Raw genomic sequence first — 82,350 nt, forward strand, 5'->3', positions numbered from 1 at the left:
GCATACGGGGCGCTCGCCGCCCCGGAGTACGCGTCCACGACGTATCTGATCGCTGTGGCGGAGAAGGGCTCCGACCCGGCTGCCGCCCTGGGCTTCGCCCAGGCCTACGGGCGTCTGGCCACCAGCACGAGCACACTCGCCTACGCCCAGGCCAACGCCGGGGTTCCGGCGCGTCAACTGCCGGCTCGTGTGCAGACCGAGACATCGCCGGAGTCACCGATGATCGGCGTCACGGGTACGGCCGGCAAGCCGGGCGAGGCAGCCGACATCGCCAACGCCGTCGCCGACGCGCTGCGCCTGAACGCCAACGACCAGAGCGACAACACCGGTGTGAAACTGGTCCGGTTCTCCCAGGCGGTCAAGGCTCCCGACCCGGTCTCTCCGTCTCTGCCACTGAGCGCAGCGGTCGGTACGAGTGCGGGCGGGCTTGTGGGGGGCCTGATCCTGCTGGTGAAGTCACGCCCGGGCCGCTCGTCCGACACGGCGGTCGTGCCGTCGCCCACACCCGCGCGCGCCGAGGAGCAGCAGGAGAAGCCGGAGATGCAGCCGTCATGACCGAGTCCCTCGTAACGCAACGCCAGAACCCGACGGTGACCGTGTCGTTGTGCCGGGACAGCGAGCAGTTCGCCGCTCTCGACGCTGCCTGGACCCGGTTGCATCAACGGTGCGGTACGGCCACACCGTTCCAGAGCCACGCCTGGCTGTGTTCCTGGTGGCGTACGTACGGCAAGCCGGGGAGGCTGCGCGTCCTGCTGGTCAGGCGGGGTGGGGAGCTCATCGGTGCGGCTCCGCTGATGCTCAGGCACCGGCCCCTGCCGGTCCTCGTGCCGTTGGGCGGCGCCGTCTCCGATTACGCCGACATCCTCGTCGACGACGAGGATCGAGCCGTGGCCCTGTCCGCGCTGGCCCGTGGGCTGCGGCGGGCGGCATGGCACCACGTCGTCGACCTCCGCGAGGTCCGTCCGCACGCGGCGGCACAGGATCTGTTCGCACGCTGGTCGGGCCCACGTCACCGCAGGGACGACTCGGTCTGCCTGGAGCTCCCGGCGGTGCCGATGGACGGGCTGGTGGGCCGTCTCGCCGCCGGCCGCGCACAGCGTGTGCGGGCCAAGCTGCGCAAGATCGATGCTGCGGGGATCGAGGCACGGCAGGTCAGCGGCCCTGACGAGGTCGCCGGGGCCATCGACACGCTGCTGCGGCTGCACGCCCTGCAGTGGCAGGGCCGCGCCGTGACGCCGGAACACCTCAGCCCTCGCTTCGCCCGCCACCTGCGGCATGCGGTGCAGGGCATGATCCTCACGGGCAACGCCGCCCTGACCCTGTACGAGATGGACGGCAGAACGATCGCCGCCAACCTGACCCTGCAGGACCGGAACGTGTCGGGCGGCTACCTCTACGGCGCTCATCCCGAGCTGCGCAGCCGCAGGATCGACGTGGCCACGCTGCTGTTGCGCCAGGACGCGGAGCGGGCGGTGCTCGGGGACCGTACGGTCATCAGCCTGCTGCGCGGGGACGAACCGTACAAGCATCACTGGAAGCCCGAGCGGGTCGTCAACCAGCGGCTGTTGCTCGCTCCGGCGGGACGGTCCGCCCTCCTTGAGCTGTATCGCGCGCAGCTCGACGGGCGCCGCAGGCTGGTGCGTGCCGCACGGCGGCACGCACCGGCCGTTGCCACCTACCGGTCGCGGCTCAAGGCCCTGCGTCCGGGTCGGTTCGGCTAGTTCGGCTAGTTCGGCCAGCCATCAGAAGGGCCAGTCGGGCAGCGTCCAGAACCAGGGCTTTTCCGAACCGTGTCGGACGCAGACATCCTGGTTCCCGGTCAACTTCTTGATCCATTCCGCGGCGCGGGGCGGAACGCACCAGTCGTCGGAGTTGAGGTCCGAGGGCTTGGGAGGCCAGGTGGGCTCGGGAGCCGTGCTCGGCTTCGGTGTGGTGGGCGGGTCCGGTGTGGTGGGCGGGTCGGTCGGCGTCGGGCGCGAGGGCGTCGTGGGCTCAGGGGTCCGCGAGGGGGGCGGTGTCGCGGGCGGCCGCGTGGCGTTGGACGGGGTCGGGGTCGGGGTCGGGGTCGGCTTGTCCGGGGTTTCGGGTTGGCCGAGACCGAAGAGGCGGGAGCGGAAGACCTTCGACGATTCCGGATTGTCGTCGCACTGCCACACACCATGCGGGCAATAGTCGGTGATGGTCTGGTACAGCGGCTTGTGCCGGTCGAACCAGTCGAGCATTCCTCGCATGTACTCGGGATTGTCCCCGTTCCTGAACAGGCCCCATTCGGGATACGAGATGGCCTTGCCGTGCGCCTTGGCGAAATCCACCTGGTGTTGCAGGCCGTAGGGTCCGCGCACCTGGTCCTCGAAGGACTCGCCCGGCGGCTGGTCGTAGGAGTCCATGCCGATGATGTCGACGAACGAGTCTCCCGGGTAACACCGGGGCCAGGGCACGGCGTCAGGGCCACGGTTGGGGGTGAAGTCAAACTTGAAGCGCTGCCCCGGGACCGATCTCATGGCTGTGACGATGCGTTTCCAGTACGCCTTCCATGCCTCGGGATCAGGGCCGCAGCGGTGGGTGTAGGTGGTGCCGTTCATCTCCCAGCCGAGCACGATCACCGTGTCCGGCACGCCCAGACCGATCAGCCGTTGAGCCAGTTTCCGATAGTGGTGATCGAATCCGCCCTGCGCGCCCGTACGCAACAGCCGGCGGACTTCCTCGTCGGGAACTTGAGCCTCGTTGCGTTCCAGCATGGGGACGTTGAGGACGAACATGCGGTTGGGCGCACTGCGCTTCCACTCTGCCCAGGACTGGAGAAAGCCAGGCTGTCCTTCGATGTTGGACCACAGATCTCCGGGCAGATAGGTGTGCCCGACGCGCAGCGGCGATCCTCCCAGCCAGCGCGCCAGTTGCTGCATGCGCTTCACACCGGCAGGCCCGTAGTCGAGGTAGGCGCCCATGGCACGCACCGGGGGTTCGGGGCGTGCTTGAACGGTTCCCGGTGGGCTGTAGGCCTCGGCAGCCGAGGCGTGCACCAGCACTCCCGTGGTCAACAGTGCCGCCGTCACGAGACATGTTCCCTGCACGCTGCGGCGAGGGTGCAATGGTGCTTCCACTGGGCCGTCCCTACTGTCATCACTATCAGTAATAGGACGTTCCACCGCGCCGAGGGATTCGGCATCTCCGCAGGGCCCATTCGAGAGCCCCGCCAGGACTGCCGAGCGGAGCAACGGCCCGACCGGCAGGTGAACGGCGATACTGAAGAAGGAAAGGCCCCGCCGGAAAATGCCCCGCCGTAAGACCCCGCCGTAAGACCCCGCCGGAAAAGCCCTGCCCGAAAGCCCCTGCCGGAAAGGCCCCGCCACACCGGCCACCGCAGAAACACCGACGAAGCCGAATGAGGACAACCAGCAGTGAAAATCACTTGCGTTGGCGGAGGGCCCGCGGCCCTGTACCTCTGCATTCTGGTCAAGCTCGACAACCCCGCACACGAGGTCACGGTGCTTGAGCGCAACCAGAAAGGAACAACGTACGGCTGGGGCGTCACATACTGGTCCGACACTCTGGCCCTCCTGGAGGCACACGACCCCATCTCAGCCAGGGGCATCCGCAGGCACTCCATGCGCTGGCGGGACGGCATGGCCCAGGTGGGCGGTCGGACGACCACGCAGGCCGGCGACGCCGGATACGCCATCGGACGCCACCAGTTGCTCCACATCCTGGCTCAGCGCGCTCAAGAGCTCGGCGTACGAACGGAGTTCGGCCACGACATCCATGAGGGCACGCCCCTGCCCGACGCCGAACTGATCGTCGCCGCGGACGGCATGCACAGCAGACTTCGCTCGAAGGACGCGCAGCACTTCGGAACCCACATCACCAGCGGCAAGAACCGGTTTCTGTGGCTGGGCACCACCAAGGTGTTCACCACGTTCAGTTTCGCCTTCGTACACACCGCCCATGGGTGGCTCTGGTGCTACGCCTATGGGTTCAGTCCCACACAGAGCACCTGTGTCATCGAGTGCTCGCCCTCGACCTGGCGCGGACTCGGCCTGGACACAATGGGGCAGGAGGACTGTCTGCGGTTCCTCGAACAGCACTTCGCCACGCTCCTCGACGGCCATCCGCTGATCAGCCGAGAAGACCGGATTCGCGACGGCCAGAACTGGCAGGCCTTCCGGACCGTCACCAATCGGACCTGGTCACACAACAACGTCGTCCTGCTCGGGGACGCGGCCCACAGCACCCACTTCTCCATCGGCGCCGGAACAGCCCTGGCGCTGCAGGACGCAGTGGTCCTGGCCGAGCAGCTGCGAACCGTCCCCGAACAGGGGCTCGCCACAGCGCTCGCACAGTACGAGAAGCAGCGCAAACACGCGCTTCTGCCGGTCCAGAGCGCGGCTCGCCACAGCGCCCAGTGGTACGAGAGCCTGCCACGCTACCTGCGGCTCCCGCCGGACCAGATGTTCGCTCTCCTGGGCCAGCGCCACTCGCCCCTCCTGCCGTACGTACCCCCTGGCCTCTACTACCGCCTCGATCGTGCTGCGAGCCGGGTGAGTGTCCTGCGCAGCTTCAAGCGCTGGCTGGGGCCACGTATCGGCAGGACTGTGCAACGCAGCAGCAACGCCCGGACATCGACGAGTTGATCGGGTGACGTCTGAACCGGCTTGCCCCTGCGTGGCTGGTAAGGGGCGGGGCGGGTCGCACGTCGGGCGGGCTGTCCCGTCGGCGTCACGGGGTGGTGATGGTCAATGAGGCGTCGCCGTAGGCGTGTTGCGAGCCTCGTGTCTGATAGTCCGCTGTGACCTTGACGGTGCCGGCGGTGGCGGACGCGGGCACCGTGACGGGCACCTTCACGGTCGCGCCCTGGCCGGGCCCCAGCGCGGGAACGGGCACGTTCGGGGCGCTGTAGCCCTGAGGCAGCTTCAGCTTCACCGATCCTGCGGGCAGGGCCACGTCGTTCTGGCTGACGACGCGAACGTCGATCTCGGTGGTTGAGCCGGCCTTCAGGCCCGCGGGCGGAGTGACGGTGACGGGCGCGCAGACGCCGCCGAGCCACCGCAGGTCGAAGGAGGAGTACGTGATGTGCTGGTAGTTGTCGCGCTCCCACAGCAGCCCCATCCGCGGGTTTGCCGAAGTGCCGTCGCTCAGGGGCGTAAGAGTCGAGTACGCGGCCGATCCGGCCTCGACGGTCTTGCGTACGGGCCAGTTCTTGCCGTTGTCGCAGGACAGGCGGACGGTGAGGTTGCTCCGGCTGCCGGTGGTCGCGGTGTTGCTGAACATCAGCCACTGCGCGCGCGGGTGGGAGGCGCTCACGCCCGGGGCGAAGCGGGTGATGGATCCGTTGTTGGCGGGGTCGGGCAGCTCGGTGTCCTGCTGGAACGGGGTGTAGGTGACGCCGCCGTCGTCGGAGTACGCCACCGTCCGGTAGGGGGCCGAGCGGTTGTTGAGCATGACCCGTCCGTCGGAGAGTTCGACGGTCTTGTTCTCGTCGCCGCCGGGGCCGACCGGCTCGCCCATCTTCCAGGTCTTGCCGTGGTCGTCGCTATAGGCGCTGACCGCGTAGTTGGCGCCGTTGTTGCGGATCACGTACTGCTGGATCAGGCGTCCCTTGTAGGGGCCGTGCCGCAGTTGAATGCCCTCGCCGGAGGCCGCGAACATGCCTCCCCAGGCGGGGTTCTTGATGTCGGCGGTGATCCGCTCGTGCTTCCAGGTGAGGCCGTCGTCGTCGGAATAGCTGTAGTCGGCCTGCAGGATGTCCGGGTCGGACTCGTCGTTGCCGGTGGCCGAGCCGAGGAAGCCCTGGTTCACGGACGCAGCGTAGAAGACGAAGACGCGTCCGGTCTCGCGGTCCACGAGCAGGCTCGGATCGCCGTAGCCCTTGGGGGCCGCGTCCTTGCGGATGGTCTGCTGCGCCTGCCAGGTCGCGCCGCCGTCAGTGCTGCGGCGCAGCACTATGCCCAGGTTGCCGGGCAGATCGCTGAGCGTGGGGCGGGCGTCGTAGGCGGCGAGCAGGGTGCCCTTGGTGGTCCTGGTCAGCGCGGGGATGCGGTAGTACGGCGAACCGGTGCCCGCGGTCGCCAGGTCCTGCGAGGTGAGTGTTCCGGTCGTGGCGCCGTTGGCACTGGTCGTCGTGGCGCCGTTGGCACTGGTCGTCGTGGCGGCCACTACGGCGAGCGCCGCGGCGAGGGTGGCCAGGGTGACTCTTCGCTGCATGGACGGAAAACCTCTTCTCGATGGGGGGTGAGGAGTGCGTCGCGCGGCGCAGCACGGAGACATGGAGTGCGGCAGTGATCAACACAATGACAGACGTCTGATGTCTGCTGTTTCCGGGACCTTAAGGTTCTCCGCAGCACTCGTCAAGTGCCGGGCAGCATGGCGCAGTTCGGGGCGGCACTGACCGCGGACCCGATACGACGAAGCGGCGCACACCCCCATCGGGGTGTGCGCCGCCAGGCCGGATCGCCGGATCAGTGGCGGGCTCGGGCCTCCGCGATCCGCCGGCGCACCGGTTCGTAGTGCTCGCTCAGAGCCGCGGCGAACTCGACGGCATCGCGGGCGCGCGCGGCGTCCACGATGCGCTGGTGGTGGGCGATGGTCGCCGCCTCGTGCTCGTGCGTGAACACGTCGAGGTGCGGGGCGACGATGACGTACACGTCCCAGAACGCCGCGGACAGCTGTCCGATGAGGTCGTTGCCGAGCGGGGCCACGAGCAGCGCGTGAAAGGACCGGTCGGCGTCGACGAAGCCGTTCCCCTTGCCCACGCCCGCCTCGCGCATCACGTCGACGTGGCCCTGGAGCCGGTCGATCTGCTCCGCGTCGAGCGCTGCGACGAGCCGCTCGGCCATGCCCCGCTCGAAGAGCTCACGCACCTCGATGAGATCGGCCATGACCTGGAAGTCGTCGTCGGGACTGAGCAGCCCGCGGAAGGTGAGGCTCTCGACCAGGGCCGACATGCTCAGGCGGCCCACATAGGTGCCGTGCCCGTGGCGCACCTCGACGATATCGAGCGCGGTGAGGATCCTGATGGCCTCGCGCACGCTGGAGCGGCTCGCACCGAGCGCCTCGCACAAGGCGGACTCGGTGGGCAGTGGATCGCCGGGGCGGAGCTTGTTCCGGAGAATGTACGACTTGATGCCGTCGACGACTTCCTGCCTCAGCGGCTGCCGTGCCGACTTGGCTTCCGGCACTACCGGACTCACCACCTTCTGGCCCACCGCCACCTCTTGCCCCCTCCCTCTGGTCGGACCACCTTCCCACACTATCAAGGCATCTGATATCAGACATCTGACGCCCAAGTGGTGGGCCGTTGACCGCACTTGCCGCCAGAACGGCCACTTCCCCGGCCGTCATGGCCGCCGACTTCGGCATGAGCCGCGGTCACGGGGCAGGCGGGCACCTCCACGGCGCCGCCCGCTCCAGCTGCCCGGCGAGGGCAAGGAGCACACCCTCGCCGCCGAGGGGCGCGGCGAACTGGACGCCCAGCGGCAGGCCTTCGCCGTCGCGGCCGAAGGGGACCGACATAGCGGGCATGCCGGTGACGTTGTGGACGCTGGTGAAGGCGGCGTAGACGGAGGCGTGCTCGTAGACCGACTCCGGGCGGGTCGTGTCGAGCGTGCCGAGCCGCGGTGTCGGACGCGCGAGGGTCGGGCTGAGCAGCACGTCGCACTCGCGGAACGCGGCGCCGGCCTCCCAGCCGATCTCCTGGGCGCGGCGCAGCGCGCGGCTCACGTCGGCCGCGGGCAGGGCCCGGTAGTGCTCGTACAGGACGCGAGTGAAGGGTTCGATGTCGTCGTCCGCCAGGGGCCTGCCGAGGTCCGCGAGGCGGGCGTCGATCTGCGCCACGAGGTCTGCGCCCATCAGGACCCCGGATGTCCGGCCGACGTCCTCGGGCCGGTAGTGGGCGGTGGCCTGTACGACGTCGTGGCCGAGGCGTTCGCACAGCTTGCCCGCGCCGCGTGCGGCGGCCGCGCACTCCGGGTGCACGTCCGGTCCGTCGGGCAGTTCGGTGAGCAGGCCGATCCGCAGTCTTCCCGGGTCGCGGCGGGCGAGTTCCGCGAACGGGGCCGACGGTTCGGGGGCCGCGTACGCGTCGCCGGGGAGCGGGCCTGCCGCGACGTCGAGCAGCAGCGCGCTGTCCCGCACAGTCATGGTGATGGCGTGGTGCCCGGAGACGAGGCCCGACAGGGTGGTGGGCCGCGGGGCGGGCGAGACCCTGCCGCGGCTGGGCTTGAGGCCGAAGAGGCCGCAGGCCGCTGCCGGGATCCGGATCGAGCCCCCGCCGTCGCTCGCGTGCGCGACGGGGACCAGGCCGGCGGCCACCGCCGCCGCCGAGCCGCCGCTTGAGCCGCCCGGCGAGTGCGCGGGGCTCCACGGGTTGCGGGTGGGGCCGTGGAGTACCGGTTCGGTGGAGGCGTTGAGACCCAGTTCGGGCGTGTTGGTGGTGCCGAGCACGACCGCTCCCGCCCGCCGGTAGCGGGCCACGAGCTCGCTGTCGCGCCGGGCGGTCACGGCGGCGAACAGCCTGCTGCCGCCGGTCGCGGGCAGACCGTCGACCTCGGTGCCGAGGTCCTTGACGAGGATGGGTACGCCGTGCAGCGGGCCGTCCGGCAGCCCCGCCGCCACTTCTGCGCGGGCTGCTTCGAAGCGGGTGTGGATCACCGCGCCGAGCCCCGGGCCACGGTCCTCTATGCGGGCGATCGCCTCCTCGGTGACGGCCTTGGCGTCCCGCTCTCCGCTCCTGACGGCCGCGGCGGTGGCGTGGGCGTCCGGGCCGCTCACGCCACGTACCCTTCGGGCTTGCCCCAGCTCGCGTGGCGGGTGGTGCCGCGGTCGGTGAGGACGCAGCGGGTTCCGGTGAAGTTGGTCGGCATGCACTTGTTGCAGTGGATGCACAGGGACGGCGTATCGGCGTTCTTCTGCAGGCGGTTGATCAGGTCGGGCTCCCGCAGCAGGGCCCTGGCCATCGCCACGAACTCGAAGCCCTCCCGCATCGCCAGGTCCATGACCGGTTTGCCGGTGATCCCGCCAAGGAGGATCATCGGCAGGTCCACGGCGGCCCGGATCTGGCGTGCGTCCTCCAGGAGATAGGCGTCCCGGTAGGGGTAGCTGTGCAGGAACCGCTTGCCGACCGCCTTCACCCCGAGCTTGATCGGCTGCGGCATGACATCGGCGAACTCCCCCAGCGGCGCGTCGCCCTTGAAGAGGTACATCGGGTTGAGGAGGGAACTGCCCGCAGTCATCTCCAACGCGTCGACGGTGCCGTCCTGTTCGAGCCACCGCGCCACCGGGATGGCCTCGTCCAGCCAGAAGCCGCCGGGCACACCGTCGTCCATGTTCATCTTCGCGATGACCGCGATACGGCCGCCGACCGCGTCCCGTACGGCCTTCATGATCTCGCGGGCGAACCTGGCCCGGTTCTCCAGGCTGCCGCCGTAGGCGTCGGTGCGGTGGTTGACCCTGGGGCTGAGGAACGAACTGGCCAGGTAGTTGTGGCCCAGGTGCACCTCGACGGCGTCGAAGCCCGCCTCGACGGCGCGGCGCGCCGCCTCTGCATGAGCCTCGGTGATACGCCGGATGTCCGCTACGGACGCCTCCTGCGCCCAGCTCAGCGAGGTCGCGTGAAAGTGCTTCGACGGGGAGAGAGCCGGGGCGCCGTTGGCCTTGGGGCTGGCAACAGGGCCGCCGTGACCGATCTGCGCGGACACCGCGGCGCCCTCGGCGTGCACGGCGTCGGTCAGCCGGCGCAGCCCCGGCATCGCCTCGTCGGTCCAGTAGATCTGATGCCGGTCGGTGCGCCCCTCCCGGGCGACCGCGCAGTACGCGACGGTCGTCATGCCGACGCCGCCCCTTGCGTAGGCCACGTGGAAGTCCAGCAGGTCCCGGGTGACGAGCGACCTGTGGCTGAGTCCCTCGTACGTGGCGGCCTTGATGACGCGGTTGCGGAGCTGGAGGGGGCCGATTCCGGCGGGGGCGAAGACGTCGGGGGCGGGCGGCTGGGGACTGGTCGTCACGGAAGGCTCCTCGTGGACTCGATGTGGTGGCAGGCGATCCGGTGCCCCGGGGCGATCTCCCGGAGGCCGGGTGCCTCCGCGGCGCACCGGTCGGTGGCCAGCGGGCACCGGGTACGGAACCGGCAGCCCGAGGGCGGATCGAGTGGTGAAGGCAACTCGGCCGCCACGACCGCCGGTTCAGCGGAGGCACCGGGGTGCGCGGGGGAGCCGTCGCCGCTGCGCTGGGCCTCGGGCAGGGAGGCCAGAAGCAGGCGGGTGTACGGGTGGGCTGCTGCCAGGTGCATGCCGTCGGACGGCAGCACCTCGCAGACCTTGCCGAGGTACATGACCATGACCTCGTCGCTGATGTTCTTGACGACGGAGACGTCATGGGCGATGAACACCATGCTCAGGCCGCGTTCCCTGGTCGTGGTCTCCAGGAGGTTCAGGATCTGGGCCTGCACGGACACGTCCAGGCTGGAGACGGGCTCGTCGCAGATCAGCACCTCCGGGTCGAGCATCAACGCCCGTGCGATGCACACCCGTTGGCACTGGCCTCCGGACAGCTCGTGCGGCCTGCGGTCCCGTACGGTCTCCGGGTCGAGGCCGACCGCCCGCAGGATCGCGTCGACCTCGGTGTCCTTGTCCGCCGCTGCGCGGCCCCAGATCGACGGGCCCTCCCACACCAGGTCCTTGACCTTGCGGCGCGGATTCAGGGCGGACACCGGGTCCTGCATGATGATCTGGATCCGGGCCCGCGCCCGGCGCAGCTCCTCGGGGCCGAGGGCGGTGAGTTCCTCGGCCCCGAGCCGGACGGTGCCGGAGTCGGGGGGCGGCAGCTGGATGAGGGCTCGGCCGACGGTCGACTTCCCGCAGCCGGACTCGCCGAGGATGCCGAGGGTCCGGCCCGCCGGCAGGTCGAGGTCCACGCCGGAGACTGCGTGCACCTTCTGGCCGCGGCCCACCGGAAACTCCACGACCAGGGCGCGGGCGGTGAGTGCGGGGCGCGCGGGCTCCGGGGCGGCGGGAGCGTGGGGGGCGAGGGTCATACCGTGGCCTCCTTGGCTGCGCCCAGCGGGTGGTGACAGGCGACCGCGCCGCCGGTGTCGTCACCCGCGCGGGCGGTGAGGGCGGGCGGCTGAGCCGTACAGAGGTCCGTGGCCAGCCTGCACCGGGGCGCGAACCGGCAGCCGGGCGGCGGGTTCAGCAGATTGGGCGGGCGTCCCTCGATGGCGGGGAGCAGCGTGTGCGGAGGCAGGCCCAGGTGCGGGATCGAGGCGATCAGGGCCCGGCTGTACGGGTGCTCGGGGTTGTCGAACACCTCGGTGGTACGGGCGTGTTCGACGAGGCGGCCCGCGTACATCACGGCGACACGGTCGGTCCGTCCGGCGATGGTGCCCAGGTCGTGGCTGATGAGGATGGTCGCCATCTCCAGTTCCTCGCCGAGGGACTGCAGCAGGTCGAGGATCTGCTTCTGCACGGTGACGTCGAGCGCGGTGGTGGGTTCGTCGGCGATCAGCAGCCGGGGGCCGCAGGCGAGCGCCATGGCGATGACCACGCGCTGGCGCATGCCGCCGGAGAGTTCGTGCGGATACTGGCGCGCACGCCGGGCCGGTTCGGGGATGCCGACCTGGCGCAGCAACTCCACGGCCCGCTCCCGGGATGCGGCGCGGCTGAGGCCGAGATGGAGGCGGACGCTCTCCGACAGGTGCCGCCCGATCTTCTTCACCGGGTTCAGGGAGGTCATCGGGTCCTGGAAGACCATGGCGACCTCGGTGCCCCACAGGGCCCGGCGCCCGGCCGGGGAGAGAGCGTGCACGTCCTTGCCGCCGAGGAGCACGGAACCGGTCACGGAGGTTCCGGGGCCGTCGGTGATCAGGCCCATCAGGGTGCGGCCGAGGACGGACTTGCCGGAGCCGGACTCTCCGACGATGCCCAGGGTCTCCCCGCGGGCCAGTGACAGTGAGACGCCGTCGACGGCGCGCATGGCGCCGCGCGGGGTGCGGAACACGGTGGCCACGTCGGTGGCCCGGAGCAGGGGTGCGGGTGCGGACGTCACAGTTTCACGCTCCGGGAGTCCCACCGCTGACGAGCCTTCTCGCCGACGATGTTGAAGGCGAACACGGTGAGGAAGAGAAACGCCCCCGGCACCAGGACGATGTGCGGATGCGCCTCGAAGACGTCGCCCTCCCCTTCGGCGATCATGTTTCCCCAGGTGGGCTCGGGCGGCTGGATGCCGAGCCCGAGGAAGCTCAGGGACGCCTCGGCGACGATCAGGACCGAGATCATCACGACGGCGAGCGAAGTGATGGGCAGCAGTACGTTCGGCAGCAGCTCACGCGCCATGATGCGCGAGCGTTTGGCGCCCATGGCCCGTGCGGCGGTGACGAATTCGCGGTTGGCGTACGCCACGGTGGTGGCCCGGCTCAGCCGCACCATGCCGGGGACGGTGAGCAGGGACAGGGACAGGGCGACGTTGCGCAGCCGCGGTTCGAGGACCGTGGCAAGGGCGATGAGCAGAATCAGCGGGGGCACGGCGAGCAGTGCGTTCGTGGCGATGCCCACCATCCGGTCCACCGCCTTCTGGAAGTAGCCGGCGACGATCCCGACGAGTCCTCCGACGACCGTTCCCACGACGACGGCCGTGAGCGAGATCAGGAGCGAGGACCGCGCGCCGTACAGGGACCGGGCCAGCAGGTCGAGGCCGGAGCCGTTGGTGCCGAGGGGATGCGGGCCGGTGAACGTCGGGGTAGCGAAGACCGGTTCGGTGACGGTGGCCGCGACGTCCCGGTCCTCGCCGAGCGGCAGCCATCCCACGAAGGCGATGGCAAGGGCGAGCAGCACCAGCCAGACGGCGGACGCCCAGAAGACGATGTCGAAGCCCGGCCCGGCCAGCGCCTTGCCGACCCGCGAGGCGCCGCTGAGGAACAGGCCGATGCCGAGCAGCGCGATGCCCGCCTTGGCAGGTGCGATGAGTACGGAGGTGGTGGCACCGAACACCAGCAGGACGAGGCCGGTGACGGCGAGGGTCGTCGTCACCAGGACAGGTGGTGCGAGCGCGGATCGCGTCCGCGGGGCGATCTCAGACATGGACACGTCGCGTCCTCGGGTCGAGGTGGCCGTACGAGAAGTCGATGCCGGCGTTGATCACCACGTAGATGACCGCGATGGTCAGCACGGCGCCCTGCACCATCGGATAGTCGCCCTGGTTCGCGGCGTTGACGACGAGCGATCCCATGCCGGGCAGCGAGAAGAGGTACTCCACGATCACGGTGCTGCCGATCAGCCGGCCCAGGCTCAGGCCGAGCAGCGTCACGAGGGAGAACGAGGAGGGGCGCAACGCGTCGGTGAACAGGATCCGCAGCGGGCTCATGCCCTTGGCGCGCGCGGCGAGGATGAAGTCCTCGCGGAGCGTGACGATCAGGTCGCCGCGCAACACCCGGGCGAACATGGCGAGTTCGACCAGGGCCACGGTGAGCGCGGGCAGGAAGGCGTGGTGCAGATTGCCGAGGAGGTCTCCGTCGCCGATCCGCACCCACTCGGACCGGGGGAACCAGCCGAGCGAGTTGACCATCACCATGACAAGGAGCAGTCCGGCCAGGAAGCTGGGCACCGACAGGACGGCGAAGGTGCCCGCCCCGATGATCCGGTCGGCGATCCCGCCCTCGCGGTACGCGGACCACATGGCCAGGGGCACGGCGATCAGCAGGGCGATGAGCAGGCCCAGCACCGCGATCTCCGCGCTCACCGGCAGCGCAGAGACCACCCGGTCGCTCACTTCGCTCTGCGGCGGCACGACCGACCGGCCGAGATCGCCGGTGAGCACACCGCCGAGCCAGTCGAAGTACCGGGTGTGCAACGGCTGGTCGAGGCCCAGCTCGTGGCGGAGTTCGGCGTACTCGGACGGCGGCCGTCCGGGGCCGAGGATGTCGACCGCCGGGTCGCCCGGCAACAGGACCACCAGGGAGAAGACGCCGACGCTGACGATGCACAGCACTCCCGCCAGTTCCAGCACCCTCAGGGCGAGGCGGCGCAGTGCGGCGGCACTCATGGTTCCTCCAGGTCTGCCTGGTGCGGAGGGCCTCACTTGCTGAGCCACGCCTCGCCGAACAGGGCCATGTACTCGTCGGTGGGCACGATGCCGTGCACGTCCTTGCCCCAGGCGGTGAAGGCCGCGCTGGCCCCCAGATTCGCCACCGGCACCGTCTCGTTGATCCGTCGCTGCACCGCGTCGATGGCCTGCTGCTTCTCCTGGTCGCTCGCCGCGCCCTGCAGCTGTACGAGCAGCTTGTCCATCTCGGCGTCGGCGTAGCCGCCGGGGTTCCCGTAGCTCTTGGAGTCCAGGACGCTCTGCAGCCGGTGGAAGGGGTCGCCCTCGGAGACGCTGGCCGCGCCGCGGCTGAGGTCGAAGTCGTGGTCGATGTAGGTCTTGGACACGCGGTCGGCCGTCGAGGAGACCAGGTCGAGCTTCACCTTGAAACCGACGCGTTCGAGCATGGCTTTGGTGACGACGGCTTTGGCACGCGAGACCGGGTCGGTGCCGTCCATGTAGGTGATGGTGCCGTCGTAGCCGTCCTTCTTGGCCGCCGCCAGGAGCTTCTTCGCCGCTGCGAGGTCCACGCCGAGCGGCTCGACCTTCGAGTGCCACCGCGACTCCGGCGGGAACAGCTCCTGTCCGGGCAGCCCCTTGCCCTGGTAGCTGCGCTTGGCGTCGAGCACCGGGTCGAGGGCGAAGGCGACTGCCTTGCGGACCCGGATGTCCTGACCGGGCCTGCCCTTACGGGTGTTGATCGTGACCATGTTGCCCAGGCCGGTCAGGGTGAGCTCGCCCGGATGACCGGCCTTCACGGCCTCGTCGACCACATCGGGGCTGCGCACGTAGGTGACGTCCGCGCTGCCGTCCTCCAGAGCCTCCAGCCTGGCCCGGTCGGAGTTCGGCCACGTGAAACGCAGTGCGTCGAGGTACGGCTCGCCCTTCCAGTAGTCCTTGTTGGCCTTGAGGACCATCTCCTCCTGGGGAGCGTGCTTCTGGAGGGTGAAGGGGCCCGCGCCGATCGGCTTGAACGTCTTGCCGGCCCGTGCGGCGGGCGCCACGATCATGCCGGGTGCCTGGGCGAGCCGGGCCGGGAATCCCGCCCATGCCCTGCGCATCGTGAAGACAACGGTGTGGTCGTCGGGTGCGGTGGTCCTGGCGATGTTCGCGGCGAGCAGCGTGGCGTCGGCGCCCTTGCTCTCCTGGTACCACTTGATGCTGCCGACGACGGCCTTCGCGTTCAGCGGGGTGCCGTCGGAGAAGGTGACGTCCTCACGCAGCCGGAGCGTCCAGGTCTTCGAGTCCTTGCTGCTCTTGAGGGATTTCGCCAGCCAGGGCTCGTACTTCTCTGCCTCGGTGTCGTAGCGCATCAGTACGTCGTAGACGGCGGCGAGGGCGGAGCCGCCGGACGCGCCCGTGGCGTAGGTGGCGGCCGGGCTGAGGCTGCGGGCCTCGGTGTAGTCGGCGAAGTGCAGGGTGCCGCCGCGTACCGGCTTTCCGGCCTTGCCCTGGTTGCCGATGGTGCCGAACTCGTAGCGGCCGCGTTCGGTCTTCTGCTCGTTGCCGCCGTCGTTCTCGCCGGGCGAGGCGCACGCGGAGGTGAGCAGGCCCACGGCCACGAAGGCTGCGGCGGTGCGGGCATGCACCCGTGGTGCTCGCTTCATGTCTTCCTCCAGTAGTCCTGTGGCGCAGTGGGGGAAGGGACCGGGCGGGGCCCGGGACCGCATCAGGTGGGGGACGCTACGGCGGTCGAATCCGGCCGACGTGACGCATCCCACTGACCGGGAACCGATGCCGTCGGCGCCGCGCGTGACTGTCCGCGGGGAGTGGGCGGGCCGCTGCGGCGGAGCACCGTCCCAGTGACCGGAACCTGGTGGGTGCCGACGGCGCGCAATGGGCCGACACTGGCCGGACCGCGATCCCAGTGGAGTCCCCCGACGCCCCAGAGGAGTCCTCGATGCCCAGCGCCAAGGACCGACGCACCACCGCCCGCGCCGTTCTCGACGAACTCACCGCACCGGGCGGTCGGTTCGAGCTCGCCGACACGGAAGTCCTGGGCACTTGTCTGCCGGTGTTCAGGCACCGGCGGCGTGCGCTGCACGAGGTGCTGCACGAGTCCGTCGACCACGGCGACCGGGACTACATCGTCACGGCCGACCGTCGGATCACGTTCGCCGAGCACGCCGGCCGGGTCGCCTCGCTGGCGCGCGTCCTGCGCGAGGAGTACGGGATCGGCAAGGGCGACCGGGTCGCGATCGCCGCGGCCAACTCCCCCGAGTGGATCCTGACGTTCTGGGCCACCGTGTCGATCGGCGCCGTGTCCGTCGGCTTCAACGCCTGGTGGTCACCCCGCGAACTCGCCTACGGGGTCGAGAACGCGGCACCGTCCCTGGTCGTCGCGGATACCAGGCAGCGGCCGAAGATCAAGGACTGCGCGGTGCCGTTGCTCTCCCTGGAGAACGACATCGCGCGCTTCTGCACCCGGTACGAGGACGAGCCGCTGCCCTCCGCCGACGTCGCCGAGGACGACCCGGCCGTCATCCTCTACACCTCCGGCACCTCCGGACGCCCCAAGGGCGCCGTCCACACGCACCGCAATCTGCTCTCGGTCGTGGAGTACCACCGGCTCAACGACGCCCTGCTTGAGGAATTCGGCGACCCGCCGGCCGCGAAGGACCGTGTCTACCTGCTCGTCCTGCCGCTGTTCCACATCGCGAGCCTGCACAACCTCGCGGTGCCCCGGCTCGCGACCGGCAGCCGGATCGCACTGCACCAGGGCGCCTTCGACGTGGACGCGGTCCTCGGCATGGTGGAGCGCGAACGCGTCACGAACTGGGGCGCGGTGCCCACGATGGCCCACCGGCTCCTTGAGCACGGCGGCGCCGACGCCTACGACACGTCGTCGCTGACGGCGTTCTCGCTGGCCTCCGCACCGTCGTCCACGGAGTTCAAGGAACGACTGCGCAAGCAACTGCCGTTCGCCAGGAACTCCCTTGTCGACAGCTACGGCCTGACCGAGTCCTGCACCGCGATCGCGGCGGCGTCCCCGCAGGACCTTGAGGAGGCACCCGGCACGCTCGGCCGGCCGGTCACCGGCGTCCGCCTGGAGATCCGCGACCCCGCCGGGCAGGTGCTGCCCGACGGCGAGGAGGGCGAGGTCTGCGTCCGCAGTGCCTTCAACATGCTCGGCTACTGGGGCGATCCCGAAGCCACCGCCGACGCCCTCGACGCGGACCGCTGGCTGCGCACCGGCGATCTCGGCCGGCTTGAGTACGGCCGTCTGCACCTGGTCAGCCGCCGCTCGGACCTGATCATCCGAGGCGGTGAGAACGTCTACCCGGCCGAGATCGAGACCGTCATCGCCGAGCATCCCGGCGTACGCGAGTGCATGGTCGTCGGCGTTCCGCATCCGGATCTGGGGCAGGAGGTCGCTGCCGTGGTGGTGACCGAGCCGGGCACCGACCTCACCGAGGAGGATCTGCGGGACCGCGTCGCAAAGGAGTTGGCCTACTTCAAGGTGCCGAAGCGGTGGCGCCTGACGACCGAGAGCCTGCCCCGCAACGCCACGGGCAAGGTGTTGCGGCGGGCCGTACAGCCCTGAGCGGCCGACGGGGCCCCTTCCGTCGGTCGGGGCCCCGTCCGGGGTCAGAACACCGAGGGGGCGCGCAGGGTGGTCTCGGCGCCGCCATCGACGTAGAGGACCTGCCCGGTGATGTGGGTGTTCGCCTCCGAGGCCAGGAACGCGACCGCGCGGGCAACGTCCTCGGGCTGCAGATAGCCGTTGAGCGGCATGGGCACCGCCGTGTCCATGACCCGCTTCATCTCGGGGTCGTCGAAGAGGTCCGCGCTCATGGGGGTCAGCACGATGCCGGGCGCGACGACGTTCACCGGGATGCCCGTGTCGGCCCATCCCACGGCGACCGCGGTACGCCGGGCCCACTGGGCGAGCGCCGACTTGGACGAGGGGTAGAGCTGCCGCTCGCGTCCTTCCGCGATCGCGGTGCGGGCGTGCTGAAGGGCGGTCTCCTCGTCGGCGGCGAGCAGGGCGGCGACCACGGCCTCGTCGGCGGGCCGGGTGCCGGAGACGGAGCCGATCACCACCACCCGGGGTGCGCTCGACGCGGCGAGCGCGGGTTGCAGGGCGGTGACGAACTCGGTCGTACCGAAGTAGTTGACGGTCACCATGCCCTCGCCCGGCACCGACGTGCCGGCGCAGGTGATCACGGTGTCGGTGACTCCCCCGGTGGCATCGGAGACAGCCCGTGCCGCCCGTGCTCGTCCCTCGGGCGTGGCCAGGTCGGCCTCGATCTCGGCGCCCCGCAGATCCACCCCGACGACCCGGTCCCCCTGGGACCTCAGCAGGGCGGTCACAGCGGCTCCGATCCCGGATCCGGCTCCGGTTACGACGGCACAGCGCGGCATGGGTTCTCCTCGACTCGGGTGATTTTTACGCCAGGGCCTGTCCGGGAGATCAAGTGCGGCGGTCCCCGATGACCGGACCGAGCAGCAGGCTGCAGGCCAGGCGAACGCCTTCCTGCGCGTCCGCGGCCGACGACCTCTCGTAAAGCACCGTCGTGAGGAGCCCGTACCAGGCCAGTTCCAGGATGCGCACCGCCTGCAGTTCCCGGTCGGTGGGGTCGGTGACGGAGGCGGTGCGCAGCACCAGATCGCGGACGATCTCGTCCGTCTGCCGCACCCCGGGGGCATCGCCGACGCTCGCGGCGTTGTTGGACTGCATCATCGCGAGAGCGAGGCGTGGCTGCTCGAAGAGCTGGCCGCCTGCCTTCACCAGGAGCTGCACGACGGCTTCGACGGGGCTGAGGTCCGGTGGGGGCGACGGGCTTTCGGCGTCGAGGCGCCGGACCCGGTCGTGCATGAGCGCGGCGAACAGGTGGGTCTTGGAGGGAAAGTAGCGGTAGAGCGTGGCGATCGCGACGCCCGCTTCCCGTGCCACGTCGTGCATCTGCATCCGCTCCAAGCCGTGCTGTGCACCGAGTCGGCCGGCCGCACGCAGCATTCGGGCATACCGCTCCTGCTGCTTGGCCGAGTGCGGCTCGGCGGGCTCTCGCACCCCCGACGGTCTGCGCACGGTGCTCCCTTCCACGGCGACCCGTACACGATCGTGAACCGATCCCGTGCCGGGCGGGCGGGTTCCCGGTGAATGGGACGGTGAGCGCCCCTGGATCCGTGTGCGGCAGGGGACTTCGGCCGCCGCTCGACGCGCCGCTCGCCGACCGCGTGCCCGCCGCCCCGTCCGGACCCGCTCGTCGGGTTCCCGCCCACCGGGACGCGCGCCGCGCCCGACCGGACACACCCGATGGGATGAGCCCGACCGCCCGCTCCTGAGAGGTGTCCATGCGACTCGGAATCAACAGCCCCGTCGTCACGGCCGTTCCTGGCGCGCACTCCCCGTGGGAGCGCACCGCCGGTATCGAGGAACTCGCGGCGATCGCCGAGGCCGCCGACCGGCTCGGCTTCCACCATCTGACCTGTTCCGAACACGTCGCGGTCCCCGCGGACGTCGCCGAACAGCGGGGAGGGACCTACTGGGATCCGCTCGCGACTTTCGGCCATCTCTCCGCCCGCACCCGCCGGATCCGCTTCGCGACCCAGGTGCTGGTCCTCGGCTACCACCATCCGCTCGCCCTCGCCAAGCGCTACGGCACACTGGACCGGATCTCGGGCGGCCGCCTGGTCCTCGGCCTCGGGGTCGGCAGCCTGCAGGAGGAGTTCGAGCTGCTCGGCGCGGCCTTCGAGGGGCGTGGGGCGATCGCCGACGACGCCATCGCCGCGCTGCGCGTGAGCCTGTCCCGGCGCGAACCCGCCTACCACGGCGAGCACTTCGACTACGAGGGTTTCGTGGTGGAACCGCATGCCGTCCAGGACCGCGTCCCGCTGTGGATCGGGGGACGCACCCCGCGCTCGCTGCGCCGGGCCGTGACCCACGGCGACGGCTGGGTGCCCTTCGGCCTGCCGCTCGACCGGCTCGGCGAGATGGTCGGCGCCGCGGACCTGCCCGAGGGCTTCGAGGTGGTGCTCAGCGCGGGCCGGCCGCTCGATCCCTCGGGGGACGCCAGTCGGACTTCGGCGGCACTGCAGAGGGCCGCCGAGGCAGGGGCGACGCTGGTGAGCGTGTCGCTGACCGCCGAATCGGCGGACCACTACATCGAGCAGGCCGAGGCGCTCGCCGCCCTGGCCGCTGCTCTGTCCTGATCCGTCCTGACGCGCTGCCGCTCCCGCCCACCACCCGAGAAGGAGTCACGGTGACCGATCGTCCAACCCCCTTGGCAGCGGACGGACTTGCCACACTTGAGGCGCGGCTGCGCCGACTTGAGGACGAGCGCGACATCGCCCGTCTGATGACGTCGTACGGCCCACTCGTCGACAGCGGGTGCGCGGCCGAGGTCGCCGGGCTCTGGGAGCCGGACGGTGTCTACGACATCGACGAGCTCTACCTCAGCGGCCGGGACGAGATCGACGCCATGGTGCGTTCCGCCGCACATCAAGGCTGGATACGGGCCGGCTGCGCGCACGTCGTCGGCCCACCGCACATCACGGTGGACGGGGACACCGCCGTCGCCGTGTGCCACTCACTGATGGTGGTCCACGATGAGGGCCGGTACGTGGTGCGGCGGGCGACCGCCAACCACTGGCGGCTGCGGCGCTCGGACACCGGCTGGCTGGTCACGACCCGTACGAACCGGATCCTCGACGGCCGCCCCGAGTCACCCGCTCTCCTGCAGGGCGGGGTGCGGGGCGAACCGGCGGATGACTGAGGCCGTCGAGCACCGGCTCGTTGATGCGTACGTCGTTGATGCGTACGTCGTGGTGGAGGCGGCACGTTCGGCAGCGCTCGGCGCCGCACTCGGCCCGCGCCCCGCGTGATCGCCAACCGGCCGCATCCTCCGACCGATTCAGAAAGGAACGAGGCGATATGAAGATGGGCAATCCGCTGGATTTCACGGATCGCGTGGTACTGGTCACCGGCGGCACCAAGGGGATCGGCGCGGTGATCGCCGAGGCGTTTCTCGACGCCGGTGCGTACGTCGTCGTCTGCGGGCGCCGTGCTCCCGCATCGCCGCCCCACGGGGGCGGACGGGAGGCGGTGTTCCTGCCTTGCGACGTCCGCGATCCCGCGGCGGCAGCCGGTCTGGTCGCCGCCACGGTGGACCGGTTCGGGCGGCTCGACGTGCTCGTCAACAACGCGGGCGGCTCGCCCGACGCGGACTCGGCCACCGTCTCCCCCCGCTTCGTCGAGAAGATCGTCGCGCTCAATCTGCTCGCCCCGTTCTACGTCGCGCAGGCCGCCAACAGGGTCATGCGGGACCAGGAGAGCGGCGGCACCGTGATCAACATCGGCAGCGTCTCGGCGCACGACCCGCAGCCGGGCACGGCCGCCTACACCGCTGCCAAGGCCGGACTCCTCGCACTGACCCGGGCGTTGGCCCTGGAGTGGGCACCACAGGTGCGGGTCAACCACATCACCACCGGCCTCATCCGCACCGAGAGCGCCGCCGAAGTCTACGGAGCGGACGGCGGGGCCGCCGTGGCCGGCGTCATCCCCATGGAGCGGATGGCCGTCCCCGAGGACGTGGCCCACGCCTGCCTGTTCCTCGCGGGCGAACTGTCCGGGTACGTCAACGGGGCGGACCTTGCGGTGCACGGCGGCGGAGAGGTCCCCGCCCGCTACCTCGCGGCGCGTCGGAACACCGCCGGCTGACGTGCTGCAAGGACAAGTCGGCAGCGCCTGACCCCCGGTCTCAGGACCTGGTCCTGGTCCCGAGGCCGGGGTTGAGGCGCTGCCGAGCGGTCAGACCAGGTTGTCCTCGACTGCAAGGCCGAAGGCTCCGCGGCCGTACATGGCCAGGGCGCGCTCCACGTCGTTGGCCACGTGGACGCTGCCGGCGTGGGCGTCGCGCCAGGCCCGCTCGATGGGATTGCCGCGCCGCAGCGAATGACCGCCCGCCGTCTTGAACAGCAGGTCGATCGCAGCCACGGCCCGCTCGGTGCCCCTGACCTGGTCCCGCCGGGTCCGCAGCCGCAGCTCCATCGGGATCTCCCGCCCGGCTGCGGCCAGTTCGGCCAGTTCACGCAGATTGCGGTCCATCTGCAGCACCGTCGCGTCGATGTCGGACGCCGCCCGCGCGATGGCGACCTGCGCGAAGGGGTCCTCGGCGAACCGGCCACCCCCCAGGCTGAGGCGGACCCGCTCTTTCATCAGCGCGACGTACGACTCGAATCCGCCGGAGACGGCCCCGATCACCGGCGCGGTGACGGCACTGGTGAAGATCGCGCCGAACGGCAGCCGGTAGAGGGGGCCTCGGTTGACCTTCTGGCCCGGCCCCTTCAGCTGCGCCAGCTCGTAGTTGCGGATCACCCGGTGGGCCGGGACGAAGGTGTCGTCGACGAGGATGTCGTTGCTCGCGGTGCCGCGCAGACCGACGACGTCCCAGACGTCGTCGATGCGGTAGTCGGACCGGGGCACCAGGACGGTGAGGAAGTCCACCGGCCGTCCCTGCGCACCGACCACGAGCGCGCCGAGCAGCACCCACTCGGCGTGCTCACAACCGGAGGAGAAGCTCCACCTGCCGGTGAGCCGGTAGCCGCCGTCGACCGGGGTGAGCCGCCCCACCGGGGCATACGCCGAGGAGACCAGGGTTTCCCGGTCGTCGCCCCAGACCTCGTCCTGCGCCTGCTCGGCGAACAGGCCGAGCTGCCAGGGGTGCACGCCGAGCACCGACGCCACCCAGCCGGTGGAGCAGCACACGGCGGAGATCTCGCGTACCACCGCGTAGAAATCGACCGGATCGCTCTCCAGACCGCCGTAGCGGCGGGGCTGGAGCATCCGGAAGACGCCGGCGTCCACGAGTTCGCGGACCGTGCGCTCGGGGATCCGCCGCGCCTCGTCGGCGGCGACCGCCCGGTCCGCGAGGCCGGGGAGCAGGGTGCGCACCGATTCCAGAACCTCATTGCCCATAGCGGCGACCTCCGTGTGCGTGCGATGTCCCGGTGTCCTGTGGCGGCGTCATGGGTGCCGCAGTCCGGCTTTGTGGATCTTCCCGGAGGCGTTGCGGGGGAAGGCGTCGAGGACGACGACCTCGCGGGGGACCTTGAAGTTGGCGAGCCGTCCGCGGCAGAAGCCGATGAGTTCGGCGGAGTCGGCCGGTGCTCCGGGGCGCAGGGTCACATAGGCCCGGCCGACCTCGCCGAGGCGGGCGTCGGGGACGCCGACGACGGCAGCCTCCGCGATGGCCTCGTGCCGGGTGAGGACCTGCTCGATCTCCGCCGGGTAGACGTTGAACCCGCCGACGACGAACATGTCCTTGGACCGCCCGGTGATCGTCAGATTGCCGCGTTCGTCGAGGCGCCCGATGTCTCCGGTGGCGAGCCAGCCGTCCGGGTCGACGGCCGGCGGGGCGTTTGGGGGCTGGTCGAGATAGCCGAGCATCACGTTGAAGCCCCGGACCAGGATCTCGCCGTCCCGCCCGGCGGGCAGCCGCCGCCCCGCGGAGTCGACCACCACGACCTCGACACCGTCCAGGGGACGGCCGACGGTCAGGGCGACCGTCTCGTCGTCGTCCCCGGCCGAGCAGGCGGTCACCGTCCCACAGCTCTCGGTGAGGCCGTACGCGGTGAGCACCGCGGGGAAGAGTTCGGCGCGCATCCTCCGTACGAGGGTGACGGGGACGACGGCGGAGCCGGTCACCGCGAGGCGCAGCGAGGTGAGATCGAACCGGTCGCGTCCCGGGGCGTCGAGGAGCGAGGTGTAGAGGGTCGGCGGTCCCGGCAGGACGGTGATCCGCTCGGTCTCGATGAGGGACATGGTCCGGTCCGTGTCGAAGACGGCCTGCAGCACCATCGTGGCGCCCTGTGAGACGCAGGCGAGCACGCCCGCTTTGTAGCCGAAGCAGTGGAAAAGGGGGTTGACGATCAGACAGCGGTCGCCACGGGTCAGTCCGGTGCGTCCGCACCAGGCGCGGTAGGTCAGCAGATTCTGCCGGTGAGTGGTCAGTGCGCCCTTGGGGCGGCCGGTCGTCCCGGAGGTGAAGAGCAGGTCCGAGGGGTCGTCGGGGGCGACGGCCGCGGACCGCGCAGCGGCGGTGGCGTCGGGGACCGTGCGGCCCAGGCGCAGGAAGGCGTCCCACCCTGTGGTGCCGGGGGTGTCGGCGCCGCCGGTCAGCACCACGTCCGTGAGGGCGGGCAGGCCCGGCACCGGTGCGGTGCGGTCGGGACCGGCGCCGAGCATGGCCAGGTAGTCGTGGCCGAGGAAGCCGTTGTCGACGAGGAGCAGGCGCGCCCCGCTCTTCTTGAGGACCCAGCGGGCCTCGTCTCCCTTGTAGCGGGTGTTGACGGGCACCAGGATCGCGCCGATGCCGGTGGCCGCCAGTGCCGCGACCACCCAGCGGTGACCGTTGGGCGCCCAGAGTGCGACGCGGTCACCGTGCGACACGCCCAGCGCGATCAGGGACTTGGCGGCCTGGTGCACGGCTTCGCCCAAGTCCTGGTACGTCAGCCGTACTTCGGCGTCCACGACTGCCTCGACGCCGGGGTGGTCCGCGACCGTACGGGCGAGCACCCGGGGAAGCGTCAGCCGGTCATCGGCCTGGCCCATCACTTGGCCGCGGCGGGAAGAAGCCGACGGGACGCCTCGTGCGCGCCACGCACCAGTTCGGCCCGCGGAAAGCCACTGCGCCGCTCGGCCGTCTCGGCGTTGCCGCCGGCCACCCACACGGGGCCGTCCGCGAGCCGCTCAAGGCCCTCACGGGCCACGTCGTCGGGTTCGGCGACGCGCAGCCCCGGCAGGTCCATGCGCAGCCCGGCCCGCTCCATGGCGGGGGTGCGCGTCACGCCCAGCACCAGTTCCAGGACGTGTACGCCGTGCGGCCGGAGTTCGAGCCAGAGTCCCTCGGCGAAGACCCGGCTGAATGCCTTCGCCGCCGAGTAGACGCTGATCGTGGCCTGTCCGAGGTAGCCCGAGAGGGAGCCGACCAGCATGATGCCGCCCCGCCCTCGGTCCTTCATGAGGGCGCCGAAGTGGTGGGCGAGGGCCAGTTGGGCGGTGATGTTGAGGTCGAGGACGCCCTGGACGCGGTCCAGGTCCCCGCTGACGAACTCGTGTCCGTAGCTGTTGGCCCCGGCGTTGAAGATGAGCAGGCCCACCTCCAGGTCCTCGGTCGCCGTGCGGATCCGCGTCACCGCGTCGGGCGCGAGCAGGTCGAGGGCGAGGGTGCGCACCTCGACGCCGCGCGCCCTGGCCTCCTCCGCGGTCTGCCGCAGTGGCTCCGGCTTGCGGGCGATGAGCACCAGATTGATGCCGGCGTCCGCGAGGCGGTGGGCGAACGAGGCGCCGACTCCCTCGGACCCTCCGGCGACGACGGCCCACGGCCCGTACACACCCTTGTCGAGCATCGTCTTCCCTTCTGTAGCGTCCGCGTCCCGGTTGCGCTTGTCGCGCCCCGATTGCGCTTGTCGCGTCCCGGTTGCGCTTGTCGCGCCCCGATTGCGCTTGTCGCGTCCCGGTTGCGCTGAACATAGGACCGGTCCGCGCGGCCCCGGTTTCGGGCTCCCACTGGCCGGGACGTTGCGGGGTGGCTCCGTGACGGACGGCGACGGCGTTCACCTCACTCGCCGTACGGGACGTGGTGAGGGCCGGGGCTCGGACTGACGTGGCGGGCGCGAGCGGCGTAGGGTCGGGGATCGTTCGTCGACTGATCTCCGGGGGTGCGGGATGCCGAGAATCGCCGAGGCCAGGGCTGGTGCCGAGCCCAGCTCTCCGAGGCAGCACGCGCGTCGTCGGCGCATCCTGAAGGCCGCCGAGGCGATCGCCGCGGAGACGGGCCTTGAGCGCGTGCAGATGCACGAGGTGGCCAAGGCGGCGGGCGTGGCGATCGCCACGCTCTACCGCTACTTCCCCTCGAAGACCCATCTGTTCACCGCCGTGATGGCCGAGCAGATCGAGGAGTTCGGGGCACGGCTGCCCGATCCTGCGACCGACAGCCGGCCTGGGGACGCCGTGTTCGCCGCGCTGGCCGGTGCCACCCGCAATCTGCTGCGGAAACCCGAACTGGCCACCGCGATGATCCAGTCGGCGAACGCGGCGCGGGCCCACACCGTCCCCGACCTCGCGCGCGTGGACACCGGTTTCCAGGACCTGCTGCTCAGGGCCTGGGGCGTGGCGGAGCCGACGGAGCAGCATCTGAGCCGCATCCGGCTGCTCACCCTGCTGTGGTACGGCGTCCTGCAGTCCCGGCTCAACGAACGCTCCTCGCCCGCCGAAGCGGACGCCGACTTGCGCATGGCCTGCGAGCTGCTGCTCGCGCCCGAGGAGGACACGGGCTGAGCAGCCACGGGCGACCCGCCACCGCTCAGCGCGCGCCGGTGGGCTGCGTCCCCGTGGTGTCGAGTTCGGCCACCGAGTAGGCGGCGTACGTCCGGTACGGGTCCCGGCCCTTGAAGTGGGCCGTGAGCTGCTCGTCCAGCTCCTCGGGGGTGAAGACGCCGTCGGCCGCGGTGAACTTCCGTTCCACGGTGGGGGCCGCCATCAGCGCGACCATGTCGCCGTAGACGACGAACACCTGTCCGTTGATCTCGTCCGAGGCGGGCGACGCCAGGTGCGCGACGAAGGTGCCGACCCGCTCCGGCGCCATGATGTCGAGCCCGCCCGCGGCGGCCTGGTCGCCTGCGCCGAACGCCTGCGCGGTCATCGCGGTGCGGGCGCGCGGGCAGATCGCGTTGGCCCGTACGCCGTAGCGGGCGAGGCCCTGCGCGGTGGCCAGCGTCAGGGCGGTGATGCCGGCCTTGGCCGCCGAGTAGTTGGGCTGCCCGGGGGCGCCGAACAGGAAGGCCTCGGAAGAGGTGTTGATGATCCGGCCGTACACGGGGCCGCCCGCGGCCTTGCTCGCCGCCCGCCAGTGCACGGCCGCGGCCCGTGAGACGGCCGCGTGACCCTTCAGGTGGACCCGGATCACGTCGTCCCAGTCGGACTCGGTGAGGTTGAACAGCATCTTGTCGCGCAGAACACCGGCGTTGTTGACGACGATGTCGAGGCCGCCGAAGCTCTCCACCGCCGCCTCGACGAGCCGGTCCCCCATGGACCAGTCGCCGACGTCTCCGGTGACCGCGACGGCACCGCGGCCGAGGTCCTTGATCTCGGCGACGACGTCCCTGGCCGCCGGGCCGACGTCGTTCACCACCACGTCGGCGCCCCTGGCCGCGAGGGCCAGTGCCTCGGCCCTGCCGAGGCCGGAACCTGCGCCGGTGACGATGGCGGTACGCCCTTCCAGGCTGTGCTTCGCGCTCATGCTGCGGCTCCCTCTGTCCTACGTACGGCATCACGGTGATACGGGATGGCGGTGATACGGGATGACGGTGATCGGTGGCGGATGATCACCGAGAGCGCAAAACTAGTACCAATTCTAGTTTCGGCCGGATGGCTGTCCCGCTGAGTGGGGCACGCTCGGCCGCTGCTTCCCCTGGGGCCTACGTGAACCGCGCCTCCACAGAGCCGAGTCCGGCGAATTCGGCCCGGAAGGAGTCGCCCGCACGGACGTCGACGGCCCGGGTGCAGGAACCCGGCAGCACCAGGTGACCGGCCTCCAGGCGGACGCCGAACGACGCCACCTTGCGGGACAGCCAGGCCACGGCCTCGGTCGGGTCGCCGAGCACGGCGCTCGTGTTGCCCCGGGCGACCTCCTCGCCGTCCTGGTGCAGCACCGCCCCGATGTCGGCCGGATCGAGGCGGTCCGGCGAGACGCGGGTGTCGCCCAGGATCACACCGGCCGACGAGGCGTTGTCGGCGATGGTGTCGGCGAGGCCGATCCTCCAGTCGGTGATCCGGCTGTCGATGAGCTCGATGGTCGGCACGATGCACTCGGTGGCCGCGAGTACGTCCGCCGCCGTGCAGTCCTCGCCGGGCAGGGCCTTGCCCAGGACGTAGCCGATCTCCACCTCGATGCGCGGGAAGCAGTAGCGTGCCGTTTCGACGTTGGTTCCGGACAGGACCATGTCGTCGAGCAGATGGCCGTAGTCCGGCTCGTCGACGCCCATCATCTGCTGCATGACCTTCGACGACAGCCCCACCTTGTGGCCACGGACGGTGGCGCCGGCCGCCAGTCTCCGGCGGATGTTGAGCAGTTGGATCTCGTAGGCGTCGTGCACGTCGATGCCGGGGTACGTGCCGGCCAAGGGCGCGATCGGTGACCGGTCGTGCTCCGCGGTCCACAGCAGTTCGGCGGCGGCGGCGCGCTGCGCGGGGTCAAGCATCGGGGTTCTCCTCCTGGGTCGGGTGTCCGCCCGTGGGCGGCGCGGATCGGAAGCGGGCCCGGCCGCCCGACAGGGCCGTGCGCCCCTCGGCCCACGCCTGGAAGCGCACCGCACCGTTCCCGTCCGGCAGGGCGGTCACGTCGAGGCGGTCCCCCGGGAACACCGGAGCGGCGAAACGCGCGTCCAGCTCCGCCAGTTCGGCCGGGTGCGCGCCGAGCGAAGGGGCGAGCACCAGGGTGGTGGCGGCGAGGCTGCACAGGCCGTGCAGGAAGGGCCGGGGCATGCCCGCGGCCCGCGCGGCGGCCGGGTCCATGTGCATGGCGTGACGGTCGCCGAGCAGCCGGTACAGGGCGGCCTGACGGTGGTGGGTGTCGACGCTGAGCCGCCGGGCCGCGGCGCCCTCGGCGCGGGCGGGAGCCGACGGCCCCCTGTCGCCGTCGAAACCGCCGCAGCCGGGCGCGAACAGCGACCAGGTGGCCACGAAGTACTCCGAGGTCACCTCCACCTCGAAGACGGCGGCCGATCCCTTGTCCCACACCTCGGCGACCCGGGCGTGCGTCGTCAGCTCACCGGAGCGCGGCAACGGGCCCCGCACCAGCAGGCGTTGGGCGCCGTGCACGGCCGTGGTGACGTCGAAGGCGCCGAGTGCGCCCAGGGCGTCGGGGGCCCACTGGGCGAGGGTCAGTCCGAAGGTGGGCAGCACCCGCAGGTGTTCCTCGTACACGAGGTCCAGGTCGCTCGCCCGCGCGCCGACCGCGAGCGCGTAGAGGATCGCGTCCCGTTCGGTGTAGGCGACGGTACGGGTGCCGAGGTCGCGGCCGCGCCACGGGGAGACGCTCACCGGTCCGCCCCGAGGACGAGGCCGCTGGTCGGGACTCCGGTGCCCGCGGTGACCAGGACGTGCCCGACGTTCTCCGGCTGGTTCACCGAGGTGCCGCGGACCAGGCGTACGCCCTCGGCGATGCCGTTCATGCCGTGCAGATACGCCTCGCCGAGCTGGCCGCCGTGGGTGTTCAGCGGCAGGCTGCCGCCGAGCTCCAGATGGCCGTCCGCGATGAAGTCCTTCGCCTCGCCCCTGCCGCAGAAGCCGAGTTCCTCCAGCTGGGGCAGGACCAGCGGCGTGAAGTGGTCGTAGAGGATCGCGGCGTCGATGTCGGCGGGAGTGAGCCCGCTCTGCCGGTAGAGCTGCCGGCCGGTCAGGCCCATCTCCGGGATGCCCGTGATGGTGGGCCGGTAGTAGCTCGTCATCATGTGCTGGTCGGCACCGAGCCCCTGGGCCGCGCCGCGGATCACCGCGGGCGGGTGGGGCAGGTCCCGGGCGCGCTCGGCCGAGACCACCACCAGCGCCTGGCCGCCGTCGGTCTCCTGGCAGCAGTCGAGCAGCCGCAGCGGCTCGGCGATCCAACGTGAACTCTGGTGGTCGGCCAGGGTGATGGGCCGGTCGTAAAAGTACGCGGCGGGGTTGTTCGCCGCGTGGGCGCGGTCCACGACGGCGACCCGTCCGAAGTCCTCGGTGGTGGCGCCGTACTCGTGCAGGTAGCGGCGGGCGAACATGGCCACCCACTGGGCGGGGGTGTTCAGTCCGAACGGTGTCATCCATGCGTACGCGGCACGGTCCGCGGAGGTGTCCATCGGCCGGTCGGCCTGGCCGAGGCCGTACCGCTCGCCGGAGCGCTCGTTGAAGGCCCGGTAGCAGACGACGACTTCGGCGGCGCCGGTGGCGATTGCCATGGCCGCCTGCTGAACGGTGGCGCAGGCGGCGCCGCCGCCGTAGCCGATGCGGGAGAAGAAGGTCAGCTCGCCCATGCCGGTGTTGCGGGCGATGTGGATCTCGGAGTTGGTGTCCGCGGTGAAGGTCACCAGGCCGTCGACGTCGCACGGTTTCAGGCCCGCGTCGTCGATGGCGGCGAGCACCGCCTCGCAGGCGAGCTGCAGTTCGCTGCGCCCGGAGAACTTGGAGAACTCGGTCGCGCCGATCCCCGCGACGGCGGCGGCGCCCGACAAGGGGTGTGCGGTCACCGGGACGCCACCCCCTGCGGCAGGCGCACCGAGACGGTGCCGGTGACGTGGGCGCCCAGGCTGTTGGTGCCGGTCACCGCAATGTCGACGCACCGGCCGTCGTCGCTCTTCGCCGTCACTTCGCCGCTGAGCACCAGGGTGTCGCCGGGGTGGTTGGGGGCGCCGAGCCGGATGCGGATCGCCTTGACTGCGGCGGCCGGTCCTGCCCAGCCGGTGACATACCGGTCGACGAGACCGTTGCTGGTCAGAATGTTCATGAAGATGTCCTTCGAGCCGCGCTGCCGGGCGAGTTCGGGATCGTGGTGCACGTCCTGGTAGTCGCGGCTCGCGAGGGCCGTGGCGACGATCAGGGTGCGGGTCAGCGGGATCACCAGATCGGGCAACACGTCACCGACGCGGACCTCGTCGTACGTCCTGGTGGGCGGCGTCGTCGTCATGAGGCCGCCGCCCCGCCGGCGGAGTCGGCCAGTACGTCGCCGAGCCGGGCGAGGTCCGCTCGGGCGCCCCCCAGGGTGGACGAGAGCTGCTTGCCCCACAGGAAGTGCCGGTGCACCGGGTAGTCCGTGTCCACCCCGATCCCGCCGTGCAGGTGCTGAATCCGGTGCACGGTGTTCAGACCCGCCTCCGCGGCCCACCACTTGGCGACGAGCACGGCGCTCTCGCACTCGGCCTCGCTCGTCCCACCTCCCTGGGAGCCGGTCGCCGCCAGGGCGCCCGCCGCTCCCAGGGCGCCCGCCGCTCCCAGGGCGTCCACCGCCCCCAGGGCGTCCGCCGCGTGCCAGAGCGTCACGCGCATCGCCTCGACGTCGATGAAGCAGTCCGCGAGCTGATGCTGCACCGCCTGGAAAGTCGCCAGCGGACGGCCGAACTGCTGCCGTTCGCGCAGATGGTCGGCCGCATGGCCGAGGGCGCCCTCGGCCACGCCCAGTTGGAGCGCGGCCAGCGCGGCGCCGGCGTGCCGTACGGTCCACTCGACGACGCCCGTGCCGGGGGCTCCGACGGCCTCGGCCGGGGCTCCGTGCAGCGTGAGGTGGCCGCTCAGATCGTGGCTGGTGGTCTCCGCGTACTCCCATGTCACACCGGCGGCGTCGGAGGCGACCAGGAAGAGCCCGGTGTCGCCGCCCGTCGTGCGGGCGCTGACCAGGACGTGTCCGGCGCCGGACGCGGCCGGTACGACGGCCTTGGTGCCGGTCAGGCGCCAGCCCGGGGTGCCTTCGGCACTGTGAACCCCCTTACCAGCAGCGCTCGTTGGCGTGGCCGTGGCCTCGGGCGCAACCGGATCCGCGGGGCCGAACTCCTCCAGCGCCACGGTCAGCCGGGCCGTGCCCGCCACGACGGACGGGAGCAGTCGGGTCCGGATACCCGGGTCGCCGTGCGCGGCGACCGCGAGCGCACCGACGAGCGCGGGCCACAGGGGCACCGGCGCCACCCGCCGCCCCTGCTCCTCCAGGAGCACGCACAGACCGGCCGCACCCAGCCCGGCACCACCCACGTCATCGGGCAGCGCGGCACCGAGCAGCCCGGCCCCTGCCAGATCGCCCCAGAGCCGGTCGTCGACTCGGGTCGCCGAGGTCTCCACGGCGCGCAGCCGGTCGGAGGACGCCCGGTCGGTGAAGATCTCACGCGCCAGGTCCCGCACGGCTTCGAGCTCTTCTCCCAGGGAGAAATCCATCAGTTGGCCTCCGTCGCGGCGGGCCGGAACACCGGCAGGGACAGGTCGGGGTCGGCGTCGAGCCAGTCGAGGACCACCGGCATACCGATCGCCACGTCCTCGGGGGCGACGCCGGTCAGGTCGGCGATGAGCCGGGTGCCCTCGTCCAGGGCGACGACCGCGACGAGGTGCGGGAAGTCGAAGGCCGGGTGCCGGGGGTGGTGGTTCACCACGAAGCTGTACACCTGACCGCGGCCGGAAGCCTCGACGGTCTCCCAGTCCAGGGAGCCGCACTCCGGGCAGCAGGGACCCGGCGGATGGCGCAGCACGGAACAGGCGGCGCAGCGCTGGACGAGAAGGCGGTGCTCCCGCGCACCCTCGAACCAGAAGGCGTTGTCCCGGTTGACGGCGGGGCGAGGCCGCAGCGCACGCGGCTCCGGCACACGCGTAGCCTCCGGCTCCGGCTCCGGCTCCGGCTCCGGCTCCGGCTCCGGCTCCGGGGGACGGAAGCGCAGAGTGCGCCAGCGCTGGGTGGCGACGGTCTCCCCGTCCTGGTCGCTGTAGGTCTTCAGGGTTGTGACGAACCGTCCGGTGCCGAGGCCTGTTCGCTTCTCGGGCGAGATCGACTCGACGACCTCCCGTACGGCGACGTGGTCGCCCACCACCACTTCGCGGAGGAACTCGAACTCGGAGTCCGTCGCCACGACCGAGGTGTAGCCGCCCGCGTCGAGCAGTTCGACCAGTTCGTCGAAGCCCTGACGGCCGGGCTGCGATGCGCCGGACACGCCGTACCCGCGCATCGTCCACGCCTGGATCATGGACGCCGGGGCGACGACGCCCTGCCGGCCCGTGGCACGGGCCGCCTCGATGTCGGTGTACACCGGGTTCGCGTCACCCATGGCCGCCGTCCAGTGCCGGATCATGGGCTGGTTGACGGGGTCGGGGCCCGGGGTGCGCGCGTTCAACTCCCGTCCGACGAACGCCTGCAGGCGCTCTTCGTAACCGGAACGACCCGCGTGGTCAGCGCGGTCGGGGCGGTCGGGGCGGTCGGGGCGGTCGGCATCGGCATCGGCAGTGACCTTCATGCGCCACGCCCCGCTCGCGGCAGGCCGAGCCCCTGGGTGGCGACCATGTCGCGCAGGATCTCGTTGACGCCGCCGCCGAAGGTGTTCACGATGCCCTGCCGGGAGAGCTGTTCGACCTGGCCGGAGAGGACGGCCCCGGGCGACTCGGGCCTGATGCGCCCCGCCGCGCCGAGGATCTGGGTGAGTGAGCGCTGGACGTCGATATGTGTCTCGGTCCCGTACACCTTCGCGGCTCCGGCGTCGGCGCCGGTGAGCGTGGACTCGGCGACCGCGGCCGTCATCTTCCAGTTCATCAACCGCATCGCCTCAAGCCGGGCGTGCGTACGGGCGAACTCGTCGCGGACCCAGGGCAGTTCGGCGGTGCCGTTGGCCCTGGCCCACTCAAGGACCCGCTCCCAGAGCTGGATCATGCGACCGCCGAGCGCGGCGAGCCCGATGCGCTCGTGGTTGAGCTGTGCGGTGATCAGCCGCCAGCCGCCGTCCACCTCGCCCACCACGTCCTCGACGGGCACCCGGATGCCGCTGTAGTAGGTGGCCGTGACGACCATGCCGCCCACCGTCGGCAGCGGGTTCCACGAGAAGCCGTCCGCGTCGGTCGGCACGATCAGGATGGAAATGCCCCGGTGCTTGGGGGCATCCGGGTCCGTTCTGGCGGCCAGCCAGATGTAGTCGGCCGTGTTCGCGCCGCTGGTGAAGATCTTGCTGCCGTCCACCACGAAGGAGTCCCCGTCGCGCCGCGCCCGGGTGCTCAGGGCGGCGAGGTCGGTGCCCGCTCCGGGTTCCGTGTAGCCGATGGCGAACACGATGTCGCCCGCCAGGATGCCGGGCAGGAACCGCTTCTTGTGCTCCTCGGAGCCGTGCGCCATCAGGGTCGGCCCCACGGTGTTCACGGTGACGAAGGGGAAGGGCAGTCCGGCGCGCTGGACCTCGTCGAAGAACACGTACTGCTCCTCGACCGACCGGCCCTGGCCTCCGTACTCGGTGGGCCAGCCGATGCCGAGCCAGCCGTCGGCGCCGAGCCGGGCGACCACCTCGCGGAAACGGCCTCCGCCCACCCCTTCCTCGCCTGCCCGGCGGCGCTCCTCCTCGGGCATCAGGCCCGAGAAGTACGCCCGCAGTTCCCGGCGCAGCTCTAGCTGCGCGGCGCTCTCGCGCAGTTGCATCTGGTTCTCCTTGGTCGTCACGCCGGACGCGCTCCCGGCAGTGGGCCGGGTGTGGTCAGGGAAGGAAGCGCGCGCGCCCGTTCGCGTGGAACTCGTCGCGCAGGGCCGCCTTGTCCTCGTCGGTCATCGGTGCGTACGCGGGCCGGCCGCGGCCGGCCCAGCGGTGGACGGGGTCGGCGGTGCGCCAGCCGGCGAGCTGCATCTCCTTCTTGCGCAGCTTGTTGGAGCCGGTCGTCGGCAGGGCGTGCGAGACGCGGACGTAGCGGGGCGCCCCCTTGGTTCCGAGGTCCTCCTGCCCGGCCAGGAAGTTCGCCAGGTCCAGGTCCTCGAAGCGGGTCCCCTCCGCTATCTCGATCGCGGCCATCACCTGGTCACCGGAGCGCGGGTCGGGGACGCCGAAGACACCGGCGGCGAGCACTCCGGGATGGCGGCGCAGAATCCGTTCGGTGAGGAGCGCCGAGGTGTTCTCTCCGTCGACCCTGATCCAGTCCCCTGCGCGGCCCGCGAAGTAGAAGTAGCCGGCCTCGTCGACATAGCCGAGGTCGCCGGTCCAGTACCAGCCGTGGCGTACGCGTTCGGCGTTGGCCGCCTCGTTGTTGTAGTAGCCCTCGAATCGGGCGGCGCCTTCGGTGTCGACGATCTCGCCGATGGCGTCCTCGGGGTTGAGGACTCTGCCGTGGGTGTCGAGGACGGCGGCGGGGCAGCGGGCGCGGCTGTCCGGGTGCACGATCCGCACGCCGTCCCGCGCGGGCACCCCGAGCGCGCCCGTGGGGGCGTCCGGCGCCCGCCGGAGCAGGCCGGCGCCCTCGCTGGATCCGTAGCCCTCGACGAGCCGACAGCCGAACCGTTCCAGGAACGCGGCCGCGTCCTCCGGCGACGCCTCCGTGCCGAAGGCGTGCGTCAGCCGGTTGTCCCGGTCGTCCGCCGTCCCGGGCCTGGCCAGGATGTAGCCGATCGCCTTGCCCACGTACGTGAAGTAGGTGGCCGAGAAGTGCCGTACGTCCGGCAGGAATCCGGAGGCCGAGAAGCGTTCGGTGAGGGCGATGGTGGCCCCGGCGGTGAGCGCCGGGGCCCAGAGCGCCATCAGGGCGTTGCCGTGGAAGAGCGGCATCGGGCAGTAGCAGATGTCCCTGCGGCCGATGTCGTACTTGGCGCTGTTGGCCGCGCCGAGTGCGGCGAGCCGCCCCTGGGAGCAGATCGCGGCCTTGGAGGTGCCGGTGGTCCCGGAGGTCAGCAGGAGCAGCATCCGGGTGGCGGCGGTCACCTCCGGGTTCGCGGTCGGCTCCGGGTTCGCGGTCGGTTCCGTGGTGTGCGTGGCGAGCCGGGCCGCGTATTCCGGTGCGTCCACGAGCAGGAAGCGGTCCCGGTCGACGCCGATGTCCAGGCCGTCGAGCAGGGCGAGTCCGGCTCGGTCGGTGACGATCAACTGGCAGTCGGTGTGCCGCACTTCGCGCTCCAGCTCGGCGCCGCGCCGGGTGGGGTTGATGCCGACGACGGCCGCACCGCCGAGTGCCGCGGCGCCCAGCCAGAAGACGTACTCAGGAACGTTGTCCAGGAGCACTCCGATGTGGAACGGCCCCTCGGTGCGCAGCTCGCCCGCCCAGGCGGCGCGGGCGGCGCTCTCCCGGACGACCTCGTCCCAGGTCCAGCCGCGCTCGCGGGTGCGCAGACCCACGTGGTCGTCCCCGACCCTCGCGAGCAGCAGGTCGGCAATGGTGTGGTGTGGCACGTCGGTCCCTCTCGCAGGTCCGTCAGTCGAAGTTGGCCTGTCCGCCGTCCAGCGGGACGGTCGCACCCGTGAGGTAACGGGCGTCGGGGCCGCAGAGCATGACGACGGCGCGACCGATGTCCTGCTCGCAGTCCCCGACATAGCCGAGCGGTATGGAGGCGCAGAACTCGGCCGCCTCCTGAGGGTGTTCGGCCTGCCACTTCTCGTACGACGGTGAAGTGGCGTGCGGGGCGATCGCGTTGACCCGGATGCCGTCGCGGCCCCATTCGCCCGCTGCGGTGCGGGTCAGGGAGCGCAGGGCCGCCTTGGCCGCGGCGTACGCGCCGTACGTGCGCAGGTCCCAGCGGACCATCGCGGAGGTGACCAGATTGATCACCGAGCCGCCGTTCTTCCTGAGATGCGGATGGGTGGCCTTCATGAGGGCGAAGGCGGCGAACGGGCCGCTGCGGAAGCCCTTGTGGAAGTCGTCGTCGCTCATGGAGAGCAGCGGGCCGTAGCGGCCGGTGTAGGCGTTGTTGACGAGGATGTCGATGCGGCCGAAGCGCTCGGCGACGGCCGCCACCACCTCGGGGGCGCGCTCGGTGTCGAGCACGTCGAAGACGAAGGGCTCCGCCTCCACCCCCCGGGCGCGCAGTTCTTCGCAGACCGCGGTCAGCTTCGCCGCCGTACGCCCGGCCACGGCGATCGAGACGCCCTCGGCGGCGAGCGCGAGAGCGATGCCGCGACCCACGCCCTGCCCTGCTCCGGTGACGATCGCGACCCTGCCTTCGAGGCTTCCCATCACTCTCCCTTTCGGTGGCGGCTTTCGGCGGCGGCTTTCGGTGACGGCGCTCGGTGGCGGCGGCTCAGTGGTGGCGGCCCGGTGGCGGCGGCTCGGTGGTGGCGACCCGCCCCGGGCCCCGCGGCCCATCCTCGGCGCGGGCCCGTGCCTGGCGGTGTGCCGCTCCCGCTCAGTGGTACGAGCGGGCGAGTCGTGATCAGTCCGGGCGCGGCAGGTGCTTGTTGATGAACAGGCCCTCCGCCGTGACGCATGCGCGGCCGCCGGCCGAGATGGCGCCGACGGTCCGGATACGGGACCCGTCCACGGACACCTGCCGTGCCGTGATCGTCAGCGGCTCGAACAGCGGCGTGGGGCGCCGGTAGCGCAGGGTCAGTTCGGCGGTCATGCCCGAGGGCCCGCCCCAGTGGTTCGCCACGCCGAGGGTGTGGTCGAGCAGGAGCGCGGAGACACCGCCGTGGACGTGCCCCGGCGGGCCCTGGTAGGGCAGGCCCAGGGTGACCGTGCCCTGGACCGACCCGTCGTCCATGCCGTGCAGGGCCAGCGGCGGGGCGAGGGCGTTCTCGGGTCCGGTAACCGGGTCGTGGCGGGTCACCCCCTCGCCCTGCCACATCACGGCCAGGCGTGCCGCCCGGTCGGGGGCGTGCTTGTCCAAGTGGTCCGCCACGGCGTTCAACTGCGCGGTGACGGCGCTGAGTTGCAGGTCGGTCTGGTCGCCCACGGCGAGCAGTCCCGCGATCACCCGGCGGGCGGCGTCGACCGCGGCGTCGACGCCGTCGTCATGGGGCGTGGCGACGAGTGGAGGCGCGTCCCGACGCCCCGTCTCGCCCGTCTGCTGCCCCGCGCCCGTCTCCCGCGTGCCGGTGTTCATGCGCGGACCGTCGCGCTCGCGTGGGTGAGCACCGGCGCTTCCGAACGCTCCGGGCAGGTGGAGCGCAGGACGAGCCGCTCGGCCCCGTCCGCGTCCGTGCCCGCACCGCGCCAGACGGCGGTGCGGATCGTCTCCCCCGGGGTCAGCGGGCCGGCGAACCGTACGCTCAGGCCGGTCAATCGCGTCACGTCACCGTCGAGCAGTCCGTCGACCAGGGCCTTGCAGACCAGGCCGTACGAGGCGAGGCCGTGCAGGATCGGCCGGTCGAAACCGGCGGACTTGGCGAACTCCGGGTCGGCGTGCAAGGGGTTGAGGTCGCCGTTGAGCCGGTACAGGAGTGCCTGCCCGGGTACGGTCGGCGAGTTGAGGACGCGGTCGGCCGGACCCTCGGGCTCGGACACGACGTCCTCCGGCCCCGGCTCGCCTCCGAACCCGCCCTCGCCCCTGACCCAGATGCGGGTGGTCGAGGTCCACAGGGCGTCGCCGTCGGGCGCGTTGGCGGCCGACTCCAGGACGATCAGCGCCGCCTTGCCCTTGTCCCACACCTCGGTGACGCGTGAGGTGAGCGTCGCGGTGCCGGACGCGGGCAGGGGGCGGTGGATCGCGAGTCCCTGCCCTGCATGCAGCATGGAGCGCAGGTCGATGTCGATGCCGGGCATCGCGTTGCCGACGGCGGGAACGTCACCGGCCGAAGGGCCTGAGCCCGCGACCACCGCGAAGGTCGGCAGCACCGTGAGGCCGCGTTCGTAGGTGAGGTGCAGTTCGGGGCCGGTGGCCGCGTCGGCTCCGGCGCCCAGGCTGAGGTGGTAGAGGAGCACGTCACGGGTGCTCCAGCTGATGTCGCGCCGGGACGGCTCGGCGCCGAGCGCCTTGTGCCGGTCGATGGGCATGAACGACCTTTCGCAGTAGGTGAGTTGGGGTGATGTCAGGCCTGGCGGGAGCGCTTCGGTGCGGGCTCCGGGTCACGCGGCAGGCCGAGCAGCCGCTCGCCGATGATGTTCAGCTGGACCTCGGTCGTGCCGCCCGCGATGGACAGGCAGCGGGAGTTGAGGAACATCCAGGTCGGGTCGTGGCGGTGGCCTTCGCCGGTCAGCGCGGCGGTGCCCTGCCACTCCACGCACATCTCCCAGACCTGCTGCTGGTGTTCGACGCCGAGCAGCTTGGCGATGCTGGCCTCGGCGCCCGGCTGCTGCCCGGCGACCGAGCGCAGGGTCGTGCGGAGTCCGAGCAGTGCGCCCGACTGACCGTCGCACAGGGCGCCGCCGAGCTCGGTCAGGCGTGCGTCGTCGACGATGTCCGGTGTGGCCGCGGCCATCTCCAGGAGGGTCTGGGCGCCCGAGCCCACGGTGTCGTCGGAGAGGGCGACCCGCTCGTTGGCGAGGGTGGTGCGGGCGAGCCTCCAGCCGTCGCCGGGTCCCGCGACGAGCAGTTCGTCCGGGATGAACACCTGGTCGAGGAAGACCTCGTTGAACTCGGCCTCACCGGTGATCTGCCGCAGCGGCCTGATGTCGAGGCCGGGGCTCGTCATGTCGAGGAGGAAGTACGACAGGCCCTTGTGCTTGGGCGCGTCGGCGTCGGTGCGGGCGAGCAGGACACCCCAGTGGGCGTCGCGGGCCATGGAGGTCCACACCTTCTGCCCGGTGATCAGCCAGCCGTCGTCGGTCTTCTCCGCGCGGGTGGTCAGCCCGGCGAGGTCCGAGCCCGCGCCGGGCTCGCTGAACAGCTGGCACCACACCAGGTCGCCGCTCAGGCTCGGGGCGAGGAAGCGCTCCTGCTGCGCGGCGCTGCCGTGGGCGATGAGGGTGGGTACCACCCAGCCCCCGATGATCATGTCCACGGGGGTCAGGCCGGCCGCCCGCAGCTCCTCGGCGATGACGAGCTGCGTCACGGCGTCGGCTCCCTTGCCCCAGGGGGCGGGCAGATGCGGTGCGGTGTAGCCGTCGTCGGCGAGGCGGGTCGTGCGCTCCTTGCCCTCCAGTGCGGCTGCGGCGCGGAGTTCGGCCCGTACGGAGGCGCGGGCGCTCTCCGCCTCCGGCGGCAGCTCGACGCTCAGGGTCCTGCGCGCCCCGTCCAGGGTGAGGCGGGCGACCCGGCGGCGCCAGTGGGCCGTCGAGCCGAGGGTGATGCGCAGGGTCTGGGCGCGGCGCAGGGCGAGATGCGCGTCGTGCTCCCAGGTGAAGCCGATGCCGCCGAGGACCTGGATGCAGTCCTTCGCGGTGGCGAAGCCCGCCTCCACACCGGTCGTTCCGGCCACAGCCGCCGCAAGTGCCGCCTCCCCGGGATCGGACACCGCTCCGGGGTCCGCCGCACGTGCCGCGTCCCAGGCGCAGGCCCTGGCCTGCTCGGCCTGGGCGAGCATCCGCGCGCAGCGGTGCTTGACCCCCTGGAACTGGCCGACCGGTCGGCCGAACTGCTCGCGCACCCGGGCGTGGTCGGCGGCGGTGGTGACGGAGCGGTCTGCGATGCCCGACGCCTCGGCGGCGAACAGCACCGCGGCCAGATCGAGCGGCGCGTGCTCGTCGATGTCGAGGATGTCGGCGTCCTTGACGGTGACGTCCCGCAGCCGCAGCCGGGACGAGCGCCGGGTGAGGTCGTGGCTCGCGACGTCGTCCACCGACGCGGCGGCACGTGGCAGCACGATCCAGGCGAGGCCGTCACCGTCGCGGACCGGCAGCACGAAGAGGTCGGCGAGGTGGCCGCCGACGACGAGTTCCGAGTCGCCGGTGACACTCGCCGTGCCGTCCTGCGCGCGGGTCACGGCGAGGGTGCCGGGTGCGAGCCCGACCGCGCCGACGCGGCTTCCGTCGGCGAGCGCGGGCAGCGGCCCGGTGTACCCGGCCCGGTGCAGTACGGCCGCGGCGAGGGAGCTGGGCAGGAATGGCCCAGGAGCCAGCGCCCGCCCCAACTCCTCTACGGATACGGCCAGTTCGAGCATCCCGTAGCCGGAGCCGCCGTGTGCCTCGGGCAGGTGCAGGCCGAGCAGGCCCTGCCCGGCGAGCTCACCCCAGTACGGCGGCAGGCTCTCGTTCTTGGCGTCGACGGCACGACGGACGGCGTCCTGGGTGATGTGCCGCTTGGCGAAAGCGCGTACGGCGTCGCGCAGATCACGGTGTTCCTCGGTGAGGCCGATGGTCATGACGCCTCCTCAGATGCGCTCGATGATGGTGGCGGTGGAGTGCGCGCCACCGGCGCACATGGTGACGAGCGCGGTGGACTGGTCTGCGCGCTCCAGTTCGTTCACGGCCTGGGTGATGAGCCGGGCGCCGGTGGAGCCCACCGCATGACCCAGCGCGATGGCGCCGCCGTTGACGTTGACCTTGGCCATGTCGGCCTTGTGGACCTGCGCCCAGGACAGCACCACCGAGGCGAACGCCTCGTTGATCTCGACCAGGTCGATGTCCCCCAGCGTCATCCCGGCCCGGCGCAGCACGTGCGCGGTGGCCTCCACGGGCCCGTCCAGGTGGTAGTACGGATCGGAGCCGACCATGCCGGAGGCGACGATCCGGGCGCGGGGGCGAAGGCCGAGCCGCTCGGCGCGCCGCTCGCTCATCAGCAGGACGGCGGCGGCTCCGTCGCTGATCTGGGAGGAGTTGGCGGCGGTGTGGATGCCGTCGGGGATCACCGGCTTCAGCGCGGCGGCCTGCTCCGGCGTGGTGGCGCGCAGCCCCTCGTCGCGGGTGACGCGGACGGTCTCGCCGGTCGGCCCGTCCGGTCCGTGCACGGGCGCGTCGACCTCGATGATCTGCCCGTCGAAACGCCCTTCGGCCCAGGCCGTGGCGGCGTTGCGCTGCGAGGCGACGCCGAAGGCGTCCACGTCGGCGCGGGTGATGCCGCGCTTACGGGCGATGCGCTCGGCGGCGTTGAACTGGTCGGGCATGTCGAGGGCGAAGTCCGCCGGTACCGGTGACCCGGTGTCCGGGGTGAGCGCCTGGCCGAGGAAGACCCGGCTCATCGACTCCACGCCGCAACCGATGCCCGCCTCGATCGCTCCGGAGGCGATGAGTCCGGCGACCAGGTGGACTGCCTGCTGGGACGAGCCGCAGGCGCAGTCGATGGACGTGCACGCGGTGGTGTACGGCAGTCCGGCGTGCAGCCAGGCGTTGCGGGTGACGTTGTTGGACTGCTCCCCCGCCTGGGTGACGCAGCCGCCGATCACCTGCTCGACCACGTCCGGTGCGATGCCCGAGCGGTCGATGAGCCCTCGCTGGGTCAGGCCGAGCAACCGCGCCGGATGCAGGGTGGACAGGGCGCCGCGGCGCCGGCCGACCGGCGTGCGCGCGGCGTCGACGATGACGGCCTCGGCCATGGTTCTCCGTAAGGGTGGGGCGGCCCGGCGTCCGACAGCGGGACGGACGGGCCCGGTTGGCCACCGGTTCCGGGCGGAGCGGTGGCTGACGCGAGTGGCCCGGAGGGGTATCCGGGTCAGCGCCACACCCGAAAACTAGAATTGGTTCTTGTAAGGGGCAAGTGTCAGTCCCGCTGAGTGACTTGACGCCCGCGATCACACGACGTCATAGGTGGGACCCGCCGTCCACCCGCACCTCGGCGCCGGTGAGGTAACTCCCGTCCGTGGACGCCGCGAAGGCGATGGCTGCGGCGATCTGTTCCGGGTCCGCGGCCCCGAACGGCGGCCGGATCCGCGCGTAGTAGCTCGCGTCCAGGTCGGGCGGCAGCACGTGCGGCCCGACGAGCGGGGTGCGGACCGTGCCGGGCGAGACGGGCACGACACGGATCCCGCGGTGCGCCACCTCGGCGGCGAGGGACAGCGAGAAGGCGAGCACCGCCCCCTTGGACGCCGCGTACGCGGTCATGAACGGGTTGCCGTGCGCCGCAGCGGAGGACGCCACATTGACGATCACGCCGGTGCCGTCCGGGAGATGGGGCAGCACTTCGCGGCAGAACAGCGCCGTACCCACCGTGTTGACGGTGAAGAGCTGGTTCAGGTCGTCGACGGTGAGCCGCTCGATCGGCGTGGTGCGGTGGATGCCCGCCACGTTCACCAGGACATCGACGCCCCCCAGTTCGGCGACGGCCGCGCGCACGGCGTCCACCACCGCGCCCTCGTCACCGACGTCGGCGACCCGGGTGACGATCCGTCCGGACCCGGCCACCTCGGCGGCTGTCGCAGCCAGGCCGCCGCCCGAGACGTCAACGGCGAAGACGGCCGCCCCCTCGGCCACCAGACGGACCGCGGTGGCCCGCCCGATGCCCGAGCCCGCCCCGGTGAGTACGACGCGAAGACCCTCGAAACGCTTCAACACGGCCCCTTCTCTGGCTGCTGCGCACGGGAGAACACACGGAAATGCCCAGGGAGAACACACGGAAAGAGGCGGCGGACCCTACCGGCGCCCTGGACGCGGGTCGCGGAGCGTCCCGCTGACCGGAAGCCTCCCCCGAACGGCCCGGACGCCGGGTTCCGGTCAGTGGGACGGGCGCCGGTGGCGGCGCGCGGCCGGGCCTACCGTCGGCACCGTGCAGAAGTCGCGTCCTGAGGGGATGAGATCAACGTGAGCGCAGTCGAGTCAGAGCACGACGCAGTCCGGTCCATCGACGCCGGGGCGGCGCCGACGCGCTTCGCCCGCGGCTGGCACTGCCTGGGCCTCGCCGAGAAGTTCAAGGACGGCAAGCCGCACGCGGTGCAGGCCTTCGGCCAGAAGCTGGTCGTGTTCCAGAGCGGCGACGGCACGCTGAACGTCCTCGACGCCTACTGCCGGCACATGGGCGGCGACCTCTCGCAGGGAACCGTCAAGGGCGACCAGGTCGCCTGCCCCTTCCACGACTGGCGCTGGGGCGGCGACGGCCGCTGCAAGCAGATCCCGTACTCCCGGCGTGTGCCCCTGCGGGCCCGCACCGCGTCCTGGCCGAGCCTCGACCAGGACGGGATGCTCTTCGTCTGGAACGACCCCGAGGGCAATCCGCCGCCCGCGGACGTCACCGTCCCGCGCATCGAGGGCGCCACGAGCGAGGGCTGGACCGACTGGGTCTGGTACGAGACCGAGGTGGACGCCAACTGCCGCGAAGTGGTGGACAACGTGGTGGACATGGCGCACTTCTTCTACGTGCACTACTCGTTCCCGACGTACTTCAAGAACGTCTTCGAGGGCCACACCGCCACCCAGTACATGCGCGGCTCCGGGCGGCCCGACGCCCGCCCGCAGGAGCAGGACGGCAGCCGCGCGAAGACCACGGGCAGCAGTTCGGTGGCCACTTACCACGGCCCGTCGTTCATGATCGACGATCTCGTCTACGAGCTGGACGGCGGCGAGGCCCAATGCGTCCTGATCAACTGTCACTACCCGGTCAGTGCTGACAAGTTCATCCTCCAGTACGGCATCATCGTGAAGCGAGCGGACACGATGTCGGGCAACGAGTCCGAGGAACTCGCGGCCGCCATGGCCGAGTTCATCAAGCTGGGATTCGAGCAGGACATCGCGATCTGGAAGAACAAGACCCGGATCGACAATCCGCTCCTGTGCGAGGAGGACGGCCCGGTCTATCAACTGCGCCGCTGGTACGAGCAGTTCTATGTGGACGCGGACGCGGTGCGCCCCGAGATGACCGACCGCTTCGAGTTCGAACTCGACACCACCCGGCCCGTCGAGGCCTGGCAGCGGGAGGTCGAGGACAATCTGGCCCGCAAGGCCGCCGCCGCGAAGACCCCGGCCGCCTGATGGCGCCCCAGGACAACCGTCTCACCGACGGGGCGCCCATGCGCCCGGTGTCCTGCGGGCAGTGCGGCAGCCGGGTGCTGGTGCGCAAGAGCAGCTTGCAGCAGACGAGCGTGCAGTGGAACAGCGAGGCGCTGCGCGGCTGCACGGAGCACACTGCCGCCATGTCCGGCCCGGCCGCGCCCGGCGCCTTGGAGACCTGCCACGCCCTGGGCGCGACCATCCGCGCTGCGGCCCTGAACGGCACGGTCGAGGTCCTGGACGACGAGCACGCGGGCTGAACACGGGGGCGGGGCGGGCCGTCTTCGAACTCCCCACGAGATACGGGGAGTTCGAAGACGGCCCGCCTCGCCGTGCGACCGCTCAGGCGCGGCGGCAGCGGCGCCCGCCGGTGCTCACGCCTTCGCCCCGGGCGGGGTGAAGGCCGCGAGCGGCTCGGAGCCCGACCAGTCGTGACCCCAGTAGCTGTCCGCGGTGATCTCTTCCGCCGTGTAGTACGTCTCGTCGACGAGCATGCCCTCGCAGCCGTACTCCAGGTCCCAGCCGCCGGGCGCCCGCACGTAGAACGACACCATCTTGTCGTTGGTGTGCCGGCCCAGGGTCGAGGAGAGCGGGAAGCCGAGCCGCCCCACGTTGTCGAGGGCCCGGCCCACCGCGTCCAGGGTGTCCACCTCGACCATCAGGTGGACGAGGCCCGGTGCCTCCCCGTGCGGTGCGGGGCAGACCGCGAGGCTGTGGTGGCGCTGGTTGACGCCCATGAAGCGGACCCGGCGCGGCGGGGCGTCGGGGTCCTGCTTGCTGATCTTGACAGCACCGCGCGGCAGGAAGCCGAGCACCTCGGTGTAGAAGGAGACGGTCTCCTCCATGCGCGTGGTGGGCAGCACGACATGGCCCATTCCCTGGGCTCCGGTGACGAAGTCCTGGCCGAGCCCGGTGAGCACCGGACTGTGGTCGAGCTCAGGTCCGAAGAACACCTCGACCGGGACGCCCGCCGGGTCCTCGAAGGCGAGGGCACGCTCCACTCCCCTCGCCTCCGTCTCCGTACGGGAGAGTTCCTTGACCGCCGTGCCCGAGGCCTCGACGGCCCGGCCGACCGCGGCAAGGGCGAACTGGTCGCGCACCTCCCAGCCGACGGCGACGACCTGGTCGGTGTCCCCGGGCAGCACGACGAGCCGGGCCCGGCGTTCGTCCATGCGCAGGTGCAGGCCGTCCGGTTCCGGCCCCGAGCCCTCGGCGAAGCCGAGGGCGTCGACGGTGAGTTCGCGCCAGCGGCCGATGTCCCGGCTCTGCACCCGGAGGTAGCCGAGTCCGCGGATCTGGGTCATGCGTTGCTCCTGTCTCGTACGCACTCGTCCGTTCTTATCCGTTCTCATCCGTTCTCGTTCTTTCTTATCCGTTCGCGTCCGCGCTCGTCCGCTCTCACCCGTTCTCGTCCGCTCTCACCCGTTCTCGTCCGCTCTCACCCGTTCTCGTCCATCGGGAAGTGCTAGATCATGGAGCGCATCGGGCCCTGTGGCGGCTCGACGCCGAGCTCGGTCAGGGCTGATGCGTGGAAGACCGATCCGGGTACGTGGATGGCGTGGGCGAGGCCGGTGTGCGCGTCGCGCCAGAACCGCTGGATGGGGTTGTCCAGGCGCATCGCGTTGCCGCCGGAGCGGGCGACGATCTCGTCGACGGCGCGTACCGCCCGCCAGGCCGCTGCGGCCTGGGTGCGTCGGCCGACAGCCCGCCGCTCGAAGGTGACCTCCTGGCCTGCCGCCACCATGTCGTAGAGCTCGCTGATGTTGCTCAGGAGCGCGGCCCGGGACGCGGCGATCTCGGCCGACGCGTCGCTGACCGCGTACAGGACGTAAGGGTCGTCCCTGACCGCCCGGCCGGTGATCTGGACGCGGTCACGCTGGTAGGCGAGGTGGTGGGCGAGGGCGCCTTCGCAGATGCCGATGACGGCGGCGGTGATGCCCAGCGGGAACGCGGCGGAGAACGGCAGCCGGTAGGCGGGGTTGGTCAGACCGGCCTCCTCCGCCAGGCTGCCGTCGACGACCTTGGCGTACTCGACGACGCGGTACGCGGGCACGAAGGCGTCGCGGACGATCACGTCCTTGCTGCCGGTGCCGCGCAGGCCGACCACGTCCCAGGAATCCTCGACGATCTCGTAGTCGGCGCGCGGCAGGATGACGTGCACGGACTGCGGCGGCGAAAGACGCTCGCCGTCGGCGTCGGCGAGGAAGCCGCCGAGGAAGATCCAGTCGCAGTGGTCGGTGCCGGAGGAGAACTGCCAGCGGCCGTTGAAGACATAGCCGTCGTCGACGGGCTTGAGCACGCCCATCGGCGCGTAGGGAGAGGCGATCCAGGTGTCCTGGTCCGCGCCCCAGATCTCCTGCTGCACCCGCGGGTCGGCCATCGCCATCTCCCAGGGGTGCACGCCGACCACACCGGCGACCCAGCCGGTGGCGCCGTCACAGGCGGCGATCTCCATGACGGTCTCGGCGAACTCCCGCGGATGCAGCTCAAGGCCGCCGTGCGTCTTCGGCTGGAGCATGCGGATCGCTCCGGTGTCCCGCAGGATCTTGGCCGCCTGGTCGTCCAGCTTGCCGATGGCCTCGTTCGCCGTGCCCAGCGCGCGGATCTCGTCGGCCCGCGCGAGGACGGCGTCAAGTACCGGATTGGACATGTGAGTTCTCACTTCCCTGACGAGGGGTTCCGTGACGAGGGGTTCCGTGACGAGGGGTTCCGTGACGAGGGGTTCCGTGACGAGGACTTCGCGGCGAGGGCGGCGGCGATCTCGATCAGCTGGTCCTCCTGGCCGCCTACGAGCTCGCGGCGGCCGGCCTCCAGGAGGATCTCGGCGCCGGAGACCCCGTACTTCGCCGCCTGCCGGTCGGCGTGCTTGAGGAAGCTGGAGTAGACACCCGCGTAGCCCATGGTCAGCGACATGCGGTCGAGCAGGCACTCGCCGTCCATCACGGGCCGTACGACGTCCTCGGCAGCGTCGATGATCTTCAGTACGTCGATGCCGGTACGGATGCCGAGCTTCTCGGCGACCGCCGCGAAGGCCTCGACCGGGGTGTTGCCGGCGCCCGCGCCGAAGCGGCGGGTCGAGCCGTCGATCTGCTGGGCGCCCGCGCGCACGGCGAGCACCGAGTTGGCGACGCCGAGGCCCAGGTTCTCGTGGCCGTGGAAACCGACCTGCGCGTCGTCGCCCAGCTCCGCGACGAGCGCCGCGATCCGGTCGCCGGCCTGCTCCATGACCAAGGCGCCCGCCGAGTCGACGACGTAGACGCACTGGCATCCGGCGTCGGCCATGATCCGGGCCTGGGCGGCCAGCACCTCGGGCGGCCTGCTGTGCGACATCATCAGGAACCCGACGGTCTCCAGGCCGAGTTCGCGGGCTAGCCCGAAGTGCTGGACGGCGATGTCGGCCTCGGTGCAGTGGGTGGCGATACGGCAGACGGATGCGCCGTTGTCCGCGGCCTCGCGGATGTCGTCCTGCAGGCCGAGACCGGGCAGCATCAGAAAGGCGATCTTCGCCTGGTGGGCCGTCTTCACGGCCGCCTTGATGAGTTCCTGTTCCGGTGTGTGGCTGAAGCCGTAGTTGAAGGACGATCCACCGAGTCCGTCGCCGTGCGCCACCTCGATGACGGGCACCCCGGCCGCGTCGAGCGCCGCGACCATGGACGTGACGTGGTCGACGGTGAACTGGTGCTGCTTGGCGTGCGATCCGTCCCTGAGGGACGAGTCGGTGACACGGATGTCCAGGTCGGAGCTGTAGGGCATGGCTGATGAACTCCTTGGGTTCAGGACGCGGCGCGCCGGGAGACGATCCGCTCGGCGAAGCCCTCGCCGACCTTCGTGGCGGCGGCGGTCATGATGTCCAGGTTTCCTGAGTACGGCGGCAGGAAGTCCCCCGCGCCCTCGACCTCGATGAAGACGGCGACCCGGGCGAGTGCGCCGCCGGCCGCGGTGGGCTCGTCGAACTGCGGCTCGGCGCGCAGCCGGTAGCCGGGCACGTACGACGCGACCCGCTCGACGGTCGCGCGCACCGATGCGGTGATCGCCGCCCGGTCGGCGTCGGCGGGGATCGCGCAGAACACCGTGTCCTGCATCAGCATCGGGGGTTCGGCGGGGTTGAGGATGATGACGGCCTTGCCGCGGGCCGCGCCGCCGATGGTCTCGATGCCCCTGCTGGTGGTGAGCGTGAACTCGTCGATGTTGGCCCGGGTGCCGGGGCCCGCCGACGCTGAGGCGACACTGGCCACGATCTCCGCGTACGCCACCTCGGTGACCCGCGAGACGGCGTGCACGACGGGGATCGTGGCCTGTCCCCCGCAAGTGATGAGGCTGACGTTGAGCGCGTCGAGGTGTTCGCCCAGGTTGACGGCGGGGACCACCGCGGGGCCGAGCGCGGCGGGTGTCAGGTCGACGGCCTGGATGCCGAGTTGCGCGTACTTGGGGGCGTTGGCCCGGTGCACGTACGCCGATGTGGCCTCGAAGACCAGGTCGGGCTTCACGTCCTGGGCGAGGAGCGGATCGACGCCTTCGGCGCCGGTGTGCAGCCCTTCCTCGGCCGCCCGTTTGAGGCCGGGGCTCTGTGCGTCGACCCCGATCATCCAGCGGGGCTCGATCGTCTCGGACCTCAGGAGTTTGTACATCAGGTCGGTTCCGATGTTCCCGGAGCCGACGATCGCGGCGGTCGCCTTGGTCACTGTTTCCAACCTCATCCGAATCGTGGGGTGCGGGCCGGGCGGAGGCCCACGGGGGCGTGTCGGCTCAGCCGTCGTAGGTGATACGGAGCCGGTCGCTGACCGGGAGTGCCTGGCAGGCAAGCAGCAGCCCGTCGGCGAGGTCGGCCGCGTCGAGCACTTCGTTGCGCTCCATGGCGGCCTCGCCCTCGACGACCACACAGGCGCAGGCGCTGCAGTTGCCCTCGCGGCAGGAGTAGGGGGCGTCGAGCCCTGCGGCGAGCAGTACGTCGAGCAGCTTGCTCTCCCGTGGCCAGGCCAACGACTGCTTCTCGCCGTCCAGTTCGACCTCCACCGTCCCGGCCGGGTTGCCGGGCGCCACCTCCAGCTCCGGCTCCGGCTCCGGCTCCGGCTCCGGCACCGTGAAGGGGTCGGAGGTCAGGGACGTGAACCGTTCGAGGGTCACGCGGTCCGGTGGGAGTCCGACCCGGGCGAGCGCGTCGGTGGTGAGGTCCATGAACGGTCCAGGACCGCAGACGAAGGCCCGGTGCGCTGCGTACGGCCGGGCGAGCGCCTGAACTGCCGTACGGGTGGGCCGGCCCTGCACGGACTCCAGCCAGTGCACGACGGTGAGCCGCTCCCCGTACTGCCTGCACAGGGCGGCGAGTTCGTCGCGGAAGATCACCGACTGTTCGTCGCGGTTCGCGTAGAGGAGGGTGACGGAGCCGGTCCCGGCGTGCAGGCAGGAGGAGAGGATGGACATCACGGGCGTGATGCCGCTGCCCGCGGCGCACAGGAGCAGGTCCTCGTCGAGCGAGTCCGGGGTGAACGTGCCTGCGGGGCGCAGGACTTCGAGGACATCGCCCTCGGTGACCCGGTCGCAGATCCAGTTCGAGCCGTAGCCGTCCGCGGTGCGTTTGACCGTGACCTTCAGGTTCTCGTCGCGCATCGGGGAGCTGCACAGGGAGTAGCAGCGCGCGACGGAGCCGCCCTCGCGCTCCGAAGGCACCCGGACGGTGAGGAACTGGCCGGGCTTGTAACGGAACTTGTCCGCGCTGCCTTGGGCGGGTTCGAGGATCAGCGAGTGGGCGTCGGCGGTCTCCTGGACGACCTTGACGACACGGACCGTGAGCGGGGTGCGGGAGGTCACGGCGCCTCCCCCGCGGCCTCTCCCGTCGCGGTCGCCACGGCGTCGGGGCCGGCCGCCGACGCGGCATGCCGGGCGGCGAGGTAGCCGAAGACGATGGAGGGGCCGATGGTGGCGCCGGGGCCCGCGTACTCGCCGCCCATCACGGGCGCCGAGGTGTTGCCGGTGGCGTACAGGCCCTGGATGGGGGAATCGTCCTCGCGCAGCACCCTGCTGTGCTCGTCGCAGACAAGGCCGCCCTTGGTGCCCAGGTCGCCGACCTCGATACGGATCGCGTAATAGGGCGCCTTGTCGATCTCGTCCAGGTTGGGGTTCTTCAGGGTCGGGTCGCCGTAGTAGCGGTCGTAGGCGCTGTCGCCGCGGCCGAACTCGGTGTCCTGGCCGGTGCGGGCGGAGCCGTTGAAGCGCTCGACGGTCTCGGCCAGGGTCTCTGCGGGCACACCGATCTTCCCGGCGAGTTCGGCGACGGTGTCGGCCCGGTGGACGGTGCCGTTCTCGTAGAACGCCTTGGGGAACGGCACGCCGGGCAGGATCTGGGCGAACGGATAGCGCGCCCGCGCCTTTGCGTCCATCACGAACCAGGCGGGGACATGACCGCCTTCCAGTTGTTCATGGACGAAGTTCACATACGGCGACGACTCGTTGGTGAAGCGGCGGCCCGCGGCGTTGACGATCACCGACGGGGGGATGCACCGCTCGGAGACCAGCGGGATCGTCGCACCGGCGGGGTGGTGCACGGACGGCATCCACCAGGCGTCGTCCATGAAGTCCAGGGCGGCGCCCACGGCCTGACCGGCGACGATGCCGTCCCCCACGTTCTCGGCGGCGCCCGCGCTGTGGATGGCGCGGCCGCCGTCCGGCAGATACTTCTCGCGCATCTCCAGGTTGTGGTCGAACCCGCCGGTCGCCAGGAGCACCCCGCGCCGTGCCCTGATGCGGATCTCCCGGCCCTCGTGGGTGGCGACGATGCCGGTGACGGTGTTCGTGTCGTCCACGACCAGGGACGACATGGGCGTACGGAGACGGAGCGGGACACCGGCGTCCTTGAGTGCCATCCGCAGCCGCGCCACCAGGGCCCGGCCGCCGGTCGCCATGTGGCGGCGGCGCACCACATTGGACGACACCCGCCAGGCGGCCACCACCGAGGCCCACCGTCCGCGCCAGGTGCGCTTGACCATGGCGAGATCCCGGTAGTCCTTGGCCGTGATCCAGAGGCCGAGCGGGCCCTTGAGGCTGTTGGGCCGCTGGAACCGCTCGTCGGGGCCCAGCTTGCGGGTGTCGAAGGGCAGCGCCTCGACGGACCGTCCGAGCGGCCGGCCACCGTCGTACTCGGGGTGGTAGTCGGCGTAGCCCTTGACCCAGAAGAAGCGCATCCACCGGCTCTCGCCGAGGAGTTCCATGGCGGCCGGGCCGTGGTCCACGTAGGCGTCGAGGCGGGCGGCGGGAACGCGGCCCTCGGTGAGGCGGTCGAGATAGCGCCGCACCGAATCGCGGCTGTCGTCGTGGCCCTTGGCACGCAGGGTGGGGTTGTTGGGGACCCAGATGCCGCCGCCGGAGATGCCGGTCGAGCCGCCGAACTTCCCGCCCTTCTCCACCACCACGGCCGACAGGCCGCTGTCCGCGGCGGTGAGGGCCGCCGCCATGCCCCCGCCGCCGCTGCCGACGATGACGAAGTCGTACTCCTCGTCCCAGGCGGTGTCTCCGCCGCGGGCGCTCACGCGGCGTCCTTGGTCGCGTCTTCGCGGGTCAGGAAGGCGAGGACCGCGCTCTCCCAGGCGGCCTTCTGCTCGATCATCACCCAGTGGCCGCAGTCCGGGAACACGTGCAACTCCCCGTCGGGGATGGTCCGCATGGGCAGGATCGACATGTCGACCGGGCTGACACGGTCGTCCCGGCCCCAGGTGAGCAGGGTCTTCGGCCTGAGCCGGTGCAGCAGCGCCCAGTACGGCGGCTCGCCGGAGGCGGCCGCTGCGGCGGCGCGGGCGGCGAAAGCCTTCGAGCCGTACATCAGACGGGCCGAGGCGAGCGTGTCCGGGTCCGTGGCCTGCGCCCACCGTTCCTCGACGAGCTCGTCGGTGACCAGGTTCTGGTCGTACACCATGGAGCGCAGCCAGCGCACCAGGCCGTCCCGTGTGGGGTTGTCGGTGAATTCGGTGAGCAGCCTGATGCCTTCACCCGGGCCGGGGCTGTAGAGGTTGCGCCCGATGCCGCCGATGGTGACGAGCCGCCGCACGCGATCGGGGTGGTCGAGGGCGAAGCGGGTGCCGACGATGCCGCCCATGGAGTTGCCGATCACGTCGACCCGCTGGAGCCCGAGGCCGTCGAGGAAGCGGACGACGGCGTCGCCCGCGGTGGCCAGGGGGTGGCCGTCGGCCGGGTCGCTGACCCCGAAGCCGGGGAACTCCAGGACCAGACAGCGGAAGTGCGGCGCGAACGCGGCCAGGTTGTCACGGTAGTTGCGCCACCCTGTGACGCCTGGGCCGGAGCCGTGCAACATCAGCAGAGGAGGGCCTTCACCCGCCTCGTGGTAGCGCAGCACCCCCTGGCCGGTCGCGAGTTCGCGCCGTGTGGAGTCGTGGCTCAGCTCCGTCATCATTCCTGCCCTCGGTTGACCCGTGATCGGCTTCTGCGGTCCGGCGACCTTTCCTGGTCCCGGTACGCGACGTACGCGACCGGTTCCCGGACGGTAGCCAGCGCGATCGGGCGCGAGCCGTGGGCGTCTCGGTCAGCGGGATGCGGGGGGAGCGGGGGCATCCGGGCTCGGGAAACCGGCGCGCCCCGGCGGGAGTTCCACTCATCGGGAACGCGCTCCGGCCGCCCCGCGGGCTGTCCTACGTTCGGCCCGTGCCCGTACCGGGGCACCTTGCCGCACCGGACCGTCGAGGTGAACCGATGACCGCCAAGTCCCCGACTCCACCCGTGGTTCCCGAGAAGTCGGCCCCCACGCCACAGCGGATGCGGCAGGCCCTCGGGGCCTTCGCGACCGGCGTCACCGTCGTCACGGGTCTCGCGCCGGACGGCGAGCCCGTGGGGTTCGCCTGCCAGTCGTTCGCGTCCGTCTCCCTCACGCCGCCCCTCGTACTGTTCTGCGCCGACCATCGGGGGCGCGCATGGCCGAGGATCAGGGAGTCAGGGCGTTTCACAGTGAACGTCCTCGGTGCGGAACAGTCGGATCTCTGCGGCAGGTTCGGCTCCGGCCGGGGCCGGAAGTACGAGGGGCTCGGCTGGGAGCTGTCCCCCTGGGGTACGCCGTCCTTGCCCGGGGTCCTCACCCGGGTCCACGCCGAAGTCCATGACGTACGGGGCGCGGGCGACCACGATGTGGTGACCGGCCGGGTCCTCGGCCTGGAGCCGGTGGCCGACGGCCGTCCGATGCTCTTCTTCCGCGGCGGCTTCGACGTCGAGAGCAGTCCGGGGCCGGCGGTGGCCCCCGGTCCCTGGGGCTGGGGCTGGGGCGACCGCTGGGGGTGACCCCCGGGGCCGCTGTCTCGTGAGGCGCTGTTTCCCTTCCAGGTGACGCCGCGTCACTGCCAGTCGCCGTACTGCCCGACCGCGAGCAGCCGGTCCATCGTCTGCGGCGACCAGGTTTCCTCCGGGGTGACCGCGGCCGCCCGGCGCGGCGTGCGGTCCGGTCCGTCCGGGGAAGGGAAGAGGTCGGCGGAGACCTGCCGCGCTCCGTCCGCGACCAGCGGGGCGACCTTCTCCAGCGGCATGTCTGCATCCCCGACGAGGGATATCGCGGCGACGGGACCTTCGGGACCACGGATCGCGGTCGCGACGCACGCGATGCCGGGGAAGCACTCGCCGCGCTCGAAGGCCAGGCCGCGGCGCTGCCGGATGCGGTGGAGCTCCTGGTGCAGGGTGCCGATGTCGGAAATGGTCCGCTGGGTCTGGCGGTTGATGGAGTTGCCCGCCCGCTGCTCCACCTCCTCCGGTTCGAGCCAGGCCAGCATCGCCTTGCCCAGGGCGGTGCAGTGGGCCGGGGCGCGGCCGCCGACACGGGAGGGCACCGAGGAGGCGAAGCGGCCGCCCGCCTTGTCGAGGTAGTGGACTTCCGCACCGTCGAGCACGGCGAGGTGGACGACCATGCCGGTGCGCATCTGCAGATGGTGGAGCCGGGTGGCCGCGGCCTCCCTTATACGGCCCTGCGAACCGTCGCCACCGCCGAGGCCGAGCGCGCGTCGGCCGAGTCCGTAACCGAAGCCGTTGTGCTCCAGCCAGCGCAGCCGGACCAACTGATCGAGGATCCGATGGGCCGTTGAGCGGGGCAGGTGGGTGGTGCGGGCCACGTCCTCCAGGGACCGCCGAACGGTGCAGCCTTCGAACACGTCCATGATCAGCGTTATGCGCTCGACCATCGACGGGGGCAGCTCGCGGCGGGCGGACACGTCCATGGCGGGAACACCTTCGACAACCGTCACAGGGGGCCTCCGGGCAAAGACTGAAATGAATTCTTGTTTTCCGGAATGTAACAGCGCCCCTGAGAGCCCGGGAAGCCCCGGGACCGCCAACGCCGAATCCGTCGCCCGGGTGCGCGGCGTGCGCGGCGAGCACGGCGAGCGCGGCCAGCACGGCGTGCGCGGCCAGTACGGCCAGCACGGCGTGCGCGGCGTGCACCTGCAGGAGGAGGCCGTCCGTGGCGGATGCGGCGGCCGCGACGGCCGTGGAACAGTTCGGCGGGCTCTACGTCGTGGTCAACAACGCGAGCGTCTCGCGGCAACGGCGGTCCGAGGAGCAGACCGACGACGACTGGCGCCTCGCCATGGACAGCGGCCTCTACGCCACTCGGACCTTCATGCTCGCGGCCCTGCCCGAGCCGAAGCGGGCCGGCGGCGGCTCAGTGACCACTTCGGCTCCGGAGTAGCCAAACTCCGTCGCGCTCAGCAACGTTGGCCAGAGTAAAGGCAGGCCGAGAAGAGGTCTAGACCCCAGACGTCTTACGTCCTCCCCTCCACTCCCTCAACATGGCGGGAGCAAGACAGACTTGATGACCAGACCACGATGGAGAGATGCCATGGGACGAAGCAAGAACGTGACGTTCGCGATCGGCGGATGCTTCGCACTCGCAAGCACCTTGGGGCTCCAAGCGCTTCCGGCCACTGCTGTCTCCGATGACGCTTCGCGTGCGACCAGTTCGGTACCGCCGGTCTCGCCGACCCCGCAGAAGCTCACTCGCGCTGGTGGCGACGCCTCTGTGACCAAGAAGGTGTTCGTCGTCGCCGACAAGGACACCGACCGCGCCGCTCTCGCCCGCCTCATACGGGAGTTGAAGGCACACGGCGCCAACCAGGTGCAGGTCGTCGCTCCTGGAAAGCTCCCCGACGCAGCCGCCCGGCTGCTCACCGTACGGCTCGGCCCGGCGACGCGCCCCGACGTCGGACGGGCACTCGGCGACACGGCCGTGCCTGATCACGCCGAGGGGTACGCCCTGCGGGTCAAGCGGTCCGGATCCGGTGCGGATATCGCCCTCGGCGGCAGGGACTCCGCAGGCCAGTTCTACGCCGTGCAGACCCTCCGCCAGCTGTTCAGCCGCACGGGCGGCGACCGCTGGAAGGTGTCGGGCGTGCGGGTCAGCGACTTCCCGTCGATGCCGCTCCGGGGGACGGTCGAGGGCTTCTACGGGCAGCCCTGGACGCATGCCGAGCGCCTCGACCAGATGGACTTCTACGGAGACGTCAAGGCCAACACCTACATCTACGCACCCAAGGACGACCCCTACCACCGGGGCAAGTGGCGCGAGCCCTACCCCTCGGACAAGCTGGCAGAACTCGGCGAGTTGGTGGACCGGGCGACGGCGAACCACGTGCGCTTCACCTTCGCGGTGTCCCCCGGCGAGTCGATCTGCTACTCCGATCCCGACGACCGCAAGGCTCTCAAGACCAAGCTCCAGGCTCTGTACGACCTGGGCACCCGCGACTTCTCCATCCCGCTCGACGACATCAACTACACCAGCTGGAACTGCGAAGCCGATCGGACGGCGTACGGCGAACCGGGTCGCGAGACAGCCGCCAAGGCTCAGGTCGACCTGCTCAACGACGTGCAGCGCGACTTCATCGCCACTCACGACGGCACCCGGCCGCTGCAGATGGTGCCCACCGAGTACGGCGACCTGACGGACACGGCCTACAAGAAGACCCTGCGGGACACCCTGGATCCGGCGGTCGAGGTGATGTGGACCGGTACGGCCGTCGTCCCGCCGGAGATCACCAATGACGACGCGGAAAAAGCGTCGAAGCTCTTCGGCCGCAAGGTCTTCGTCTGGGACAACTACCCCGTCAACGACTTCGGCAACACCAGCGGCCGGCTGCTGCTCGCACCGTACGACAAGCGTGAGGCCGGCCTCTCGGAACACCTCTCCGGCATCGTCGCCAACCCCATGAACCAACCGTACGCCAGCAAGGTGGCCGTATTCGGGGCCGCTGACTTCACCTGGAACGACCGTGCGTACGACGCCCGGAAGAGCTGGCCGCGGGCCATGTCCTACCTCGCGGGCGGTGACCGCGAAGCGACCGAGGCCCTTCTCGTCTTCGCCGACCTGCAGCACATGGCCCCGACCTTCGGCTCCACGCCCTGGCAGCCGCAGGCCCCCGAACTGGCCCAGCGCGTAACGGAGTTCTGGAAGGCCTGGAACGAGGGGAACCACACCGAGGCACTCAAGAGGCTTCGCGCCTACGCCACCGCCATCGAAGGCGCCCCGGACACCATCCGTGGCGGAGCAGTGCAGAACGGGTTCGTCGTCGACGCCGCGCCCTGGCTGGACGCCACCGAGCTGTGGGGCAAGGCAACGGTGAAGATGGTCGACGCGCTCGCGGCACGGCAGGACGGCGACGAGGAGGCCGCGGACCGTCTCCTTGCCGAGTCCACCGACCTGCGGCAACAGGCCGAATCCGTACGGGTCGATCCGCCGCGCAACTCATGGGGCAAGGTCCAGCCCAAGATCGGCGACGGTGTACTGGACACGTTCCTGGACAAGGCCGCAAAGGTCGCGAGCGGCGAGGCAGAGGCAGAGGCAGCGCTTGGGTAAGCCTCAAGCCTCCGTCTGCTGATGAACGAGGCCTGTGCGCTGCCCAGACGGGCAGCGCACAGGCGCGCCAGGACCGCGGATCAAGGCGGCGCTGGAGCCGGCATCGACCCGGATTCTGAGCCGTTGCCGACGCCGGGGCGGAGGGGCGGGCCCGTACGGGACCGGCGCCACGTGGCCATCGGGATTGTGTGGAACCTGGCCACCGGTGCGTGGCCACCGGTGCATGGCCACCACACCCGGCGCAGGCGGAGGGCCGCACTCCGCACCCCGGATGACCGCGGCCTGCCCCGCGTAAATCCCCAGCTCAGCGCACCCGCCCCCGCGGCTTCAGCGGTACGGCGGGCAGCTCAGGAGCAGGCAGCGAGTCCCCCTCGTACCCCTTCACCTCACCGAACCTGTCACCACCCATCCAGTCCGAACGCGCCTGCGCGATCTCCTCGTTGGAGCGCCCGACGAAGTTCCACCACATCACGATCTCCTCCGCGAACGGCTCGCCGCCGAGGAGCATCAGGCCCGCGTCCGACTCCGCGCGCAGGGGGAGTTCCGTGCGGCCGCAGCCGAGGTAGAGCATCGAGCCGGGGAGGACCGGGACTTCGTCCACGTGGACCTCGCCGGACATGGCGAGGATCGCGTACTCGAAGTCCGGTTCCAGGGGGAGTTGGACGTCCGCACCCGCCGTGAGGGCGAGGTCGGCGCCGACGATCGGGGTGTACGTCGTACCGGGGGACGTCGCGCCGTCGAGCGAGCCGAGGATGACCGTGGCCGTGAGGCCGGGGGCCGTGGCGCGGGGCAGGGTGGCGTGGTGTTCGAAGTGGGCGTCGACGTGGCGGTGGCTGTCCGGCAGGGCGACCCAGAGCTGGGCGCCGTGCAGGTAGCGCGGGTGGGGCACCGGGGACTGTTCGGAGTGGCTGATGGCGCTGCCGGAGGTCATGAGGGCCAGCTCGCGCGGGTGCACGGTCGCGTGGCTGCCGAGGGAGTCCCGGTGCAGGACCTCGCCCTCGTGCAGCCAGCTGACGGTCTGCAGGCCCTGGTGCGGGTGGGGCGGGACCTGCATGCCGGGCTCGGAGGCGATGTCGTCGGGGCCGTAGTGGTCCACGAAGCACCAGGCGCCGACCATGCGGCGGCCCAAGTTGGGGAGCAGTCGGCGGACTTCGGTGGACTCGCCGAGCTGGACGTGGCGCGGGGCGAGGAGTTCACGTACCGGCTCGGCGACGACGAAGCCTCGCCCGCCGCAGACGGACAGGGTGGCCTGACGGTCTAGGTTGCTCATGCCGGACAAACTAGCGGAGACTCGTACGTTCAGATACGGCCCGACGGGGTCGCGTCGTCCGCTCGGGTGCCGTCGTACGGCTGCCGCCGGGGGCTCAGGGCCCGGTGTCCGCCAGCGGGGCGGCGAGGCCGAGGCAGAAGCCGAGGCAGAAGCCGAAGCCGATGCCGGACCACCGGCCTGACAGCCCTGAGCCGTTGCGCCCTCTCCGGGGGCGGGGACACCAACAGGCCGAAGGACAGCGGGTTCCGGTGCGGCGGGCAGGGCGAGGGCGAGCAGGGTGATGACGGCGAGGTGCAGGCCCGCGAAGACGCCGTCCGGGACGACGGGTTGCCGAGGGTCCACCGCCGCCCCGGGTCCGGCATCGGGCCAGTCGGACCAGTAGCCTGCCCCGGCAGGCGGCAACGGACGAAGGGGCAGGCATGTGGGGTAGGCGACGGAGCAGCGGTACGGGCCCGGTGGTGCAGGCGGCGGTGATCGGCGCCCAAGGGCACGGCAAGAGCACGCTCGTACGGGCGTTGGCCGAGGCGTTGCCCCAGGAGTTCCGGCAACCGTCCCCGCCGTCCCCGCCGTCCGGGCCGTCCGGGCCGTCCGAACGGTCGGGGCTGTTCGCCACGGCTCGTGGCCCGTACCAGCTGTACGACTGCCTCGGTCTGGACGACTTCCGGTCCCGGCTCGCCGTCGGGGCGCACCAGTTGGGAGGTGCCCTGCTCGTCGTCTCCGCCCAGGACGGGCCGCTGCCCGAGACGCGGGAGTACCTGGCGGCGGCGCGGGCGGCCGGGGTGGCACGGATCGCGGTGTTCCTCGGCAAGCGCGACCTGGTCGACGACGCCGAGATCAACGAGCTGGTCGAGCTGGAAATACGCGAACTGCTGCACGAGGAGGGGTACCCCGGCGACCACTGCCCGGTGGTCCACGGCTCTGCGTTGCAGGCCGTACAGAAGGCCGGGTCCCGCAGGGAGCGCAGCGACATGGTGCGTCTGGCCGAGGCCCTTGACCGTCACTTCGGCTGACACCGGTCGGCACGCGCCAGGCGGCACGAGGCGTGGCGCTCAGCGGTCCCGGGGGCGGCGGTCTCGGGGGCGGCGGTCCCGGGGGCGGCGGTCTCGGGGGTCGGCGGCCCCGGGGGTTCCTTCGTCACCCGAGCGATGACCCCGGCACCGCCCTCTTCGCGTCGTGCCGCCCGTCATCGACTTGCGTCCGACGCGGTCGCCGAAGCAGGAAGTCGTAGAACGTGCAGACGTACAGGCGTACAGGCATACATGTCGCTCATCCGCTCAGTCTGCGAGCGCGGTGGTGACGCACCGTCACGCCGGGGCGGGCACACGGTCCCGTACAGTCGGAACGTCGCACAGGACGCCACCGGTCCCCGCCCGGCGGGACAGCCGTGACGCCGTGCGGCCGGAGCACACCGGAATCCCGGTCCGCCGGACTCCCCGCCCCCGGACTCCCCCGGCCCCCGGACTCCCCGGAAGGAAGGCCCCGTGAGCGACGACGCGCCGAGCGGTGTCCTGGCCAAGGCCCTCACCGTGCTGCAGGCGTTCACCGTCGAGGACACGACCCTGGGCTTCGCCGAGCTGCAGCGCCGTACGGACTTCGCGAAGAGCACCCTGCACCGGGTCCTCGGCGATCTGGTGGCCGCCCGGCTTCTCGACCGGGTCGAAGGGCGCTACCGCCTGTCCGGGCTGGTCTTCGAGCTGGGCATGCGCGCGTCGGTCGAGCGCGGACTGCTCGAAGTGGCCACGCCCTTCCTTGAGGACCTCTACGTACGCACCCACGAGCTCGTCCACCTGGGCACGCGCGAGGGCGCGGAGGTCGTCTACGTCGCCAAGATGGGCGGCCACCGGCAGGCCGACTCCCCGTCGAGGCTCGGCGGGCGGATGCCGTTGCACGCGACGGCGATCGGGAAGGTGCTGCTGGCGCACGCCCCGGCCGAGGTGCGCGAGGCCACGCTGCGCGGACCCCTGGACCGCAAGGCGCCCCGGACCATCACCAACGTGGACGTCCTGTCCCGGCAGCTGGCCGACGTCGTCACGAGCGGCGTCGCGTTCGAGTACGAGGAGTCCGCGGTCGGCATCGTCTGCGTTGCGGCCGGAGTCTTCGACCCGTCGGACGAGGTCGTGGCGGCGGTCAGCGTGACGGGCCCGGTGCACCGGTTCCAGCCCGCCCGGCACGCGGGCAGCGTGCGCGCGGCCGCGGCCGGGATCTCGGCGACCCTCGGCCGCCGCGCGGAGCTGCGCAACCACTGACCTCGCCGCCGGGACCTCGCCACCGAAAGCCCCACGCCCAGCAAAGACACCTACGGCCCCGGCAGCCACACCGACTGGGAGTGGATCGAGACCGCGGCGGCGCACATCCACAACGCCCGCCTCACCACCCTTCTGCTGCCCGGCATCGGCACCATCGAGGAGCTCAAGCGGGCGTACGCGCTCGGGGTGCGCTCGGTGCGGGTCGCCACGCACTGCACCGAGGCCGACGTCTCGGCCCAGCACATCGCCACCGCCCGCGAGTTGGGCATGGCCGTCTCCGGCTTCCTGATGATGAGCCACCTGGCCGACGCCGCGACGCTCGCCCGGCAGGCCAAGCTGATGGAGTCGTACGGCGCCCACTGCGTCTACGTCACCGACTCCGGCGGCCGCCTGATGATGGACGGCGTACGCGAACGGATGCGCGCCTACCGGGACGTGCTCGACCCCGCCACCGAGATCGGCATCCACGCCCACGAGAACCTGTCGCTCGCCGTCGCCAACTCCATGGTCGCGGTGGAGGAGGGCGTGACCCGGGTGGACGCCTCCCTGGCAGGCCAGGGCGCGGGCTCGGGCAACTGCCCCGTCGAACCGTTCGTCGCGGTCGCCGACCTCAACGGCTGGGCGCACGGCTGCGACCTCTTCGCCCTGCAGGACGCGGCCGAGGACCTGGTGCGCCCGCTGCAGGACCGCCCGGTCCGGGTGGACCGCGAGACCCTCACGCTCGGCTACGCCGGGGTCTACGGCTCCTTCCTCCGCCACGCCGAGACGGCGGCCGAGCGCTACGGCGTCGATGTCCGCACGATCCTCGTCGAGGTCGGCAGGCGCGGCCTCGTCGGCGGCCAGGAGGACATGATCGTGGACGTGACGCGGTCCAGGGCGCCTTCTCCGCCGTGCGGTCCTTCGTGGCGGAGTACGACCCCACGCCGGTCGTGTCCTTCGCGCCCGACCACTGCAACGGCTTTGGCGGCGCGCGGCGCAGCGCGGTAGGCGGGTGGCGCCGCGGGCCGGTGACGGCGGCCCGGTCACAGGCCCGGCGCGCCCCAGACGGGGAACCAGCGGGCGAGGTCCGGCTCGATGCGCAGGTCGTCCTTGAGCAGCGCCCTGATCTGGAGTTCCAGGGCGTTGTCCCGCTGCTCGACCCCGCCCGGCCGCGGGGCGAAGGGGTAGAACGCGCCGCGCTTGTAGAGGTAGACGAGGGCGAGCGAGCACGGTCCGGAGTCGCGGAAACCCATCAGGGAACAGAGCAGCTGGGGGCCGAAGCCGCCGTCCTGGAGGAGGGTGTTGACGGCGTGCAGGTCGTTCACCAGGGCCGCGGTGTCCTCCGGCGGCTGCCGGGCGAGCAGCCAGGTGTAGCCGTACGCGTCCTGGCTGAACTCGACCGGGATGCCGCCGCGCCCGGTGTCCGCGTCGAGCAGGGCCCGTACCTCCTGCTGGACCCGGTTGAACGCCCCGCCCTCGACGCTCGCGAAGCAGACCGAGCCGAGGCCGGTCGGCAGGAACCCCGGCCCCGCCTGGAGGGTGACGGCCGCGGAGGGGAGGCCGAAGAGCTGGTCGAGGTCGGGGCGCACGGGCTTGCTGCGGCCGAGGATCGCGTCGAGGAAACCCATGGGTGTGGCTCCTTCCGGGTTCCGAGCAGGGGTTCCGGGAGCACGTGTTCCGAGCACCGGTCCCGAGCACGGGTTCCGAGCACGGTTCCGAGCACGGGTTCCGAGCACGGTCGGCCCGGTCAGCGGCCCAGCTCGGTCGAGATACGGGCGAGCTGGTCGAGGCGCTGCTCCAGCGTCGGGTGCGAGTCAAGGAGCCTGCTCAGGCTCTCCTTGGAGGAGAAGGCCGGGGCGAAGTAGAAGGCGTTGAACGGCTCCGCCTTGCGCAGGTCCCGGGTCGGGATCCTCGCCATCTCCCCGGTGACCTTGGTGAGCGCCGAGGCCAGCGCCGACGGGCGGCCGGTGAGCAGCGCGGCCGCCCGGTCGGCGGACAGCTCGCGGTAGCGCGAGAGGAGTCTGGTGAGCAGGAAGCTGATCGCGTAGACCACCGCGCTGACCAGCGGAATCAGCAGCAGCGCGATCCCGACACCGCTGTCCCGGTTGCCGCCTGCCCGGGAGAATCCGCCCCACAGGGCGACCCTGGTGATCATGCCGGCCAGGACTCCGAGGAACGCGGCGACGGTCATGACCGCGACATCGCGGTGGGCGACGTGCGACATCTCATGGGCCAGGACGCCCTCCAGCTCCTCGGGCTCCAGCCGGTGCAGCAGCCCGGTCGTGGCACAGACCAGAGCCGTACGCTCGCTGCGGCCGGTGGCGAAGGCGTTCGGGACGTCGCTCCGGGCGATGGCCACCCGCGGCTTGGGCATGTCGGCGAGTGCGCAGATCCGGTCGACGGCGCCGTGGAGCTCGGGCGCCTGCTCGGGGGTGACCTCGCGCGCTCCCATGCTGAAGGCGGCGATCCGGTCGCTGAACCAGAACTGCGCGACGAACAGGACGCCCGCGACGATCACGATCATCGGCCAGGCGTCCCGCAGCAGCACGAGGAGGACTCCGATGAAGACCACGTACAGCAGCCCGATGAGGAACATGGTGGTCACCATGCGGGTGGTCAGTCCCCGGTCGGCGGTGTACCGCGACTGAAGGGCCATGGCTCGATCCTCCGTCAGGCCCCGGCGCTGCCGGGCGCCGCTTCCGGAGCGGTCTGCTGCTCCGTTACCTCGATTCTCTCTCTTCTCTGGGGTACGTCAGCCGGGGTACGTCAGCCTCCTCTGGGGTACGTCAGGTGACCGGGGCCGTCAGCGCTCCGGGGGCGCGAATTCCGGCATCTCGCCCCCGGTCGTGGTCGTGTCGATCACGGCGAAGGCGGCGCCCTGCTGGTCGGCGACCACGGCGAAGCGGCCGAAGGGCATGGTCATCGGGTCGAGGAACACCTGGCCGCCGAGACGCTGGACGGTGGCGACGGCCTCGTCGCAGTCCTCCACGCCGAAGTACACGCTGATGTACGGCGGGACCTCGGCCGGGATGTCGTCGCCCATCTTGCACCGGCCGATCACCGGCGCCCCGTCGACCTCCCACACATGGAAGTCGACGGTGTCGTCCACGACCCGCTTCACTCCGAAGCCGAAGACGGCGGGGAAGAACGCGTCGGCCGCGGCCGTGTCGCGGGTGTTGACCTCGGCCCAGCAGAAGGACCCGGGCCCGCCCATCGCCTCAAAGCCCTGGTGCTGACCCGCCTGCCACACGCTGAAGTGCACACCGCTCGGGTCCTGGGCGCTGACCATCTTGCCGAACTCGCCCACGGGCATGGGCTCCATCAGCAGCTTGCCGCCGTTGGCGGTGATCTGCTCCGCCGTCGCCGCCACGTCCGAGGAGGCGAAGTAGAGGTTCCAGGCGGCGGGCTGCCCCGCCATCTCGGGCAGCTGCGGTACGACGGCGCCGACGGGCTTGCCGTTCACGTTCGCCTGCGTGTAGCCGCCGAAATCGGGCGAGCTCTCGTCGTAGGTCCAGCCGAGCAGCTCGCCGTAGAACTCCTTGGCGGCGCCCAGGTCGGGGAACATGGCGTCGGCCCAGCAGGGTGCGCCGTCCGAAAATGCGGTCATGGTGGTCAAGCCCTTTCCCGCCCCCGGCCGATGCTGCGGTTCTCACTGCCGCAGCCGCTGTCACTGTCTCTGCCAAGGTAGGCGGCGCAGGGGCGGGGCGCACGGTGGGGCGGGGGCACGCGAGAGGCTGTGGGGGTCAGTCGGCGGCCGTCCCGGTGTGCAGGCGTCGGTGCAGTTCTCTGACCTCCTCGACCAGCTCGGGGACCGGGCCCTCGACCGTGACGTCCGGGGCGACGTCGTTGACCGGCAGCGGCCGTACGGGCGCCGACGGGACGCCCAACTCGGCCAGCCAGGCGCCGAGTTGGGCGGAGGACGCGACGTACACGATGCGGCCGAGGCCCACCCACGCGTGCGCGGCGGAGCACATCGGGCAGTGCTCGCCGGACGTGTACACGGTGGCGGCGGCACGCTCCGGCGGGCTCAGGTGCCCCGCGGCCCAGCGGGCGAGGGCGAACTCGGGGTGCTGGGTGTGGTCACCGCCGGCCACCCGGTTGCGGTCCTCGGCGAGGACCTTGCCTTCGGCGTCCACGAGCACCGAGCCGAAGGGCTCGTCCCCGGCGTCGAGCGCTTCGGCGGCCAGCTCGACGCACCGGCGCAGAAAATGCAGTTCGGCGGCTTCCACACGTGGTCCTTTCCGTCCTCCGCCCCGCCCGTTCAGCAGGTTCAGCAGGTTCAGCAGGTTCAGCGGTCCACCGTAGCCGGGGCGTGCACGCACTCCTCGATGACCGCGGCCACCTGCTGGGCGGCGGGTGCGGTGTGCGGTGTGCGGCGGCCCAGGACCAGTTCGACGGTTTCCGGCTCCGCGAGCGGTACGTACGTGACACCGTCGAGGCGCAGGCTCTGCACGGACTCGGGTACGAGTGCCACGCCGTGTCCGGCGGCCACGAGGACGACGAGGGTGGCGGTCTCACCGACCTCGACGAGGGACGGGGGCTGGAATCCGGCCTGGCGGCAGGCGTTCAGGACGCGGTCGTGCATGGCGGACCGCGGCCCGGCCGGGTGGATGACGAAGGGTTCGCCCGCGAGGGAGGCCAGGGGGATCGCATGGCCGGCCGCCAGGGGGTGGTGGGCCGGCAGCACGGCGACCAGCTTCTCGGTGCGCAGCGGCGTGACGCTCACCGACTCGGGTGCGGTGGCGGAGCGGAAGACGGCCAGGTCGTACGTGCCGGCGAGCAGGCCGTCCACCAACTGCGGGGTGAGCAGTTCGCCGTGCAACTCCAGGGCGATCTGGGGCAGTTGGGCCCGTACCGTACGGGCGACGCGGGGCAGGACGTCGTACGTGGCCGTGCCGATGAAGCCGACGGAGACCCGGCCCGCTCGGCCGGTGGCGAGCTCCGTCATGTGGAGGCGGGCCCGCTCGGCCTCGGCGAGCAGCGTGCGCGCGTACCCGGTCAGCTCGCGGCCCGCCTCGGTGAGCTCGACGTGCCGGGTGGACCGGTGGAACAGCGGTGTCCCCAGCTCGCGCTCCAGCTGCTTGATCTGCTGGGACAGGGCGGGCTGCGCGACGTGCAGCCGGGCCGCCGCGCGCCCGAAGTGGCACTCTTCGGCGAGCGCGAGGAAGTAGCGGACCTGGCGGAGTTCCATGAAGCCATTCTACGGATTCATAATGCCAGCTTATGAATGGCGAGAAACTAGGTCTTGGACGTGATGAAGCGGGCGGCTCTAGCGTGAGGGCATGACCGACAGTTACGTGTACGCAGCGGCCAGGACGCCCTTCGGCCGGTTCGCCGGCGCCCTCGCGGGGGTCCGGCCGGACGACCTCGCGGCGCTCGCCGTGAACGGTGTCCTGGCCAAGGCTCCCGCCCTTGACCCGGCCGAGATCGGCGATGTCGTCTGGGGCAACGCCAACGGCGCCGGCGAGGACAACCGCAACGTGGGCCGGATGGCCGTACTCCTGGCGGGGCTGCCCACCTCGGTGCCGGCCACGACCGTCAACCGGCTGTGCGGGTCGTCCCTGGACGCGGCGATGATCGCCTCCCGCACCATCGAGTGCGGCGACGCGGACATCGTCCTTACCGGTGGCGTGGAGTCGATGAGCCGCGCCCCGTGGGTGCTGCCCAAGCCCGAACGGGCGTACCCCGCAGGGGACCTGAACGCCGTTTCGACCACCCTCGGCTGGCGGCTCGTCAACGAGCGGATGCCGAAGGAGTGGACGGTCTCCCTGGGCGAGGCCAACGAGCAGCTCGCCGAGCGCTTCACCGTCCCGCGCGAGCGGCAGGACGAGTTCGCCGCCCGCTCCCACCAGCTCGCCGACGCCGCCTGGACGGCCGGGTTCTACGACGACCTGGTGGTGCCGGTCGCGGTCGACCGCAAGGGCCGCCCGGCGCACGACGGCAAGGGCGGTACGACGGCCGACGGCGCGGGCAGCACGCTCACCCGGGACGAGGGCATCAGGCCCGGCTCTACGGCCGACAAGCTGGCCGGGCTGGGGCCGTCGTTCCGCCCCGACGGGGTGATCACCGCGGGCAACGCCTCGCCGCTGAGCGACGGGGCCTCGGCCGTGCTCCTCGGCTCGGCGGCCGCCGCCGCGCGGATCGGCACGGCGCCGCTGGCCCGTATCGCGGGGCGGGGGGTGTTCGCGCTCGACCCGCAGGAGTTCGGCTTCGCGCCGGTGGAGGCGGCGAACCGGGCGCTGCGCAGCGCGGGCATCACCTGGTCCGACGTCTCGGCGGTCGAGCTCAACGAGGCGTTCGCGGTGCAGGCGCTGGCCTGCGTGGATGCCTGGAAGGCCGACCCGTCGACCGTCAACACCAAGGGCGGCGCCATCGCGCTCGGCCACCCGCTCGGTGCCTCCGGCGGCCGTCTCCTGGGCACGCTGGCCCACCGGCTCAAGGAGTCCGGCGAGCGGTGGGGCCTCGCGGCGATCTGCATCGGCGTCGGCCAGGCGCTCGCCGTGGTCCTGGAGAACGTCACGGAGACCGGGATGGAGACGGGCCGATGAGCATGCAGCTGTGCGACCACGCCGACGAGGCGGTCGCCGACGTCGAGGACGGCTCGACCGTGCTGGTCGGAGGCTTCGGCATGGCCGGCATGCCGGTCGAGCTGATCGACGCCCTCATCCGCCAGGGCGCGACCGACCTGACCGTCGTCTCCAACAACGCGGGCAACGGCGACACCGGCCTCGCCGCGCTCCTCGCCAAGGGGCGGGTCCGCAAGGTCGTGTGCTCGTTCCCCCGGCAGGCCGACTCGTACGTCTTCGACGAGCTGTACCGGGCCGGAAAGATCGACCTTGAGGTCGTACCGCAGGGCAACCTCGCCGAGCGGATGCGGGCGGCCGGAGCCGGGATCGGGGCGTTCTACTGCCCCACCGGGGCCGGAACCCTGCTGGCCGAGGGCAAGGAGACCCGGGTCATCGACGGCCGTACGTACGTGCTGGAGTACCCGATCAAGGGCGATGTCGCGCTGATCGGCGCCCACCGGGCCGACCGCATGGGCAACCTCGTCTACCGCAAGACGGCCCGCAACTTCGGGCCCGTCATGGCCACGGCCGCGACCACCGTGATCGCACAGGTCCGGGAAGTGGTCGACACCGGCGCGCTCGACCCCGAGGCCGTGGTGACGCCGGGCATCTTTGTCGACCGAGTGGTGCAGGAGGCGGACCGCGCATGAACCAGACCAGTCAACTCACGCCTGTACAGGGCCCGTTGGGCAAGAACGACATCGCCGCGCTCATCGCCCGCGACATCCCCCAGGGCGCCTTCGTCAACCTCGGCATAGGTCAGCCCACCCTCGTCGCCGACCACCTGCCGGCCGACTCCGGCGTGGTGCTGCACACCGAGAACGGCATGCTCAACATGGGCCCCGCGGCCCGGGACGGTCAGGTCGACCCCGACCTGACCAACGCGGGCAAGGTGCCGGTCACCGAACTGCCCGGAGCCGCGTACTTCCACCACGCCGACTCCTTCGCCATGATGCGCGGCGGCCACCTGGACATCTGTGTACTCGGCGCTTTCCAGGTCTCCACGGCCGGCGACCTCGCCAACTGGCACACCGGCGCCCCGGACGCCATCCCCGCCGTGGGCGGGGCCATGGACCTGGCGATCGGCGCGAAGCAGGTCTTCGTGATGATGACCCTGTTCACCAAGGACGGAACACCCAAGCTGGTGCCCGAGTGCAGCTACCCGCTCACCGGCCTCGGCTGCGTCGACCGCGTCTACACCGACCTCGCCGTCTTCGACATCACGGCGGAGGGCATCTCGGTACGTGAAACCTTCGGCACGACCGTAGACGACCTCGCGACCCGCCTGAACCTGCCCCTCCTGCCGGCCACGGGCTGACCTCGCCCGCGTCGGGCGCCGACCGCGGCCCGGACCAGCTCCGGACCGCGGTCAGGGCCGCGCTCGTCGCCCGCAACACCTCAAGCCGTGAGGCACTCCGAGTCCGACACCCGCTGGCGTCCCGTCGCACCGGCAACGGGCGGTTCGCCGAGGGTGCGGAGGCGGAGGGTGCACCAGATGCCGATCGCGGAGATCGCCATGAGCATGGCCGCCGCCGGCCAGTAGTGGCCGCCCGCCGCGGCCGACAGCGAGACCGCCGCGAGCGGCGCGAAGCCGCCGAAGATCATGTTGCAGGCCTGGTAGGAGAGCGAGATGCCGGTGTAGCGGACGCGCGGGGCGAAGCCCTCGGCGAGGATCGCCGCGATCGGTCCGTACAGAGCGGACATCACGAGCCGCATGCCGAGCATCGCCGCGTAGATGAGGACGACGCTGCCCGTCCCCATGGCGAGGAACTGCGGCACCGACAGCACGATCACGCCCGCCAGACCGGCCACGACCACCTTGTGCGCGCCGACACGGTCGCCGAGCCACGACAGGCCCGGCGTGACGACCAGCTCCAGGAATGCCGCCAGGGTCAGCCCGTTGAGGAGCATCGACTCGGAGAGGTGCAGTTCCCCGGTGCCGTATGCGAGCAGGAAGCTGGTCACCACGTAGTAGCCGCCGGTGGCCGTGGCGAGGGCGAAGACGCCGGTGAGAACGGTGCGCCAGGCGGACTGGAAGACCTCGACGACGGGCAGCTTGTCCTGCCCGGTGTGTTCGGCCTTGATTTCCTTCATCACCGGGGCCTCCTCAAGCCGGAGGCGGATGACGAGCCCGATCACCACGAGGACCGCGGACGCGAGGAACGGCACGCGCCAGCCCCAGCTGGTGAAGGTCTCGCTGCCCCACAGGTTCATCAGGGAGAACGCACCGGTGGAGAGCAACGCCCCCACCGAAGAGCCGAGTTGGGCGAACGAACCGAAGAACGTGGCCCTGCCCTTCGGGGCGTTCTCGACGGCGACGAGGACAGCGCCGCCCCACTCGCCGCCGATCGCGATGCCCTGGACTCATCGACCTCGCCGCGCCGGTCTTCGGGCGCATCGCCGCGTTCGACCCGCACGCCGCCCCCGAGCGGTGGCCCGGGGGTGTCGAGCGGACCGGGAGCGTGGACGACCTCGCTGCGACCGCCGACCTGCTCTCCCTCCACCTCCCGCTGACCGACGGGACGCGGGGTCTGGTCGATGCGCGACTGCTCGGCCTGATGCGGCCCGGCGGCTTCCTCGTCAACGTCGCGCGCGGCGAACTCGTCGACCGGGACGCTCTGTTGGCCGCCGTGGACTCCGGGCGGCTCACCGGGGCGGCCGTGGACGTGTTCCCCGTGGAACCGCCGCCCACCGACGACCCACTGCGCCGCCACCCGCGCATTCGGCTCTCGCCGCACGTCGCCTACCTGTCCGGCACCTCGCACCGCGCGTACGTGTGCAAGCCCGCCGAGAACGTCATCGCCTGGCACCGTACGGGCCGGCCGCTGACCCCCGTCGTCGATCCCACCCGCTGAGGAACAGTCATGACCACGACTCCCCCGAGCCCAACGCCCCCGAGCCCAACCCTGTCGGCCCCCGTCGAGCCGTCCCCCGTCGAGCAGGAGCTTCGCCTCCGACGTGAACTGGCCGCCGTGTACCGGCTCGTGGCGCACTTCCGGATGACCGATCTGATCTTCACGCACATCTCGCTGCGCCTGCCGGGCCCGGACCACCACTTCCTCATCAACCCGTACGGGCTGCTCTTCGAGGAGATCACCGCGTCGAACCTGGTCAAGATCGACCTGGCGGGCAACCCGGTCGAGCCCACGCCGCACCCGGTCAACCCGGCCGGGTTCGTCATCCACAGCGCCATCCACGCGGCCCGCCCGGACGCCCACTGTGTGCTGCACACCCATACCAAGGCCGGCTGCGCCGTCGCCGCACAGCAGGGCGGACTGCTGCCGCTCAACCAGATGTCGATGGAGTTCCACGACCGGGTCGGCTACCACGACTACGAGGGCGTCGCGCTGAACCTGGAGGAGCAGCGGCGACTCGTCGCCGACCTCGGCGACCACCCGGCCCTCATCCTGCGCAACCATGGCCTGCTGACGGTCGGCGACAGCGCGGCCCGCGCGTTCCTGCGCATGTTCTACCTGGAGAAGGCCTGCGAGATCCAGGTGACCGCGCAGGCGGGCGGCGTCCCGCTGGTCGTCCCGCCCGCCGATGTCTGCGAGTACACCGCGAGGCAGCTGGCCGGCGAGGCGGAGGCCGACTTCGAGGACACGGACGCCTACGACCTCGCCTGGGCGGCCATGCTCCGCCTGCTCGACCGGACCTGCCCCGACTACAAGAGCTGACGCGACGTAAGCCTGACGGGCGACGGCCTGGTCACGGCATCGGGGGCAGCTCCGACGCCGTGGCCGGCTCGGCGTAGTCCCGCACCATCCGCAGGGCCGTCGCCCGGTCGAACGCCGGGTCGTGAGCGATGCCCGGAACCCCAGGTAGTCCTCAAGGGCCATGGGTCGGGGCGACGTCGAGCGCCTTGCCGGACAGGGAGCACTGTCCGGGGGCCCGGCCGCCTCACTCTCGCCCAGGCACGTGTTCTTTGCCGCGGGCGCCGGCAGCCTGTGCGTCCTCGGCTTCGGCCCGCACATCGGCTTCGAGGGCACCGCCATCTACGCGGAAGAGGCGAAGCTGCCCGAGGACACGGTGCCCGTCAACAGACCTCAGCTCCCCCGCTCCCCCGAGGCGCGGTCCCGCACAGCCGGGGCCGCGCCTCGTCCTGTTTTGACCCAAGCCCCGCCCGGCCGATGGTTCGATTCACCGTCCGTACGAACGGAAAATGACCTTAGGGGCGAACTCTCGACCGAGCGGTTGACTTCCTCGTGACCGTCTCCTTATCGTCATGCCCTCGCACCCAGGTGGCACCGACACACCCGCCGGCCCGACCGGCCAGTGCTCGGCCGCCCCTCCCCAGGAGAGCTCTCATGACGTCTGTTTCCGCGCCGCCGGCGCCCACCACCACCGGCAACTCACTGACACGCGTCGTCGCCGCCTCGATGGTGGGGACCGTGATCGAGTGGTACGACTTCTTCATATTCGGGGCGATGTCGGCACTCGTGCTCGGCCCGGTCTTCTTCCCCAGCGACAACACGGCGGTGAGCACCTTCGCCGCCCTGGCCACCTTCGCCGTGGCGTTCTTCGTGCGGCCGCTCGGCGCCGTGGTGCTCGGCCACTTCGGCGACCGGGTGGGCAGGCGCTCCCCGCTGGTCGTGGCCCTGCTGCTCATGGGCGTGTCCACGATGGTCGTCGGCCTGCTGCCCACCTACAGCCAGGTGGGGGCCCTCGCCCCGACGCTGCTGGTGCTGTGCCGGGTGGTCCAGGGCTTCGCCCTCGGCGGCGAGTACGGCGGGGCCGTGCTGATGGTCGTCGAGAACGCGCAGGCCAAGAACCGCCGCGGGTTCTTCGGCGCCTTCCTGGGAGCCGCCTCCCCCATCGGCTTCCTGCTGGCCACCGCGGTCATCACGCTGACCGGACTGCTGAGCACCGAGGAGCAGATGGCCACATGGGGCTGGCGCATCCCGTTCCTGACCAGCGCGATCATGGTCGGCATCGGCCTCTACATCCGGCTCAAGCTTGAGGAGTCCGACTCGTTCAAGCAGCTCCAGGCACAGGCGGAGGCCAGCCCCGCCACCGTGCGGCGGGCGCCCTTCTTCGACATGCTGCGCAGCCACCCGGTCGAGGTGCTCAAGTCGATCACCGTCCCCCTGGGCGTGCACACCGGCTACTACATGACGACCGTGTTCCTGCTCTCCTTCGCCCGGGACCACGGAGGCTTCTCGGTGGACGAGGCGAGCTCGATGGTGATGCTGGCCGCGGTGTCCTTCCTGACCTTCATCCTCGTCGGCGGGCACTGGTCGGACAGGGCCCCGCGCTGGGTCCCGATGGTGGTCGGGCTGGCCGGATTCGCAGGCTCGGTCTTCGCCATGTTCCCGATGGTGTCCTCCGGCAGCTACTGGACCGCCGCGCTCGCCTTCGCCCTCGGCCTGGCCTTCATGGGCCTGCTCTACGGCCCGCTGAACACGTACATGGCCGAGCTCTTCCGCGGCGCCGTGCGCTACACCGGGGTCTCCTTCGGCTACCAGGTCGCGGGCGCGGTCGCCGGCGGGCTCACTCCGGTGATCGCCGTGCCCCTGCTCGCGCAGACCGGCAGCCACGTGCCCGTCGCCGGCTTCGCCGCCATTGTCATGGTCATCTCGTTCTCCGGCCTGATGCTGCGACGGAACCGGTCCAACTGGCAGCACTCCTGACCAGCGCCACTGTTCGAAAGATCGCCCACCCCTCAGAGAGATGGACCATAGTGCCTAAAAAGAAACCGCCAAGACGAAAAATCGACCGAAGGGTTGAGTTCAGTGCGAAGTCGCTCTACGTTGGTGAAGTCCCCAGCGAAGTGGCGCCCCCTCCAGGCCCAAGGAACGAACGTGAAATTCACTGACTACGAACGCCTGCTCGTCGAGCGCCGAGAAGACGGCGTCCTGCTCATCACCATGAACCGGCCGGAGAAGTACAACGCCACCGATGCCCGCATGCATGAGGAGCTGGCCCGCATCTGGACCGACGTGTCCGCGGACACGGAGACCCGGGTCGCGGTCGTGACGGGCGCCGGCAAGGCGTTCTCGGCGGGCGGCGACCTCGGCTGGGTCGAGGACACCGCCGGCGACTACGAGAAAGTGGCGCACCTGCTGCGCGAGATGAGCGACCTCGTCTACGGCATGGTCAACTGCGAGAAGCCCATCGTCTCGGCCATCAACGGGGTCGCCGTCGGCGCCGGGGCCGTGGTCGGGCTCCTCGCGGACATCTCCGTCTGCGCGGACGACGCGAAGATCGGCGACGGTCACGTCAAGCTCGGCGTCGCCGCGGGCGACCACGCCGCGCTCATCTGGCCCCTCCTCTGCGGAATGGCCAAGGCCCGCTACTACCTGATGACCGGCGACATGCTCAGCGGGGCGGAGGCCGAGCGGATCGGCCTTGTCAGCAAGGCGCTGCCGCGCGAGCAGGTGCTCGACGAGGCACTGCGCGTCGCGGGCGGCCTGGCGACCGGGTCCCAGCACTCGATCCGATGGACCAAGAAGGCGCTCAACAACTGGCTCAAGATGGCCGGCCCGATCTTCGACCAGGGTGCCGCCTACGAAGTGCTCGGCTTCCTCGGCGACGACATCGGCGAAGGCATCGCCGCGCTCCGGGAGAAGCGGGCCCCCGCGTTCCCGTCCGCGCGGGTGTCCAAGGGCGGGGAGTGACCGGCATGGACAAGGTCTACGCAAGCGCGGCCGCCGCGGTCGCCGACATACCCGACGGCTCGTCCCTCGCGGTCGGCGGGTTCGGCGTCTGCGGGATTCCGTCCGCGCTCATCGGCGCCCTCATGGACCAGGGTGCGGCGGATCTCGAAGTGGTCTCCAACAACGCGGGCATCGACGGCGTCGGCCTCGGCATCCTGCTGGCCGCGCGCCGGCTGCGGCGCGTCGTCTCCTCGTACGTCGGCGAGAACAAGGAGTTCGCGCGGCAGTACCTGGAGGGCGAGCTGGAGGTCGAGCTGACCCCCCAGGGCACCCTCGCGGAGCGGTTGCGCGCCGGCGGCGCCGGGATCCCCGGCTTCTACACGCGCACCGGTGCCGGCACCCAGGTCGCCGAGGGTGGACTGCCCTGGAGGTACGACGCCGACGGCAACGTCGCGGTCACCTCGCCGGCCAAGGACGTACGCGTCTTCGAGACCTTCGGCGAGCGGTACGGATACGTCCTGGAGGAGGCGATCGTCCCCGACTTCGCCCTGGTCCGCGCCGCGCGCGGCGACCGGCACGGCAACCTCGCCTTCCACGCCGCCGCACGCAACTTCAACCCGCTCGCCGCGATGGCGGGCCGGACCACGATCGTCGAGGTCGAGGAGCTCGTCGAGCCCGGCGAGATCGCCCCCGACGACATCCACCTGCCCGGCATCTACGTCCACCGGGTCGTCGAGCTGACCCCGGAGCAGGCGGCGGACAAGCTCATCGAGCGGCTGACCGTGCGCGAGCGCGAGAACAGCGCGCAGCACAGCGCTCAGGAGGGACAGCACTGATGGCACGCACCCGCGAAAAGGTCGCCGCCCGCGCGGCCCAGGAACTGCAGGACGGGCAGTACGTCAACCTCGGCATCGGGGTCCCGACCCTGGTTCCCACACACGTGCCCGCGGGCCGGCACATCGTCTTCCACTCGGAGAACGGTCTTCTGGGCTTCGGCCCCCACCCGTACCGCGGCGACGAGGACCCCGACCTCATCAACGCGGGCAAGGAGCCCACCACGATGCTCCCGGGCGGTGTGTACTTCGACTCGGCCGAGAGCTTCGGCATGATCCGCGGCGGCAAGCTCGACGTCACCATGCTCGGCGCCCTGCAGGTCTCGGGCCGGGGAGACCTCGCGAACTGGATGATCCCCGGCAAGATGGTCAAGGGCATGGGCGGCGCCATGGACCTCGTGCACGGCGCCAGGCGGGTGATCGTGCTCATGGACCACGTCGCCAAGGACGGCAGCTTCAAGATCCTCCCGGAGTGCACCCTGCCCTTCACCGGCAAGGGCGTCGTGGACCGGATCATCACCGACCTCGCCGTGCTCGACGTGACTCCGCGCGGACTGCTGCTGCAGGAGTGCGCACCCGGCGTCTGGGTCGAGGAGGTCCGGGAGAAGACCGGCGTCCCCCTCGTCGTACCGGAGCACGTCGAGGTCGTCCCGTCCCGGTAGTGGACGAGCGCGGAGCGAGGAGGAGTCTGATGACAGACATTGCGTGGATCGGCCTGGGAACCATGGGGCTGCCCATGGCCCGCAACCTTGTCTCGGCGGGCCACCGTGTCCTCGGGGTCGACGTGGTCCCCGAGGCCCGGCGCGAAGCTGCCGGGCAGGGAATCGAGGTGGTCGACAGCGTGGCCAAGGCCGTGGCGACCGCCGAGACCGTCTTCACCATGCTGCCTTCGGGCGGGCACGTGCGAGCGGTCTTCCTGGGGGATGACGGCATCCTGGCCCATGTCCGCAAGGGCGCGCTCGTCGTCGACACCTCCACCGTCGACGTCGCCACGAGCCGGTGGTGCCACGAGCGCGCGGCGGAACACGCCATCGATTTCGTCGACTCCCCCGTTTCGGGCGGCGTACCCGGCGCCGAGCGCGGCACGCTCACCTGGATGATGGGCGGCCGCGCCACGGCCAAACAACGACTCCGGGAGACAGCCGCCCCCATGGCCGCGGAGATCATCGACGTCGGTGACGCCACAGCGGGGATCGCGGCGAAGATCTGCAACAACCTCATGCTGTTCATCAACATGATGGCCGTCGCCGAGGGGAGCCAGCTCGCCGGGCACCTCGGCCTCGACCAGCGGGCCTTCTGGGAGATCGCCTCGGTCTCCTCCAGCCGGTCATGGGCCCTGGAGAACTGGTACCCGGTGCCGGGAGTCGTGCCCAGTGCGCCCGCCAGCCATGGGTTCGCGCCCTCCTTCCCTGTCACCGGCGCCTTCAAGGACGTCCAGCTCGCTCTCCAAGCGGGCCACGACCTCGACCTGGCGGGCGCGAATCTGGTCGCCGAACGGCTCCAGGCGCTGATCGACGAAGGCCTGGGTGATCGCGACTGCACCCTGATCGCCAAGCTCTCTTCGCCTCATGCATGAGTTCGCCTTATGCGTGAGTTCGCCTTATGCGTGAGTTCGCCTCATGCGTGAGTTCGCCTCATGCATAAGGCAGGGACGACCGCAGCCGGGGCACCGGCGGCACACAGCGTGCAGCCGGCCGTCGGGCTCAGCCGGCCATGGTGAGGCCGCCGCTGACGCTGAGGACCTGACCGGTGACGAACCTGGCCCGGTCCGAGGCGAAGAAGAGCACCGCGTCGGCCACTTCCTCGGGCGTGCCCAGGCGCCGGAACGGAATGGCCTTGACCAGCCCGGTCCGGATCTTTTCCGGCAGGGTGGCGAACAGCGGAGTGTCGGTCGGCCCCGGGCAGACACAGTTGACGTTGATCTGGTGGCGTGCCATCTCGCGGGCCAGGGACTTCGTGAACGCGATGATGCCGCCCTTCGTCCCGGAGTACACCGTCTCCCCGGTACTTCCGACCCGGCCGGCATCACTCGCGATGTTGACGACCTTGGCCGTCCTGCCCTCGGCGAGGACCGCCTGCAGGAACGCGTGGCTGAGCCGGACGGGTCCGAGGAAGTTGACCGAGACCAGCGAGGTCCAGAGTGCGTCGTCGTTGGCCATGAACGGCTCCACCCGGTCCCAGCCTGCGGCGTTGACGATGACATCGGGCAGGCCGTGCGCCGCGATGACGGCGTCGCGGAGCGCGAGAATGCTGCCGGGATCGGTCAGGTCGACCTCGTGGAGACTCGCCCGGCCACCTATGGTCGCGACAGTCTCCTGCGCGCCGTCCCGGTTCAGGTCCGCCACGGCGACGGTTGCACCGGCGTCGGCCAGGCACACCGCGATCGCCCGGCCGATGCCCGACGCTCCACCGGTGACCAGTGCGACCTTGTTCGTCAGATTCATCGGCCTTCTCCTCTTACACGAAACGCGTTTTACACGAAACGCGTTGCACCGCTCAGGTCAGTCGATGGCGACGCTCGCTGCCGGCCCTGCGAGCTTTTGGTGGCAACCGTAGGCCGCAAGAACCAAACATTCAACCAGTCAGTCGACTTCCCTCCCTAAAGGTCGATTCACCGGCACGTCGGTCACATAACTGCCTCTGCGGATGGTTTGCCGAACGGGCGAACCATCACGTGGTAGGCTGGCCGCGGCCGCGCCACCGCGTGGCCACCGACGAGGGGAGCTGGGGCGCGGTGCCGAGCAGGAATGGAGCTGAGACCGCGGAGCGGGACTCGGACAAGCCCGGGGCCAGCCGACTGTCCCGACGTCGCGATCGCCGCAAGGCCGAGATCGTCCGCACGGCTACCGAGCTTCTTTCCTCGTACGGCTATCAGGGCATGAGCCTCGAAGGCGTGGCCGAGCGCACCGACATCGCCAAGGCCACGCTGTACCACTACTTCGCCAGCAAGGACGATCTGGTGAGCGCGGCCCTGGAGTCGCTCACGGAAGAGGTTCTGACCCGGCTCGACGCTCGTCGACGTACAGTCTCGGACGCATCCGCCACCGAGCAGCTGCGCGCCCTGGTGGATGAGCAGATCCTCATCCTCACGGAGACGGCCCCCGAGGTCGCCACGGTGTTCTCGTGGCCCAAGTCGTGGCCTGAACTCTTCGACGAGCCGATGAAGGACATGCGCCGACGGCACGACGCGGTGTTCCGCACCGTCGCCGAGGAAGGCCTTCGCCGCGGCGAATTCAACTGCAGCAACATCAACGTGGCCCTGCAGTGCCTGCACGGCATCCTCAACCAGTCGTCGGTGTGGATCCGGCCGGGTGTGGTCGCCGACCACGCCGCCCTGCGCCGCGACGTCGTCGACTGCGCCCTTCGCCTCTTCGTCTGACGCCACACCTTTCGTCTGACGCCACAGCGCGGTCGGAGGCTCGGGGACACACCGCGGGGCTGCGCGGATTCCGCATGCCTGGCGGTCCGCCGGACGTCAGCCCTGCCCACTGAGGTTCGCCGTCCGCGGTCTCGCTTCTTCCCGGAGCGCCGGACGGCGGAAGGACGCTGCCCGGGAGGGCCCGCGCGCCCTCGCGGGCGGGTGGCACCTGTGACGGGCCGCTCACCAGCGATCCGGCTCCCCCCACCCGTAACACCACACCGAACACTCCAAGCCACCTGCCCCGCAGGCCCGAGGAGCCCCCATGCAACTCGCCGCGATCATTGTGTCGCTGACCCTGACCGTGGTCGGCGTTGCGCTCATCTCCCGAGCCGTCGCGCAGATCTACCGCTTCGTCAAGCTGGGCCGGCCGGTGCCCGCCGGCAGCCGCACCGACCGCCCCAAGGCTCGGACGATCACCCTGGTCAGGGAGTTCCTCGGCCATACCCGGATGAACCGCTGGGGCATCGTCGGCTTCGCGCACTGGTTCGTCGCCGTCGGATTCCTGACCCTGCCGCCCACCCTGGTGCAGGCGTTCGGGCAGCTCTTCGAGCCGGACTGGGTGCTCCCGGTCATCGGCGGCTTCCTGCCCTTCGAGCTCTACATCGAGTTCATCGGTGTCATGACGATCCTCGGCATCGCCGTGCTGATGGCGATCCGGCTGCTGAGCCTGCCCTCACGGGCCGGCCGCAAGTCGCGTTTCGCGGGCTCCAAGGCCTGGCAGGCGTACTTCGTCGAGTACGTCATCCTGACCATCGGCCTGGCGATCTACGTGCTGCGCGGCCTTGAGGGTGCCATCCACGGCGTCGAGCACTACGAGGCGGCGTACTTCGCCTCGTACCCGCTGATCCTCGCCTTCAAGGGCCTGAGCGTGACGACTCTCCAGACGCTGATCTACTTCACGGCGATGGTGAAGATCAGCACCTCCTTCATCTGGGCCATCACGGTCGCGCTCAACACGAACATGGGTGTGGCCTGGCACCGGTTCCTGGCCTTCCCGAACATCTGGTTCAAGCGGAACGCGACCGGCGAGACCTCGCTCGGTGCGCTGCTGCCGATGACCTCGGGCGGCAAGGAGATCGACTTCGAGGACCCGGGCGAGGACGACACGTTCGGCGTCAGCCAGGTCGAGCAGTTCTCCTGGAAGGGCCTCCTCGACTTTTCCACGTGTACGGAGTGCGGTCGCTGCCAGTCGCAGTGCCCGGCCTGGAACACGGGCAAGCCGCTCTCGCCGAAGCTGCTGATCATGTCGCTGCGCGACCACGCGCACGCCAAGGCGCCGTATCTCCTTGCGGGGGAGGCGAGTTCGGAGACGGAGCGTCCGCTGATCGGTACGGCTGAAGAGAACGGTGTGATCGACCCGGACGTGCTGTGGTCCTGCACGACCTGTGGTGCCTGTGTCGAGCAGTGCCCGGTCGACATCGAGCACGTCGACCACATCGTCGACATGCGCCGCTACCAGGTGATGATCGAGTCCGCGTTCCCGTCCGAGGCGGGCACCATGCTCAAGAACCTGGAGAAGAAGGGCAACCCCTGGGGTCTGGCGAAGAAGCAGCGCCTGGAGTGGACACAAGAGCTGCTGCGGGAGGGAGCCGACTTCGAGGTGCCGGTCGTCGGCAAGACGATCGACGACCTCACCGAGGTCGAGTACCTGTACTGGGTCGGCTGCGCCGGCGCCCTGGAGGACCGCGCGAAGAAGACCACCAAGGCCTTCGCCGAGCTGCTGCACATCGCGGGCGTCAAGTTCGCGATCATGGGCGGCGACGAGAAGTGCACCGGCGACTCCGCCCGCCGCCTCGGCAACGAGCCCCTCTTCCAGGAGCTCGGCATGGAGAACGTCGCCACGCTCAACGCGGCGTTCGGCGAGTCCCTCGCAGAGGACGGCTCCGTGGACGAGACGACTCGTAAGCCCAAGGCCGCGAAGAAGATCGTCGCGACCTGCCCGCACTGCCTCAACACCCTCGGCAACGAGTACCCGCAGCTCGGCGGCGACTACGAAGTCATCCACCACACCCAGCTGCTCCAGCACCTCATCGACGAGGGCAAGCTCATCCCCGTCACCCCCGTCGAGGGCCTGATCACCTACCACGACCCCTGCTACCTGGGACGCCACAACAAGATCTACACGCCCCCGCGCGAGATCATCGGCAAGGTCCCGGGCCTCCGCAACGAGGAAATGCACCGCCACAAGGAGCGCGGCTTCTGCTGCGGCGCCGGCGGCGCCCGCATGTGGATGGAAGAGCGCATCGGCAAGCGCATCAACACGGAACGTGTGGACGAGGCGCTGTCCCTCAACCCGGACATCGTCTCCACTGCCTGCCCGTTCTGCCTCGTCATGCTCACCGACTCCGTCAACGGCAAGAAGGCTGCAGCCGAAAGCGGCTCCGCCGCGGGCGTCAAGGCCAAGGAATCCCTCCAGGTCGTCGACGTCTCGCAGCTCCTGCTCGAATCAGTCAAAACGCCGATCGACCAGGGCACCGGACAACTTTCAACCGGTCGGTAGATTAATCGGCGGTCTAGTCGTATGGCCGTATGTGTGGTTGGGTTTGTGGTGCAGCCTTCCTTCGATGGGACCCAGGATGAAGGAGACCGTCATGACCATTCCTGAGACCCATGCCCCGCTGGCCGAACTCCTCGACGGCCAGCACACCCCGGTCACCGACGCCGACGCCGAGGCCTGGCGGGCCGCCGGCTGGTGGGAAGAGCGGTCGATCCGGTCGCTGCTGACCGAGGCGGCGCAGAAGCGTCCGGACCGGGTGGCGCTCGTGGGGCGACGCACGGACGGGAGCCGGGTGAGCCGCACGTACGCGCAGTTCGACGCGGGCGCCCACCACGCGGCGAGCGTCCTCGCCTCCCTCGGCGTCGGGCCGGGCGACTCCGTCGTGCTGATGCTTCCCAACTGGGTGGAGTACCCCGAGCTGGTCTTCGGCATCAACGAGCTCGGTGCGGTCTACGCGGGCATTCCGGTGGCGTACGGCGAGCTCCAGGCGGCCGCGATCGTGCGCCGCAGCAAGGCCAGGGTGCTGGTGATCCCGCGACGGTGGCGCAGCACCGAGCACCTGGAACTCTCCCGCCGACTGCGCGCCGGGATTCCGACGCTCCAGCACGTCATCGTCCTCGACGACGACGGGTCGGACCTCCGCGAGGGCGAGTCGCTGTGGTCCAGTCACGCCGATGTGCCCCGGCGGACGTTCCCCGAGCCGGTTCCCAGCCGGGTCTGCTATCTCGGCTTCACCTCCGGCACCACGGGTGAGCCGAAGGGCGCGATGCACAGCCACAACACGCTCATCTACGCGATCCGCCGCCAGGTCGAGCATGTCGGCCCGGCGGTCTACGGCGACCCGATGGTCCACCTGGTCGCCTCGCCCGCCGGCCACAACACCGGCTTCGCGTTCGGCATCGTCCTGACCGTGCTGGTCGCGGGCACCGCGGTGCACGTCGACCGGTGGGACCCGGACTGGGGGGTGCGGGTGATCCGCGAGGAGGCCGTCACCGCGTTCTTCGGCGCGCCCACCTTCCTCCAGGACATGCTGCGCACCGACCTGGCCGGCGACCCCGACTGCCCGCTGAAGTGCCTTGTGATCGCCGGTTCGCCGGTGCCGCGCAACCTTCCCGCGCAGGCCCAGAAGGCACTCGGCGCCTACATGTCCCCGGCCTGGGGCATGACCGAGTGCACCATCATGAGCTCCTGCACACCCGCCGAGCCGGCCGCAGTCCAGCGCACCGACGGCTCGGTCTTCGCCGGCTCCGAGGTCCGCGTCGTCGGCCCCGACGGCCGCGACGTGCCCACCGGAGTGATCGGTGACCTGCTGATGCGCGGCCCGGGCCTCGTGTACGGCTACTTCGACCGGCCCGACGCGACCGACGAGGCCTACCTGCCCGGCCTGTGGTTCAAGACCGGCGACCGGGCCAGTCTCGACGAGCACGGCTGGCTGTCGCTGCGCGGGCGCAGCAAGGACCTCATCATCCGGGGCGGCGAGAACATCCCGGTCACCGACGTCGAATCGGTCGTGTTCGACCACCCCGACGTGGTGAACGTGGCCCTGGTCGGCGTCCCCGACGAGCGGCTGGGCGAGCGGATCTGCGCGGTACTGGAGATCAGGGCAGGCCGTCCCGAACTGACCGTCGACACCCTGGCGGACTACCTGCTCGCCCGGGGGCTGTCCAAGCACTTCCTCCCCGAGCGCGTGAAGTGCGTGCCGGAGCTCCCGATGACGCCCAGCGGGAAGATCCAGAAGTTCAAGCTCCGGGAAATGATCGCGTGACCTCCCGGCCTCCCCTCAGAAGCAGGTCCTGGGCCGACGCCACAGCGCCGGCCCAGGACCGCTGTTTCGGCTACCACAACTCGGTTAGCTCCTA

General features: G+C 70.9%; 74 protein-coding genes and 1 pseudogene (1 of these 75 cut by a window edge). 29 read left to right on the plus strand and 46 right to left on the minus strand.

The genetic code is table 11. The features are described 5' to 3' along the window. Positions 1-555: the 3' portion of a YveK family protein gene (locus QIS99_RS20020; RefSeq protein ID WP_349017312.1), read on the plus strand. 129 nt of this gene lie to the left of the window's left edge; the window shows 555 of its 684 coding nt (coding positions 130-684); the start codon falls outside the window, past its left edge; the stop codon is at positions 553-555. Beyond that, a complete protein-coding gene (locus tag QIS99_RS20025) occupies positions 552-1,721 on the plus strand; it encodes a GNAT family N-acetyltransferase (protein WP_282514924.1) in 1,170 nt (389 codons plus the stop codon). Before QIS99_RS20020 ends, QIS99_RS20025 begins: the two co-directional genes overlap by 4 nt. Before the next feature lie 21 nt (positions 1,722-1,742). Here QIS99_RS20025 and QIS99_RS20030 read toward each other — a convergent pair whose 3' ends face one another. Continuing rightward, the gene (locus tag QIS99_RS20030; RefSeq protein WP_282514925.1) at positions 1,743-3,089 is read right to left on the minus strand and encodes a glycoside hydrolase family 26 protein; all 1,347 of its coding nucleotides are present in this window, start codon (positions 3,087-3,089) and stop codon (positions 1,743-1,745) included. Positions 3,090-3,398: 309 nt separating this feature from the next. Between QIS99_RS20030 and QIS99_RS20035 the strand changes: the two genes are divergently transcribed. Next, positions 3,399-4,628: an FAD-dependent monooxygenase gene (locus tag QIS99_RS20035; protein ID WP_282514926.1), complete on the plus strand. Its 1,230-nt coding sequence runs from the start codon at positions 3,399-3,401 to the stop codon at positions 4,626-4,628. Between the two features lie 85 nt (positions 4,629-4,713). Here QIS99_RS20035 and QIS99_RS20040 read toward each other — a convergent pair whose 3' ends face one another. The 9 genes from QIS99_RS20040 to QIS99_RS20080 form a co-directional block, all read right to left on the minus strand. Then, a complete protein-coding gene (locus tag QIS99_RS20040) occupies positions 4,714-6,198 on the minus strand; it encodes an exo-alpha-sialidase (RefSeq protein WP_282514927.1) in 1,485 nt (494 codons plus the stop codon). 254 nt (positions 6,199-6,452) lie between these two features. Beyond that, on the minus strand, positions 6,453-7,172 hold the full coding sequence (locus tag QIS99_RS20045; RefSeq protein ID WP_282514928.1) for a FadR/GntR family transcriptional regulator: 720 nt from the start codon (positions 7,170-7,172) through the stop codon (positions 6,453-6,455). A gap of 190 nt (positions 7,173-7,362) precedes the next feature. Beyond that, complete coding sequence (locus QIS99_RS20050) at positions 7,363-8,763, minus strand: amidase (protein WP_282514929.1); 1,401 nt, start codon at positions 8,761-8,763, stop codon at positions 7,363-7,365. Further along, positions 8,760-9,995 (minus strand): NADH:flavin oxidoreductase, encoded by a 1,236-nt coding sequence (locus QIS99_RS20055; protein WP_282514930.1) that lies wholly within the window; start codon positions 9,993-9,995, stop codon positions 8,760-8,762. The genes QIS99_RS20050 and QIS99_RS20055 overlap by 4 nt, the downstream gene beginning before the upstream one ends. Beyond that, positions 9,992-11,023: an ABC transporter ATP-binding protein gene (locus tag QIS99_RS20060; RefSeq protein WP_282514931.1), complete on the minus strand. Its 1,032-nt coding sequence runs from the start codon at positions 11,021-11,023 to the stop codon at positions 9,992-9,994. Before QIS99_RS20060 ends, QIS99_RS20055 begins: the two co-directional genes overlap by 4 nt. Beyond that, positions 11,020-12,033, minus strand: coding sequence for an ABC transporter ATP-binding protein (locus QIS99_RS20065; RefSeq protein WP_282514932.1), 1,014 nt, complete (start codon positions 12,031-12,033; stop codon positions 11,020-11,022). Before QIS99_RS20065 ends, QIS99_RS20060 begins: the two co-directional genes overlap by 4 nt. Next, the gene (locus QIS99_RS20070; protein WP_282514933.1) at positions 12,030-13,064 is read right to left on the minus strand and encodes an ABC transporter permease; all 1,035 of its coding nucleotides are present in this window, start codon (positions 13,062-13,064) and stop codon (positions 12,030-12,032) included. Before QIS99_RS20070 ends, QIS99_RS20065 begins: the two co-directional genes overlap by 4 nt. Next, positions 13,057-14,025, minus strand: a complete 969-nt coding sequence (locus QIS99_RS20075; protein WP_282514934.1) for an ABC transporter permease — start codon at positions 14,023-14,025, stop codon at positions 13,057-13,059. Before QIS99_RS20075 ends, QIS99_RS20070 begins: the two co-directional genes overlap by 8 nt. Before the next feature lie 32 nt (positions 14,026-14,057). Further along, entirely contained in the window at positions 14,058-15,671 is a 1,614-nt protein-coding gene (locus tag QIS99_RS20080) for an ABC transporter substrate-binding protein (RefSeq protein ID WP_282514935.1), read from the minus strand. Positions 15,672-15,964: 293 nt separating this feature from the next. On the opposite strand from QIS99_RS20080, the gene QIS99_RS20085 reads away from it, so the two are divergent. Continuing rightward, positions 15,965-17,608, plus strand: coding sequence for a class I adenylate-forming enzyme family protein (locus tag QIS99_RS20085; RefSeq protein WP_282514936.1), 1,644 nt, complete (start codon positions 15,965-15,967; stop codon positions 17,606-17,608). 44 nt (positions 17,609-17,652) lie between these two features. Here QIS99_RS20085 and QIS99_RS20090 read toward each other — a convergent pair whose 3' ends face one another. Together QIS99_RS20090 and QIS99_RS20095 are read right to left on the minus strand one after the other, a co-directional pair. After that, entirely contained in the window at positions 17,653-18,429 is a 777-nt protein-coding gene (locus tag QIS99_RS20090; RefSeq protein WP_282514937.1) for an SDR family oxidoreductase, read from the minus strand. Between the two features lie 49 nt (positions 18,430-18,478). After that, positions 18,479-19,096 carry a TetR family transcriptional regulator gene (locus QIS99_RS20095; RefSeq protein WP_282514938.1) on the minus strand — a complete coding sequence of 206 codons (618 nt, stop codon included), beginning with the start codon at positions 19,094-19,096 and terminating at the stop codon, positions 18,479-18,481. A 266-nt stretch (positions 19,097-19,362) separates the two neighbouring features. Here QIS99_RS20095 and QIS99_RS20100 point away from each other — a divergent pair, with 266 nt between their 5' ends. The 3 genes from QIS99_RS20100 to QIS99_RS20110 all read left to right on the plus strand — a co-directional run bounded on the left by QIS99_RS20100 (position 19,363) and on the right by QIS99_RS20110 (position 21,727). Then, positions 19,363-20,220 carry a TIGR03619 family F420-dependent LLM class oxidoreductase gene (locus QIS99_RS20100; RefSeq protein ID WP_282514939.1) on the plus strand — a complete coding sequence of 286 codons (858 nt, stop codon included), beginning with the start codon at positions 19,363-19,365 and terminating at the stop codon, positions 20,218-20,220. A 50-nt stretch (positions 20,221-20,270) separates the two neighbouring features. Beyond that, a complete protein-coding gene (locus QIS99_RS20105) occupies positions 20,271-20,783 on the plus strand; it encodes a nuclear transport factor 2 family protein (protein ID WP_282514940.1) in 513 nt (170 codons plus the stop codon). Between the two features lie 158 nt (positions 20,784-20,941). Continuing rightward, on the plus strand, positions 20,942-21,727 hold the full coding sequence (locus QIS99_RS20110) for an SDR family oxidoreductase (protein ID WP_282514941.1): 786 nt from the start codon (positions 20,942-20,944) through the stop codon (positions 21,725-21,727). A 90-nt stretch (positions 21,728-21,817) separates the two neighbouring features. Here the strand turns inward: QIS99_RS20110 and hsaA are convergent, their stop codons facing one another. Genes hsaA through QIS99_RS20125 form a run of 3 tightly spaced genes read right to left on the minus strand, consistent with a single transcriptional unit; the run spans position 21,818 to position 25,416 of the window. Further along, positions 21,818-22,984 (minus strand): 3-hydroxy-9,10-secoandrosta-1,3,5(10)-triene-9,17-dione monooxygenase oxygenase subunit, encoded by a 1,167-nt coding sequence (hsaA, locus tag QIS99_RS20115; protein WP_282514942.1) that lies wholly within the window; start codon positions 22,982-22,984, stop codon positions 21,818-21,820. A gap of 48 nt (positions 22,985-23,032) precedes the next feature. Then, positions 23,033-24,619: a FadD3 family acyl-CoA ligase gene (locus tag QIS99_RS20120; RefSeq protein ID WP_282514943.1), complete on the minus strand. Its 1,587-nt coding sequence runs from the start codon at positions 24,617-24,619 to the stop codon at positions 23,033-23,035. Further along, a complete protein-coding gene (locus QIS99_RS20125; protein ID WP_282514944.1) occupies positions 24,619-25,416 on the minus strand; it encodes an SDR family NAD(P)-dependent oxidoreductase in 798 nt (265 codons plus the stop codon). The genes QIS99_RS20120 and QIS99_RS20125 overlap by 1 nt, the downstream gene beginning before the upstream one ends. 319 nt (positions 25,417-25,735) lie before the next feature. On the opposite strand from QIS99_RS20125, the gene QIS99_RS20130 reads away from it, so the two are divergent. Further along, a complete protein-coding gene (locus QIS99_RS20130) occupies positions 25,736-26,347 on the plus strand; it encodes a TetR family transcriptional regulator (RefSeq protein ID WP_282514945.1) in 612 nt (203 codons plus the stop codon). A 25-nt stretch (positions 26,348-26,372) separates the two neighbouring features. Here QIS99_RS20130 and QIS99_RS20135 read toward each other — a convergent pair whose 3' ends face one another. The 15 genes from QIS99_RS20135 to QIS99_RS20205 all read right to left on the minus strand — a co-directional run bounded on the left by QIS99_RS20135 (position 26,373) and on the right by QIS99_RS20205 (position 42,823). Beyond that, entirely contained in the window at positions 26,373-27,308 is a 936-nt protein-coding gene (locus QIS99_RS20135) for a 3-oxoacyl-ACP reductase (RefSeq protein ID WP_282514946.1), read from the minus strand. A 178-nt stretch (positions 27,309-27,486) separates the two neighbouring features. Next, entirely contained in the window at positions 27,487-28,269 is a 783-nt protein-coding gene (locus QIS99_RS20140; protein WP_282514947.1) for a 2-keto-4-pentenoate hydratase, read from the minus strand. Next, positions 28,262-29,110 (minus strand): MaoC/PaaZ C-terminal domain-containing protein, encoded by an 849-nt coding sequence (locus tag QIS99_RS20145; RefSeq protein ID WP_282514948.1) that lies wholly within the window; start codon positions 29,108-29,110, stop codon positions 28,262-28,264. The genes QIS99_RS20140 and QIS99_RS20145 overlap by 8 nt, the downstream gene beginning before the upstream one ends. Beyond that, positions 29,107-30,288, minus strand: a complete 1,182-nt coding sequence (locus tag QIS99_RS20150) for a lipid-transfer protein (protein ID WP_282514949.1) — start codon at positions 30,286-30,288, stop codon at positions 29,107-29,109. Before QIS99_RS20150 ends, QIS99_RS20145 begins: the two co-directional genes overlap by 4 nt. After that, positions 30,285-30,725 (minus strand): MaoC family dehydratase, encoded by a 441-nt coding sequence (locus tag QIS99_RS20155; RefSeq protein ID WP_282514950.1) that lies wholly within the window; start codon positions 30,723-30,725, stop codon positions 30,285-30,287. Before QIS99_RS20155 ends, QIS99_RS20150 begins: the two co-directional genes overlap by 4 nt. After that, complete coding sequence (locus tag QIS99_RS20160) at positions 30,722-31,960, minus strand: acyl-CoA dehydrogenase family protein (protein ID WP_282514951.1); 1,239 nt, start codon at positions 31,958-31,960, stop codon at positions 30,722-30,724. Before QIS99_RS20160 ends, QIS99_RS20155 begins: the two co-directional genes overlap by 4 nt. After that, positions 31,960-33,024 (minus strand): bifunctional MaoC family dehydratase N-terminal/OB-fold nucleic acid binding domain-containing protein, encoded by a 1,065-nt coding sequence (locus QIS99_RS20165; protein ID WP_282514952.1) that lies wholly within the window; start codon positions 33,022-33,024, stop codon positions 31,960-31,962. Before QIS99_RS20165 ends, QIS99_RS20160 begins: the two co-directional genes overlap by 1 nt. Further along, positions 33,021-34,187: an acyl-CoA dehydrogenase family protein gene (locus QIS99_RS20170; protein ID WP_282515000.1), complete on the minus strand. Its 1,167-nt coding sequence runs from the start codon at positions 34,185-34,187 to the stop codon at positions 33,021-33,023. The genes QIS99_RS20165 and QIS99_RS20170 overlap by 4 nt, the downstream gene beginning before the upstream one ends. 55 nt (positions 34,188-34,242) lie before the next feature. Then, positions 34,243-35,916 (minus strand): AMP-binding protein, encoded by a 1,674-nt coding sequence (locus QIS99_RS20175; protein WP_282514954.1) that lies wholly within the window; start codon positions 35,914-35,916, stop codon positions 34,243-34,245. A 22-nt stretch (positions 35,917-35,938) separates the two neighbouring features. Further along, on the minus strand, positions 35,939-36,697 hold the full coding sequence (locus tag QIS99_RS20180) for an SDR family NAD(P)-dependent oxidoreductase (protein WP_282514955.1): 759 nt from the start codon (positions 36,695-36,697) through the stop codon (positions 35,939-35,941). Positions 36,698-36,893: 196 nt separating this feature from the next. Then, positions 36,894-37,565: a PaaI family thioesterase gene (locus QIS99_RS20185; protein ID WP_282514956.1), complete on the minus strand. Its 672-nt coding sequence runs from the start codon at positions 37,563-37,565 to the stop codon at positions 36,894-36,896. Next, the gene (locus tag QIS99_RS20190; RefSeq protein ID WP_282514957.1) at positions 37,562-38,455 is read right to left on the minus strand and encodes a MaoC/PaaZ C-terminal domain-containing protein; all 894 of its coding nucleotides are present in this window, start codon (positions 38,453-38,455) and stop codon (positions 37,562-37,564) included. The genes QIS99_RS20185 and QIS99_RS20190 overlap by 4 nt, the downstream gene beginning before the upstream one ends. Before the next feature lie 35 nt (positions 38,456-38,490). Beyond that, positions 38,491-40,701, minus strand: coding sequence for an acyl-CoA dehydrogenase (locus QIS99_RS20195; protein WP_282514958.1), 2,211 nt, complete (start codon positions 40,699-40,701; stop codon positions 38,491-38,493). 9 nt (positions 40,702-40,710) lie between these two features. Beyond that, positions 40,711-41,871, minus strand: a complete 1,161-nt coding sequence (locus tag QIS99_RS20200) for a steroid 3-ketoacyl-CoA thiolase (protein ID WP_282514959.1) — start codon at positions 41,869-41,871, stop codon at positions 40,711-40,713. Positions 41,872-42,076: 205 nt separating this feature from the next. Next, on the minus strand, positions 42,077-42,823 hold the full coding sequence (locus QIS99_RS20205; RefSeq protein WP_282514960.1) for an SDR family NAD(P)-dependent oxidoreductase: 747 nt from the start codon (positions 42,821-42,823) through the stop codon (positions 42,077-42,079). 249 nt (positions 42,824-43,072) lie between these two features. On the opposite strand from QIS99_RS20205, the gene QIS99_RS20210 reads away from it, so the two are divergent. Continuing rightward, positions 43,073-44,236 carry a Rieske 2Fe-2S domain-containing protein gene (locus QIS99_RS20210; RefSeq protein WP_282514961.1) on the plus strand — a complete coding sequence of 388 codons (1,164 nt, stop codon included), beginning with the start codon at positions 43,073-43,075 and terminating at the stop codon, positions 44,234-44,236. Next, positions 44,236-44,514, plus strand: coding sequence for a ferredoxin (locus tag QIS99_RS20215; protein WP_282514962.1), 279 nt, complete (start codon positions 44,236-44,238; stop codon positions 44,512-44,514). The genes QIS99_RS20210 and QIS99_RS20215 overlap by 1 nt, the downstream gene beginning before the upstream one ends. Before the next feature lie 114 nt (positions 44,515-44,628). Here QIS99_RS20215 and QIS99_RS20220 read toward each other — a convergent pair whose 3' ends face one another. The 7 genes from QIS99_RS20220 to QIS99_RS20250 form a co-directional block, all read right to left on the minus strand. Continuing rightward, positions 44,629-45,558 (minus strand): VOC family protein, encoded by a 930-nt coding sequence (locus QIS99_RS20220; RefSeq protein WP_282514963.1) that lies wholly within the window; start codon positions 45,556-45,558, stop codon positions 44,629-44,631. A 161-nt stretch (positions 45,559-45,719) separates the two neighbouring features. Beyond that, positions 45,720-46,904: an acyl-CoA dehydrogenase family protein gene (locus tag QIS99_RS20225; RefSeq protein ID WP_282514964.1), complete on the minus strand. Its 1,185-nt coding sequence runs from the start codon at positions 46,902-46,904 to the stop codon at positions 45,720-45,722. Positions 46,905-46,912: 8 nt separating this feature from the next. Next, a complete protein-coding gene (gene dmpG / locus QIS99_RS20230) occupies positions 46,913-48,007 on the minus strand; it encodes a 4-hydroxy-2-oxovalerate aldolase (RefSeq protein ID WP_282514965.1) in 1,095 nt (364 codons plus the stop codon). Between the two features lie 20 nt (positions 48,008-48,027). Then, positions 48,028-48,951, minus strand: coding sequence for an acetaldehyde dehydrogenase (acetylating) (locus tag QIS99_RS20235; RefSeq protein WP_282514966.1), 924 nt, complete (start codon positions 48,949-48,951; stop codon positions 48,028-48,030). Between the two features lie 49 nt (positions 48,952-49,000). Further along, on the minus strand, positions 49,001-50,062 hold the full coding sequence (locus QIS99_RS20240) for a ferredoxin--NADP reductase (protein ID WP_282514967.1): 1,062 nt from the start codon (positions 50,060-50,062) through the stop codon (positions 49,001-49,003). After that, positions 50,059-51,777 carry an FAD-binding protein gene (locus tag QIS99_RS20245; protein ID WP_282514968.1) on the minus strand — a complete coding sequence of 573 codons (1,719 nt, stop codon included), beginning with the start codon at positions 51,775-51,777 and terminating at the stop codon, positions 50,059-50,061. The genes QIS99_RS20240 and QIS99_RS20245 overlap by 4 nt, the downstream gene beginning before the upstream one ends. Continuing rightward, on the minus strand, positions 51,774-52,652 hold the full coding sequence (locus tag QIS99_RS20250) for an alpha/beta fold hydrolase (protein ID WP_282514969.1): 879 nt from the start codon (positions 52,650-52,652) through the stop codon (positions 51,774-51,776). The genes QIS99_RS20245 and QIS99_RS20250 overlap by 4 nt, the downstream gene beginning before the upstream one ends. A gap of 299 nt (positions 52,653-52,951) precedes the next feature. On the opposite strand from QIS99_RS20250, the gene QIS99_RS20255 reads away from it, so the two are divergent. Then, positions 52,952-53,530, plus strand: a complete 579-nt coding sequence (locus QIS99_RS20255) for a flavin reductase family protein (protein ID WP_282514970.1) — start codon at positions 52,952-52,954, stop codon at positions 53,528-53,530. A 53-nt stretch (positions 53,531-53,583) separates the two neighbouring features. Here QIS99_RS20255 and QIS99_RS20260 read toward each other — a convergent pair whose 3' ends face one another. After that, on the minus strand, positions 53,584-54,453 hold the full coding sequence (locus QIS99_RS20260; protein WP_282514971.1) for an IclR family transcriptional regulator: 870 nt from the start codon (positions 54,451-54,453) through the stop codon (positions 53,584-53,586). Between the two features lie 86 nt (positions 54,454-54,539). Between QIS99_RS20260 and QIS99_RS20265 the strand changes: the two genes are divergently transcribed. Together QIS99_RS20265 and QIS99_RS20270 are read left to right on the plus strand one after the other, a co-directional pair. Further along, positions 54,540-54,923 (plus strand): SDR family NAD(P)-dependent oxidoreductase, encoded by a 384-nt coding sequence (locus QIS99_RS20265; RefSeq protein ID WP_282515001.1) that lies wholly within the window; start codon positions 54,540-54,542, stop codon positions 54,921-54,923. A 150-nt stretch (positions 54,924-55,073) separates the two neighbouring features. Continuing rightward, positions 55,074-57,083 (plus strand): beta-N-acetylhexosaminidase family protein, encoded by a 2,010-nt coding sequence (locus QIS99_RS20270; protein ID WP_282514972.1) that lies wholly within the window; start codon positions 55,074-55,076, stop codon positions 57,081-57,083. A 304-nt stretch (positions 57,084-57,387) separates the two neighbouring features. Here the strand turns inward: QIS99_RS20270 and QIS99_RS20275 are convergent, their stop codons facing one another. Continuing rightward, complete coding sequence (locus QIS99_RS20275; RefSeq protein WP_282514973.1) at positions 57,388-58,353, minus strand: pirin family protein; 966 nt, start codon at positions 58,351-58,353, stop codon at positions 57,388-57,390. A gap of 419 nt (positions 58,354-58,772) precedes the next feature. Here QIS99_RS20275 and QIS99_RS20280 point away from each other — a divergent pair, with 419 nt between their 5' ends. The 3 genes and pseudogenes from QIS99_RS20280 to dmpG (QIS99_RS20290) form a co-directional block, all read left to right on the plus strand. Beyond that, positions 58,773-59,363: a GTP-binding protein gene (locus tag QIS99_RS20280; protein ID WP_282514974.1), complete on the plus strand. Its 591-nt coding sequence runs from the start codon at positions 58,773-58,775 to the stop codon at positions 59,361-59,363. Between the two features lie 471 nt (positions 59,364-59,834). Beyond that, positions 59,835-60,599, plus strand: a complete 765-nt coding sequence (locus QIS99_RS20285) for an IclR family transcriptional regulator (protein ID WP_282514975.1) — start codon at positions 59,835-59,837, stop codon at positions 60,597-60,599. A 48-nt stretch (positions 60,600-60,647) separates the two neighbouring features. After that, positions 60,648-61,463, plus strand: a pseudogene (gene dmpG / locus QIS99_RS20290) (4-hydroxy-2-oxovalerate aldolase); the annotation flags it as partial. Positions 61,464-61,621: 158 nt separating this feature from the next. On the opposite strand, the gene pspAB reads toward dmpG (QIS99_RS20290), so the two are convergent. From pspAB to QIS99_RS20315, 5 genes are all read right to left on the minus strand, one after another. After that, the gene (gene pspAB, locus QIS99_RS20295; protein WP_282514976.1) at positions 61,622-62,206 is read right to left on the minus strand and encodes a PspA-associated protein PspAB; all 585 of its coding nucleotides are present in this window, start codon (positions 62,204-62,206) and stop codon (positions 61,622-61,624) included. A 119-nt stretch (positions 62,207-62,325) separates the two neighbouring features. Beyond that, on the minus strand, positions 62,326-63,234 hold the full coding sequence (gene htpX, locus QIS99_RS20300) for a zinc metalloprotease HtpX (RefSeq protein WP_282514977.1): 909 nt from the start codon (positions 63,232-63,234) through the stop codon (positions 62,326-62,328). Positions 63,235-63,381: 147 nt separating this feature from the next. Further along, positions 63,382-64,185, minus strand: coding sequence for a VOC family protein (locus tag QIS99_RS20305; protein WP_282514978.1), 804 nt, complete (start codon positions 64,183-64,185; stop codon positions 63,382-63,384). Positions 64,186-64,321: 136 nt separating this feature from the next. Next, complete coding sequence (locus QIS99_RS20310) at positions 64,322-64,807, minus strand: nucleoside deaminase (protein WP_282514979.1); 486 nt, start codon at positions 64,805-64,807, stop codon at positions 64,322-64,324. 59 nt (positions 64,808-64,866) lie between these two features. After that, positions 64,867-65,769, minus strand: coding sequence for a LysR substrate-binding domain-containing protein (locus QIS99_RS20315; RefSeq protein WP_282514980.1), 903 nt, complete (start codon positions 65,767-65,769; stop codon positions 64,867-64,869). 91 nt (positions 65,770-65,860) lie between these two features. On the opposite strand from QIS99_RS20315, the gene QIS99_RS20320 reads away from it, so the two are divergent. Genes QIS99_RS20320 through QIS99_RS20330 form a run of 3 tightly spaced genes read left to right on the plus strand, consistent with a single transcriptional unit; the run spans position 65,861 to position 68,462 of the window. After that, the gene (locus QIS99_RS20320) at positions 65,861-67,126 is read left to right on the plus strand and encodes a thiolase family protein (protein ID WP_282514981.1); all 1,266 of its coding nucleotides are present in this window, start codon (positions 65,861-65,863) and stop codon (positions 67,124-67,126) included. Further along, a complete protein-coding gene (locus tag QIS99_RS20325; RefSeq protein ID WP_282514982.1) occupies positions 67,123-67,794 on the plus strand; it encodes a 3-oxoacid CoA-transferase subunit A in 672 nt (223 codons plus the stop codon). The genes QIS99_RS20320 and QIS99_RS20325 overlap by 4 nt, the downstream gene beginning before the upstream one ends. Continuing rightward, on the plus strand, positions 67,791-68,462 hold the full coding sequence (locus QIS99_RS20330) for a 3-oxoacid CoA-transferase subunit B (RefSeq protein WP_282514983.1): 672 nt from the start codon (positions 67,791-67,793) through the stop codon (positions 68,460-68,462). The genes QIS99_RS20325 and QIS99_RS20330 overlap by 4 nt, the downstream gene beginning before the upstream one ends. An 80-nt stretch (positions 68,463-68,542) precedes the next feature. On the opposite strand, the gene QIS99_RS20335 is transcribed toward QIS99_RS20330, so the two are convergent. Then, on the minus strand, positions 68,543-69,499 hold the full coding sequence (locus tag QIS99_RS20335; RefSeq protein WP_349017314.1) for an MFS transporter: 957 nt from the start codon (positions 69,497-69,499) through the stop codon (positions 68,543-68,545). A 41-nt stretch (positions 69,500-69,540) separates the two neighbouring features. Between QIS99_RS20335 and QIS99_RS20340 the strand changes: the two genes are divergently transcribed. The 7 genes from QIS99_RS20340 to QIS99_RS20370 all read left to right on the plus strand — a co-directional run bounded on the left by QIS99_RS20340 (position 69,541) and on the right by QIS99_RS20370 (position 76,149). After that, a complete protein-coding gene (locus tag QIS99_RS20340; RefSeq protein WP_282515003.1) occupies positions 69,541-69,999 on the plus strand; it encodes an NAD(P)-dependent oxidoreductase in 459 nt (152 codons plus the stop codon). A gap of 9 nt (positions 70,000-70,008) precedes the next feature. Continuing rightward, complete coding sequence (locus QIS99_RS20345) at positions 70,009-70,821, plus strand: class II aldolase/adducin family protein (protein WP_282514984.1); 813 nt, start codon at positions 70,009-70,011, stop codon at positions 70,819-70,821. 630 nt (positions 70,822-71,451) lie between these two features. Then, positions 71,452-72,774, plus strand: coding sequence for an MFS transporter (locus tag QIS99_RS20350; protein ID WP_282514985.1), 1,323 nt, complete (start codon positions 71,452-71,454; stop codon positions 72,772-72,774). A gap of 171 nt (positions 72,775-72,945) precedes the next feature. Beyond that, positions 72,946-73,761: an enoyl-CoA hydratase/isomerase family protein gene (locus tag QIS99_RS20355; RefSeq protein WP_282514986.1), complete on the plus strand. Its 816-nt coding sequence runs from the start codon at positions 72,946-72,948 to the stop codon at positions 73,759-73,761. Positions 73,762-73,766: 5 nt separating this feature from the next. Then, entirely contained in the window at positions 73,767-74,576 is an 810-nt protein-coding gene (locus QIS99_RS20360; protein WP_282514987.1) for a CoA transferase subunit A, read from the plus strand. Beyond that, on the plus strand, positions 74,576-75,235 hold the full coding sequence (locus QIS99_RS20365; protein ID WP_282514988.1) for a CoA transferase subunit B: 660 nt from the start codon (positions 74,576-74,578) through the stop codon (positions 75,233-75,235). The genes QIS99_RS20360 and QIS99_RS20365 overlap by 1 nt, the downstream gene beginning before the upstream one ends. Before the next feature lie 29 nt (positions 75,236-75,264). After that, positions 75,265-76,149 (plus strand): NAD(P)-dependent oxidoreductase, encoded by an 885-nt coding sequence (locus QIS99_RS20370; RefSeq protein WP_282514989.1) that lies wholly within the window; start codon positions 75,265-75,267, stop codon positions 76,147-76,149. A gap of 127 nt (positions 76,150-76,276) precedes the next feature. On the opposite strand, the gene QIS99_RS20375 is transcribed toward QIS99_RS20370, so the two are convergent. Next, on the minus strand, positions 76,277-77,017 hold the full coding sequence (locus QIS99_RS20375; protein WP_282514990.1) for an SDR family NAD(P)-dependent oxidoreductase: 741 nt from the start codon (positions 77,015-77,017) through the stop codon (positions 76,277-76,279). Between the two features lie 290 nt (positions 77,018-77,307). Here QIS99_RS20375 and QIS99_RS20380 point away from each other — a divergent pair, with 290 nt between their 5' ends. The 3 genes from QIS99_RS20380 (at position 77,308) to QIS99_RS20390 (ending at position 82,256) form a co-directional block, all read left to right on the plus strand. Then, entirely contained in the window at positions 77,308-77,952 is a 645-nt protein-coding gene (locus QIS99_RS20380) for a TetR/AcrR family transcriptional regulator (protein WP_282514991.1), read from the plus strand. A 304-nt stretch (positions 77,953-78,256) separates the two neighbouring features. Beyond that, the gene (locus QIS99_RS20385; RefSeq protein WP_282514992.1) at positions 78,257-80,494 is read left to right on the plus strand and encodes a (Fe-S)-binding protein; all 2,238 of its coding nucleotides are present in this window, start codon (positions 78,257-78,259) and stop codon (positions 80,492-80,494) included. Between the two features lie 91 nt (positions 80,495-80,585). Beyond that, entirely contained in the window at positions 80,586-82,256 is a 1,671-nt protein-coding gene (locus QIS99_RS20390) for an AMP-binding protein (RefSeq protein WP_282514993.1), read from the plus strand. Positions 82,257-82,350 lie beyond the last annotated feature (94 nt).

The organism is Streptomyces solicavernae (genome assembly GCF_029968095.1).
GTDB lineage: Bacteria > Actinomycetota > Actinomycetes > Streptomycetales > Streptomycetaceae > Streptomyces > Streptomyces solicavernae.

Coding starts and splice junctions, on each gene's coding strand:
- QIS99_RS20075 (WP_282514934.1), bottom strand. CDS start 14,025: ATGAGTGCCGCCGCACTGCGCCGCCTCGCCCTGAGGGTGCTGGAACTG.
- QIS99_RS20235 (WP_282514966.1), bottom strand. CDS start 48,951: ATGAGGTTGGAAACAGTGACCAAGGCGACCGCCGCGATCGTCGGCTCC.
- QIS99_RS20025 (WP_282514924.1), top strand. CDS start 552: ATGACCGAGTCCCTCGTAACGCAACGCCAGAACCCGACGGTGACCGTG.
- QIS99_RS20200 (WP_282514959.1), bottom strand. CDS start 41,871: ATGGCCGAGGCCGTCATCGTCGACGCCGCGCGCACGCCGGTCGGCCGG.
- QIS99_RS20275 (WP_282514973.1), bottom strand. CDS start 58,353: ATGAGCAACCTAGACCGTCAGGCCACCCTGTCCGTCTGCGGCGGGCGA.
- QIS99_RS20215 (WP_282514962.1), top strand. CDS start 44,236: ATGGCGCCCCAGGACAACCGTCTCACCGACGGGGCGCCCATGCGCCCG.
- htpX (WP_282514977.1), bottom strand. CDS start 63,234: ATGGCCCTTCAGTCGCGGTACACCGCCGACCGGGGACTGACCACCCGC.
- QIS99_RS20370 (WP_282514989.1), top strand. CDS start 75,265: ATGACAGACATTGCGTGGATCGGCCTGGGAACCATGGGGCTGCCCATG.
- QIS99_RS20260 (WP_282514971.1), bottom strand. CDS start 54,453: ATGGACGTGTCCGCCCGCCGCGAGCTGCCCCCGTCGATGGTCGAGCGC.
- QIS99_RS20080 (WP_282514935.1), bottom strand. CDS start 15,671: ATGAAGCGAGCACCACGGGTGCATGCCCGCACCGCCGCAGCCTTCGTG.
- QIS99_RS20090 (WP_282514937.1), bottom strand. CDS start 18,429: ATGCCGCGCTGTGCCGTCGTAACCGGAGCCGGATCCGGGATCGGAGCC.
- QIS99_RS20225 (WP_282514964.1), bottom strand. CDS start 46,904: ATGTCCAATCCGGTACTTGACGCCGTCCTCGCGCGGGCCGACGAGATC.
- QIS99_RS20280 (WP_282514974.1), top strand. CDS start 58,773: ATGTGGGGTAGGCGACGGAGCAGCGGTACGGGCCCGGTGGTGCAGGCG.
- QIS99_RS20155 (WP_282514950.1), bottom strand. CDS start 30,725: ATGACGACGACGCCGCCCACCAGGACGTACGACGAGGTCCGCGTCGGT.
- QIS99_RS20180 (WP_282514955.1), bottom strand. CDS start 36,697: ATGGGAAGCCTCGAAGGCAGGGTCGCGATCGTCACCGGAGCAGGGCAG.
- QIS99_RS20160 (WP_282514951.1), bottom strand. CDS start 31,960: ATGGATTTCTCCCTGGGAGAAGAGCTCGAAGCCGTGCGGGACCTGGCG.
- QIS99_RS20250 (WP_282514969.1), bottom strand. CDS start 52,652: ATGACGGAGCTGAGCCACGACTCCACACGGCGCGAACTCGCGACCGGC.
- QIS99_RS20100 (WP_282514939.1), top strand. CDS start 19,363: ATGCGACTCGGAATCAACAGCCCCGTCGTCACGGCCGTTCCTGGCGCG.
- QIS99_RS20385 (WP_282514992.1), top strand. CDS start 78,257: ATGCAACTCGCCGCGATCATTGTGTCGCTGACCCTGACCGTGGTCGGC.
- QIS99_RS20185 (WP_282514956.1), bottom strand. CDS start 37,565: ATGAACACCGGCACGCGGGAGACGGGCGCGGGGCAGCAGACGGGCGAG.
- QIS99_RS20165 (WP_282514952.1), bottom strand. CDS start 33,024: ATGAAGGTCACTGCCGATGCCGATGCCGACCGCCCCGACCGCCCCGAC.
- QIS99_RS20125 (WP_282514944.1), bottom strand. CDS start 25,416: ATGCTCGACAAGGGTGTGTACGGGCCGTGGGCCGTCGTCGCCGGAGGG.
- QIS99_RS20070 (WP_282514933.1), bottom strand. CDS start 13,064: ATGTCTGAGATCGCCCCGCGGACGCGATCCGCGCTCGCACCACCTGTC.
- pspAB (WP_282514976.1), bottom strand. CDS start 62,206: ATGGGTTTCCTCGACGCGATCCTCGGCCGCAGCAAGCCCGTGCGCCCC.
- QIS99_RS20330 (WP_282514983.1), top strand. CDS start 67,791: ATGAACCAGACCAGTCAACTCACGCCTGTACAGGGCCCGTTGGGCAAG.
- QIS99_RS20140 (WP_282514947.1), bottom strand. CDS start 28,269: ATGCTTGACCCCGCGCAGCGCGCCGCCGCCGCCGAACTGCTGTGGACC.
- QIS99_RS20120 (WP_282514943.1), bottom strand. CDS start 24,619: ATGGGCCAGGCCGATGACCGGCTGACGCTTCCCCGGGTGCTCGCCCGT.
- QIS99_RS20390 (WP_282514993.1), top strand. CDS start 80,586: ATGACCATTCCTGAGACCCATGCCCCGCTGGCCGAACTCCTCGACGGC.
- QIS99_RS20110 (WP_282514941.1), top strand. CDS start 20,942: ATGAAGATGGGCAATCCGCTGGATTTCACGGATCGCGTGGTACTGGTC.
- QIS99_RS20365 (WP_282514988.1), top strand. CDS start 74,576: ATGGCACGCACCCGCGAAAAGGTCGCCGCCCGCGCGGCCCAGGAACTG.
- QIS99_RS20325 (WP_282514982.1), top strand. CDS start 67,123: ATGAGCATGCAGCTGTGCGACCACGCCGACGAGGCGGTCGCCGACGTC.
- QIS99_RS20255 (WP_282514970.1), top strand. CDS start 52,952: ATGACCGCCAAGTCCCCGACTCCACCCGTGGTTCCCGAGAAGTCGGCC.
- QIS99_RS20130 (WP_282514945.1), top strand. CDS start 25,736: ATGCCGAGAATCGCCGAGGCCAGGGCTGGTGCCGAGCCCAGCTCTCCG.
- QIS99_RS20190 (WP_282514957.1), bottom strand. CDS start 38,455: ATGCCCATCGACCGGCACAAGGCGCTCGGCGCCGAGCCGTCCCGGCGC.
- QIS99_RS20350 (WP_282514985.1), top strand. CDS start 71,452: ATGACGTCTGTTTCCGCGCCGCCGGCGCCCACCACCACCGGCAACTCA.
- QIS99_RS20220 (WP_282514963.1), bottom strand. CDS start 45,558: ATGACCCAGATCCGCGGACTCGGCTACCTCCGGGTGCAGAGCCGGGAC.
- QIS99_RS20315 (WP_282514980.1), bottom strand. CDS start 65,769: ATGGAACTCCGCCAGGTCCGCTACTTCCTCGCGCTCGCCGAAGAGTGC.
- QIS99_RS20360 (WP_282514987.1), top strand. CDS start 73,767: ATGGACAAGGTCTACGCAAGCGCGGCCGCCGCGGTCGCCGACATACCC.
- hsaA (WP_282514942.1), bottom strand. CDS start 22,984: ATGGGCAATGAGGTTCTGGAATCGGTGCGCACCCTGCTCCCCGGCCTC.
- dmpG (WP_282514965.1), bottom strand. CDS start 48,007: ATGCCCTACAGCTCCGACCTGGACATCCGTGTCACCGACTCGTCCCTC.
- QIS99_RS20085 (WP_282514936.1), top strand. CDS start 15,965: ATGCCCAGCGCCAAGGACCGACGCACCACCGCCCGCGCCGTTCTCGAC.
- QIS99_RS20305 (WP_282514978.1), bottom strand. CDS start 64,185: ATGACCGCATTTTCGGACGGCGCACCCTGCTGGGCCGACGCCATGTTC.
- QIS99_RS20040 (WP_282514927.1), bottom strand. CDS start 6,198: ATGCAGCGAAGAGTCACCCTGGCCACCCTCGCCGCGGCGCTCGCCGTA.
- QIS99_RS20345 (WP_282514984.1), top strand. CDS start 70,009: ATGACCACGACTCCCCCGAGCCCAACGCCCCCGAGCCCAACCCTGTCG.
- QIS99_RS20135 (WP_282514946.1), bottom strand. CDS start 27,308: ATGAGCGCGAAGCACAGCCTGGAAGGGCGTACCGCCATCGTCACCGGC.
- QIS99_RS20170 (WP_282515000.1), bottom strand. CDS start 34,187: ATGCAACTGCGCGAGAGCGCCGCGCAGCTAGAGCTGCGCCGGGAACTG.
- QIS99_RS20320 (WP_282514981.1), top strand. CDS start 65,861: ATGACCGACAGTTACGTGTACGCAGCGGCCAGGACGCCCTTCGGCCGG.
- QIS99_RS20195 (WP_282514958.1), bottom strand. CDS start 40,701: ATGACCATCGGCCTCACCGAGGAACACCGTGATCTGCGCGACGCCGTA.
- QIS99_RS20270 (WP_282514972.1), top strand. CDS start 55,074: ATGGGACGAAGCAAGAACGTGACGTTCGCGATCGGCGGATGCTTCGCA.
- QIS99_RS20375 (WP_282514990.1), bottom strand. CDS start 77,017: ATGAATCTGACGAACAAGGTCGCACTGGTCACCGGTGGAGCGTCGGGC.
- QIS99_RS20060 (WP_282514931.1), bottom strand. CDS start 11,023: ATGACCCTCGCCCCCCACGCTCCCGCCGCCCCGGAGCCCGCGCGCCCC.